Source organism: Citrobacter sp. Cpo061 (genome assembly GCF_030332845.1).
Taxonomy (GTDB): Bacteria; Pseudomonadota; Gammaproteobacteria; order Enterobacterales; family Enterobacteriaceae; genus Citrobacter; species Citrobacter portucalensis.
In genome coordinates this window covers 288,358-403,700 of sequence record NZ_JAOWHB010000050.1, presented here as the reverse complement: position 1 = coordinate 403,700, position 115,343 = coordinate 288,358, and the positions used below count along the sequence as shown (strand labels likewise).

Genomic DNA, 115,343 nt, shown 5'->3' with positions numbered 1-115,343 from the left:
AAAATGATCGAATCAGTAGCCCGTTTGCGTGGCGACCAGTTAACGCTGGGTTATGGCAAGTTTACCGTGGCGGAAAACCTCAATGTATCGATTCCCGACGGCCATTTCACCGCGATTATCGGGCCAAACGGCTGCGGGAAATCAACGCTACTGCGCACGCTGAGTCGTCTGATGACGCCCGCGCACGGCAAGGTCTGGCTCGATGGCGAGCATATTCAGCACTATGCCAGCAAAGAAGTCGCCCGCAGAATAGGTTTGCTGGCGCAAAACGCCACCACGCCGGGAGATATTACGGTACAGGAGCTGGTTGCCCGCGGACGCTACCCGCACCAGCCGCTGTTTACCCGCTGGCGGAAAGAGGATGAAACTGCGGTCTCAAACGCCATGCAGGCGACGGGTATCACCCATCTGGCATCACAAAGTGTGGATACCCTTTCCGGCGGACAACGTCAGCGTGCATGGATTGCGATGGTGCTGGCGCAGGAAACGTCGATTATGCTGCTCGATGAACCCACCACCTGGCTGGATATCAGTCATCAGATCGATCTGCTGGAACTGTTGAGTGAGCTTAACCGGGAAAAAGGTTACACGCTGGCCGCCGTTTTGCACGACCTGAATCAGGCCTGTCGCTATGCAACACACCTGATCGCGCTGCGTGACGGAAAAATTATTGCCGAGGGTGCACCGAAGGAGATCGTCACCGCGCAGCTTATTGAAAAAATCTATGGACTGCGCTGTATGATTATCGACGATCCGGTTGCCGGAACGCCGTTAGTGGTGCCGCTTGGGCGCAACAAATAGAAAGATTCACCGTATGGCGGCCGACTAGCCGCTATACGACAATTCATCACACCAGTTGCTGATCAATAAACGTCATTTTTTGCTTACGCGACATCATGGCATGGTTCAACAGAACACCACCACACGCCACCATTCCCCCCAGTAATGCGGCCAGAATAACGATCATTGATTTAGCCGGACCGTCTTTTTTCACCGGCAGCGAAGGTGAAAGTTGATATTTAAACGGCGTAAATGTTACGTCACCCACATTCATCGCTAACAGTTGCTCAACGTGGTACTGGCGATTACGTAATTCACCGTTAATTTCAGCAACATCCGTTACTGATTTTTCTATTTCTAATTTACGTTCGATGCCGTCAGCACCCAGTGAAATAGAGAAATCGGGGTCATCCTTCACCGCCTGGCCATTACTGTAGACCGGCTTTTTAATCCCGGCGGCATTGGCAATCTCCAGCGAGTAGTTCAGTCGCTGGATATTTGCTTCCAACTGGTTTTTGAGCCTGACGCGATCCATCTCCAGTCTCTCTTTTTCATAACTGGTTTTGATGGACAATTTATTGCGAATATCTTCCAGCGTTTCTTTCACCACAAGGGCAGAAATATACTGGATATATCCCTTCAGCACTGACTGGGCTTCTTCGGCCTGAGGTGCGGTAAAACTCAGTGTCCATGAGGTATACAGCGATGTTTCGTTCTTCTTACCCAGGTTAGTATCAACCGCTTTCATTTTCTCACTGAGCCTGACAATTGCCTGATGCAACTCCATTTCGTCGATATCAGCACCTTTCAATTGATCCATTACGTAAGGCGAAGAGCGCAGATATTCTTCTAACAATGACGGCGACTGGAATTTTTTGATAAACAGGTTAAACACATCACCACGGCTAACGCTAATATCCATATCCAGCACGCGCAATTTGGTCAGCGTATTCTCTAATCCCTGCCATTGAACCGCTTCCGCCGGTGTCACGATGGCCTGACTGGTCCATTTTTGTGGCAGCAGAAAAGAGACCAGAATACCCACACAAGCAAAGGCGAAAACGGTCGCTATAATTTTCGTTCTTGCACGCCATAAGATTTCGATTAGATTCACTAAATCGATTTCATTTGCGTTTGCCTTTGGCTGAGGATACCCAGTAAATTCCGAAACGTTATCTTGCTTTATATTTAATGATGACATGTTGCGTGACCTGAAAACTTTCCTAAAAGAAAAACATTCCTGTGGGAGAAGTCTACCAGCTAGTCAGAATTATCCGAAACAATCTTTGTGCTTGTCGCCCTACCAAAAATTATATTCGGAATTTATTCACCCCTTTCATCACCTTGCATTGCATAAAAAAGAACAATTCCATAACATATTATTTACATTATGAAATTGTTCGATCACCGCGATAGCAATATTCGTCTTGTTACACAGATTTATTAATCAGTGCATTTATTACAGGCCCTATCGCCTCAAATGAGGCAGGGGAAATAATATCAACATGCGCGCAATCCTGGAGGTAAACATCCAGACTGGATATCCACGGTAACCAGCTGCGTTCAGGACTGACACCCGGTACTAACGTGCGCTCAGCAACGAACAGCGTAGCGTGACCTGCAAACGGCACGCTGTGTGCCGTGGTGAGCAGGCGAACCGCATCGGCATAGTTGCCTTCGATTGCGTTAAATAAAGCCTCTGACGCATTCCCCTGCTGCGCCGCCAGAAACGCTTCGCGTTCACGCTCGATCTCTGCCAGTACCGCTGGATCCAACCCATTAGCCTCTTTTTCTTGCCAGTTTTGCGTTTCTGGCGGCCAGGTATCCAACAGCCCGAGGAATGCAACCGTCTCTCCTCTGGCATGTAAGCGCGCGGCGATCCCTTGTGCCAGCGTGCCGCCCAGCGAATAACCTAATAAATAGTAAGGTCCGTGAGGTTGTTGACTGAGCAACGTTGCCAGATGATGTTCGCATACCGCGTCGAGGTTTTCCGCCGTCTGCATAGGGCCATCCGGGCGCGGCGACTGAAGACCTATAATCGACCACTGCGGGCTGAGATATCGCGACAGCACGCTAAACTGCCAGGCAAAACCCGACGCCGGATGGAAACAGAACAGCGTTGGGCCGTGACTTTCACGCAGCGGCAGCAGTGCCTCAAATCCCATATGTTGCGACTGCTCATCATCAGTGCTCTCCAGTAGAGCACTCAGTTGTTCAACGGTAGAGGCCACCATAATCTGCCCCGGCGTCACCTGACGCTCAAAAACCCGGCTCAACTGTGCCGCCAGCTTCATCGCCAGCAACGAATGTCCGCCAAGCGCAAAGAAGTCTGCCGCCACGTCATTCACCTCGCAACCCAACAAAGCCGCAAAAGACTGCGCGATGGTGGTTTCAGTCCCTGCTCGCGGCGCACGCCCGGAAGTACGCGACGTCAACTGCGGCATCGGCAGCGCTTTACGATCCAGTTTACCGTTCGCGCTAAGCGGCAGCTCCGCCAGTTGCAACAATACCGTCGGCACCATATGCGCAGGCAGTTTTTCACGCAGCTTTTCCCGCAACGCTGACGTATCCAGCGGTAAACCCGATTGTGACACCAGATACCCCACCAGTTGACGCGCATCGCCGCCTGTCGCCGCCGCCTGGTTGAATACGCAGGCGTGGGCAACGGCATGCTCGACATCAGGCAACTGCTGCATCACCCGGTCAATCTCGCCGAGCTCAATGCGTTGTCCGCGAATTTTAAGCTGGTCATCGCTGCGCCCGAGGTATTCCACCGCGCCATTTTCCAGCCAGCGCGCCACATCCCCGGTACGGTACATGCGTTCGCCAGCGTTAAACGGATCGGCGATAAAGCGGCTTGCAGTCAGATCCGGACGGCCCAGATAACCTTGCGCCAGTTGGATCCCCGTCAGATATAAGTCACCAGCCACGCCGAAAGGCACCGGGCGCATCATGGCATCCAGGATACGTAAACCGGTATTCCATACCGGATAGCCAATCGGCACGCTGTTGCCGGTTACAGCAGCAAGGTCTTCCCCCCAGGCCGGATACCAGCTCACATCAACCGCCGCTTCCGTTGGTCCGTACAAATTGTGCAGTGGCGCATGAGTTAACTGTTCCCACTCACGGCATAAATCTGCAGGCAAGGCTTCGCCGCTGCAAAATACCCGTTTCAGCGAGGCACAACTCTCCCGCGCGGTTTCCGGCGTCAGTGAAGCGACAAAAGCGGCCAACATAGAGGGAACAAAGTGCGTGGTCGTCACCCCATAACGGGCAAAGAACTGCTGCATCGCCAGCGGATCACGGTGCGCCTCAGGCTCTGCCATTACCAGCTTTGCCCCGGCAATAAACGGCCAGAAAAACTCCCATACCGAGACGTCAAAACTGCACGGTGTTTTTTGCGCCACCACATCATCTGCGGTCAGTGGATAGTGATTTTGCATCCACAGCAGACGGTTAACGATAGCGGTTTGCCCAACCATCACCCCTTTTGGTCTACCGGTAGAACCGGAAGTAAAAATGATATAGGCAGTATGATTGGGCTGAGATAGCGCCAGCGGAGCAGCATCTTCTGCTGGCAGGGGCGAGTCATAGCACAGACTTTCCAGCCCAGGAATATCGCTAAAGCGCGCCAGTTGCTCATTGGTCGCGATCAACAATTTTGGCTTCGCGTCTTCGAGCATCATCCGCAGGCGATCGTCCGGGTATCCGGTATCCAACGGCAGCCAGGCTGCACCGGCTTCAACGATACCGTGCAGCGCCAGCGTCAGGAACACGGAACGCGGTAATGCCACGGCGACGCTGTCGCCAGGCTTGACGCCGCGTGCACGCAAAAGGCTCGCCAGCGCCACGACCTGCTGGCGCATTTCGCGATAGCTAAACTGATAGCGGGCATCGGCCAACGCCGGGGCATCCGGCGTTTTATCGGCCTGCTGTACCACCAGCGCGCTCAGCGTAGTGGACGGGATCTCCACGGTGGTGTGATTAATCTTCGCCAGCCGCTCATGTTCTGTTGGCAACAGCATCCCGGCGTCGCCGCAGCATAGCGCCGGATTGTCGGCAAACTGCTCGATAAGCCCGATTAAACGCGAGACATGCTGCGCCAGCGTTTCTGCATCGTAGCGCTGTTTATTGGCCAGGATTTCAATACTCAGCCCACCGTTTTCATCCGGGAATAACGCCAGTTCAAGATCGTTCACCGGCCCTGTCGCCAGCGTGTGGGTTTGCGCCTGAACGCCGGGAATATTCAGCTGATAGTCGAATATTTTCACGTTCAGCACCGGGCCAAACAGCGGCTCGGCACCGGCTGCACGCCCGCTGTCGCGAACGATTTGTTCGGCATCATAACGTTGATGCCGACGCATTTTCTTCAACTGTCCGGCCAGTCGTTGTGCAAGTGCAGGCAAGCTTTCTGCCGCATCCAGCCTCACACCAAATGGCAGTACGTTTAAAACCGGTCCAGTGGAGGTCAACGCCGCCGACCCCATGCGCCGCATAAAGATAAACCCGGCGGCATAATCCATTCGACTGCATAAACGTCCCAGCCACAATGCCACCAGCGCGAGGGCCAGATCCGCACGCTGAACGTCAGGCATACGTGCCGCAAGCCGACGAAACGCCCCTTCAGGCGCGGTTAACTTCATACGAATAATATCCGCGCTGGCCGATCGTCCCGGCAACGGATTGTTCGACAGCGAAGCAGGAGGTGGAAGTTGCTTTCGCTGCTCGCTCCAGAAAGCGCCGTCGCGTTGCCAGGCATCGCTTTGACGGTACTGTTGATACTCTTCCACCACCTCGGCGAACGGCGTAAAAGGCGAGTCTGGCGTAGGCTCGCCGTGTAGCCATGCGCGATAAATTGCGGCTATCTGGCGGGTAATGGCCGGAAAACTGAAGCCATCGACCAGCAAATGATGGTAACGCTGATACCAATACCAACGCTTTTCTCCCACCTGTATAAGCAGGTGAAAAACCAGCGGTTTATTGCCATCAGCACGTATGTCCTGCTGCAGGTCTGCCTGCATCAACGCACGCGCCGCCTCATGTGGATTTGATTTTGCGCGCAGGTCGATAATTTCAGGTTGCGCAAAGGCGAGCGCAGAATCCACCCATTGCCAGATCTCACCGTTATCTTCGCTAAACCGCATCCGCAGGGTATCGGCCTGCTCCAGGCCCGCCACAACGGCTTTCGCCAGCAACGACGCGTCCAGTTCGCCAGTTAACTCTACGTAGTGCGCCACGCTCCACGCCGAGGGCAATGTGGAGAGTTTTTCCGCCATCCAGATCCCCGGCTGAGCCGCCACTAACGGTAAACGCTGAGTCATGGAGCCTCCTGCACATCGACGTAGTTCGCGGTCGTAAGCGTGGTCCAGTTTGCTTCCAGCCATTGCTGGCAGGCTTCCTGGGATTGGGGTTCGCAAGCAATTTGCCAGCCAGCAGGAAGCGAGCACTGCTGCGGCCAAAGGCTAAACTGACGCTGGGGATTTTGCAGAATGTAAAACTGGCCCTGCGGATTATCGAAGGGGTTACTGAATTCCATACTCAACTCCTGTCGTGGAACATCGTCCGGTTAAATCATGTCGGTAAGCGGTTGCCAGAGCGTCATTAGCCCTTGCATCAGACCGCCGCGCCAGCAAAGAGCATCGTGTCCGCCATCAACCTGACGCCAGAAAATAGACTGTGGTGCAGAAGGTAACTGGGCATATAGCACCTGATTAGCGCGATAAATAATGGGCTCGCGGATCCCCGCTTCCAGGACAATACGCAACCCCTGAGCGCTGACGGTCCCGGTCTTCAGTTGCTCGACGATCGCCCCGTCCTGATGACCACCACGATGCGGCCACCAGTAAGAGCCCGACTGGCTAAGCACACAGCCAAAGCGCGCGGGCCAGTTCAGCCCGGCATACAGCGATGACAACCCGCCAAAACTTTGCCCAGCCACCACGGTGCGCTGCGGATCGTCACTAAACGCGGTCGTTGTCTTCACCAGTGGTAATAGCTCCTCCTGCACCGCCAACCAAAAATCCGCATTACACGGTAGCTCATGGCTGCGGTGAGCCGTATCAATGGCATCAATCAGGAGATAAACGGCAGAAGGAAGGTGTCCGCGATGCGTGAGTGAAGTCAACGCAGGCCAGACCGGCATACTCTGTGCCCAAAACTGCCCATCCAGCAGGATAGCCAACGGACGCGTTTCGGGTTGAGCATCACCGGTGGTAAACACCCATACGCGACGCGTATTGCCGAGCCTGGCGCTATGCCATTGCAGGCACACTGCGGGGGATTTTGGGGGTTCAGGTCGATCCCATCCTGGCTGTACGGGTGCCTCCGGCATTTCCAGCGCAGACACCGCGTGGCCACGACCGCCCCGCCAGCTCTGCGGATTAAGGGGATCAGCAATGGCCTGTGGCAGCAATTGCCGCCAGCCTTCACGCAGCACGTTTCGGTCAGGCGCTTCGCCTGCCACAAGCGAGGAAAAGATATCGTTGCGCTCTGTTGGGATAAAACAGTAACTGCCACGCCAGTTGGCGCTGAGGGAAACACTCCAGCACCAAACATTTGTTCCATCAATACGTCGCATCGACTGAGGGGTGGCATTTTGATGGTGGTCGGTGACGCCGGTGATATAAACCCAAACGCGATGAATGGCTGACTCATTTTCCGTTCCCTGTGGGTCACGCCACCAGAAGGTTACCCGATAATTTCCGTTATCTTCACGCTCCCACTCCGGGCCTTTTTTCGACTGCCACCACGCCTCGCTTCCCATCTTTAACGTCGTCACAGCCATAACCCCATGTTTATTGTGAAATTTTATGATCTAGCGTGAAATATATTGATAATATTATTGATAACTATTTGCATTTGCAATAGCGTATTGTCGCGCTGTGGGAAGCGCGTACAGTTTTTCACCACTTATAAACCGACCTGGCACTGCGTACTTTTTCTGGAATGGATAGTTTACGCAGATGCGGGCGACATCAGGCCAAATGCCGCACCACGGCACATTGGTTCTCGTGGCTAAAAGAACAGCAGGACATACAATGAACAACAAGATTCATTCACTGGCCTTATTGGTCAATTTAGGGATTTACGGGGTAGCCCTGCCAGCAATGGCAGAAGATCAAACCGATAGCGTCGCTGTCTCTCATGAAGACACCATCGTCGTTACCGCCGCCCAGCAGAACCTGCAGGCGCCGGGCGTTTCAACCATTACCGCTGATGAAATTCGTAAGAACCCTCCCGCTCGCGATGTGTCGGAAATCATCCGTACCATGCCTGGCGTTAACCTGACCGGTAACTCAACCAGCGGTCAGCGCGGCAACAACCGCCAGATCGATATTCGCGGCATGGGGCCAGAAAACACCCTGATTTTGATCGACGGTAAACCGGTTACCAGCCGTAACTCCGTGCGTCAGGGCTGGCGCGGCGAGCGTGATACTCGTGGCGATACCGCCTGGGTTGCTCCGGAAATGATTGAACGTATTGAAGTGCTGCGCGGTCCTGCCGCAGCACGCTATGGCAATGGCGCAGCTGGCGGTGTGGTGAACATCATCACCAAGAAAGGCGGCGATGAGTGGCATGGTTCCTGGAATACCTATTTCAACGCCCCGGAACACAAAGAAGAAGGTTCAACCAAGCGTACCAACTTTAGTCTGAATGGACCGCTGGGCGGAGATTTCAGCTTCCGCCTGAACGGTAACCTCGACAAAACCCAGGCCGATGCCTGGGACATTAACGACGGTCACCAGTCAACACGTACGGGCGATTACGCAGATACGATGCCTGCGGGTCGTGAAGGGGTTAAAAACAAAGATATCAACGGCCTGCTGCGTTGGGATTTTGCCCCAATGCAATCGCTGGAGTTTGAAGCTGGCTACAGCCGTCAGGGCAACCTGTATGCGGGTGACACTCAAAACACCAACAACGATAACAAAACTAACGGGCTGGTAAAAAAATACTACGGTAAAGAAACCAACCGTATGTACCGCCAGAACTATGCGCTGACGTGGAACGGCGGCTGGGACAACGGCATTACCACCAGCAACTGGGCGCAATACGAACACACCCGTAACTCCCGTTTGGGTGAAGGTCTGGCAGGTGGCCTTGAAGGGTTATTTAACAGTAATCAATTTACCGACACTGACCTGGCGGATGTCACCCTGCACAGCGAAATTAGCATTCCATTCGACCTGTTAGTTAACCAGAACCTGACGCTCGGTACCGAATGGAACCAGCAGCGAATGAAAGACATGAGTTCCAATACCCAGACCTTTATGGGCGGGAACATACCTGGTGCCAGCAGCACCGATCGTAGCCCATATTCACAGGCTGAAATTTTCTCCCTGTTTGCTGAAAATAACATGGAGCTGACCGACAGCACCATGTTGACGCCGGGTCTGCGCTTCGACCACCACAGCGTCGTTGGCGACAACTGGAGCCCGTCCCTGAACCTGTCCCAAGGTCTGGGCGACGACTTTACGCTGAAAATGGGTATCGCACGGGCCTATAAAGCACCTAGCCTGTACCAGACTAACCCGAACTATATTCTGTACAGCAAAGGCCAGGGCTGCTATGCCACCGGATCTGCGACGGGCATTGGTTGCTACATGATGGGCAACGATGACCTGAAGGCCGAAACCAGTATCAACAAAGAGATTGGTCTGGAGTTCAAACGTGACGGTTGGCTGGCCGGCGTAACCTGGTTCCGCAATGATTACCGTAACAAGATCGAAGCGGGGACTGTACCGCTAAGCAGAACGTCAATTACCCAGAAAAACCCGACTACGGGTAAAGAAACAACAACCTACACCGATATCTATCAGTGGGAAAACGTACCTAAAGCTGTGGTGGAAGGCCTGGAAGGGACGTTGAACGTACCGGTTAGCGAAACCGTTACCTGGACCAACAACATCACTTACATGCTGCAAAGTAAGAATAAAGAGACCGGCGAACGCTTGTCGATTATTCCTGAATACACGCTGAACTCAACGCTGAGCTGGCAGGCGCGTGAAGATTTGTCACTGCAATCCACCTTGACCTGGTACGGCAAACAACAGCCGAAGAAATATGATTACCAGGGTAAACCAGTAACCGGCAGTTCAGCCCAGGAAGTGAGTCCGTACAGCATCGTCGGCCTGAGCGCGACCTGGGATGTGACGAAAAACGTCAGCCTGACCGGCGGCGTGGATAACGTCTTCGACAAACGTCTGTGGCGTGAAGGTAATGCCCAAACCACCAGCGATATCAAAACTGGCGACTATATGGCGGGCGCTGGCGCGTACACCTATAACGAACCGGGTCGTACGTGGTATATGAGCGTTAACACCCACTTCTGATAGCGTTGTTCCCTCTCCTCGCGACGGGGAGAGGGAAACGATACACAACCATGCGTACAACACACACATCGCTTCCCTTCGCCGACCACGCGCTGCATTTTGTCGAGTTTGATCCCGCCAGCTGCCATGACCACGATCTGCTCTGGCTCCCCCACCACGCCCAGCTTCTGTCCAGCGGACGCAAGCGTAAAGCTGAACACTTAGCAGGGCGGATCGCCGCAGTACACGCTTTGCGCGAATTTGGCCTTAAAACGGTACCCGGCATCGGTACACAACGCCAACCGGTATGGCCGCAGGGGCTGTTTGGCAGTATCAGCCATAGCGCATCAACTGCGCTGGCGGTGGTATCAAGACAGCCGGTGGGTATTGACATAGAAGCCATTTTTACGCCACAAACGGCAACCGAACTGGCAAGTAGCATTGTCACTCATGCTGAGAAAGAATTGTTGGCAAACAGCGGCTTGTCTATTGAACAGGCGCTCACCCTGGCGTTTTCCGCCAAAGAGAGCGCTTTTAAAGCAACCCGGACATCAAGACAAGCAGACGCCGGGTTTACGCAATATCAAATCGTGGTGTTACAGCATAACCAGATGATCCTCCGCGCGCACCACCAAACGTATCGCGTGCAATGGCGGTTCTCGGGCAATGATGTAATCACACTGGCAACAGTGTGAACGTCACAGCAGTTCTCGCGCCTGAGCAGCGATAGCTGCGGCGTCAAAACCATGATGCTGGCGTAGCCAGCCACGATCCGCTGCCGCTGCATACTCTCCATCCGGAATGCCTAAACGCTTTAACACCGCCCCGACTCCGCCCTCAGCCAGCACTTCTGCCACCAGGCTTCCCAACCCACCATTAATGTTGTGCTCTTCTACGGTAATCACCGCTTTGCTGCCCTGTAGTGCTGACAACAGGGCTTTGGTATCACATGGTCGAATTGAAGGTACACTGACCACCTTCGCCTGAATTCCCGCGTCAGCCAACAGCGCGGCGGCATCAACAATTTCATGAACTGTCGAGCCCGTTGCCACCAGCGCCACATGCTCCCCCTCACGCAGCGTCAACACCGCCCCCGGAACAAAACGGTAACTCTCGTCATGAAGTTCCGGCAGAGCTTTTCCATCAAGACGAATATATACCGGTCCCTGATAGCCAATCGCATAATCGATAATCTGTCGGCACTCTCGTGGCGAAGATGGGGCGAAAATCTGGATATTGCCGAAGCCTCGCATAATGGCAATATCATCGATCGAATGGTGAGTGCTCGCCAGCGGGCCATAGCTGGCACCAGCATTAAGACCGAATAGCTTCACATTGGTATTGTTGTAGCAAACATCGACTTTAATTTGCTCATTGGCACGGGAGATAAGAAATGGCGCAGCGTTACAGGTGACGGCGACCTTACCGCCAAGTGCAAGTCCTGCCGCCGTTCCAACCATGCTTTGTTCGGCAATACCTACGTTGACCAGGCGACCGGGAAACTGCTTTATAAAAGGAGCAATTTTCGCGGTTGATGTCGAGTCCGCTACGACCGGCACCAGGTCAACACCTTGTTCCACTGCATCAATGAACGCCTGAACCATGACGTTCGCGAGGTGTTCTGCATTACTCATCTTTTAATTCCTCCAGAGCCAGTTCGATCTCTTCACCTTTTGGCACCCGATGGTGCCATTCAGGGCGCCCCTGGATAAAAGATATACCCGCGCCTTTCGTGGTATTGGCAATGATGACGTTAGGTTTGCCGTCCTGCTTAAGTCCTTCCAGCGTGGCGACAACCGACGCCATATCATTCCCCTGACACTCAGTCACCGTCATACCAAATGCCTGCCATTTTGCGGCAAGCGGATCGGTATTCATGATTTCGCGAGTCGGTCCGGCTAATTGAAGATTGTTCTTGTCATTAATAATGATCAGGTTATCGAGGCCATAATGAGCAGCAGCCAGCGCCGCTTCCCAGTTACTTCCTTCGGCCAGTTCGCCATCGCCTGTGATTAAAAAGATGCGGCGTGAACTGTTACTTTTCTTCGCAGCCAGAGCCAGTCCCACCGCAACAGGTAAACCGTGGCCCAGAGCACCGGTATTCAGCTCAATACCCGGCGTTTTCTGGCGCACCGGGTGTCCGGGAAGATGGGAATTGGCATGTTGATAGGTTTCCAGCCAGTCAACGGGAAAAAAACCCGCCTCCGCCAGAACGCAGTAGTAACAGCCTACCGCGTGACCTTTAGACTGGATGTAGATATCCCGAGCCTCATCAGCGATACGCTCCGGAGCGACATTGAGTATACGAAAATAGAGTGCCGTCAACAGCTCAACTTGAGACAAGTCCGCACCAGTATGCCCACCCGCAGGGCTGTTAGCATTTAATCTAACAATGTGACGGCGAACCGCCCGCGCTTTGCGCTCAAGAGTCTGGATATCATAGTTCCAGGGATTCATTTAGCACCTCTGAATTTATTTTCAATATGGAATATTTATTCCGCATGGGACTAAAAAAACCAGAATTTCCCATACGTCACATCTTCAGGCTTACGCCGTTGTATCATACTCAGGAACATTCTGCCTCCTTACCGCGACCACACTGACGCTGGTAATAATAAGTTGACCTGTAACCACCATGAATATATATTCACAAATGATTCTTTATTCAATTATGCAACCTAATTTTCGTATTTGTCCATAGCTGTTTTGGAGGATTGGTTAAAGTTAGAGCTTTATCACACTTACCTGTCTTCAATTTTCGCGTATGATAAAACGCATTAAGATAATGGCGGTACGTAAATGATTTTCGAGGAAATATATGGCTAAGCAGGACGAACAACGGCTATTGGTTAAAATCGCTACCCTTTACTATCTTGAAGGACGCAAACAGTCCGATATTGCTCAACTTCTCTCGCTTTCTCAGTCGTTTATCTCCCGCGCCATCACCCGCTGTCAGAAAGAAGGGGTGGTGAAAATCAGCGTTGTCCAGCCCTCAAATATCTTCCTGAATCTTGAAAAAGGGATCGAGGAACGTTACGGCATTAAGCAGGCCATTGTGGTTGATACCGAAGAGGATGCCAGCGACCACACCATCAAACGCGCCATTGGTTCTGCCGCAGCCCACTATCTGGAAACCAGGCTGCGCCCCAAAGATCTGGTGGGCGTTTCCTCATGGAGTTCGACTATCCGAGCGATGGTGGATGAAGTCCATACGCAGAACCTGAAGGCCGGCGGCGTAATTCAATTGTTGGGCGGCGTGGGTCCCAACGGCAACGTACAGGCCACAATTCTGACGCAGACGCTGGCACAACATCTGAATTGTGAAGCCTGGCTGCTTCCTTCGCAGAGTATCGAAGGCTCGGTTGAAGAGAAAAACCGTCTCGTTGCCAGCAAAGATGTCGCCGATGTGATTTCACGCTTTGATAATGTAGACATCGCCATTGTTGGCGTTGGGATCCTCGAACCGTCCCAATTGCTGAAAACATCAGGCAACTACTACCACGAAGATATGTTGCAGGTACTGGCAGATCGCGGCGCGGTCGGAGACATTTGCCTGCATTACTACGACAACAAGGGCCAGCCGGTATTGCAAGATGACGAAGATCCAGTGATTGGCATGGCCCTGGACAAGGTAAAAAAATGCCCGAATGTCGTGGCGCTTGCTGGCGGTACAGGCAAAGTCGCGGCAATTAAAGGGGCGTTGAACGGAGGTTATATCGACGTGCTCATTACCGACTATCCTACGGCCCGCATGCTGGTCACCTCCTGATCCTCAATTCGCTGATAGCCTTTGCACGAAAGATAAAAGCAAAGGCTGTGACTAAAATCCATATATTTCAATAGACTGAAAGGTTTCACCTCGCCTTAATTTACTCTTCTTTCTGTTATTGTCCCGTCTGTGTAAGTGTGATTCTCAGCACAATTGATGATTTTTTCTGTAGCCCAACGGAAAGATTGTGGCTAAGGTATTAAATAAATAATCACCATCGAATATATATTCAATAATTGAAAAACGATGTCACAGCCAGGCCTGATGTAGTAATGACGCGACAATGAGGGGGCTTTATCCTCCAAACCGGGACGCAATGTGACTCAGGAGATAATCTATGTGTGCAGCGAAGAAAGAGTTCATCATTGCGCTGGATGAAGGCACAACTAACGCCAAAGCGGTTGCGCTTGATGCACAGGGCAATGTGGTGGCAAAGTTTTCTCAGCCACTGGCGATTCAGACCCCTCGGGATGGCTGGGTTGAACAATCTGGCGAGGTGTTGATTGATGCTTCTATTGGTGTCATTGCCAAAGCTGTGAATCATGTTGGTGCTGAAAACGTCGCAGCACTGGCTATCAGTAATCAGCGTGAAACCGCCATAGGCTGGTATCGCCAGACTGGCAGACCGCTAAATTCCGCAATCACCTGGCAATGTACGCGCAGTGCGGCTTACTGCGAGGAACTGCGGCATGAAAATAAAGAACAACTAATAAAATCAACCACTGGTCTGCCAATCGCACCACTTTTCTCCGCATCAAAAATGCGCTGGCTACTGGAATCCGTGACCGATGGCCCACAGCTGGCTGCGCAGGGACAAATTTGCCTGGGAACGATCGACAGTTGGTTGCTATGGAATTTAACCGCTGGTGAAGCCTTCTGCTGTGACTATTCCAATGCCGCCCGCACACAGTTGCTAAACCTGCACTCTGGAGAGTGGGATGAAGCCATGCTGGCACTCTTCCACATTCCGCGCGCCGCCTTACCGGAAATAAAACCCTCCAGTGGATTATTTGGTCATACTCGTGGACTCAATGGCATCCCAGACGGCATTCCTGTGATGTCGATGGTGGGTGACTCACATGCCGCTCTGTTTGGCCATGCTCTTGGCGAAATGGGATGCGTTAAAGCAACTTACGGTACCGGGTCATCGGTGATGGCGCCGGTCAAATCAGCCCAATGTGATATTGACGCACTGGCTACCACCATCGCCTGGCACGATGGAAACAGCATCATATACGGACTGGAAGGCAATATCCCGCACACGGGTGATGCGGTGGCATGGATGGCAGACAGTACGGGTCTGAGCGAACTTTCGGATGCCGAACTGACCTACGAACTCAACACCCTTCCCGCCTCCGTTGATTCAACCCTCGGCGTTTATTTTGTGCCAGCACTGACCGGGCTTGGCGCACCGTGGTGGGATGATAGTGCCCGTGGAGTCATCTGCGGACTCAGTCGGGGAGTTAAACGAGCACATCTCATTCGTGCCGCACTTGAGTCGATTACCTATCAAATCGCCGATGTTGTAGTTGCCATGCAGCAGCACGATGATTTCAAGTTAACTGCATTAATGGTTGACGGTGGCCCCACCAAAAACGACTGGCTAATGCAATACCAGGCAGACTTGCTTGGTTATCCGGTTATGCGTAGCGATGTGCCAGAACTTTCCGCCATTGGCGCGGCATTACTGGCGCGTAAAGCGCTTTACCCTGGCTCACTGACTGATTTAAAAGCTTTTTTAACCGTACATAGCACATTTCAACCCGACATGGATCGCCATCATCGGTTGCAAAAAAGATGGCAGGAATGGCGCCATGCGGTAAACAGAACATTATGGAAACCGGCCCCGTCCGCCTGATGCCTCACCTGGGAAAACGCGCGACGTTATTTACCACATATACAGGAGGACACCGGACCATAAGAAATTCAAGCTTTACGTTGTTTCACCGTACCCGACAATAACAACACAGAGAGAACATTGTCATGAAATTACGTTTAACGCTGTTAACTGCTGCAACCCTGACTGCTTTGTCTTTTACTGCTCATGCAGCGGAAAAAGGGACAATCATGATTATGGTGAATTCACTGGATAACCCGTATTACGCCTCAGAAGCAAAAGGTGCCAGTGAAAAAGCCAAGGAACTGGGCTACAAAACCACAATTTTGTCGCACAGTGAAGATGTGAAAAAACAGAATGAATTGATTGATACGGCAATCGGCAAAAAAGTCCAGGGTATCGTTCTGGATAATGCAGATTCAACGGCCAGCGTCGCGGCAATTGAAAAAGCGAAAAAAGCTGGAATTCCCGTCATATTAATCAACCGTGAAATTCCCGTTGATGATGTTGCACTGGTGCAAATTACCCACAATAACTTCCAGGCGGGTTCCGAAGTTGCAAATATTTTCGTCGAGAAGATGGGCGAAAAAGGTAAATATGCTGAACTGACGTGTAACCTTGCGGATAATAATTGTGTTACGCGCTCCAAATCCTTCCACCAGGTTATTGATCAGTTCCCGGATATGGTTAGTGTCGCCAGACAGGATGCCAAAGGTACGCTTATCGACGGTAAACGTATTATGGACAGCATCCTACAGGCCCACCCGGACGTGAAAGGTATCATCTGCGGTAACGGTCCTGTTGCACTGGGCGCTATTGCTGCATTAAAAGCGGCGAACCGCAGCGACGTGGTAGTGGTCGGTATCGACGGCAGCAACGACGAACGTGATGCGGTGAAAGCAGGCACTCTACAGGCAACCGTCATGCTCCAGGCTCAGGCTATCGCAGCACAAGGGGTTACCGATCTGGATAACTACCTGCAAAAAGGCATAAAACCCGAAAAACAACGCGTCATGTTCCGCGGAATTCTTATCACTAAAGAAAACGCAGATAAAGTGCAGGATTTCAATATCAAGTCCTGATCCCGGGTTGTTGCGCCTCTCAGGAGGCGCAGAGGAGAACATTATGTCTAAAAAAGCCTGGCTTGCGCTGGCCTTGTTGACCGTGGGCGGATGCCGCATCGTCTCGCAGCAGGAACTTGCGGACCTCAAGTCGCCACCGAATCCACACATGGCCAATATTGATCAAACGTGGCAAAACAAAATTGTTCCGCAAATTGTCGGGCAGGCTCGTCCGGTGGCCGATTTATTAATGGCCTTGCATGCTGAAAAAGATTTTGATAGCGCCTGTAAAAATCTCGGCTACCGTTCTCAGGAAGAGAATCCCTGCATCTTTTACGTACAAGTAGAAGGAAAAATTAGCAATCTTGATACCGCCTCTCGTAGTGGAAAAATGACTATCGCCGATAATAGCGGCAACAGCATTATTGTGCAGATTGGTCCGACGCTGCGCGGCACACAATTACGCGATGCCTTTAAAGGCACAAGTTATAGTGATTTCAATGACCAGGTATTATTTGGTGAATATGGTCGAGGAATTAACGAACAAGCAATAAAGATGATCCAATCTGCGCAGCTTAAAACCGGAGAATCAGTACACGTTTATGGTGTTTTCTCTGAGTGGGAGATACCAAAATCCATCCCGGTTATTACACCAGCGAAAATTGAATCTGTAGGAGGACAATAACATGCAGCAGCAAGATATCGTCACTCCTCATTCCGTCGAATCTGAAGTTATTATCGAAACACACGATTTATCGCGTGTTTACCCTGGGGTAGTGGCATTAGATAGCGTCAACTACCGGGTATATCGGAATAAAGTAAACGTGCTGATCGGAGAAAATGGTGCTGGTAAGTCCACCATGATGAAAATGCTTGCTGGTGTCGAAAGTCCCTCTTCCGGACAAATTATTATGGATGGCATACCCGTCACATTAAATTCGACCCATCAGGCCGAAAAACTGGGTATCAGCATTATTTTTCAGGAGTTGAATTTATTCCCAAACATGAATGTCATGGATAATATTTTCATGGCTAACGAGTTCTTTCAAAAAGGGAAAATCAACGAAAAATACCAGTACGCACTGGCAAAATCCTTACTGGAAAGACTCGAGCTGGATGTTGATCCGTATACACCTCTGGAGGAACTAGGGATCGGTCATCAGCAACTGGTCGAAATTGCTCGTGCGCTCTCCAAAGATACCCGCGTTTTAATCATGGATGAACCAACCTCCGCACTCAGCCAGTCTGAGGTGAAAGTGTTGTTTAACGTCATTGAGCAACTTAAACGGCGCGGTGTCACCATCATCTATATATCTCACCGTCTGGAAGAGTTGATGGAAATTGGTGATTACATCACGATTTTCCGCGACGGTCGTTTTATCAGCGAACGCCCAGTCAATGATGCCAGTATTCCGTGGATCATTGAACAAATGGTGGGTGACAAGAAAAAACATTTTGATTATCAACCCGCACCAAAAGGTGAAACGGTTTTATCCGTACAGGGTCTCACAGCCCTTCATCCGAGCGGCGGCTATAAGCTTAATGACGTGACGTTTAGCCTCAGTAAAGGCGAAGTCATCGGAATCTATGGTCTGCTGGGCGCTGGACGCACGGAACTGTTCAAAGGTCTGGTGGGACTTATGCCCTGCCAGAGTGGGAGCGTGCAGCTTAACGGCGAATGCATTGATAAAGCCCATTTTCAGTCACGTCTTAAAAAGGGGCTGGCGTTGGTGCCTGAAGACCGTCAGGGCGAAGGCGTTGTTCAGATGATGTCGATTCAGTCCAACATGACGCTGTCTGACTTCAGCCTGCAAGGCTTTCGTCGGGCCTGGAAATGGTTAAACCCGCATAAAGAGCAGGCCAGCGTGAAGGCGATGATCCAGCAACTGGCCATCAAAGTGAGCGATCCCCAATTGCCTATCACCTCATTAAGCGGTGGTAATCAGCAAAAAGTGGTGCTGGGTAAAGCATTGATGACGCAACCGCAGGTGGTCTTCCTTGATGAACCCACCCGAGGCATTGATGTGGGTGCCAAAACCGACGTGTATCACCTTATCGGCAAAATGGCGCAGCAAGGATTGGCTGTGATGTTCTCTTCATCAGAGCTGGACGAAGTGATGGCGCTGGCGGACCGTATTCTGGTGATGGCCGATGGCCGAATAACCGCTGATGTCCCCCGTCATGCGGTCACCCGCGAGACATTAATCGCGGCTTCTACACCTCAAGATTAATCAGGCTGGAATCCATCATGAACCAGAAATATATGATTTATATGTACCTCCTGAAGGCCAGAACGTTTATCGCACTGCTGCTGGTTATCGCATTCTTTAGCGTGATGGTACCTAATTTCCTGACCACCTCTAACCTGTTGATCATGACCCAGCACGTCGCCATCACGGGCTTACTGGCAATTGGTATGACGCTGGTGATACTCACTGGCGGTATCGATCTGTCCGTCGGGGCGGTAGCGGGTATTTGCGGCATGGTTGCAGGCGCCTTGCTTACCAACGGTCTGCCCATCTGGGGTGGCAACATCATCTTCTTCAACGTACCAGAGGTCATAATCTGTGTTGCCCTCTTCGGCGTTGTCGTTGGTTTTGTCAACGGTGCCGTCATCACGCGTTTCGGCGTTGCGCCGTTTATCTGTACGCTCGGCATGATGTACGTTGCCAGAGGATCTGCTCTTCTGTTTAACGACGGCAGCACTTACCCAAATCTTAACGGCATGGACGCGCTGGGCAATACCGGTTTTGCCACGCTGGGTTCAGGTACTTTGTTGGGGATTTATCTCCCTATCTGGCTGATGATTGCCTTCCTGCTGCTGGGCTACTGGGTAACCACCAAAACCCCACTTGGCCGCTATATCTACGCGATTGGAGGGAACGAGTCCGCCGCACGTCTGGCGGGTGTCCCTATCGTAAAAGCGAAGATCTTTGTGTACGCCTTTTCCGGCCTGTGTGCCGCTTTTGTTGGGCTGATTGTGGCTTCACAACTGCAAACCGCACATCCGATGACCGGCAATATGTTTGAGATGGATGCCATTGGCGCAACTGTGCTGGGCGGAACTGCGCTCGCGGGAGGACGCGGACGCGTCTCCGGCTCCATTATCGGTGCCTTCGTAATTGTCTTCCTCGCCGATGGCATGGTGATGATGGGCGTCAGCGACTTCTGGCAGATGGTTATCAAAGGTGTGGTTATCGTCACCGCCGTTGTTGTCGATCAGTTCCAGCAAAAGCTGCAGAACAAAGTCATTCTTATGCGTCGCCATGAAGAAAAGTTGGCGGCAGCACCTTCAGTAAATACCGTATCCAGTTAAGCAGCAACATTCCGCCGGGCATCTTTTGCCCGGCCTATACAGGGGATAAAAATATGCAACGTGATTTTCATGGTAAGACAATTGTCATCACTGGTGCTTGTCGAGGGATTGGCGCAGGTATCGCCGAACGTTTTGCCCGCGACGGCGCAAACCTGGTGATGGTATCTAATGCAGAGCGCGTCCACGAAACAGCGGAACAGCTTCGTCAGCGCTATCAGGCAGATATTTTATCTTTGCAGGTGGATGTCACCAATGAGGCGCAGGTGCAATCTCTGTACGAGCAGGCCTCAGCGCGCTTCGGCACCATTGATGTCTCGATTCAAAACGCGGGTGTTATCACCATCGACTATTTCGACCGCATGCCGAAAGCCGATTTCGAAAAAGTCCTTGCCGTAAATACCACTGGCGTATGGCTCTGCTGTCGGGAAGCAGCAAAATATATGGTTAAGCAAAACCAGGGCTGTCTGATTAATACCTCTTCCGGTCAGGGACGCCAGGGTTTCATCTATACCCCACACTACGCCGCCAGCAAGATGGGCGTAATTGGTATTACGCAAAGCCTGGCGCATGAGTTGGCACCGTGGAATATCACCGTCAACGCCTTTTGCCCAGGGATAATCGAAAGCGAAATGTGGGATTACAACGATCGTGTCTGGGGCGAAATTCTCAGCACAGATGAAAAACGCTATGGCAAAGGTGAACTGATGGCGGAATGGGTTAAAGGCATCCCCATGAAACGCGCGGGCAAACCTGAGGATGTCGCCGGACTGGTCGCTTTTCTCGCCTCTGACGATGCGCGTTATCTCACCGGACAAACCATCAACATCGATGGCGGCCTGATTATGTCTTAATGCCCACCAGGGTATCTGTTAAGAGAGTCATCACTATGATTACAAAAGATTTTGCTCAACAACTGTTTAATCTTGAGGGGCGCGTCGCTTTCGTTACTGGCGCAGGTAGCGGCATCGGTCAGACTATCGCCTGCGCACTTGCCAGCGCGGGCGCGCACGTGATCTGTTTTGATTTGCGCGAAGACGGCGGGCTGAACGCGACCGTTGATGCTATCACCGCTATTGGCGCCCAGGCTGCGCTCTATACGGGCGATGTCCGCCAGCTTAGCGACCTTCGCGCCGCGGTAGCCCTGGCGAAGGAACGCTTTGGTCGTCTGGATATTGCGGTCAATGCCGCAGGCATTGCCAACGCCAACCCTGCGCTGGAAATGGAAAGCGAGCAGTGGCAGCGCGTTATCGACATTAACCTCACTGGCGTGTGGAATTCCTGTAAAGCCGAAGCCGAGCTGATGCTGGAATCCGGTGGTGGCTCGATTATTAACATCGCATCCATGTCCGGGATTATTGTTAACCGAGGCCTTGAACAAGCCCATTACAATAGCGCTAAGGCGGGGGTGATTCATCTGTCGAAAAGCCTGGCGATGGAGTGGATTGGAAAAGGAATACGCGTGAACTCCATCAGCCCGGGATATACCGCCACGCCGATGAATACTCGACCGGAAATGGTTCATCAGACGCGGGAGTTTGAAAGCCAGACGCCAATTCAGCGCATGGCAAAAGTGGAAGAGATGGCGGGCCCGGCACTCTTTCTGGCCAGCGATGCCGCTTCATTTTGCACCGGTGTAGACCTGGTTGTAGATGGCGGATTTATCTGTTGGTAAACAGCAATACGCCCGCAGCCATTGTTAGCTGCGGGCGTTAATTTATTCGCGGCTACAGGCAGCCAGCGTTTTTCGTTGCCGCCCGTGTTCATCAAAGTTCTCTGCGGCCAACCAGCGCTGTAACACGGCGTCACACTGGGGCCATTCGCTATCAATCATTGATAACCAGTCGCTGTCGCGATTACGCCCCTTGCGCACAATCTTCTGGCGAAAGCGACCTTCGAAGATAAACCCAAGGCGTTCCGCTGCCCGTCGAGAAGCGGTGTTCAGAGAATCGCATTTCCACTCCACGCGACGATAGCCCAACGCAAATGCCTGGCGTAACAGCAGCCAGATGCTTTCGGTGCCGAGAACCGTATTTTTCATACGCGGTGACCAGGTCACATGACCAATTTCGACCGAACCGTGCTCTCGTTCAATCGCCATAAAGCACACCAGTCCGACAGCTCGTCCTGAACGCTGTTCAATGACGGCATAGGGAACCAGAGATGCATCAGTAACTTTCCCCTGCACCCAGCAAACTGCGGCCTCGACGCTTGTGGGGCGAGAGCTTGCAAGCCAGGTCCAGTCGCGATCGTCCGGCGCCTGCGCGTAGGCATCAAACAGATCGGCGGCATGGCTGTCGGCATCCAGGGGAACCAGTCGACAATATTGCCCTATCAGCGTTTCCCGTGGCAGTACGGCAGCGCCATTCCAGTCCGGCACGACATCGCCGACGGTCTGCCCATAAAGATTTATTTCCGGCACGATTCAACCCCAGTAGCGAAGTAAAAAATAGTTATAACACCGGCCATTACACCTTCAAAGCGTCACAAGGGTGATTTTGACGACGAACAGAAAATCAGCAGTCCTTCTATACTGATTAAAAATCAACGCGGAAGAGAGCCTTATGCCACTACCCGATTTTCATGTTTCCGACCCTTTTACGTTAGGCATTGAACTGGAAATGCAGGTGGTCAATCCGCCAGGTTACGACCTGAGTCAGGACTCCTCCCGGCTGATTGACGCCGTAAAACCGCAGCTCACCGCCGGAGAAGTGAAGCACGATATCACCGAAAGTATGCTGGAGATGGCGACCGGAGTTTGCCGCAATATCGACCAGGCTGATGCTGAATTGTCCGCTATGCAGCAGATAATTATGCGAGTTGCTGCAGAGCATCACCTCGCCATTTGTGGCGGTGGCACACATCCATTTCAAAAATGGCAACGTCAGGAAGTCTGCGATGACGAACGCTATCGGCGCAACCTGGAAAATTTTGGCTATCTTATCCAGCAGGCGACGGTGTTTGGCCAGCATGTGCATATCGGCTGCGCAAACGGCGACGATGCAATTTACCTGCTACATGGCCTGTCGCGATTTGTTCCCCATTTTATTGCGCTCTCGGCCGCCTCACCTTATATGCAGACCTCCGACACGCGGTTTGCCTGCGCGCGACTGAATATATTCTCCGGATTTCCCGATAATGGCCCGATGCCATGGGTGAATAACTGGCAGGAATTCGAGGGGCTATTCCGTCGACTGGCTTACACCAGCATGATTGATAGCATTAAAGATTTACACTGGGATATCCGCCCCAGCCCGCACTTTGGCACGGTAGAGGTTCGGGTAATGGATACACCGCTGACCCTTGATCATGCGGTCAATATGGCAGGACTTATTCAGGCTACCGCCCACTGGTTACTCACCAAACGCCCGTTCAAACACCAGGAGCGTGATTATCTCTTGTATAAATTCAATCGTTTTCAGGCCTGTCGCTTTGGTATGGCGGGAATCGTCACCGACGTCAATACCGGCGACGGTTGCCGCCTGTCAGAAGACACATTGCGACTACTGGAGAATATCGCTACCTCTGCAGATAAAGTAGGCGCAACCAGCGCGATTGAAGCCTTACGCCTACAGGTTAAACATGGTCATGACGAAGCACAGAATATGCGTGATTTCGTGGCGGAAGGGGGATCGTTGAGTGGTCTGGTGAAAAAGCATTGTGAGATTTGGGCGGGGTTGTAAGCGTGGGATTTGCGTTGTCCGCAGAGATCCCGGACAATAGCTTTTTAACTCAAGTTTAACAATGTCATGAAACACCCGCTTGAATCACTGATGACTGTCGCAGGGATCCTGCTACTGGCTTTTTTGTCTTGCCTGCTGCTACCCGCCCCCTCACTTGGCCTGGTGCTGGCACAAAAACTCGTCGCCATTTTTCATCTGATGGATCTCAATCAGTTTTATACTTTGCTGTTTTGTCTGTGGTTTTTACTGCTGGGCGTGCTTGAATATTTGCTGCTGCGTTTTATCTGGCGGCGCTGGTTCTCGCTGGCGGATTAGGCCCGCGAGAACCCGTTGCCGTTAATGCGTTCGGCTATGATTTTCTTTGCGATAAGCTCCCGGCGGCTGGCTGAACGTACGGGTGAAAATACGCGTAAAGGTCTGCTGCGAATCGAATCCGTATTTCAAACAGATGTCGTACACTTTCTGGTCGGTATCGCGTAGATCGCGCGCCGCCAGCAGCAGCTTGCGCTCGCGGATGTAACGCCCAAGACTTTCGCCTTTGTACTGCATAAAAAGACGCTGCAGGTGCCATTTGGAATATCCCGCATGGCGTGCAATATCATCAATGCGCAATGGCTGATTCAAATTATCATCAATCCATTCAACAATCGTATCAATTACCTGAGCAGAAATCGTCATCATGCTCTCCCCTGTATTCATTGAGTCACCTGTTGCCACCAGGCCGTAAACGGTTGGTCCGGTTCGGACAGTATTACCGGTTCACCCAGCATTGGCGTCAGCAGTCGGTAATCCTGATGACGGCTGGCAAGCGCCAGTCGTTTGTAAGGATCATCCCAGGTATGTTTTGCCAGAACGAAACGGCCGGCATGCCCTGGCAACACGGCTTTCGCATGCAGATCTGCCGCGGCCTGAGCCGTCTCTTCCGGCATCATGTGAATAAACTTCCAGTCCTGGTCATACTGACCGTTCTCCATAATCGCCAAATCGACAGAGCCAAACTGCTCGCCGATGGCTTTAAAATGCGGTCCATAGCCGGAATCGCCGCTGTAATAAACGTTCTGCTCCGGCGTTTCGAACATGAAGCTCGCCCATAGCGTTTGGTTGCGTTTGATACCGCGCCCCGAGAAATGACGGGCGGGCAGCACATGAACGATCAGCGAATCCGTCACTCTGACGGACTGATTCCAGTCCCGTTCTTCGATTATCTCGCTGCGCATCCCCCAGTAACGCAGATGCGACCCGACGCCAAGCGGCGTAATCACCCGCTTAATTTTCGGCATTAGCGCCTTGATAGTGGCGAGATCCAGATGGTCATAGTGATCGTGCGAGATGATGAGCAGGTCTATCTCCGGCATCGTCTGTGCGGTCCACGGATAATCTCCGGCAAAGGCCTTGTTCAGGAACGAGAACGGTGCGGCATAATTGCTGAAAACCGGATCAATCAGGATACGTTGACCCGCCAGCTGTAAATACCACGAAGAATGGCCCAGCCAGACCAGGGAATCCTGCTGCGGCGAAAGCCCGGCGAGATCGGTCGCGACCATAGGTAACGGTTGTGCTGGTCGTGCATTTTCACGCTTAGCGACCAGAAACTCCCACCAGGCCGCCAGCATGCCTTTGTTGCCGGTATAGCCCGGTGTCGGCACCTGGTTATGAAACTGTCCATCACGATAGTGCGGTGACTGTTCAACCTGACTCAGTTGTGCCCCTTGCGGCGCCTGACCAAACCCGGCATTGAGTACAAACGGTAAACTTGCAGCTGCAGCAATAAGCATAATAACAACCACACAAACTGTGAGACGCTTCATATCCTGACCTTAAACGCGCCCCCTTTCCGCTGGTTTGCGCGACTGACTCTTGATTATGAGTGAGTAAGCACTCATTATAGAAATCGAAAGTTCTCCGTCAAGATGATTTTCAATCTTTGACATTCGCCGTTGCGGCGCAGCAAACGCCGTGATTCAATCATGTTTTTACAGACTTAAGGGTAAAGTGTAGTGGCTCGTCCGAAGAGTGAAGACAAAAAACTGGCATTACTGGAAGCTGCAACCACAGCATTTGCACAATCAGGTGTTGCGGCTTCGACCGCCGTGATAGCCCGTAATGCAGGGGTTGCGGAGGGAACGTTGTTTCGCTATTTCGCGACCAAAGATGATTTGATCAACGAGCTTTACCTCTTTTTGAAGCAAGACCTTTGTCAGTCGATGATGGCAAACCTGGATCGTTCAGTGACCGATGCCAAAACCATGACTCACTACATCTGGAACAGCTACATTAGCTGGGGCCTGAACCACACCTGCGGGCATCGCACGATTCGTCAGTTGGCCGTCAGCGAGAAAATAAGCAAGGAAACCGAACAACAGGCTGACGATATGTTCCCGGAACTGCGCGATCTTTGTCATCGTTCCGTACGACCCGAGTTTATGTCTGACGAATATCGCGCCTTTGGCGACGGGCTATTCCTTTCTCTGGCAGAAACCACCATGGAGTTCGCCGCCCGCGACGCTGCCCGCGCAAATGAATATATTTCGATGGGATTTGAAGCCATGTGGCGCGCCCTGACCCGCGAGGAACAATAATGGACGGCCAGACCCTTCCTGCCTGTGCGAAACGCCTTGCGCTCGAACTACCTTTTACCGAACACTGCTGGCCTTTCGGCCCGGAATACGATGTCTTCAAGGTTGGCGGTAAAATTTTTATGCTGGTCACGGAGCTTCGCGGACGGCCACTTATTAACCTGAAATCCGATCCGCAAAAATCACTGTTAAACCAGCAGATCTACCCCAGCATTAAGCCCGGCTATCACATGAATAAAAAGCACTGGATCTCGGTCTATCCTGGTGACGATATTACCGAGTCATTACTGGCAGAGCTGGTGAATGATTCCTGGCACCGCGTCGTCGACGGCTTGCCGAAGCGGGATCAAAAACGCCTGCGTCCAGGTTGATTTATCGCTAACCCCGATAAGTGTTTTTGCATTTTCCTGTCTTATCTTTTTCCTGCTAACCCTGTACCCTGCTGAAACAAAACGCACCCGCAGGGTATGGAAAATCACCAGGAGTAGTTATGGATATTGTTTCTGTCGCCTTAAAACGTTACTCCACTAAGGCATTTGATCCGAATAAAAAACTGACCGCTGAGCAGGCCGAAAAATTAAAAACGCTGCTGCAGTTTAGCCCGTCCAGCACCAACTCTCAGCCATGGCACTTTATTGTCGCCAGCACTGACGAAGGTAAGGCGCGTGTGGCTAAATCCGCAGCCGGCAGCTTTGTATTCAACGAACGTAAAATGCTGGATGCTTCCCACGTCGTGGTGTTCTGCGCCAAAACGGCGATGGACGATGCGTGGCTGGAACGCGTGGTGGATCAAGAAGAAAGCGATGGTCGTTTCGCCACGCCTGAAGCGAAAGCTGCAAACCACAAAGGCCGCACCTTCTTTGCCGACATGCATCGCAAAGAACTGAAAGATGACAACCACTGGATGGCAAAACAGGTGTACCTGAACGTCGGTAACTTCCTGCTGGGCGTTGCGGCGATGGGCCTGGATGCGGTGCCGATCGAAGGCTTTGATTCAGCGGTCATGGATGCAGAATTTGGCCTGAAAGAAAAAGGTTTCACCAGCGTAGTGGTGGTTCCTGTGGGTCATCACAGCGTAGAAGATTTCAACGCCGCGCTGCCGAAATCTCGTCTGCCGCTGGAAACGACGCTGACGGAAGTCTAATCCTCCGCATTTGCATAAGCTCCGCACAGCGGTCATCATAGACCGCTGTTTATTAAGGAGACATTATGCAGGAATTGATATCTCAGGTAGAAGAACTCGGCATTGAAATAAATCACACCACCTCGCTGGTGATGATTTTTGGCATTATTTTTATCACCGCCATTATTGTTCACGTTATTTTGCACTGGGTGGTATTACGCGCATTTGAAAAGCGCGCCAACGCCAGCTCCCGCCTGTGGCTACAAATCATCACGCAGAACAAGTTATTTCACCGGCTGGCATTCACCCTGCAGGGTATCATTGTCAATATACAGGCCGCACTCTGGCTACAGAAAGGCAGCGAAGCCGCAGAAATATTAGTGAACTGCGCACAGCTGTGGATCATGATGTACGCCCTGCTGTCACTGTTTTCTCTGCTGGACGTTATTCTCAATCTGTCGCAAAAACTCCCTGCCGCATCGCAATTACCGCTAAAAGGCATATTCCAGGGCATCAAACTCATCAGCGCAATTCTCGTCGGAATATTGATGATTTCCCTGCTGATTGGCCAGTCACCGGCAATACTGATAAGCGGTTTGGGTGCAATGGCCGCCGTGTTAATGCTGGTGTTTAAAGACCCTATCCTCGGTCTGGTGGCCGGAATACAGCTCTCCGCCAACGATATGTTAAAGCTTGGCGACTGGCTGGAAATGCCGAAATACGGTGCCGATGGCGCGGTCATTGATATTGGCTTAACCACCGTCAAAGTGCGCAACTGGGATAACACCATCACCACTATCCCAACCTGGTCACTGGTCTCAGACTCTTTTAAAAACTGGAGCGGAATGTCGGCTTCAGGCGGTCGGAGAATTAAACGCAGCATCAGCATTGATGCCACCAGCATCCATTTTCTTGATGAGGATGAACGTCAGCGGCTGCATAAAGCCCACCTGCTGAAACCGTATTTAACCACACGTCACCAGGAAATAGACGAGTGGAATCAGCAGTTAGATGCACCTGAATCGGTATTGAATCACCGCCGGATGACCAATATTGGCACCTTCCGCGCTTATCTGAACGAGTATTTGCGTCATCATCCGCGTATTCGCAAAGATATGACGTTAATGGTGCGCCAGCTTGCGCCGGACGATCACGGATTACCGATCGAAATTTATGCCTTTACCAATACGGTGGTCTGGCTGGAATATGAAAGTATTCAGGCTGATATCTTCGACCATATATTTGCCGTAGTCGAAGAGTTTGGCTTGCGCATTCATCAGTCGCCTACCGGAAACGATATTCGCGCACTGTCTGGCGCGTTTCAGCGATAAAGCTCAGGTACTGGCGCGTGAAATATAGCGCCAGTCCATCATCACCCTTTCCGTCTGCGCGTCAGGATTTTCTATTTTATTCAGCAATAATCCTACCGCTTTGCGGCCTATATCCCGTGAGGGCTGCTCAATGGTCGAAAGCTGTGGAGAAACCATTTCTGCCAGTTCCGTACCGTCGAAACCAACAACGGCGATATCCTGCGGGATCTGTAATCCGGCATCGAAAATAGCGCGCATCGCACCAGCGGCTAGCGTGTCCGATACGGCAAACACCGCGTCGGGTTTCACCTCTGCGGCAAGTAGTGTTTTCATCGCCGCAATTCCTGCACTGGAACTTAATTCACTGGCATATTCCACAGCCTGATATTCAAGCGACAGCGCATGCAGCGCTGCTTTATAGCCGCGTTCGCGCAAACGAGCATATTTATAACTCAGGTCATGATTGATTAAGGCAATTCGTCGGTAGCCCTTATCCACCAGGTGAGATATTACCGACTGTGCGGCGTCAACATCGTTAATCCCCACGCAGGAAACCGCGCCTTTGTCAGCATATTCCGCGCACTGAACCCAGGGCGCATCGCCAATCAGCGTAGTCAGTTCCGGTAATTTGGAGAATGCATCCATGGTGATAATGCCATCGACGATTTTCCCCGACAGGAGCTTCAACGCTGATTTTGAGCGGGCTGTATCCGAGCCGGAATTACACAGTAAAATGCGATAGCCATTCTTCTCCGCCTCCTCTTCAATGCCTTTAACAACTTCTGCACAAAAAGGATTGGCGATGTTGGAAACCATCACCAGAATCATCGAACTACGTGCCGTACGCAGCTGACGCGCCAGCAGGTTGGGCTGATAATTGCTTTCTTTAATAGCCTGTAGCACGCGCTCACGATTTTTGGCTTTGACGGTATCACTGTGATTCAGTACACGCGATACCGTCGCCACCGACACACCGGCAAGCTGGGCGATTTTTTGAATAGACATAACGACGACACATCCTGCGGTTTACGCTTTGCGTTGAGGCTACCATAAAATCGCCGACTGGCGAACCGGATGCGTGTTTAGCGCTGTACTGATATCCAACGCTGCTGCTGATGGCTTTTTATAATTGCATCAATAATATACATCACATCCGCACCGTCAGAAAAAGACGCAAATCGACGCTCCGCCGTCGCGGGCATTTTGCCTGCCAACACCGCCTGATAAAACTGCTGCATCATATTCTTGAACGCATCCGGCCAGCCCTCAATATGCCCGCCCGGAAAGTGCGCACTGGCAGCAACATCCGCATTCATCAATCCTGGGTCGTCCGTCAGGATCTGGTTCGCCTGCTGACGGTGCCCGACCCAAAGCTGTTGCGGCGTTTCCTGATCCCAGTGCAGTGAACAGTGGCTACCGTTAATTTCAAAGCTCAGGTGATTCTTGCGCCCGGCACTCACCTGCGAAACGCTAAAGCAGCCTTTGCTGCCATCATCAAAACGTACCAGCACCGACCCACGATCTTCTGTCGTAACCGCTTTATCCTCAAATTGCACATCAGCCGTTTGCTGGCCAAACGTAGCGTTACTGGCAATGCTGGCTTTACGTACCGGCCAGACGATAGCCAAATCGGCCATCACCTCGACAATACGTTTTCCAGTCACGAATTGCACCGTATCACACCAGTGCGAACCGATATCCGCTACCGCCCGTGAATCGCCGCCCTGTGCGGCATCGACCCGCCAGTTGTAGTCAGTCTCCAGCAGCATCCAGTCCTGCAGATAGCTCCCCTGTACGGCAAACAGACTGCCCACGCTGCCGCTTCTGACCATACTGGCCGCCTGCTGCACCATTGCAAACTGGCGATAGACAAAGCTCACGCCGTGCACCACTCCAGCCTGCTGTGCCAGCGTTTCCAGTTCACGAGCCTCATCCGGCGTCATACACAGCGGCTTTTCTGAAAACACGTGCATACCCGCGCGTAAAATCTGCCGATTGATGTCGGCATGCAGATGATTCGGTGTACAGTTATGCACTACCTGTAGTCCGGGATGCGCCAGCAGCGCTTCAACGCTGCCGTACGCATGAGGAATATGAAGAGCATCTGCGCGTTCCTGGGCAACCGCCAGCGAGCTATCACAGAGCGCCACCACGTTCACACCGCCGAGTCGACGCAACGCCTCAATATGTGCAGGCCCAATAAATCCGCTGCCAATAATGCCAACCTGTATCATTTGCGTACCTCATCGCCAGCGGCGAAATCATCAAATGCACGAGCAGAAACCGGAATAACATGGCGGCGTATAAAATCACTCCCCTCACGCGCCCCGGTTTGCGCGTCTTTCAGGCAACACTCCCATTCCAGCACCGCCCAGCCAGGGAAATCATATTGTGTGAGCTTGCTGAAGATCGTTTTGAAATCGACCTGCCCGTCCCCCAAAGAACGGAAGCGCCCGGCGCGATCGAGCCACGGCTGATAACCGCCATAGACACCGCTGCGGCTACTGGCGTGGTACTCAGCGTCCTTGACGTGGAACGCTTTAATACGCGAGTGATAGACATCGATAAACCCAAGATAATCCATCTGCTGCAATAACAGATGGCTCGGGTCATAGAGAATGTTGCAGCGAGGATGATTATCAACCAGCGCAAGAAAACGCTCGAACGTCACGCCATCGTGCAGATCTTCGCCTGGATGGATCTCAAAGCAAACATCCACCCCATGGTGATCAAAGCGATCGAGTATCGGTCTCCAGCGGCGCGCCAGCTCCAGAAAAGCCTCTTCAAAGCGCTGACGATTATGCGGTGGCCACGGATAAAAGAAAGGCCAGGCAAGCGAACCTGAAAACGTGGCATGTGCCGTCAGCCCCAGTCTTTGCGAAGCCGCAGCGGCCTGGTGTAAGGTTTCGATGGCCCATGCCTGTCTGGCCTGCGGATTAGCGCGTACAGACGGCGGAGCAAATCCGTCAAAAGCGTCATCGTAAGCCGGATGGACGGCAACCAGTTGACCTTCAAGATGGGTAGCTAATTCGCTAATCACTAACCCATATCCGGCCAGCATCCCGCGAATATCATCACAATAGGCCTGACTTACAGCAGCTTGTTCGACATCAAACAGCGACTTGTGATTACACGGGATTTGTAATGCCTTATAGCCCAGCTCCGCCGCCCATTTTGCCACGCCTTCCAGGGTGTTAAATGGCGGGCGATCCCCGATAAATTGCGCCAGAAAAATGCCAGGCCCCTTGATGGTTTTCATAACCCCTCCTGAAAATTACGCCTGCTCTTTGTCGTCATACTTGAAAGAGAAAAGGAAAATCACGGCAATCACTGCGGCAGCGACTGCCGGGATCCACCAGAATGTGGTCCACGCCTGAGGCACGGTTTGCCCCGCCACCAGCCGGTTGTAAAGTGCGCCTGAAATTTGCGAGCCCAGCAGCATACCGATCCCATAGGTAAACATGACGATCATGCTTTGCGCCTGACCTTTTACTTTTTCCCCGGCGATACGATCGGTGTAAATAAAGCCGACCACGAAGAAGAAGTCGTAGCACACGCCGTGCAGCAGAATACCGAGATACAGCAGGAATCGGCCCTCTTCGCTGATGCCGAGGGCAAAGAAGGCATAACGCACGAACCAGGCGCACATCCCGATTAACAGCATGTATTTCACGCCCAAACGTCTGAACAGGAACGGGATCACCAGCATGAAGAATATTTCAGACATCTGACCAAACGACATCGCCGTACTGACGTCGCCGACGCCCGCATCAGCAAGAAACGACGCGGTATACGCGTAATAGGTTCCCAACGGTACAGAGATAAGCGTCGCGCAGAGCGAGAAGACAAAAAAGTGACGGACCTTGAGTAAAGCAAAAGCATCCGCACAAAACAGATCGCGAACTTTTACCGGCAATCCTTTCGCCGGTGCTGGCGTGTTGGGCAGCGTCAGGCTGTAGAGTGCCAGAATCACAGAGATAATCGCCGCCAGCGTAAAGATGCCGGTGGTGTCCGAAATCCCGGTTACACCGATAAAGATCCCCGCGACAATCCAGCCAATGGTGCCAAACACCCGTACCACCGGGAAGGTTTTGTCCTTATCCGACAGGCTATGAAAAGCAATATTGTTGGTAAGCGCCAGCGTTGGCATGTAGCACAACGTGTAGCCAAACAGCAGACCAATCAACAGTGCACCGTTTTGCGCCACCAATGCCTGCGGAACAAACCACAGGATTGCCGCGCCAGCAAGGTGCATCACCGCCATCACCTTTTGCGAGGCAAAAAAGCGGTCTACCAGCATCCCTAAGACGAATGGCGACAGAATAGAGGCAATGGGCCCGGCTGAAAACGCATCGCCAATCAACAGCGACATGTTGTGCTGGCTCATCACCAGCCCCAGCGTGACGGACCAACTTCCCCAGATAAAGAACTGTAAGAACATCATTAGCGACAGCCGGGGCACCAGCAGCCGGTACTGTACGCTCTGTTTTCCACTACTTTCGGTTGTTGACACCATTTTTTGCCCCATCCTTAAAAAGTAATCGATTACAAAATAGATTCAATAGAAAAGTAATCGATTACAAAATAAAGATCCTGTCAGCAGCAGCAAAATTGCGAGAACGGTCACGATAAACGTTGAGTGAGGATCCGATCCCATCCTGACGATGGGATCGGTAATAACAAGATCGGTAGAAACTTAGCGGGACTTACGACGCAGCAGTTTGAAGGCAACAAACAGGAACAGGATCCACACCGGTAGCAGGATAGCTGACAGGCGCATCTCATCCATCGTACACATCAGCACCAGAATCATGCCAAGGAATGCAATACACAGGTAGTTCCCTGCCGGATACAGCAGCGCTTTAAACTGCGTGTCACGTCCCTTACGACGCATCGCCGCCCGGAATCGCAGATGTGCCAGGCAGATCATAATCCAGTTCAGCAGCAGCGTCGCCACCACCAGCGCCATCAGCAGGCTAAAGGCCTTTTGCGGCAGCACATAGTTGATGAGTACCACCAGCGACGTAATAGCACCGGAAAGGATCAGTGAGTTCACCGGTACGCCGCGATGGCTGACGCGGGTTAAGAACTTCGGCGCGTTACCCTGAACCGAAAGACCAAACAGCATGCGGCTGTTAGAGTAGACGCCACTGTTATACACCGACAGCGAAGCCACCAAGATGACAAAGTTCAGCGCAGAAGCCACTACGTTGCTGTCGAGATTATGGAAAATCATTACGAACGGGCTGCTGTTGGATTTCACTTCCACCCACGGGTACAGCGCCAACAGCACCACCAGAGAACCGATATAAAACAGCAGAATACGGTACACCACCTGGTTTACCGCCTTTGGAATGCTTTTCTGCGGATCCTGCGCTTCCGCGGCAGTAATCCCGATAAGCTCCAGCCCACCAAAGGAGAACATAATCACTGCCAGCGACAGAATTAATCCGTTCCAGCCGGTAGCAAAAAAGCCGTTGTAACGCCACAAGTTATCGATGCTTGCATGTTCCCCGCCGTTACCGGAAAACAGCATCCACACGCCAAAACCAATCATGCCGATAATGGCCAGTACTTTAATCAGCGCAAACCAGAATTCCGTTTCGCCATACAGACGTACGTTGACCAGATTGACGGCGTTGATGATCACGAAGAATGCCGCGGCCCAAATCCAGGTTGGAACATCGGGCAACCAGTACTGCATGTAGATCCCTGCCGCTGTCAGTTCTGCCATGCCGACCAGCACAAACATCACCCAGTAGTTCCAGCCGGACAGAAAACCCGCGAACGGTCCCCAGTATTTATAGGCAAAATGGGCAAACGATCCGGAAACGGGTTCTTCGACCACCATTTCGCCCAGTTGACGCATAATCAAAAAAGCGATGATCCCTGCAACGCCGTAACCCAGTAACACCGCAGGTCCCGCCATCTGAATAGCCGGGCCAATGCCCAAAAACAGGCCGGTACCAATTGCGCCGCCCAGCGCAATTAACTGAATATGGCGGTTTTGCAACCCTCGTTGAAGCGTCGGCTCGTTCGTCGACGCGGCATCAGACACGCTGGTGTCAGATGCAGTTGACGCGTTTTTCACGCCCTTCCCCTGTGTGGTTTTTATTGAAGGGGCTTCTTTTAACATTTCAACCTGGTTGTCGCAAGGCGCAATCGATTGGATACGCCGGGCTTCCTTGCCCAACGCACCGAGGCTCGGGAGAAAAACAATAGAAAGAAGGCGAGCTGTTATTGTTTATTCAGGTCAATACGTACCACGTTATCTGGCGCAGATGTAGAGTGGTCTTTATTAAATTTCTGTTTCACGGTGACAAACAGGGTTTGCCCATCCGCCGAGAGCAGCAAGCTGTTAGGGTTTGGTGGTAAATCCCAGCTTTTCTTCACGCTGTAATCGGTCGCATTCAGGCTGAGCAATTTCCCTGAATCACGCTGGGTAATATAGATTTCGTTGCGTTTTGCGTTAAATTTCACCGCCAGCGAATCACCCACATCCAATTTTTTCAGCAGCTTACCAGTATGGATATCCAGCACCAGGGTAGTCTTCGCTTTCGAGTTGTCGGTGACAAACAGGCGACCCGTTTGTGCGTCCTCCGTCATATTCAGCAACAGCGCAGGTTGTTCTCCCAGCGGTTGCCAGCGTTTTTCTACGCGCTGATTACGCGGGTTGATAACAAGAATTTCACCGCCGCCGTTAGCTGCATAAATTCGCTGCGTCACTTCTGAATAATGCAGTCCGGTCATCCATTTACCCGTATTTTTAATGCGGGTTTTTAGCTTCAGGGTTTCAGCGTCAACCACCCAAATCACCGCCGGATCCGCCACGGCACCAATATAGAGCAAACCGTTATGCAGCAGCACCTGGCGCGCACCATACGGGAAACCTTCTGGGTTACGTTCCGGGAACAGTACGCGATTTTTCACTTGCCGTCAGCGGTATTCAGCGCGCTCAGGCCACCATCCAGTGAGTTGGTGACATACACTGTTTTACCGTCCGGCGAGATAGCCATACCAAAGTTTTTCATATCGGTATGACTCAAGCCGAGCGTTTTAAGCGTTTTTGGATCCAGCTTGTAAACCACGCCGCCCTGCACATCTTTAAATCCTTCGGCGCTGGCAACGTACAACGCATCCCCTGCCGGGCTAAGCGCCATTTCATATAACCCATCCGCCAGCGCGCGTTGTTGCACATCACTGACGGCAGGTTGCGCTGTTTTTTCCGTAACGCTGGCGTTGCTGGCTGGCGTGGTATGCGCCGCACAACCGCTTAACGCCGCAGCAATCAGCAATGCCAGCGCGGATGTTGTTTTTTTCATTGTCGGGATCCTTACCAGAAGTAATACAGGGAGTTAATAACAAAAGAGAATGAGAACTATACGCATTATCTTTACTGAATCAAGAATAATTACCCGAGAGTAAAAAACATGAAACAGAGGTTTGAAGATGCAGACAGGTGCGCGCGACTTCCGGTTTTTCATAATTACAGTGAATTATTCTGGACGAAAAGGCATCGCAGGCCACAGAATGCGCTTTACTGTTTTTCTAACATTTTCAAACGGGTGAACCTGTTGTACTTCAGCCACTCGTTTTTTAGCCAGGCCAGGCAACGACTGTCATGAATAAGATCATCAAACGACTGGAAATCGTCAAAAGCGCTATTGAACTGGAAGATGAGGAGATTATTTTCCAGCAGGTGGCGCATCTTAAAAATGAGCCTTTGTCAGTCGTACTTGGCACCATTGTGCAGGCGATCGAAGAACGACGCTTTGGTGATGCCCTGCGTGAAATCTCGGCCTGGCTGCAATCTCAACGGGCAGTCTCTACGTGGCAGGATCCCGCCATTGCCGCCAGTAAGCTGGAACTCAAAGCTCTCGAAACACAGCTGCGTGACCTGATCGATAAGCGCAACACGCGCATTCAAATCCTCGATGATTTCAACGATCTGTATCACCTTCGTCTTGGACCGCTGATGAGCCGCATTCTCGAACTGCGTAAACAGCTCGCCGCCAGTGCCCAGCGCAAACAGGAAGCGGAGCGAAAACGCCGGGAAAAAGACTATCAATCCTGTCAGCACTATATTTCCCAGGCTGTTGATCAACTGGCCAGGCTCAAGCAGCACTGGATGAACCAGAATTCAGATTCGCGCGAATCGGTGGAAACACGCCAACGTATTCAGCAGCAAACTGAACTGATTACCGCCCTGCTGGCGGAGATTCGTGAGCTGGAAAACGACTTTTCTCGCCAGGACGACAGCGCAACCCGTCAGGCACAGGAAAAGGCCAGCCATGAATATGATGAATATCAGGAGCAGCAGCAGGATGCACAGCATCGTTTTAGCCGTGACCAGCGGCTTTCCTCTGATGAACGTAATGAGTTAAAACGCCTGTGGCGTCAGGCAAGCCGTCTTTGCCACCCGGACGTGGTAGCCGATGATCTGAAAGAGAAAGCGCATCAGATGATGGTGCAGCTTAACCAGGCGCGCCAAAATGCCGATCTTGCCACCGTCCGGGCGCTACTGACTCAATTGCAAAGCGGCCTCGAACCGATGATGGCCAGTGACCGATTGAACGATTTGCAGCATTTACGCAGCAAAATACAGCAGCTCAGAGAACAAATTAACGCGCTGCTCAAAGAGATTACCGAACTGGAAGCCGAAAACGCCTGGCGGCTTGCCACCTCCGTGACTGATAAAGAAGCCTACTTCTCCGATCAACAACGGGCGCTTACGGAAATCCGCAATACGCTGGAACAGCAGGTGCATCAGGTTGAACAGGAACTGTTGGCGGGCTAAGCCCTATCAGCAATAGCAATCAGAAAAAATAACCTCTTCAAGTGAGTTTTTAAAATTAAGCACAAAAAGCCAAAAATAGGATAATTCCCTAAAAAATTCACAACACTAAGAATTATCAACCTGAATACTCGAGTTTCAGGTCGATAACTGCAAATTTAGCGATATTTCTCTCTTCCCCTCGACGCGCCTTCTCTTTGTCCTGGTCTTGATTAAGAATTCTCCTACCAACCAGTAAGCCCATTAAGAAAAACGGGTATCCATCTGAAATATAATGTTTTTCATATAAATCCCCTCCAAAACAGATAGGAATACCCTGTCTTTATAGAAACCACTCAATCATTATTCATGCGATTCATAAGCGAAATCTATCAATCATTTACGCAGAGCTGAAATAAACGATTTATCTTAAATTTTAACAAAGTGTAATATCTACTTTAAGAATAGTTAATGATTCTAATAAATACAGAGAATATCTGTTTAATCTGGAATTAATAAGGATACGTTCACAGCACAGAACGTAATACGAGATTTAATTAACATTTCACGCGTCGCAAGAAACTCTTTTTTAACCTACAAAAAGAGGCGGCTGCTTGCACCAAAATTTCAAGGAGATCGTTATGTCAAAGGCTATTTTTTTGGGTGACTCAATTTACCCTTGGCTAGGCATGCGAGAAATCCTACGTGGCTCATCATTATATATTGATATCGCGTATTACTCCTCCCAGACGCTCTCTGCTGTCAAAATGCTTCCTTATGAAACGGATTGCATCATCATTAATCCTGACAAATCAGATTTTTTAAAATATGCCAGGATTATCCGCAACATGGCTTTACGACCTGTCACCAAAATTATTGTTTTGGCAGATGAAGCTACTTTTACTCTTTTTCAAACCGTTTGTGGGAAGAACATGCTGTTTCTTGATCAAGATGCCAGTCTTGATCGGCTACACCATGCCGTTACACGTATCACCAAAAACAATAACCAACAAAATATCAAAGCATTACACAACAAGATCACAGCAAACGAATTCAACGTAATGATGATGCTTGCCCGAGGATGGTCACTGACACAAATCGCCGGGGCATCACAAAAAAGTGAAAAAACCATCGGGGCGTACAAAAGCAATATTGCCAGAAAACTCGGCAAAAATAACACCCGGCTCAAGTACACCATTTCTCACTATAGCCAGCCGTAACTGACTTATTTAAGGACAATTATCACGGTTATTATTTAAAAAAAGTTTTCTTTCGACTCGCTTTTTAATTCCGCATCGCACGGAAGGAAACCCTATTCCCAAAAATCGATTACCGGGTAGCACATCCGCGTGCCAACCATAGCCAACAACTCAATGTATTAACACATGCATAACAGGAATGTAGACGAGGGTTATATATGAACAAAGTTTACAGCATTATTTGGAACGCGGCGCTCGGTATCTGGGTGGTCGTTTCTGAATTAACCAAAGGAAAGAAAAAAAGCAGCTCGCGCAAAACTGTTGCGGTATTAGCAGCGGGTGCATTAAGCGCTGCTTCAATGCAGGTTTCCGCTGATCCGATTATCGATATCGGTGATCACAATATTTTCACCGACTACCAGGCAGGTATTTCCGTTGGGGATTATGCGGGTATCCACGACTACGGATTCTTATATAAAGATATCACTGCTGGTCAGGCGCTCAATATCAGCGGTGCGATCCCAACGATCAGTCCGGGTCAAAGTGGCGTTGTTGAATCAACGACCATCAGAGAGCTGCTGCAAACAAACAAAATCACTCTTAAGGCCACCAGCCCTGACCAGAGCGTAAAAACGATTACTAATGCTGAAGAGCTGGCGGAATACCTGACGTACAACCGGTCGTCGACGCCTTCACAGAGCACAGAATTCTCTATTAACGACCCGGCATTTCCTGGTGAGCCAGCATCAATTAAAGTCTTTGATACCCAGGAGTTAAGTAGCTTTCTTACCGAATCACAGATCGGCGATTCGGTATTAAACACCTACGATCCAACGTTGTCTAAAATCTATAAACAATTTGGCATCGCGCTGGCGACAAATGGCTCCATAGCCAATCTGGATATTGGCAACGACACGCTCAATGTCCGTGACAAAGCCAATACTATCGAGTTGCTGGCTAAAGACTCCTCCTTGCTGGAGGCTCAGGACGCAGGTAGCCAGGTTAACTGGCAATCCGATAACTATATAAAATTTAACGCCGCCCCAGTTATCCCTGAAAAAACGTTCGCCGGTTCAGCACAAACCTCCGTGTTTGGCGATGATGTAACACTCATGTCCTACGGCTATGATGCAGACGGTAAAGTAGTCGAAACGGGTACGCGCACATTTAACATTACCAGCACGCAGGAGCTGGCCGATTTTAACGACTGGCTGTTGGGTAAAAGCAGCGACGCAGCAGAAAACCCTGAAGGGCAAAAGGTCAGTCAACTGCAGTTGTGGCTGGATGTTGAAAACGGTGATATCACAACCGTCACCGCCGCGCAGACAAAATACGCGGAGCTGATTGATGGCTTGATCAACTCCAGCAAGTCTTCAGACGTGCTTACCTGGGATTACGACGTCTGGACCGACGGCTTGTCGCATAGCAATAACGCGACCGCTGGCCGCGGTGAGCTGCATGCTATTTACGCCAACGGTGCAGGCACCTCCGGCACCCTGAACAAAGATGCGATTATTGCCGTTGACGGCAGTATTAACGGTGTCATGAAATCCCTTAATGGCGGGGTTATCACTAACCTTGGCGAGCTGAACGCATTACGCACGTCTACCGGGCAGAGTCTGGCGATTGGCATGCTGGCAAAAGACGCAACGGCAACCAACAACGGGATCATCAACTCCGGGCTGTTTATCGACAAAGACGGCAATCAAAACGTCAACAGCTATGGCGCATTTGGCATGCAGGGGCAAGGCGCCAGCCAGATAGCAAACAACGGCACCATTAACCAGGCGATCACCACCGATAACTTTGGTACCGCGTCGGCAGCCGATCCCTGGAGTAAGGATGAGCCAGATTCTTCGCTGACGCTGGCTATTGGCATGCAACTGTCTGACGAATCGCAAGGCGTCAACAACGGCGATATCAACGTCGTGGACGGGCGCAAAAACGGTGCATCCTTTGCCAAAGGCACGGCTTATGGCGTAGAAGTCGCCGGGAATGCCACTTTCACTAACGCTCAGGATGCCTCAATTTATCTTGGTCGCGACGCAAGCGATCCGTCTAAAGATGTCACGATGGCTGGCGGCTCTAGTCTGAGCGCCGGGATCATGACCAAAAGTGCCAAAGAGGTGATTAACAACGGTCTGATCACGCTGGGAACCGGGATACGCAACGCCGCGGGAATTCTGGTCGGGAATGCCACGGGCAACGTTCTCAATACCGGCAATATCGTGATCAATGGAGGTTCTGACGGGGGCAGCAGTAAAAACTACGGCATCTCCGTACGCGACAGCGGCGCGGAAAATAATCAGGAAATCCGCAACGACGGCAAGATTAACGTAAATGGCACCAACAACGTGGGGATCCACGTTAGCGCCAATAACAAAAATGCCGAAGTCACCACCAGCGCTGCGGGCTCTATCGTGGTGGACGGAGAAGGCGGCGTCGGTAACCGTAACTACGCTATTTGGGCTGAAGGTGGCAGCAGCGGCCAGGCAGTGGTCAACGTTTACTCCAACATTACGCTGGATAAAGCCGGTAACATCGGTGTGCATGTACGTGATAACGCCATCGCTAACGTTGACAGTCTGAGTAGCCCGACATTTAACAGCACCGATCAGATTGGTTATTACCTGTTTGGTAAAGGCGCTACCGCCAACATTGGTCAGGCGGTGATGAATGACAATGGTCAGGATCGCACCACCATTTTCCGTATCGCCAATGGCGCATTGCTGGCCGGGAATACCACGCCGCCGAATGGTCAGGCTGGCTCCAACCTTGATCTTACCCTCAGCGGTAAGAATTCCGTGGGCGTTCTCGCCACCGGCGCTGGCAGTAGCGTAGATACCGGTGAAGCTACGTTTACCGTTAAGGGTAGCGACTCAGCGGCGCTGGTTATCGAAGGCGGCGCGAAAGGAACTATTAGCGATAAAACGACCATCAATTTAACCGGCGAAAGAACCGTTGCCGGGGTTGTGGATGGTCAGGCTCACCAGTTGAATGGTGACACGCAGGGTAATCCTACTAGCACCACCCTCACCTCCAACGCGAAGATTACCTCTGAAGCTAGCGGCAATGAGGTTATCGCCTATGTGGCGAGGAATCAGGGCAACCTGATCCTGGATACCAACTCGATTATTGATCTGGCCAGCGTCGACAGCATCGGCGTTGATGTTCAACAAGGCGGGAGCTTAACCAATAACTCCTCCAGCGACCTGCATGTCAGCAACGGCATCGGTGTTAGGGCTTCAGGTGCCAGCGCACAGATCAATACACTGGGCAAAGTTCAGGTTGATGATGGTACTGCCGGGGTTCTGCTCACCCAAGGAGCCAGCCTGCTGATTAACGGTATTTCTGGCGACAGTATTACTACCGATGGCACCGCTGACGGTATTCGTCTGGCCGAAGGCGCTGGCGCTCTGTCCGCGCAAAATGTGGAGATCAGTGCAAAGGGTGACGGTGCTGGCATTCAAAACGATGCTAACAATAACAATATCCTGTTACGAAACGTCACCATAAACTCCAACGATGGCGCAGGCATCCGCACCAGCGTGGCGTTGACCATGACCGATAAAGACAGCGCTGGAAATATCCTCAACGTCAACGGGAAAGGTACCGGCTTTGCCTTTGAAAAACGCGATGGCAGCTCGGTATCGGGCGATCTGACCATCGGCAAAGGCTACACCATTGAGGTGCTGAACAGCGAAGGCAGCGGTATCCGCGCTAATACCAACGGTAATGTCACCACCAATGCCGACATTAACGTGCATAACGACGCAGGCGGTTCGGCGATCATCGCGAAAAACGTCAGCGCCTTGACCAACAGCGGCAAGATTATCTCTGCCAGCACCACCTCACCGGTTATTGACGCCAGCGGCGACAGCAGTAAAACCATTACCAACACGGGAACCCTGCAGGCCATCAACGACACGGCCGTGGCCATTCAGTCCGGCAAAGGCAATGACACCATTGATATCAGCGGCGGTGTAACCAGCGGCGTAATCAATACCGGCGAAGGTGCGGACATCTTTAACTGGCGTAGTGGCTCCTATGCGGGTGAAGTGAATTTCGCCGGTACTGGCGGTAACAATAAAGCCAACATCGGCAATGTGACGCTGGATAAAACACGCCACATCACTACTGAAGCAGGTAGCGGCAACGCCCTCACCTTCACCGATACAAAAGGTGCGAAGATTGGTACGCTGGCTAGCGACAACCTGACCACTGGCACCAACATCGGCACCGGCTGGGATTCGCTGACCATCAGCGGCTCAAACGCAGATGTCCGGGTCGTAGAAAACCTGACGCTGGCAAGCAAAACCATTGCCGTAAACAATGGCGCAACCCTGAGCACCGGCGACCACGTCGAGCCGACCAGTACTGCCGCAAGCATTGGCGATTACAATGTTACGACCCAGGGCACAGGCAGCCGGGTTATCTTCGATACCCAGGGTGATGCTTCAGCGGCGCAAATTTATCGCGGTATCATCAGCGGTGACGGGAAGTTCGAACGTGCGGCGGGCGGTACCACGATCTTCACCGCTAACAATACCTACACCGGCTCTACCACTATCGCTCAAACCGGTACGCTGCAGTTGGGTGACGGCGGAAATACAGGCGAAGTCAGCGCCGTGTCGAATATTCTCGATGACGGCGTACTCATCGTTAATCGAGCTGATAAAGTTTGGCTCAACGGCGTGATCTCCGGTATTGGCGCACTGCAGCAAATCGGCGGCGGCATTACTCGTCTGAACGGCAATAACACCTATACCGGCGACACCACCGTTACCAACGGCACGCTGCTGGTGAATGGCGATCAAAGCGCGGCGCGCGGTGCCACCACCGTTAGCGGCACGTCCACACTTGGCGGTAATGGCACTATCGGCGGCAACGTGCTGATGAACGATGCCACGACCCTCAGTGCCGGTGACGGTGGTGCGGGTACGTTATCCATTAACGGTAATCTGCAGCTTGGTAGCAAAACGACTTCCGCTTTCGAACTGGGTCAGGCCTATACGCCAGGCGGCGCGCTAAACGATCTGATTAACGTCGCGGGCGATCTGCAACTGGACGGGACTCTGGATGTCACCACTTCACAGGGCGGTAACTTCGGACCGGGCGTGTACCGTATCTATAACTACGGCGGCACGCTGGATAACCAGACGCTGGAATTAGGCGCAATACCGGACAGTCAGGATAAGAGCAATATTTTTGTCCAGACCTCCATCGACAAACAGGTCAACCTGGTGAACGCCAACGGCGTTACCCTGCAGTTCTGGGACGGCGCAACCGTCAATCAGAGCCACGGCGCGTCGGGTATTGAAGGCGACAGCAAAATTGACGGTGGCGATGGCAAATGGATGGCAATCGGCAGCCAGGGTGATAACAACTGGACCACCGCAACCGGTGAAGGTAACGCCCCTTGGGCACAAAAGTCCTTCGCCGTCTTCACCACCAAAGGCGGTACAGTTACCGTGGACAACGCCGCGGGAGAAGTTAACTTCTCCGGGGCACAGTTTGATGCCGATGGCTATATCGTTAAAGGCGATGCGCTTAACGCGTATGCCACCACTGAAAACGCGACCCACGCAGGCCAGACGCCGGGAACAGGCGAACTGCTGCTGCGCGTTGGCGCCGGTGGCGCGGGGCAAAACTATACCGCGACCATTGAGTCTGTTATCCGCGAAGCCAGTACTGCTGACAAGCTGACGCTGGTGAAAACCGACCTTGGCCGTCTGATCCTCAGCGGCGATAACGAGTATCGCGGCGGCACGCGCATTGATGGCGGCACGTTGCAGATCTCCTCCGACAGCAATCTCGGCCAGAGCGGAACTGACCTGGCAATCAATAACGGTTCAACGCTGCAACTGGGCGCGGACCTGACCAGCAATCGCACCATCGAGCTGGGAGCGAATGAGAACGCAGCGGTGTTCGATCTCAATTCGCACCACTTCACGCCAACCGGTGAGATTACTGGCGACGGTAAACTGAAAGTCACCAGCAGCTCTAGCGATGCGGGCAGCACCTTGTCGCTCGACCGCGCAAACAGCTACAAAGGCGACACAGAAATTGCCGGTACCGGAAACACCAACAATGTGACGGTCAACGTCAGCAAAACCGGAGCCTTTGGCAGTAACGAAAGCAGCACCGTGAACGTCAATAAGGGCGCGACGCTCAATGTCAGCGGGACAGATACCAGCCTGAAATCCCTGACTATGAACATCGCCGACAGCCTGTTAACGCTGGCAGATAACGTCACCGCAGCGAGCGCAATGCTGAACCTGACGGGCACGGCGAAAGCGGTGTTAACCAACAACGCCACCGCGGGCAACGCGACGGTTAACGTGTCAAAAGACAGTACTCTGGCGCTGGAAGAAGACGCCAGCGGCGGTAATGCCACCGTGAACAACAGCGGACTGATGACCTTTGCTGACCAGGCGATGGCAGAAAATACCGTCGTTAAAAACCTGGCGGGCGGTAAGGTCGATATCAGCGCAGTCGACAGCGCAACATCGATCGGCTCGTTGTCCGGCGCAGGTAATGTCGAATTGGGCAATAAAGAGCTGTCACTGGGTAATCTGCATCTTGATGACACCATCAGCGGCATTATCAGCGGCAACGACGGTAGCCTGGTGAAAATCGGTGACGGTACGTTAACGCTGACCGGCGACAATACTTACACCGGCACCACGGACGTCAATGAAGGCGTGCTGCTGGTCAACGGTAATCAGTCTGCGGCTACCGGCCAGGTGACAGTGAAATCCGGGGCAACGCTCGGCGGTAACGGGATTATTGGCGGCGCGGTTGATGTGCTGGACGACGCTCATATTACCGCAGGTGCGGCCATCAACAGCGTGGGTAAACTGACTACCGGTTCGCTGACGCTCAGTGATAACGCACAGTTGGATTATCAGTTTGGTCAGGCTTACACCCCGGGCGGTGCTTTCAACGACTTGATTGACGTAAACGGCGATCTGACGCTCGATGGTAAGCTCAACATTGAAACCTCACCGGGCGGCAGCTTTGATGTCGGCGTCTATCGCGTCATCAACTACACCGGCACATTGACCAACAATGTGATGGATATTGCTAACGCGCCGGAAGCGGCTGACAGCCTGTACGTGCAGACATCGGTGAAAAATCAGGTCAACCTGGTCAACCACGCAGGACTAACGCTGCGCTTCTGGGACGGCACCGGCGGTGAGAATGGCGAGCTGAAAAACAACGGCGTCATCAACGGCGGCGACGGTATCTGGCAATCCAGCCAGGGTAACGACAACTGGACTACCGATGAATCAACGCCGGAAGGCGCGCTGAACGCACCGTTTACCGATGCCGCGTTTGCCGTCTTCCAGGGTGAAGCAGGCAACGTGACCGTCGATAACAGCAAAGGCAACGTCATCATCAGCGGCGCGCAGTTCGCCACCGATGGTTATCGCGTGGGTGGCGAAGCCATTACCACCGATACGGCCAACACCCTGATTCGCGTTGGCGATGGCACAGTAGACGGCGCCAACTACACCGCGACTATCGACAGCGTTATCCGCGGTACCGGCGGCCTGAATAAAGGCGATCTCGGTACCCTCATCCTCACGGGCGACAACACCTACAGCGGCGGAACGACCATCACCTCCGGGACGCTGCAGGTAGCGGGCGATACCAACCTGGGTGCGGCAGATACGGGAATTACCTTTAATGGCGGTACGCTGAAGTATGGCGAAGCGTTTGATACTGCCCGTCAGGTGACGCTGGAATCCGGCGGCGGGACATTCGACACCAACGGACATGACGTTTCTCTGCTGACTGAAGTCGAAGGTAACGGTCAACTGACCAAAACCGGTAAAGGCTCCCTCACCCTGACGCTGGATAACACCTACACCGGTGGCACCACCATCGAACAAGGCGTTTTACAGCTGGGTAACGGCGGTGATATCGGCAGCATTCAGGGGGATGTCGTTGATAACGGCGTACTCAACGTCAATCGTGGCGATACCCTGGCGCTGACCGGCAATATCAGTGGTAAAGGCCAGTTGCATCAGACCGGTAGCGGCATTACCGAGCTGCAAGGCGAAAACAGCTACAGCGGCGCGACGTTGATCGCCAACGGCGTGTTGCAAGCGGGTAATGCCAACACCCTGAGTAGCGCATCGCACCACTATGTGGTCGCAGACACCACGTTGAACACTCAGGGTTACAACCAAACGGTAGCGGGCCTGAGCAACGGTGGCGATGTCTCGCTCATCGGTCAGCAGACTGGCACAACCTTAACCGTCAAAGGGGATTACACCGGCGAAAAAGGGACTATCAACATGGCGGCTATCCAGAATGGTAGCGGCTCAGGCATTGCCGACCGTCTGATTATCGATGGCGGTAAAGCCAGCGGTAGCACGCTGCTGGATGTCGATGGTTCTGGTCTCGGCGCGCCGACCATTGGGGATGGTATCGAAGTGGTGACAGCGCTCAATGGCGCAACCACCACCGCACAAACGTCGCGGGATGCCTTCCATCTTGCCGCCGATCGTATGGCTGCAGGTGCGTTTGAGTACCAACTGCATGCGGGTAATGCTCAGGGCCAGGGTGAAAACTGGTATCTGAGAAGTGAATACCGTCCAGAAACCATGCTGTATTCCGGCCTCGCCAGCGTCGTACGTCAGGGTGATATTAGCCTGTTGGGTAACATGCACCAACGTATGGGTGACGAGGTTAAACCGGGCATTGATGAAGACAATCGCGCATGGGCAAGAATGATTGGCTACTCCGGTAAAACCAAACTGGATGACGCGGCCGGTACGCAAACCAGCTCCCATACCATGGGCATTCAGGTCGGCGTTGATATGTATGCTAACGAAAGCTGGAAAGCCGGGATGTATACCAGCATCCTTGATATCGACAGCAACGTGAAAGGCACGAAGACAGGCAGCGATGGCAAAGGCGGTAATATCGACGACAACGCATTTTACGTCGGCGGCTATGCTACCTGGTTCTCGGGTGACGGTATGTATGTTGATAACGTCCTGCAGTACGGTAACCATAAATCCCGCCTGGAGGCGACCGGTAACAACGGCTCGTATACGGTCAGAGGCAACACGCTGACGGTGTCGACAGAGGTAGGTAAATCGTTCCGTTTAGGTGCCAGCGCATGGAGTCTGGAACCTCAGGCTCAGTTGATCTACCAGTACAGCGACTTTGATAACAGCACGCTGGATGGTGTGACCCCAACGAAAGTGAAAATGGATACTGCGGATTCCTTTACCGCGCGTCTGGGCGTGCGTCTGGTCGCTGACTATGACACCAACCATGGCAAATTCCAGCCGTACGGCAGGGTAAACGTCTGGCAGGGTCTGGGTTCAAAAGACAAAACGCACTTCACCAATGCGGTAGCCACCACCACGCTGGAATCTTCACAGCAGTACTCCAGCACTGAAGTTGCAGCCGGCCTGTCATGGTCCATCGACAGAAACCTGCAGGTCTACGGTGAGCTGGGTACGCAATTCAGCAACGGCGGCAGTAAGTCGCAGGTAGAAGCGCCGGTCAATGCCTCTATCGGCTTTAAGAAATCGTTCTAAGCTGACATAAACTCACCAGCCCCCTGTTCTGCAGGGGGCTTTTTTTTGCCGTTCAAAGCCGCCTGATGCGCTACGCTTATCAGGCCTACAGACTTAACAGCAACGCGGAACAACCAAGGGGTTGGGAAACGTGAAAAGGAGGGATTAACGATTATATTGTGCTAAGAGTGAAGGGATCTCTTCTGCCAGCACCGGGGGAGAAATGAAAAAGCCTTGAATTTTGTCACAACCAATCTGCATCAACCGCTCCAGCTGGGACTGGGTTTCCACCCCTTCGGCAAGAACTTCAATGCCAAAATTATGCGCCAGTGAAATAATACCCTCAACAATCTTCGTTGATCGGGTGTCGGGCTCAATACCGGTGACAAATTCCTTATCAATTTTTAAAGTGTCAAAAGGATATTTCAACAGGTAATTAAGATTAGCATGGCCGGTTCCAAAATCATCAAGTGCAAGCTTGACCCCTATCGCCTTTAATTCCGTCATATTTTTAGCCGCAATCTGGCTGTCACACAGCGGTGACGTTTCCGTGACCTCTATTTGGCATCGATGGACCGGCAGTCCGGAAGTGGCAAGATTTTGTCTGACGCGTTGGGGTAGCAGAGGATCGCAGAATTCAAGCGCGGAAATATTGACGGATAATACAATGGGGTCAGGCCAGGAAGTTGCAACATCCCACGGAGAGTGAGTAACCATATCTTCAATGGAAATAATATTGCCGCTATCTTCCAGTAAGGTAATAAAAACATCGGGAGAGATCATACCCATCTGAGGACTATTCCAACGCATTAATGCTTCAAATCCGCTTATACGCTGGGCATGCAAATTGAAAATAGGCTGATAAACCATATAAAGTTGACTGGTATTCAAAGCCTTTTCAAGCGCAGTTAGCACCTCATTGGAATTAAACATTCCCCTCTCCCTCTACAAATCATAAAATTAAAAACCAGTCAAAATCACTCCCAAATTGTATCTACTATTAGGTGTATTACATCAGAAAAGAATGGTCAGGTTAGGGTAAAAAAGACATACGATGGGTAAATCTGACAATTAACTTATTTAAATCAGAGGTATTGGTCAGGCCAAGTTTGGCGACGACTCTCATCTTATGTGCCTGAATCGTTTTATAGTTCAGGCTAACTAACTCAGAAATTTCTTTGGCTGTATAACCACTTACCAGTAAGTTCAGGATCTGCTGTTCTCTTTCGGTTAATCTCTTCTGCGAACGATACAGTCGGGGGTTCCATTTCCCGACTGATAATTTCGCCAATTGACCAAAATCACGCAGTGAAGATTTTTCAGTCAAAACTATTGTTTTTTCGACATATAATAACTCTACGCATAATTTCGCCACCAAACTATCAGCAACAATCACCACGACGTTATTATAAAATTTGAATCGGTTTTTATTCAAAAACTGAACAATGTCTGAACACGCTTGTTCATTATCAATGATATTAAAAACCATGGTTTGATGCTGGCATAATGATGACTGATGCAACATATCCTCAAACTGGAATGTTTGTATCGGTACATGTTTGCTGGTCAGGTAGGCAAACATACCATTGCCCACAAAATTATCACTGCCACACATCAACATCCTGTTCACCGTTCCTTATAAGCTTCTAATCTTGTTACTCATTAAAAATTTAATAATGATTTTCTCGACTTCAGTCTCTTCACGACGATTTTTAAAGTCGAACTCACATGAGATCTGATGACAGGAATACAACTGGTTATCCTCATCAAATTCATTGATCGGGACGACATCGATCACTTTTAAGTCCAGTTGTAAACTGCCAAATGTATCGAAATCCAGAGATGCATTTTTAATCACCGCATCTTTATAAAGAAAACGGGCGTTTACATCTTTAACGATTAACGCACAACCACCCTGCGAGATATTTTTAATCTTGAGAGAGTAGTTTTCTCCGTTTTTGTAACGACCAAAACAGAAAAAGTCATAACCCTTCAGGAATGAAAAACGCTGATTTTGTCTCTGCTGGGCAAAGAAAATCATATCCGGGATGAAGTAGGATAATCCTGCTTCCGCACCTGCTGACGAGGTTTGTTCGAACCTGGCACTAAATTTTACAATCCCGCTTTCACTGTGCAGGATAAAGTATTGGACCTTTTCAGGAACAATGTCTCCGTGTCCGGAGATGACAAACCGTTCGAAATCAATCTTCTCTAACTGCGTGATAACGCTACTGTCTCCACACAGGATTTCCAGTTTCGTTTTCTTATGAAGCTCTTCACGAAGGATAGCGATGATTTCAAACTTGTCTTCCTTTGCAAAGCCAAAGCTCATTCTAAAACCCTTATTTCCATATTTAAGATATGTCCCGCCTTTGGTTACTCACAAAACGCGAGATCAGCATCCACCCCTGGTGCTTAATTACCATAGTGGATTCCATGTCAAACAGTTGGTTAAAAATTAAGTTTTTAACTATCTTTAGTCAGTTATTGATACGTAAAAACATTTAATCAGGATTAATTCTAGCTCAAGCCAGGCCTAAAACCACGCGAACTTGCGTACTGGCTATAACAAAAGCGAATAACAAAATTTTTAAAATGAGGTTTTGAGATAACAAATAGCAAGAATTGTACAGAAAAAAAATAAAGCTATCATGATGGAGGGGCTAAGCAACATGCGGGTTGGCGTGCTATCGCGGGGGGATAAGAGAAGATGTTTACTGCACTCTATCATTAACTAAAAATATAGCCCTGACTCGTTATGCTTCTAAATTGAATAATTGCAATTTATATATGCTTAATAAATTTACCTTAAGTCAGAAAAAAAGCCAGCATCCTGCTGGCCCGGTAAGTACCGAATCGAACTATAGTGGCTTGCTATCTTACAGAGGGCACAACGTTAAAAATTCAATACCGCTGCTTAATTATTGATCGGGATGAATCTGCGATAATCATCACTGCTCCCGCCAACATTAACGTATCTTTTAACACCAACCGCCCGGCGCCTGACAAGTACGGAAATCCGTGGTGTAAATCGCCCAGAGGCATTACCCATGCTTCTGGTGTGGTTATTAAAAATGATAAGGTAACAATTGGTGTGGCAAATGCCAGAACGCCGCCAACTAATCCCAACCAACGGCTAACAGGATTAGCCAGCACCAGCAAAGCGATAAGAACTTCGACTACGCCCAGGCCATTTGAGAACGTATACGTGTTATTCGCTGTCTGCCATTCACGAGCCAGCGGTTTGAATTCACCTTCGTGGGTTAAATGTTGTTTGTATTCTTCTGGATGCTCATAAAAAAATGACATTACCGGACTATTGGCGACAAACGGCGTAATGCTGTCGGCTTCGTAAGGTACAAATTTTAATAAACCAATCCAGATAAAAACAATCGCGATACTCAGGCGAATCAAGGTTAATCCAACTCTATCGCCTTTGCCCAATATACGAAGATACTTTTCCATCCCGGTTCTCCTCACTTGTACAAAATTGCCGTTGCGTGAGTGCTGCTATCAATGCGCATTGAGGTAATTTTCCAGGAAGTCGCATTCTTTTCCTGCGCCAGTTTCGCAATGGCATCTTCTACCACGGAAGGAGAGCCAGACACGGCTGATACGCTAACGTGGGCAACCTCGGTTTGCGCTAACGCGGAAAATGTCACCGGAGCAGTCAGTAACGCAGTCATTAGTAACGTAGTTTTAAGCATGTTCATTTCTATTTCCATTAACGAGTTATTTCAGTGGGAATATAATAAAACATGTCACTTTATTTTATTTCATCCGTAACGCCAGAATAACTGTCAATTAGTATCAGGAATATAAAAAACAAATAAAAAAAAGCCCCACACGGGTGGGGCAAATATGCAGACTACGCTATTATCATTTTATGAGAGAAAAGAGATCGTTTAATGATTCACTCATACTTGGATGGGTAAATATCTGGTCACGCAATGTGGTATAAGGTAACCCCGCATCCATAACCGTCTTGATGATATTAATCATTTCATGAGAATCCACGCACAGCAGCGACACGCCTAATATTTGTTTCGTTTCGCTATCCACCACCGCTTTAAGAACACCACGCGTATCATTCATCACCCGCGCTCGCGGGATAGCCGCTACCGGCAACGTCACGACTTGCACCGCCGCACCGCTGGCGCGAGCCTGTTCTTCAGTCATTCCGACGCGGGAAAGCGGCGGCGTCATAAAGACGGAATACGGTACGTTTTGGCGATCGCCCGTGTTACGTAACCCCTCGCCTAGCAGGTTGTCACGCACAATACGGAAGTCATCCAGTGAGATATAGGTAAATTGTAATCCACCAGTGACATCGCCCATTGCCCAAATGTTATCTGCCGATGTACGCAAATATTTATTCACAACAATGGCACCACGATCGTTTACATCCACACCCGCTTTCTGCAATTGCAGGTTTTCTGTCGCCGGTTTGCGACCTGATGCTACCAACAGCGCATCCACCGTCTGGGCACCCTCCGGCATGTGCAGCTGTACTGCACCATCATGAGAGGAGACCGACTGCACGTTGGCATTGAGGATCAGCTCGACGCCTTTGTCGCGTAAAATGTTGGCGATAGCGTCAGCAATATCCCGGTCCTCACGAGGCAAAAACTGCGGAGCTGCTTCATAAATAGTGACTTTGCTACCAAAGTTGGCAAACATCGATGCGAATTCAACGCCGATATACCCACCGCCCAAAATGCCCAGACGCTCTGGACGTTGCGTCAAATTCAACAGCCCGGTGCTGTCAAATACGCCAGGTGTCGTGGTTAATCCCTCAACGTTTGGAATCGTTGACTGGGCGCCAGTATTAATAAAGATTTTCTCGCCGCTCAGCTCAATCTCGCCTGTTGACTGCACGACTCGCACAGTATGGTTATCAACGAATTCAGCACGACCTTCAATCACATCCACGTTTTCCAGATCGGCAAGATTATGGAAATTTTTATCGCGCAGAAAACTGACAACAGAGGCCTTGCGTTGCATTGCTTCGGCAAAGTCATGCTGAAGCTCAGCATCATGTACCAGGGTTTTGGTTGGGATACAGCCGATGTTGATGCATGTCCCGCCATACATGGTGTTTGACTGTTCAATAATCGCTACCCGCCAACCCGTTTTGGCCAGTGTTGCCGCCAGCGTTTTACCCGCTTTGCCAAATCCAATAATAATCGCCTGATACTGATTCATGCTGTCTCTCCGCCAAGTCACTGTTCGTTTGATGAACTGAAATATAGCTCTAACTCTGCCGAAACAATGTATCCACAACTCGCAGATAACTGTCAGATCGTCTAAATTATCCTTAAAGATGACTAACATTTCGAGAATGAATTATTACACTAACACTTTGAAGGTATTAATATAATAATGAAATAAAGAGATAATATCGTTTCAATAAACGACAACAAAAAATGTTCAGGAGTCTCCATGGATGCCCTTAGCCGATTACTGATGCTTAACGACCCACAAGGCTCAATTGACCAAAACTGCCTACTGAGCAGGGACTGGCAACTGCCTCACGCAGCAGGTGAATTGTCCATTATCCGCTGGCATACGGTCACACAAGGGGCAGCCCAACTGGACATGCCCGATGGGACATCTTTTACTCTGCGGCCCGGTACTATCGTGATCCTGCCGCAAAACTCCGCACATCGGCTCTGCCAGTCTGGCGATGAACAAACACACATTGTTTGTGGCAGCCTTCGATTGCACGCTTCCTCACGCTATTTTTTAACTGCGTTACCGGAAGTATTGGTTCTGGCACCTGATGAAAATAGCCCTGTCAGCCATTGGCTCAAGGCCATGATTGCGTTGATGCAACAGGAATCCATGAGTACTCTGCCAGGTTCCAGTGTAGTCTGCAGTCAACAATGCGCCACACTGTTCGCCTTAGCCGTTCGCGAATGGTTAACCAAGGCGACCCCAGTTCAAAACGTGTTGAATCTACTGCTTCATCCCAAACTAGGGGCTGTCGTCTTCATGATGCTGGAGTCACCGGCGTTTGCCTGGACCGTCGAAGAACTGGCGAAACGTGCGCATATGTCGCGGGCCAGCTTCGCGCAGCTATTTCGTGAAGTCTCAAACTCCACGCCGCTCGCAGTATTAACCACTTTACGCCTGCAATTCGCTGCCCAGATGCTGTCTCGCGGGTCGCAGCCATTGGTTGTGGTGGCCGAGTCGGTAGGCTACGCCAGCGAATCGTCATTCCATAAAGTCTTTTTACGGGAATTTGGCTGCACGCCGGGTGAGTACCGCAAACGCGTGAAGGCACTGGAGGTATAACGCGGCGCCTGCTTCGGCAACAAATCCGAATGCAGGCGCGCGCTTTAGAGCATTATTTTTGACCGCGATGTCTGTGCAGCCACATCAGCTTATACGCAGCCGGAATAATGAATAGCGACAGCAATGGCGCGGTGATCATACCGCCAATCATCGGCGCGGCGATGCGGCTCATGACTTCTGAGCCAGCTCCCGTCCCCCACAAGATAGGTAACAGACCCGCGATAATCACCGCCACGGTCATCGCTTTTGGGCGCACGCGCAGCACGGCACCGTGATATAACGCTTCATCCAGCTTGTCCGCCGTAAAGGTTTGCGGATTTTCCAGCGCGGGTTCGGCTTCAATAGCGTGGCGCAAGTACATCAGCATCACCACGCCAAACTCCGCAGCAACACCTGCCAGGGCGATAAATCCGGTTCCGGTTGCGACCGACATATGGAAACCCATCCAGTAAAGGAACCAGATGCCGCCCACCAGCGCAAAAGGCACACTGGTGATAATCAGCAGCGCTTCGCCAAAGCGACGGAAGGCCAGATAAAGCAAGACGAAGATAATCATCAGCGTCATTGGCACCATCAACTTGAGCTTATGGCTGGCGCGCTCAAGCAGCTCGAATTGCCCTGAAAACGCCACGCTGGTCCCAGGCTTTAACTGGACCTTTTCAGCAATAGCCTTTTTCAGATCGTTTACCACTGAGACCATGTCACGATCTCGGGCGTCGATGTAAATCCAACTGGTTGGTCGCGCATCTTCGGTTTTCAGCATCGAAGGCCCCGAAACCACCGTCACATCGGCGACATCCGCCAGCGTAATTTGCTGTTTCATGGGCGTCAGAATCGGCAGATTACGCAATGCTTCCGGGCTATCACGATAGCTCTGTGCATAGCGCAGGTTGATAGGATAGCGTGCAATTCCTTCCACCGTTTCGCCCACCATTGCCCCTCCTACTGCTGAGGTCACAAACAGCTGCACAGCACCTACGGTCATGCCGTACCGGGCTGCTTTTTCACGATTAATATCTACGTTGAGATAGCGTCCGCCCACCAGACGCTCGGCCAGCGCCGAAGAGACACCCGGCACGGTTCTGGCCACCTCTTCAATTTGCTCCGCCGTGGCGTCGATATCTGCCAGAACATTACCCGACACCTTAATGCCAATTGGGCTTTTGATCCCCGTAGAGAGCATGTCGATACGGTTACGAATCGGCGGAACCCACAGATTCGCCAGCCCCGGCAAGCGTACGGTTTTGTCCAGCTCGGCGATGATTTTGTCCATCGTCATCCCCGGACGCCACTGGTCCTGCGGCTTCAGTTGGATCGTCGTTTCAACCATTTCCAGCGGTGCGGAGTCTGTTGCGGTTTCTGCCTTACCGGTTTTACCAAACACGCGCGCCACTTCCGGAACGGTCATGATCAGCTTGTCGGTTTTCTGCAGCATGTCCGCTGCCTGCGCCGCTGAGATCCCCGGCAATGTCGAAGGCATATACAGCAGATCGCCTTCGTTAATCTGCGGCAGGAATTCACCACCGACTTTATTCAGCGGGTAGACAACCGTCAGTATTGAAAGCACCGCCACCAGAATGGTGGTCTTGGGCCAGTGCAACACCTTCAGCAACAACGGATGGTAAATACGGATCAGAAAACGGTTAAGCGGGTTGCTACTTTCGGCCGGTATTTTTCCACGGATCCAGAACCCCATCAGGATAGGAATAACCACAATCGCCAGAAATGCCGCGCCTGCCATCGCATACGTTTTGGTGAACGCCAGCGGGCCGAACAGTCGCCCCTCTTGCCCCTCAAGCGTGAAAATGGGGATAAACGACAACGTGATGATCAACAGGCTGATGAACAATGCCGGGCCGACTTCTACCGAGGCGTCAGTAATAACCTTCCAGCGCGTTGCGTTATCGAGCTTTTCATTCGGATGCTGATGCCCCCGCTCTTCGAGCCGCTTATGGGCGTTTTCAATCATCACGATTGCGGCATCAACCATCGCCCCGACGGCAATGGCAATTCCCCCTAGCGACATGATGTTGGCGTTCAAACCCTGGAAATGCATCACGATAAACGCGATACACAGCCCCAGCGGCAGGGAAATAATCGCCACCAGCGCCGAACGCAGATGCCACAGGAACAGTGCGCACACCAGCGCCACGACGATAAACTCTTCCAGCAGCTTGTAGCTGAGGTTATCAATGGCGCGATCGATGAGCTGACTGCGATCGTATGTTGTAACTACCTCTACGCCTTCCGGCAGGCTGCTTTTCAGCGTGTCGAGTTTGGCTTTAACCGCAGAGATCACCTCACGCGCATTTTTACCGGAACGCAGGATAACCACCCCGCCCGCGACTTCGCCTTCGCCATTCAGTTCGGCGATCCCACGGCGCATTTCCGGCCCAATCTGTACGCGCGCCACATCACGCAGGTAAACAGGTACACCGTCGGCCCCTGTTTTCAGGACGATGTTATTGAAATCATCGAGCGTTTGCAGATATCCACTGGCGCGGACCATATATTCCGCTTCAGCCATCTCAACAGATGAGCCGCCCGCTTCCTGATTCGACGTATCCAGCGCCGATTTCACGTCCGCCAGGCTGATGCCATATTGCGTCAGCTTCATCGGATCGATAACGACCTGATACTGTTTAACCACGCCGCCTACCGAAGCGACCTCCGCCACGTTAGGAATCGTTTTTAACTCATACTTTAAAAACCAGTCCTGAAGAGAGCGTAATTCCGCCAGATCATGTTTCCCACTGCGATCCACCAGCGCGTACTCAAATATCCAGCCGACGCCCGTGGCGTCCGGTCCCATTTCCGCGCTAACGCCAGCCGGTAATTTTCCCTGAACCTGGTTGAGATACTCCAGTACGCGCGAGCGCGCCCAGTAAGGATCGGTACCATCTTCGAAAATGACGTACACGTAGGAATCACCAAACTGCGAGAAACCGCGCACGGTTTTCGCACCCGGTACCGACAGCATGGTGGTGGTCAGCGGGTAGGTCACCTGATTTTCAACAAGTTGCGGCGCCTGCCCCGGATAACTGGTTTTGACGATCACCTGAACATCAGAGAGATCGGGCAGCGCATCAACCGGCGTATTGATGATGGTCCAGGTTCCCCAGACGCTAAGAAACAGCGCCCCCATCATCACCAGAAAACGGTTTGCCACCGAACGACGGATAATCCATTCAATCATTTATCATGTCCTCAGTGTGAATGGGTCGCCTGGGCTGGCATGGCGGCTGCGTCTTGCGCCTTACTGTTCTGGGCACGCATACGGTCCAGTGCGCCAGAGATATTCGCTTCGGAATCAATCAGGAACAGGCCACTGGACACCACTTTTTCGCCTTCGGTCAGGCCGGAGCGGATAGCCGTCAGCCCCTGGGATTCATGGAATACCGCAACCTGTTTCGGCACAAATCGGCCTTCGTTATCAACGGTGATGACCCGCTGCTCGGTACCCGTATCAATCAGTGCTTTAGACGGGATCAGCAGCATTGGCTCGCTTTGTGTTTTCAGTTGCAGGTAAGCATTCATCCCGGGCTTGAGCGCCTCGTCGGGGTTATCGACCTGTAAACGGAGCTGGAGCGTACGCGTGGTAGCATCAACGCTTGGTAAGATACTCCACTTGCTGATGGTGAAAGGCTTATCCGGCCAGGCGGGCACTGTGATGGTAAATTGCGAGGCATCTTTAATCAGCCAGGCGATAGATTCCGGGACCGACGCGCTGACCCATACCGGGTCCATACCCTGAATTTTCGCGACCACATTGTCTTTGGAAATGTTCATACCGGTACGCAAATCGAATGCGGTGATCACCCCATCGATAGGCGCTTTCAGGGTAAAGCGAGTCTGAATTTTACGCGTCGATTTTAAGCGCTGGATATCTGCTTCAGGCATTCCAGCCAGACGTAATCTCTCCAGAATCCCTTCCACCTGCGTCGCGCTACCGCCCGTTTCCCGCAGCAATAAATATTCGCTCTGCGCCTCAACCCAATCAGGAATAGTCAGGTCGATCAGCGGCGACCCCTTCTTAATTTTGTCCCCCACGGTCAGCGGATAAACCTTCTCGATAAAGCCCGCAGAGCGTGCCTGGACAATAACAAACTGGTATTCGTTATAACTAACGTTGGCCGGGAAAGTTTGCGCATAATGCAGTGGTCCACGACGCACTGGCTCTGTTTTCAGCCCCAGGTTCTGGGTCTGTGTAGGATCGATGCGCACGCCAGGCGATGACGCGCTCGCGGTCTCTTCATCGGCATATTTCGGGATCAGATCCATATCCATAAACGGCGATTTACCCGGTTTATCAAAGCGCGTGTTCGGATACATGGGGTCATACCAGAACAACACTTTTCTGGCTTCTTTTTGCTGAACTGGCCCGGCTACAGACGATATTTTTGCCGATGAATAATAAGTATAAACACCGACAGAAATAATCCCGCCGGCAATCATGCTACCGAGAATAAGCGCGGTATTTTTAATATTTAAAGACGCCATAGTGATTTCCATTGCGCGATAGTCTCGCCCGCGTTCGCAAAAACCCGAGCAAGAATAAAAGAGACCAGCGAGAACGTTATTTACTGATGTGAATATCGCGTAACACAGAGAGATTTCCCTGCTGAACAAACGTAAACGCGACCTTATCGCCTGGCTTAATATCATCAGCCTTCGTATCAGCAACCAGCGTAAAGCGCATCGTCATGGCAGGCCAGTTCACCGCTGGAATAGGGTCATGCTTAATCGTGATTTTTTTACTCTCCATATCAACAGCTTCAATCACCCCGGTAGCGCTAATGAGTTGTTCCTGTTGAGCCGCTGGCTGCATATTCATCATCTCGCCATGCTGATTTTCATTGGCCTGGGCGTTAAACATAACCACAGAGAAAAGGCTAAACAGTACGGCTTTGGCGGTAGTATTCATACATCATGCTCCTGAAAAGTTAATATTAAGGATTACTCCACCCAACCGCCGCCTAAGGCAGCAAACAGTTTAATTTCATTAACCTGTTGGGCGTAATTAAGATCGAGCAGCGATTGCCGCGTAGCGAATAAAGAACGTTCTGCGTCTAATACTTCGATATAGCTAACTGCGCCATTCTGATAAAGCGCTCTGGCGCGCTGTAGTGTGATTTGCAATGAATCCAGATAACGCTGCTGCCCACTAATTTGATCGGCAATGCTTTGGCGTAACACCAGTGCATCCGCCACTTCTTTAAACGCGTTCTGAATTTTTTGTTCGTAATTCACTACTGACTGTTGCTGGCGAATTTCTGCCAGGTCGAGATTGGACTGATTACGTCCGGCGTTGAAGATTGGAATATCTATTTTGGGGACAAAATTCCACATGCCGCTGGAGGCATTAAATAAATTGGAAAGATCGCTACTGCTACTGGACACGGAACTGGTCAACGTTATCGACGGAAAAAATGCCGCCCGCGCAGCACCGATATTGGCATTTGCCGCCAATAATCCGTGCTCAGCTTCCATAATATCCGGGCGCTGCAACAGTATTTGCGACGAAAGCGATGGCGGCAGCGTTACCGGTTTAATATCCCCACGGCTGCGCGCCTGGTCATCGGGTAATTTCCCGTATGTACCCAGCAACAGTTGCAGCGCGTTATTGGCCTGTGCCAACTCACCTTTACGCTTGGCAATTTCGCTACGCGTACTTTCAATCACACCGCGCGCTTGTTCCAACGCCAGTACGTTGGTGCTACCGGTTATCAGTTGCTTCTCTACAAAAGCGTAAGAGCGCTGATAGTTTTGCAGCGTTTCTTCGGCAACTTGCAACTGCGCGTAAGCCAGACGCTGGTTGAAATAACTTTGCGACACGTTGGAAATTAATAAGATATGTACCGCCCGACGCGCCTCTTCGCTGGCGAAGAAGTTCTGCCGTTCGGCTTCACTCATATTTTTAAGCCGCCCAAAGAAATCCAGGTCGAAACTGAGATTGAGTCCAGCTTCGAATTCACGATCGGTGCTGCTATCACCTTTTAATTTACCGCTGTAGGTACCGCTGGAGCCTGCCGTGATTTGCGGATAACGGTCAGCGTCCGTGACGCCATACTGCGCTCGCGCTTCCTGAACCTTCAGCGTCGCCATGCGTAAATCGCGGTTATTGATCAGCGCCTCACCAATCAACGCCTTCACCTGGTCGTCAACAAAAAAGGTTCGCCACCCCGTGTCCTGGTATTCACCAGGAGCCGACACCAGGGAATTCTGGCTTAAAGAAAATTGCTGTGGCACCGGCAAGGCCGGGCGCTGATAGTCCGGCGCCAATGAACAACCAGCGAGCACGAATATAGCGCTGAGAGTAAGAAGCTTAAATTTGCTCATAGTTCTTCTCGTCCTGACCGGACTGATGTCCCTAAAATAAGTAGGAATTTATAGTCTTGTACTTTAACGAAGTGACTCTGTTTAACCGGTGACAGGAAAATGACAAAACTGTCATTTTCCCAATAACAGATTGCTATCCGATCCCGCTTCCCTAGAATTGAAAGTCCGCACAACCAGTGCGAGAAGGAGAATGCGATGAAGGTTTTGATAGTCGAAGATGAGAAAAAAACCGGTGAATACCTGACGAAAGGCCTGACGGAAGCGGGTTTTGTTGTGGATTTAGCGGATAACGGCCTGAACGGGTATCACCTGGCGATGACCGGCGATTACGACCTGCTCATACTCGACATCATGCTGCCGGATGTAAACGGCTGGGATATCGTGCGGATGCTGCGTTCCGCCAACAAAGGAATGCCCATTCTTCTCCTCACCGCACTGGGTACCATTGAACATCGGGTTAAAGGTCTGGAATTGGGTGCTGATGATTACCTGGTTAAACCGTTTGCCTTCGCCGAACTGCTGGCACGGGTCAGAACGCTGCTGCGCCGGGGCGCTGCGGTGATTGTTGAAAGCCAGTTTCAGGTCGCGGATTTAATGGTCGATCTGGTCAGCAGGAAAGTCACCCGCAGCGGTACGCGCATCACCCTGACCAGCAAAGAGTTTACGCTGCTTGAGTTTTTCCTGCGCCATCAGGGGGAAGTTTTACCCCGCTCACTGATCGCCTCCCAGGTCTGGGATATGAATTTTGACAGCGATACTAATGCCATCGACGTCGCCGTTAAGCGTCTGCGCGCCAAAATTGATAACGATTTTGAGCCGAAACTGATTCAGACCGTGCGCGGTGTGGGATATATGCTTGAGGTTCCTGATGACCAGTAAACGATGGCGGCGCCCTTTTTCACTGGCGACACGACTGACCTTTTTTATCAGCCTGGCGACAATTGCTTCATTTTTCGCCTTTGCATGGATAATGATCCACTCCGTGAAAGTCCACTTCGCCGAGCAGGACATCAACGATTTACAAGAGATTAGCGCCACGCTGGAGAGGATTATTAACCAACCCAACGAGCCAGAATCACGCCGCCTGGAAACGCTAAAAAATGTGGTGGCGGGTTATTCGAACGTCATTATTTCTCTGGAAGATAACAACCAAAAGGCCATTTTCCATTCGCCCAATGCGCCGGATCTCCGGCAGTTTATCGCCAGTGCAAGGCCCGATAAAAATGCTCATGCCAGCGATGTTTTTATTATCTCAGGCCCCACACTGCAAACCTCCAAACATATCCACGGACAGAAAACATCGTCTAACTGGCGAATGATTCGCCTGCCGGTAGGACAACTCGCTGATGGAAAACCAGCGTATACGCTGTATCTGGCATTATCGATCGACTTTCATCTGCACTATATTAACGATCTGAAAAACAAGCTGATTATGACAGCATCGCTGATTAGCATGATGATTGTTTTTATCGTGTTGTTCGCTGTATACAAAGGTCATGAACCAATTCGTAACGTCAGTCGTCGCATCCAAAATATCACCTCGAAAGATCTCGATGTACGCCTCGATCCGCAAGCTGTTCCTATTGAACTGGAACAGCTGGTGAGTTCGTTTAATCACATGATCGAACGCATCGAGGACGTATTTAAACGGCAGTCGAACTTCTCAGCGGATATTGCCCATGAGATCCGCACGCCAATAACTAACCTTGTCACTCAAACGGAGATTGCGCTCAGCCAGACCCGCAGCCAAAAAGAGCTGGAAGATGTGCTGTATTCCAATCTCGAAGAGTTTGGCCGTATGTCGAAGATGGTGAGTGATATGCTGTTTCTGGCGCAGGCGGATAACAATCAGCTGATCCCAGAAAAAAAAGCGCTCAATCTGGCTGATGAGGTCGGTAAAGTGTTCGACTTTTTCGAAGCCTGGGCTGAAGAGCGTGAGGTTGGTTTACGGTTTGAAGGACGCGCATGCTGGGTTTCAGGCGACCCATTAATGTTACGCCGGGCAATGAGTAATCTGCTGTCAAATGCCATGCGCTATACGCCAAAAGGCGAGTCGGTAACCGTGCGGGTGAAAGAGGCGGATGGCCAGGTGCAGATAGTCGTTGAGAATCCCGGAAACCCCATTCCCCCGCAACATCTTCCGCGACTCTTTGACCGCTTTTATCGAGTGGACCCTTCACGACAGCGTAAGGGCGAAGGCAGCGGCATTGGTCTGGCGATTGTGAAATCAATTGTGACTGCCCATCAAGGAAAAGTCTCGGTGACTTCCGACCCTCATGCCACTCGCTTTATTCTGACGCTGCCCAAGCACGCGATTTAATTTATGGTGATGACGCTTATACCCGTCATCACCTGTTGTCTGACACAACCGTCATAATCCTGTCACGCCACTGACAGCCCCTATTAATTATACTTTCTTCCGTAAACCCAAACAGGAGAAATATGATGAATAAGATGTCCTCTTTTTTAGCTATCGCGTTTTTTATTTCAGCTGGCGTTAATGCGGCAGAAACACCCAAAATGCATCAGCAGGCCGCAATGGCTCATGAAATGATGAATAACAGCGACGCTCCTGCACATCAACAAATGGCACAAGCACACGCCGCGCAGGCAAATAATTCATCGTCAACATCAACCAATGCGCAATCATTTTCACAAATGAATGAACATGAAAAAGCGATGGTTGTTCACCAATCGGTAAACAACGGCCATTCATTTGCTCATGAGGTACAGGCCGAGCAGCACCGCGCGCAGATCTCCACTCAGGGGTAAAGACGAACTATATTGACAACGACATCCATAAATACGCGAAGTTTGAATATTGTGGACTACTCTCCCCACGCGGGCCTGTTTATATACAAGCCCGCGTCCCACTTCATCGTTAATGTCAATATTAATAATTCATTAAATCCTTCTTCTAAAAGTAAATACATCTTAGCTCTCTACCCGGATTGTATAAAATAAGTAAATAAACAGCTTATTATGTTGCGTATTACAGCATTCACCACCCCACCCTAATTATAAATTAGGATTCCCCCTGGTATGCTTCATTAATATTTAATGGGAGACTGCCGTCGTCGTAAACATGACAGTCAAAAAGTTCGCATTCCTATAAATAAATTTAATGATGATAGTGAGTAAAAAATGAATAAACGTCTGCTAACCCTCCTTGTCCTTGGCCTGACAACTGCCACAACAGCATGTGCAATTACCCCGGCAATGCAGAAAAAGTATGAACGTTCAGGTTGTACGCAGATGAGTGAACTCAATGGCTGCGATGTGAATAAATCCTATCAGTGGAACCGCGATCATGGCTTTATTGAGAACAGTAACGGCCAGCAGAATCGTCATCATCATGGTGAAAAACAGCAAAATACCACTAACACGGATAACCACGATAATGCCGGTATTGATGGCAAATTCAGCGGGAATTACGTAGCCAAATTTGCCAGTGGTCAACGCAGCGTTGATATTCACGTCGAAGATTCCGGCGTTTACGTCAATGGTAATGAAGTGCGTGACGTAAATACCTATAAGGATACGATGACCTTCCGTGTCGGCTATGCCACCTATACGATTAAAACAAATGGTCACGGTAGCTGGAATGACAGCGATGCAGGAAACGCAGGCAAAATTGTGCGTGAATAACGGATAACACTAAAGAGCGCTGAGATCACAGCGCTCTCAAAAGTGATGCATTACAGTATGCCGTTTTAATACGGGAGTCAGGCATGGCTTTAACCCTCACGGTGCTGCTTGAAAACCGACGTGCTGCTGGCGCTGGAAAAACATTACTGGCAAAGCCTGGATTAAGTCTGTTAGTTCAGGATGATACAACCACGATATTGTTCGATACCGGGCCGGATGGCAGCTTCATGCACAACGCTGCACAAATGGGCGTGGACCTGACGCACTTAACCGCCGTAGTGCTGTCGCACGGTCATTATGATCACTGCGGCGGCGTGCCGTGGCTTGCGGATAACAGCCGTATCATTTGCCATCCTCAACTGGCCTGCGAGCGTTACGCATCGATAACGGTTGCGGGAATACCACGAAAAATTAAAAAACTCTCGCGTGATAACAACTACTCTCGATTCATAATGGAATACACCCGCGAGCCGCTGGCTATCAGCGATCGCTTTTTGTGGTCCGGGGAAATCAGTGTCCCCACGCCACAGTCCTATGGCGTGATTAGCGAGAAAACACTCCAGCCAGATTACATCAGTGACGAAGGCGTATTGATCTATAAATCTGCACGCGGGTTAGTCATCATTACCGGTTGCGGGCATCGGGGAATAGAAAACATCGTACGCCATTGCCAGAAAATCACCGGGGTTAACAAAATTTATGCCCTGGTCGGTGGCTTTCATTTACGCGCCGCCTCCCCCGCTAAGCTATGGCGGACCCGACAATTTATTCAGCAACAGCAACCCGAAAAACTGCTCGGCTGTCATTGCACCGGTTCGTGGGGGCGATTGTGGCTACCGGGAACTGACGCCCCGGCAACGGGAGATGTGATAGTGCTGGCTGAGTAACAACAGTAAAACGTTGCCCAAACAGCAATAAAAAACGGGAGCCTTACGGCCCCCGTTTATCAGTCATCATTACATGGTGACAATTGCTGGCTCATCAAAGACGGTGAGTTTTGGCGCTTCACCGGTGTATTTTTCTGCGTATACCAGGCTGGTATTCCCGGCACAGCCGTTCGCCAGTCTTGAAGTCGGGATATCCGCCGTCAGCACGTTCGCGCCGCCATTTTTACAGATACCGTTTTCAATATCCGGCCATGCGCCTTCATGAATACAGATGATGCCCGGTTTGATGCCGTCGCTGACGTGCGCCCCAACCAGAACCTGTCCACGAGCATTCCATACGCGGACCAGATCGCCCTCGGCAATCCCTCTGGCTTTTGCGTCATCCGGATGAATCGTCACCGGTTCACGATTGGCAATCGCGTACTCTTTACGTAGCGACGCGTAGTTCAGCTGGCTATGCAGACGATGTGCCGGGTGCGCCGTCAGTAGCTGCAGCTGATCTTTATCCGCAGTTCCTTTCCATTCATCCGGTTCAATCCAGGACGCATGCGGCGGACAGTCTTTATACTGATAGCCTTCAATCGTTTTCGAGTAGATTTCTATCTTGCCGCTCGGCGTTCCGAGTGCGTTCATCACCGGATCGCTGCGGAAATCCGCGTAGCGCACATATTTGTTATTCTTTTCATTCTCACGCATTTCGATCAGTTTATTCTGCTGCCAGAACGCGTTGAACTGAGGCATGGCAACACGCTGGGCGCGGGCGGCTTTTTGCGCGACGTCATAGAACTGCTTCAGCCACGCCATTTCGTCTTTGCCTTCGGTGTAGACAGCTTTCCCCCCCGGCTTGAGCATCTCAGCCAGATCGGCAAATACGTCAAAATCACTACGCGCTTCAAACTGCGGCTCAATGACCTGCTTCATCGGTACCAGATGCTGGTTACTGTAATCACCGGTCATGGTCAGATCGTTACGCTCAAACGAGGTGGTGATTGGCAGAACGATATCGGCGTGTTTGGCCGCAGCGGTCCAGTAGCATTCAGAGATGACAACCAGTTCAGGCTTCTGCCAGGCTTTGATTAAGCGGTTGGTATCCTGATGATGGGTAAAGTTAGCGCCGCCCGCCCACCAGATCATTTTGATATCCGGGAAGGTTTGCTCTTTACCGTTATGTTGATATTTGCCGCCTGGGTTTTCCAGCGCTTCGACAATTCGCGCTACCGGCAGGCTGGTCACCGCATCGGAAACCGCCCAGTCATTACCTGCCGATGACCCACCCTCAATTTTGGCGGAGATCGCCGGTAAAACCCCACCGATGCGCGTTGGGTTACCGCCATTGGAATAGTGATAAGAGAACCCGAAGCCGCCGCCTTCGGTACCAATTTGCCCCAGCATCGCCGCCAGAGTCACCAGCATCCAGTGTTTTTGCTCACCGTATTGCTGGCGCTGAATCCCCCAACCTGCCATGAGCATGGTTTTGTTGCTGGAGAAAATTTCCGCCAGCTTTTCCAGTTGCTCAGCAGGCACGCCACACACGCCAGATGCCCATTCGGCGGTTTTCTCTACTTTATCGCTCTTGCCGAGCAGGTACTCTTCAAACTGCGGATATCCGGTGGTGTATTTTTCCAGGAAGGCTTTGTCGTGAAGGTTTTTCTTCACCAGCGTATGGGCGATCCCTAACATCATTGCCACATCGGTCCCCATATGTGGCGCAATCCAGGTCGCATTATCACCAAAGAACTCGATGGTTTCAGAACGCATCGGATCGATGGCGATGACGCTTTTCCCTGATTTCTTCAGCAGATTAAAGTATTCGATCCCTTGTTCATCCGTGCTGCTCCAGGCAATCTTAAGGGTGTTGAGCGGGTTCATCCCCCACAGCACCACGACCTGACTGTGCTCAAGCACCATCGGCCAGGTGGTTTGCTGCTCATAAACCTCAACCGATCCCACAACGTATGGCATGATCACCTGCGCGGCACCGGTTGAATAATCTCCGGTATGCCCAGCGTAGCCACCGGCCATGCTCATATAGCGTTGCAGTAAGGTTTGCGCCTTATGCAGAACGCCGCTGGATCGCCAGCCATAAGAACCGGCAAATATCGAAGCGGGACCATAGCTGCTGCGGATCCGGCTGTGCTGTTCATGAATGAGCTTCAGCGCTTGCTCCCAGCTGACCCGCACGAAGGGATCGTTACCGCGTTTGCCATCCGCTTTACCCGGGTTTTCCAGATAGCTTTTGCGCACCATCGGATACTTAACGCGGATATTGGTATGAACCTGATCTGGCGCGGTTTGCTGTAATGAGTTCGGCACCGTTTTCGGCAACGCACCTTTTGAGGAAACCACTTTTCCGTCTTTTACTTCCACGTATACCGCACCCCAACGTGCTGCCGTCAGGATTGCTCCGCCATTCTGGCCTTCGGCCCAGGCTGGCATTGGGATCACCGAAGAAATCGCCATTGTCCCGGTTGCCGCGCCAGCCGTCTTAATAAAGTCACGTCTTGTGAGTTTCATGATTTCTCCTGATTAATCGCTTATTTATTCATGTCTTTAGCGTTGTACTGGAAGTAACGGCTCAGGATATCCAGTTCGGTTTCACTGATATTGGTGCGAGCCCCCATCCCTTTGGCTACTGAAGGCCAGGCGTTGAGCGTGAAGTGATTCGCCGGAATTGGCGCATGACAGCCCGCGCAGTAAACATTGTCGAGTTTGCGCGCGTAATCCCACATAGGTTCACGGCTGGCGAGTGCGGAACCGCTCCATTCGCCCTGCAGCACGACATCTCGCCACGCATTGCCGTAGTCATCTTTTTTCCAGTCGGAGAGGATCTTCAGCGACTGTTGACCTTTTTCATTCAGGCTGGCAAGAATCAAACGCTGCCCTGCTGCGTAGTAAATAACCTGTTCACTTCCTTGCATCTGGCTACCGCGAATCTCGACCAGTCGCGCGTTGTCCGTTGTTTTCAGGACCTGCATTTTGGTTGCCGGGTAAACAGTTCCCAGTTCGCCAAGCGCGGTGTTGCTTACAGCATAAAGTTCAGTTGCTGAAGCTGGGGTGGAGGCTGACTGCGCTTCAAGTCCTTTAAGCGCACTGTCATCCATTTTTATTTCAGGTGGGAAATGGGCGACGCCTTTATGGCAATCAATACAGGTTTGCTTTTCCGCGATGCCCATTTTGTGCATCTTCTGAGCATCCGCGCTTTGTGCGGCAAGATCCATGGCGTCCATACTGTGGCAGCTACGGCAGGTCGCAGAATCATTAGCCTTGAGCTGTGCCCAAACGGTTTGCGCCATCTCCAGACGGTGTTCTTCAAATTTTTCCGGGGTATCGATCTTTTTGGTGATGAACTGATGATAAACATCTTTTGATGCCCGCAGCTTAGCCACCAGAAAATCCAAACCGCCCTCCGGGATATGACAGTCCGCGCACTCTGCGCGAATACCTTTCTGATTCTGGAAGTGAACCGAGCCTGTATATTCTTCGTAGGGCGCCTGCATCGTATGGCAAGACAAACAGAATTCTGTACTCGAGGTTTTATGTAATGTCCATTGCCCTGCCAAAACAATAACTGCACCAAGAACAATGCACAGCAGCATCGTCCATAGGATAGTTTTATTTATTTTTCTCATCTTTTAATTCCATCAGACGAATACCCTTTTAGAGGTAGACAATAAATATCCTAAAGCAGCTATTTATTGATATTCATCAAGCGCGGAGAGAAATGAGAATCAGCAAATGGGTAAGTTTGAAGAGGCTCGCATAATTAGTGAGAACGAAATGTAATTATTGTTTTTCTTTAAAAACAGATTTTTAAACCACTTACCAAGTTTATACATCTGTAAAGTAAGATGATGTCAGAATAAAAAATTACGGAGTTTATAACGCTGTTGAAATTACCCCCTTAACGGCCATCGTTATATAATTAAATATACAATGAAAAATATAAAAAAGCACCCTTTTCTATTTCGAGATGGCAGGCATTAACGAGGGGACATCTCTTTTGGTTTTGCTCAGAAATACATTCAAGATAGGCTTACAGTACATACTGCTTAATGACGCGCACTGATGCACACATCCTTGATCTGGTCACTTATTATACAGAAACAACTTTCGCTACAATCAGAGTAGAGGTAAAACAAACAGGAGGTAGTGAATATGTATCGCTCAATTCTGGTGCCCATTGATATCTCTGAAGCCGATCTCACTCGTCATGTTGTGCCGCAGGTCCAGGCGCATGCCAAAACCGCGAAGGTCCACTTTTTAGCCGTTATTCCTACCGTTCCGTTCTATGCCTCGCTGGGACTGGCCTACTCTACCGAATTTCCGGACAGAAGTGGTCTGCAGGCCAAGGCCAGCGAAAAACTCGAAGAGATTATTAAGCAGTTCAATATTCCTGCCGGCAGGACTCAGACCCACGTTGTTTACGGCCCGCCGAAGGATCAGATCCTCAAGCTGGCGGAGGCGGTTGACGCCGAGCTTATCGTCATCGCCTCACACAAGCCGGGGTTTAGCACTTATTTACTGGGTTCAACGGCGGCAGCCGTAGTCCGCCACGCGAAATGCCCGGTGCTGGTTGTGCGGTGATAAGGTTAAAACGGGAGCGAATGTGCTCCCGTTTTTCTGTGGCTCAGGCCATCACTCAGTTCTGATGATCCAGCCTGACAAATGCCAGCAGCAGCTGGCTCAACGCAGCGTAGAAACCAAAGTCATCATATCGGCGGCATTTAGCGGTGAACTCCGGTAACCAGCGTAACAGCCCCGCCAGCGTTTCTCTGCGCAACGCATCAATACGCTGACGGCTCCCCCCTGGCTCACCAAGAGAAAAATGCAGATGACTCAGCAATTCGATAAAAATCGCCAGATGATCGGCTGATTCGCTAAACGTATCGCTTACCTGCATGCCCGCATCAGATAACAGTTGTTTAATGACCCCGTAGTTTGGCCCTTCTTCAAGATGAGCCGACGCATAGGGTAACGCGGCGTGTTTATCCGACATCAGGAACAGGCTGCAAAAATCAGCCGCCAGTTCCAGGGTAGCGTCTTCACGTACCTTGAGCGCGGCAATTTTCGCTTCCAGCAAAAGAACATCCGCCTCAAGCGACGGTTCACCTTTGAGCACGGTGAACCACTCCGTCATTTCGCTGGACTGCAATTGCGCTAATCCCTCACCGTCACGCTCCCGGGAAAACATTTGCGCCAACCATGCATAAACACAGGCCATCTGTTCTGTCGTCAGGGAGGTGTGTTTCATCATGACGTCACCTTCTGTGCCGGGACATATTCACACTGCGCCACCATTTTTATCGGGCCGCTGAACGCCGTCACGTTATCCACCTTACCGGTATATTTCTCAATTTCCACCAGCGTAGTATGCGCACTGGTCGCCTGCGCCAGCTGAGACGTGCCGATATCTAGGGTTAACACGTTCGGATTACCGTATTTACACAGCGCTCCGCTTTCTCCACCGTTATCAGGATCGTACCAGGCACCTTCATGGATGCGCGCCACGCCCGGCGAGTAGAGATCGGAGACAACCGCGCCGGCCAGCACTTGTCCACGCGCATTAAATACACGAACTATATCGCCGTTGCGGATCCCCCTGGCGCTGGCATCCTGCGGGTTAATAAACACCGGCTCTTTGCCACCTACCGCGTAATGCTTACGCAGCGCTTCGGACTCGCAGAGCTGTGAATGCAGACGGAAATCCGGGTGGACGGATTGCAGATGCAGCGGCCAACGCTGCGATCCAGGCCCACCGTGTGAACGTTCGATTTTCTCAAACCACATCGGATGCCCCTGGCAATCGTCATATTGCATATCGGCAATAGTTTTCGAATAGATCTCGATCAAACCGCTCGGCGTCCCCAGAGGTTCAAGGTCGGGATCTTCGCGGAAGGCCTGATGACGGACAAACATCTGCGGATGTTCGAATTCAACGTACTCTTGCTGATTCCAGAAAACGTCGAAAGCCGGAAGATGAACACCGCGTCCCTTCCCTTGCTGGCTTCCTTCCTGCCAGATGCGCTTCAACCAGCCCATCTCATCCAACCCTTCTGTGAACGCTTCTTCACGGTTAAAGCGGCGGCAAAGATCGCGGAAAATATCGAAATCATTACGCGCTTCAAACTGCGGCTGCACCAGCTGCTTCATAGCGATAATGCCGCGGTTGGAGTGGTTGCCATATTGGTCGAGATCGTTACGTTCAAACTGGGTCGTCGCCGGTAATACGATATCGGCGAATCGACAGGTCGAAGTCCACTGATTGTCGATGGCGATAACGGTTTCCAGCTTGCGCCAGCCCTCAATAATACGGTTGATCTGCTGGTGACGATGGAAAGGGTTGGTCCCGGCAAAAACGCACATCTTCAACGGTGGCAGCTTGACGGTTTTACCGTTCCAGTTGATGCTCTTGCCCGGCTCCAGAATCGCATCGATAAAACGCGCGATCGGGATGGTACTGCTGTAGCCCTTATAATCGGTGCTGTCATGTACCGGTGGAACGGTGGTAGAACCAGAAAATCCGCTCAGGATAACGCCTTTACGCCCTGGGGTGCCCGCGCCGTTGTAGTGCCAGCCAAAGCCAAATCCCCCCCCGGGTAAGCCAATTTGCCCGAGCATTGAGGCCAGCACCACGATCATCCACGCCCACTGTTCCCCGTGCTGCATACGCTGCACGCACCAGCCAGCAATAATTTGCGTTCTGCCGCCCGCCATCTGCCGCGCAAGTTCACGGATTGTCTCAGCATCAATCCCGCAGATTTTTTCCGCCCACTGGGCATCTTTAGGCTGTCCGTCACTTTCTCCCAGCAGATAAGGCAGAAATTGCTCAAACCCAACGCAGTAGTTCTCGAGGAAATGCTTATCGTAGAGCTTCTCGGTATACAGCGTGTGTGCCAGCGCCAGCTGTAGCGGTACATCAGCCTGCGGATTCACGGCGATGTGCTTAACCTTGTCACGGCCCAGGTAGTCATGAGTCGAGGTGACGACCGGGTCAACGCTGATGACCGAAATCTCGCCCCGCGCCACTTTTTCCTTCAGTTGCTCGTAGTATTCGTAGACATCATGATCCGGACACCACCAGTTCGCCTGCTGGTTTTTGATGAGGTCAGAACCCCACAGCACAATGGTTTTGCTGTTTTCGAGTACCAGTGGCCAGGAGGTCTGCTGTTCATATACCTCCATTGACCCGACTACGCGCGGCAGAATGACCTGAGCAGCACCGGTGGAATAGTCGCCCCCCGTACTCACGCTGTTGCCATGCAGCGCAATGGCACGCGCCAGCATCCCGGAAGCATTGTGGAACATCCCGGTCGATTGCCAGCCGCTGGCCGTTAGCAGCGCGCTCGGACCATAAGTCTTCTGAATGCGCTCCAGCTCCTGATAGAAGAAATCCAGCGCTTCATCCCACGAAACGCGCACAAAGCGGTTATCTCCACGTTGTGAGGTATCGCTCTGATGGCGTTTACGCAACCAGTCCACGCGGACCATCGGGTAGCGAATACGCGCTCCACCGTGTACGTGATCCGGGAGTCCGGCGATCATTTTTGACGGGTATTTATCGCGCTCGAACGGCCTGGCTTCAATGAAACGACCGTCGACCACGGTGGCACGAATCGCCCCCCAGTGAGAACCGGTCAGAATCCCCTCTTTGACGCCTGCCCCCTGCACCTCTGCGGCATTAGCGCTACGCGGCGTGAGCAGCGAAGGCCCTAACATACCAGCTACGGTCAAGCCGCCCAGTTGCAGCAAAAAACGTCGGCGCGATGCCTGAAAGAGATCGTTATTTTTCATTGCTTTCTCCCTTATCGCCATGCGGCTTATCCGTAGTGTCAGAGGCATTCATCTGCAAATATTTCAGCAAGGTACGTTCTTCACGTTTATCCAGACTGGTAAATCCAATCATGCCGTTCAACGTGCCAATCCAACCGTTAGCATCAAAGTGTTCTTTCTCTGGTGCACCGTGGCATTGGTTACAGGTTCCGTTATAGAGCGAGTCGGCATAAGCCCAGATAGGTTTGATATCGTTGACCATATCGCCCTTCTGCATCCAGGCAGTGGCCTGCAATTTACTCCATGGCGTATTCGTTTCCGCAACGGTGGTTTGCTCCAGCGTCTTCACGTGCTGCTGGATGTCGCCACGAATGGAAGCCACAAAAATGCGCTTGCCCGGCAGTTGCGCCAACACGCGCTGACGCCCATTACTCTCGGTCCAGCCCACAATTTCAATTTGCAGCCAGTCACCGTCACGCTTTAACACTTTCACTTCAGAAGCGGGCAGCAGTGAGCCTGCAGGTTCTTTATCACCTTTGGCGGCATAAATAGGTTTGATGTCCAGAGAGTAGAGCGTCTCGCCATCGTCGTTCGCCCTGGCGCGTAACTCATCAAACTGCTTGCGGAAACCGCTGCTCATATCGGGAAGCTGGTGTGCAATACCTTTATGGCAGTCGATACAGGATTGGTTGTCCTTGGCCGCAATCTTCATCTGGCGCGCAGCTTCAGGATGTTGTTTAGCGTGGTCCATCGCATCATAGTCATGACAAGAACGACAGGTCGCGGAGTTGTTCTCCTTCATTCGCGCCCATTCGCGCTCCGCCAGCTCAGCGCGTTTGGCTTCGAATTTCTCTGGAGTATCAATAGAGTGGGCAACAAAGGTTTGGTAAATATCGTTGCTGGCCTCCAGCTTACGTTTCACCATGCCTGGAATATCAGATGGAATGTGGCAGTCATGGCATTCTGCGCGCACCCCGGAGGCATTCTGAAAATGCGCAGACTGTTTATATTCTTCGTAAACCGGCTGCATACTGTGGCAGCTCACGCAAAACTCGGTAGAACTCGTTAATTTAATACCAACGTGCGGCAAGACGATCAGCGCAATACCGACCACAATCCCGATGACGACCAGCGCCAACACTGACCAACGTGCGCTCGGTCTGAGCAGCGCCCTCCATAGTTTCCGCATAATAGCCCCTGTAATCTTATGGTTTAGTTACAGAGGATCTTATTTCTCAAATGTGAACAGCAACACTGGTCAGGATGAATGGCTTACGGCACAATGTGAACAGATATGAACAGAAAGAGAACACCATCAGGATGCCGCATCACATTGTCATTGTTGAAGATGAACCCGTTACCCAGGCGAGGTTACAGGCATATTTTGAACAGGAAGGTTATCATGTCTCTGTCACTGCCAGCGGAGCTGGTCTGCGTGAAATAATGTCACAATATCCTGTCGATCTCATTCTGTTGGATATCAACCTACCGGACGAAAATGGCTTAATGCTGACCCGCGCCCTGCGCGAACGCTCAACGGTGGGGATCATTCTGGTGACAGGTCGTAGCGATCAAATTGACCGGATCGTTGGCCTGGAAATGGGCGCTGATGATTATGTCACCAAGCCGCTGGAGCTTCGTGAACTGGTGGTTCGGGTTAAAAATTTGCTCTGGCGTATCGATCTTGCCCGCCAGACACAGCCGGAGACCAAAGATAACTGCTATCAGTTTGCCGGATACTGTCTGAATGTCTCCCGGCATACCCTGGAGCTGGGCGATGAGACGATCAAACTCACCCGCGCCGAGTATGAAATGCTGGTCGCCTTTGTCACCAATCCGGGGGAAATTCTCAGCCGCGAACGTTTACTGCGTATGCTTTCGGCACGACGGGTAGACAATCCAGACTTACGCACCGTAGATGTACTGATCCGCCGTTTGCGCCACAAGCTACGGGCTGATTTACTGGTGACGCAGCACGGCGAAGGTTATTTTTTAGCGGCCGACGTGTACTGATACAGATAAACCGGACGGAACCCGCCAGGAGACAGCGAGCGTTGAACATGCTGGCTGTCGGCATTTTTCGGGGTGAGCACCAGGATCGGCGGACTGATATTTTCCGGTACCGGTTGCCCTTGTAGCACCCTGATCGCCTGTTGAATCGCCAGTTCACCTTGCCAGACCATCTGATCGCTGGCAGCCATAATGATTCTTTCGCGTTTAAGTCCGCGATACACCTGATGCGACAGGTAAAAAGAGACCACGGTTAGCGGCGCCCCCGGATTCCGCTTCTCTCCCATCGCCGCTTCCGCAGCAATTGCCGTACCGGCAACCACATCGACATCCGGGTGACGCTCAAGCATCTCCTGCAACAGGTTGCGCTGAACTTCAATATCATTATCCCCCAACGCCACATCCACGATGTGCACCTGACTACCGGCAATCGCCTGACGGAATCCTGCCACCATTTCGCGGCTGCCTCCGGCGTCATCAGGTCCTGGCAATAGCAGAACCTTTAACGGTTTGCCGCCGCTCCACTTGACCAGATAGCGGCCCGGCTGGTACCCCATCTGAAACCACGGAACCCCAACCCGCGCCTTTACCGTCGCGTCATGGATCGCATTCACCACCTCAATAACAGGCAGCGATCCAACCTGGGTCTGCAAATCTGGAAAGGTCGTCGTGCTACTGCCTAACAAAATGGCATCCGCGCCCCATTGCTGGCACTGGGCGATTTGTGTTTTTTGCGTGGAGAACTGACGATACCCTCCCGCCTCTAACACCTTCAGACTTACCCCGTATTTTCTCGCCGCCTCAAGCATGCCGTAATTCACGGAAAGCCAATAGGAGTCTTTCAGGCTGGGATACAGCGCGCACAGTTTCCAGACTTTGTTTGCAGTAACGTCCGATTGCAGTTCCGGGACTGCCTGCTGCGTATCCTGCCAGCGCAGCAATGCGGCCCCAGCCGCATGACTCAAACCGGGAAAAAGCGTGATTAACAGGAAAACCAATACGCGCATGATAGCCTCAACATTGATAAGGCTTTATCCTAGTTGCTTTCCTCTTTTGGACTCAACCTTTTTAATCTGTGGCGACCAGACAGTGAATTTATCTCTGACCAAACGACTGTGGATAGGCTTTGCGCTGATGGCGGCACTGACTCTCATCAGTACGCTGACAGGCTGGTATAACTTGCGTTTTGTCAGCCAGGTTGAGCAGGCCAATACCCAGGCGCTAATTCCAACCATGGATATGGCACGCCAGCTCAGCGAAGCCAGCGCCTGGGAACTGTTTTCCGCACAAAATCTGACCACCGCAGACAATGAAAATATGTGGCTGGCTCAGGGGAGAATGTTAACCGCCCAGAGTCTGAAAATAACCACATTACTCAAAACCCTTCGTGAGCAGGGCTTTGATACTTCTGCCATTGAACAGCAGGAGAAAGAAATCGCCCGGTCGTTAAGCCATCAGGGGGAGATGGTTGGCGAACGCCTGAAATTACGCGCTCAACAGCAACAACTCAGCCAGCAAATTATTGAGGCCACCGCTGACGTTGCCGAAATGGCACGCGGTCAGGCCAGTAATGCCGCCACGTCGGCGGGTGCGACACAGGCCAGCATTTACGATTTGATTGAGAGCCATCAGGGGCAGGCCGCTGAACACGCGCTGGACAGGCTCATCGATATCGATCTGGAATATTATAACCAGATGAATGAACTGCGCCTGAGTGCGCTACGCGTGCAGCAAATGGTCATGAACCTGGGGAATAACCAGGCGCAGAATAACCTCGCTGCGCTGGAAAACCAGTTGAATGCCGCCGTCAGAGTACTTCAGCGCCGACAAATACGTATTGAAGATCCCGTGGTGCGCACTCAGGTGGCCAACACCGTCAATACGATTAGCCGTTATGTTGAGCTGCTGTCCCTGTATCGCCAGGATAATGACATCACGACCCAATTGCAGATCTTATCGCAGAATAATATCGAGCAATTTACCCGTTTCAGTAGCGAAGTCAGCCAGTTGGTGGAAATCATCGGCCAGCGTAATCAAAGTGGACTGGCGCATCTCAAACAGACCAGCCTGCGCGGGCAACACTTGCTGCTGCTGTTAGGTGGCGTGTCATTATGTTTACTGATTCTTATACTTTGGCGTGTGGTTTATCGCTCAGTCACTCGACCACTGGCACAGCAAACCCAGGCGTTACAGCGTCTGCTTGAGGGAGATATTGACTCCCCATTCCCGGAAACCGCAGGCGTTCGTGAACTGGATACCATCGGGCGGTTGATGGATGCCTTTCGCGGCAGTGTTCACGCCCTCAATAGCCATCGCGAACATCTGGCTGCACAGGTTAAAGCTCGCACCGCCGAGCTGCGTTCTATGGTATCTGAACACCGACAGGCCCGTGCAGAAGCTGAAAAAGCTAACCAGGCAAAATCGGCGTTTCTTGCCGCCATGAGCCATGAAATACGCACCCCGCTGTATGGTATCCTCGGCACTGCGCAGTTGCTCTCAGACAATCCCGCCCTGGCACAGCATCGGGAAAATCTACGCGCAATCACCGACTCGGGCGAGTCTTTGCTGACCATCCTCAACGATATCCTGGACTATTCCGCCATCGAAGCCGGTGGAAAAAATGTGGCAATAGGCGATGAGCCTTTTGAACCCAAACCCTTGCTGGAAAGTACGCTTCAACTCATGAACAGCCGCGTTGCTGGTCGCCCGGTCGTGCTGGTTGCGGATTTTGCCGATGACGTTCCCGCTTCCCTGCGTGGCGATCCGCGCCGCATTCGGCAAATCATTACTAATTTATTAAACAACGCACTACGCTTTACCGATCGGGGACACATCATCCTGCGTAGCCGATGTGAGGGCAAAAACTGGTACATCGAGGTTGAAGATACGGGATGTGGTATTGACCCTGCCCGCCAGCACGATATTTTTCAGCCGTTTGTTCAGGTAAGCAGTAAACGAGGTGGAACCGGACTCGGACTAACCATCAGCGCCAGTCTCGCTCAGGCAATGCAGGGAGAGCTGAGCGTCACCAGCACGCCCGGCGTCGGGAGTTGTTTCCAGCTGCGTCTGCCATTGCGGGCAACCACGATGCCCATCATGAAACCCGCGCAACGCTCCATATCGTTACAGGGCTTACGCTTATTGCTTATCGAGGATAATCCTCTTACACAACGTATCAGTACTGAAATGCTCATCCTCAATGGCGCACAGGTTACTGCTGCCAGCTGTGCCGCTGAGGCGCTAAAAATATTGCAGGAAGATACACACTACAATGCTGCTCTGGTTGATTTCGATCTTCCTGATATCGACGGGATCACGCTGGCACAGCAGTTAGCCCACGACTATCCGGCACTTAACCTGATCGGCTTTAGCGCGCACGTTATCGACGAAACGCTAAGCCAAAGAACCAGCACCCTGTTCCTTGGGATTATTCAAAAACCAGTCCCCCGGGATGAACTCAGTCGACTTATTACGCATTATCTGCACGGTAGTGCGACTCTCCCGCTTGCATCAGAAAATGACAACAAACGGTTAGATTTTCAGCAGTTGTCTGGAGATATCCAGGTTATGGGATGGCAAAAGGTGCATGAATGGTTAGCGCTCTTTAAGCAACACACTCTTCCTGTATTAGATGAGATTGACGCTGCCCGCGCAGCACATGACGACGAGCGGATAAAACGTCTGACGCATCAGCTAAAAAGCAGCTGCGCCAGCATGGGAATGCGCTCAGCCAGCACGATGTGTGCGGCACTTGAACAGCAGCCGTTGGGTGATTTTTCACTCAGAGAGGAGATCCAACAAAGTCTTTATGAGGTAGAACGTTGGCTGGAAAAAGAAAAACCGTCCCGCGCGTAACGGTACGTTGAAGCTGAGCATAGAGACTGACTTTAAATGGTACGCCCTGTAGGATTCGAACCTACGACCTACGGCTTAGAAGGCCGTTGCTCTATCCAACTGAGCTAAGGGCGCATTGCGAAGTGATTACTTCATGCAGATGAAACGCGTGAATTATACGGTCAGCGCCTGCTGAGTCAATGCCTTTTGTTTCAGTTGCTGGCGAAGTGAACGAATGTTGATTTTTTCTGCTGGTTCAAGGGTATCCAGGAAATCGCCTGGTAACAACTCAGCCCACGAAACGCCAGATTTAGGGATACATGTATTTAGAATATTTATGATTTTGCTTAACATTCCCTTACCCCTCCAGCGGTTCAGGAACTCTTTAATGTTAAGTATCGCCATCAAGGAAGAAAACAGTCACTTCGAACATGGACTAAAAATTATCATCTCCCATTTGGCAAACCAGTGGCATCAGGAGATTTGCTTTTTGCCTGTCGAGGATATCGATCGCGCTGACATCGCGTTTATTTCCCTGGATGAAGATTGGCTCAGCGCCGATTGCTATCAGATTCCGGTCCATACCCGCCGCCAACACCGGGTTGTCATCTGTAACAGAAACGATATAGATAAGCTGATGTTCCGGCCCTGCCTGTACATGTTGCCACTGATCTATCGGGAAGATGACGTTGAGGAAATGACTAAAAAATTAGTCCTCATCCTGCAAAAACGTGCGCTGCGCAACAACGTGCCCGCAACCATCTGCCATTACTGCACCACTCGCAACTTTTCTATCGAAGAACGTCAGTTCTTAATGTTTCTCGCCAGCGGCTATACCTTAGCCGAAACAGCTCACTTGCTCTCGGTAAGCGAAATTCAGGCCAAAGCCACCCGTCGCAGCATTATGAAAAAGCTGCATGTGAAAAACGATCAGCAATTCTTAAGATACATCCGGGCGCATCTGAACTTTCTACAAAATTAGGTGGCATCTCTCTGCCTGGTTTTTTATTGAGAAAAATCTCATCACCAATTAAGTATCGGCACCTACTGTACCTATCTCCATGCTGCCAGAATAATCCTGGCTTACTATTTCCGGGGTAACAGAAAGACACACCCGGTAATATTTTATCTAATCCCATAGAGAGGTTGAACTGGATAAAACGACTTTTTGGGCATTGAGTAAGACATCAGAAAACTTCCGGCAGATTATTCTGATGGGATACGCAATTGCCAGTCTGATGATTGCTGAAGCATTGAAACCCAACAGCACAAGGAAACTCGCCTTTATGCTGGAGAAAATTTGGGTCAGGGATGTTTATAGTCGGCAATTTATCCAGACCTGCCGCAACAGAAATGGAATGGAAAAGGATGCACAGCGCAAAACGCCGGGATCGACTTCGCCGTATACGAAACACTAACTGTACCTGGCAATATCCTCACTACACATCACAGGTATTTGACCAACTTGAGTATCTGACGCAAAAACTCGAATACACATTACCGAGTGACACTATATCTCAGGCGATTATTACGACAGATTACTATCTGGCCTATGCGCTGGGTCGACATTTATTTTCAGGAGCACGTACCGCGATCTTCCAGACCATTGAATCGGCCAAAATCAGCCTGCGAGAGTCGGTAATTAGTCAGTTAGTGGTTGATATGGAAGGTTTAACAATCTCTTATTTTGATGTTCTGGAGTATCTGCGCCAGCTAATTAAACCGCGGAATAACATCCAAATCTTCATATTGCTTTCCCGCCACGATGAAGACCTAATCCCTTTTATTTCTCTGTCCGGTCCATTTTATATCTTGTCACGTAGCCTGCGCCTCCCGGAGATGCGCCGCGCTTTATTGTCGCCAGTCCTTAACTATATTCACTCCAGGCACATAAACCAACTCGATTGGGAGATGGTGGAATTACTCTTACAAGGTAACTCCTTAAAAGAGATTGCTTTGTTACAAGCTCGCCCCTACCACCGTATCATCTATCGCTTGAACCAGCTGATTGCGCGTCTGGGCTTAGCAAACCGGCAGCGTTTTTTGCACCTGATACATCGCCTCAGCGTTACCTCTGCTCATTTAATTTAACACCCTAACCCTATGTGCCATAAGATTTTTTAGGAAATTACTTATTTTTATATGAGATAAAAGATCTAAATTTCACAACTATTTAATATTTACAACTATTCCTGGTATTATGCTAACTTCCACCACCCCAGTAAACCATACTGATTCTGTGCATATCAGCACAAATAGCGTCATTCCCACCTTAACAAATCCTAAACAATTAGTTTATTGTATTGTTTTTACCATTTAAAAATTTTTTTCAGTCTGCCATAATTCAAACAGCAGTAAAATAATGCCAATAGTCATTAACACATCTGGATCTTTTAGAACATCCTAACTGACATTAACAACCTGAATGTTGTAAGCCTTTTCCGAAAGAACAGAGCAGGTATAATCCCCATAGTTTTCTGATTAATTGTTAGTTTTCCCAGTGTGAAATGGATTTTCCACAAATTCATTGTTCTGTAGAAGAGCAACCGAATAAACAAGGATGAAATAATATTTATTCGACTCTCCCTCAGAACAACCCTTGGCTATTTGACAATATTATAACGCCTGATGTTTTATAAAATTATCAAGATACGCATACAGTTTGAGGCATACAACAATGAAACCAGCATCCGTTATCATTATGGACGAACACCCTATTGTCAGAATGTCGATAGAAGTACTACTTGAAAAAAACAGTAATATCCAGGTTGTGTTGAAGACCGATGACAGCCGTACGGCAATAGAGCACCTGCGCACTTACCCTGTCGATCTTGTCATTCTGGATATTGAACTACCTGGTTCAGATGGATTTACATTACTCAAGAGAATAAAGTCTCTGCAGGAGAATACTCGGGTGCTGTTTCTCTCCTCCAAATCGGAGTCTTTTTATGCCGGGCGTGCTATCCGGGCCGGCGCAAATGGTTTCGTCAGTAAACGAAAGGATTTAAATGATATCTACAATGCGGTAAAAATGATTTTATCGGGATATTCTTTTTTCCCTTCAGACACCCTTAACTTCATTAACAATATAAATATGAAAAAAGGTGTATTGAATGACATGCCGCTCTCTAATCGCGAAGTTACGGTTTTGCGTTATCTGGCAAATGGGCTCTCTAATAAGGAAATTGCTGAGCAGCTGTTACTCAGCAATAAAACGATTAGTGCTCACAAAGCTAACATCTACGCCAAACTCGGCTTACATACTATCGTTGAGCTGATCGATTACGCAAAAATGCATGAATTAATGTAATTGCACTCCCGGCGAGGCTTCGTTCGGGAGCGTTTTATCCGCACATTGATTAGTTATAGTTAATCATAAATGTGGCATCGGCCCTGGCGAGGCCTGGCTGAACCCCGTCTGCTAACGCGATATAGTTGGCGAAAAAGGTCAGCGTGGCATTGCCGTTCTCATCAATCCCTACGGTTTGGCTGGCCTGCTCGAGCGGTAATCGCGTACGGTCACTGTCATGCAGTTCGATCGCCACCTTTTGCGCCATCACCGCGTCATCAAGCGCCAGCAATGTCGTACCGGGGGCCGGAGTACCAGAAAACGTTATTGACGCGGATCCCGGCGGGCAGCCTTCCAGCTTCAGCGTAAACGCGACTGGTTGGGTAGTATCCCCGCTGGTCTGTAACTGCTTTGTTGGCCAGGTGCCCAATTCAACCGACTTATTGCTGTCGCTGGCAATCACCGCACAGGTAAAGTCCACCACGTTTCCGCGCAGTTCAATATTGATTTCGCCCAGCGATGAGGCCGCATGGCACAACGAGCTGAATGTCAGTATGGGCAGCATCACCAGAAGCGCCCATGAAGTTGGCGTTTGCTTGTTAGTCATAATCTACTCGCAGATAGCCACGGGCAGTAAAAGGCCCTTCGGTAGGTTTATTCCCCGTCACGCTAACCGGCCATGTCCGAATACTCACGTTTGCCGCGGCGTTATCATCCAGTTGAAATGGGATCGTGCTGGACAGATTATTGGGCGTCAGCGGTCTACCGGTTTTGTCGGCGACAATGAACCCTAAGTCAGGATTGTCTGATACCATCATTTGCCCGGAGGCTTTCTCGGCCTCTACCCGCATGGTTAAGTATGCCTGTGCAGCGACGTTGGTGCATTTTATCGCCACCGTTTTGGTCTGCGGATTAATGCCTTCGGGACGGTTTCCTGCCCCCGCCTTGCTGAACAACGATGCGCCAATATCGCCAAAATCAAACTCGACAATCTGCCCTGCGTTCACCTCACAGTTTTGTGGAACCTCCACCTTACCGCTGTAGCTGATGGTATAAACCGGCGTGCTTAGCGCATCTCCAGTACTGGTCGTGACATAGACTCTGAACATGGTCTGGCGCGGGATCGGCACCATGTTAATAAACGAGCGGATCACTTTGAGTTTAAACACCAGGTTTGAATCCTGTACGCCAAAAGGCTTCTGCTTCGAAACGTTCGAGTCAACGCCCATACGGATATAATTTCGCGGAGGATAAAACAACCCGGCATAGCTGTCGGTGATGCTCATGGCCCCCAGCAGGTAGTCATTGAGCTTCAGATACTGAAAACCACCCTCGGTACTTTGAACCGGAAGTTCAGTGACATAGCTTCGATAGGTGTAATTCACCGTTGTCCCAGCCGGACAGGTGGCATTAACGCCAACCCAGCCCGATTTTTCCGGTAACGTCACCACCTGCCCCGGCTGATTATTGCTGCTGTTAAAGACGTTCGACAGATCGTAAAAAACATCCGTTGGTGTGCCATTCGAGTTTTGGCAGACCGTCGCCCAGGACGAATGAGCCATCAGCAGTAAAGCGCTTCCCAGTAACAAACCTGTTTGTCGTTTCATCGTATTATTCCTGTCGCGCCGTTGGAGATTCGCACGTCACGTTCGTGAGCGTCACCGCCTGTTTCAGACTCTCCTCAGGCAAGGCATAGTGCACCACGCAGCGAGCGTTAGCGCTTTCCCCCCATTGGATCAGCAATTCACCTTTTAGCGGCAAGCCGCTCAGGTAGATTTGCCCGTCTTCGCCCACCATACTGGTCACGCCGCTGGTGTTTTCACGCACAACGGATCCAAATGGCACAGGTTTACCTGCATATTTCGCGGTTATCAGCGCCCGCACACCGATACGTGTATCAAACGCCGCTCGCACCAATGCTCCTTGCGTTGGCACGACGCTGCTAACGTTATTTTCCACATCGGTATTGTTGTTCATTGAATTGGTATCTAACGCGACGCGGTTATAGCGATAAACGGTGGCATACGGCATCACCGCGTATCCGCGCCAGTCGGTTTGCACGCCGGTCTGGTTTTCTATCCGCACACCCTGCGCGCCAGGTGCTTTAACCAGCACATTGGTGTCTCCCAGCGGCTGACTGAGCGTAATACCGTCCGCATGCCCCACCACGCCGCCGGAGAGCTGCCAGTTATAGTCATGTTGATCGCGATCGTAGTTGTATCCCACGCCCAGCGTGCCATAAGCCGCCTGCCAGTTGGCGCTGGCGTTTCCGCTGTAACCGTTGGTGCTGCTGTGCCCCTGATTCACGCTATAGCTCAGGTTGCGTCCATCCAGTAACGTACCGCCGATCCCGCTCTGCCAGCTGTTTTGTCCGTTGCTGTTGCGGTTGGCATTAAAAGTGGCGTAGGTGCGATCGAGCGCGTTATCACGCGAGTAGCGCCGTCCGCTTAGCAGGCTGAACGGCACTGACATATTGAATGCAAGAATACGGTCGGTGTCGGAGATGCCTACCGATTCATTCCACGACCAGGAGAGTGAATAGCTAATTCCCTGCCAGCCGCTGGCATAGCCCACCTGATACCAGGTATTGGTGTCTGAGGTATTCCAGTACGTTTGCTGACTCCCCGAAACATACAGCGAGCCGTAGTCTCCCAGGTTCTGCGAAATGTTAATCTGGAAGCGGCCCTTTTTGCTGTAACTCAGGTTGTGGTAACTCTTCACATCGGGCACGTCGTGGCGATTGCCTTCGCTGTCGTATTCATACTCATACCCTTCCATGCTGCGATACGCGACGTCATCAAGGGTATAGAAGCCGCGCGTTGAGTAGCGATATCCCAACAGCTGGAAGTTTGTACCAAAGTTGTTCAGCGATTTTGCATACAGAAAACGCAAAGACTGCCCCTGATGCGTACTGTCATCCGCCAGTTGACTGCGCGCATGGGTTAAATCCACAGAAACCGCCCCCCAGTCCCCCAGGTTTCGGCCGGTGCCTAAAACTACCGCGGTGTAACGTGAGGCCAGCTGCGTACCGCCATAAGCGGTGTAGCCTTCTGGTAACCCGGCAATTAATGTTCCCTGGAAAAAGAACGGGGAAGATTGCTGGCTATTGCCGCTGCGAAAATCCCCGGCAACCACGTCGTATTTGAAACGCCCTTCTCGTTGTAACAAGGGAACCGTGGAGTACGGCACCGTATAGCGCTGCTGGCTGCCGTCTTTTTCGTCCACTGTCACCTCAAGGTCACCGCTGGATGACGTCGGGTTGAGATCGGTTATCGAAAAAGCGCCTGGTGAAACATAGCTTTGATAAATCACATAGCCATTCTGACGAATGGTCAGTTTCGCTGCGGTACGCGCAATGCCGCGAACGGTTGGCGCGTAGCCCTGTAAGCTGTCGGGATACATACTGTCTGAGGAATAGAGCCGCGCCCCGCGAAACCCGACGCTGTCAAAAACGTCGTTGCCGGTGTTGCTGTCGCCCATCACCAGTTCACCCTTCAGCGGGATAATCGCGCGCTGAAGCCATGTACCGATATTTTTCCAGCTTTGTGAGTGGTATCCGTCACCTTTGGAATAGCTCCATGCGCCGTTATTTCTCAAGCGCCAGGGGCCATAGTTCAGGCCACTGAGCATACTTAAGAAATAGCTGTCAGTGTCACTGCCGCGGCTGCCGGTAAAGCTGTAGTTGACCAACGCAGCCGGGATCCCTTCATCCCACTCCTCCGGCGGAATATAGCCACGCGCGCTGTTTAACATTGACGCCTGCGGCAGGCTGACGTTCAAGCGCAGGGTAGAAAAATCAAATGCAATCTCACTGCCTGGAATCGCCTCAGGTAGATTGATGCAGGTATCGTTCGGATCCTTACTGAGTGCCGGAAATGCGGTGATATTGACGCCAAGGCGCTTCACCCAGTCGAGTCCAAAACACGGCATCAGCCCACCAGACTTCTCCCCGGCTTTTCCCGCGCTGGTCGTAAAACGAATATCCTGAGTGGCAACAAACTCATCGTTGCGCCAGATATCCACGCGATAAACGCCTTCAGGCTGATGATTGCCTTTTTCAAAACGTGATAAATCCGCCACGGTTGCCGTATCCGCAGATAAAAAGGCCGGATTAAAATAGCTTTCCCCATGGCTTAAAGAGGGAAAGAGCGCCGCCAGCGTGGACAACGCCACCCCCGCCAGCGGTGGCGTAACCCCCGGTAACAGGCCAGGAAAATACGTTGTCTTATTCATCGTTATCTCAACGCACGCTAACCGTTTGGGCCGGGGTCACGGCGCCATAATCATTGACCGTCTGGAACGTGACGTTGCCCTGAACGCCCGTTGGTAGCAGGACCTGCGCATCACTTTTCGGCGCGACCATCACGTTATCAACCTTCGTTTTCCCCACGTTGAGATTGACCAAGGTGACGTAATACGCTGACGGATTATTGATTTTCAGGTGGTTGCCGGTACGGGAGAATTTCAGCATCCCGGGCGCATCTTCCGGAATTTGCGGCAGATTATTCGGACGGACAAAAAGCTTGATGCGGGACAGAATCGCCAGTTGCAGAACGTTTTTACCCTCAAGGCTGTTTTTATTGACTGACGGAATGGCTTTCACATTCATCCAGAACAGCGATTCACGGTCTTTGGGCAGCGGAACACCTGCATAGATGATACGCAGCGTGTTTTCGCTTTTGGGTTCGCTGACGAACAGCGGAGGCGTAACCACAAACGATTTTTCTTTAACGCCTGCGCTATTCTCGATCCATGAATTGACCAGGTAACGTTCTTTGGTATCACTATTGCTAATAGACAGGGACGTTTGTTTAGCATCGGCTGGATAAATAACGCGGGTGGCGCCTAATGCAATGCCTCCGGCAGCCTGAACACTGGCAGCAGAAAATAAGGCCAGTAAAAGGATAAAACCTGATTTTAGATAATTAAACATAGCTACAAATACCTTTGGTGTGATTATCGTTGGGAAATTAATCAGGGATAAACCAACGTAAACCACACGTCTGAACGAAGCGTTCCCGGCGTTATATTTTCCGAGACAGCCCGATAACGAGCAGTGAAATGAAACGTCATCTCTTGCGTTATAATCGGCGCATAATGAAGCGGCAGCGCATTCGGAATAATTTGCTGTTGACGCTCATCAAATAACGCCAGACCGATCCCCGAAGCCGCAGACGCATCACCACTAGCAAGAAAAACCTGCGGATCTTCTGCTGGTGTCACACCTGCAAACGCAATCCCAACGTGGTCATAAACATCGGAGCTGCATGACGTTAAGCGCAGTGAAAACGGCACGCTGGTAGAGGCAAAGCTTCCCGTCCCGGAGAAAGCATTAGTGCGATACTGCCCCATTTGCACCCGCAAATTTTGGCTGTCGGTAGCGACCGTACAGGCACCATTGACGAGCTGCCCCCGTAAGTGAAGGCGGCCACTTTCCAGTATTACCGTATGTGCAAACACAGGCAGTACGCACAGCATTCCCGCCAGCGCCACGCCTTTCCCTATCATCTGCCGCATCCTTCATCATCCCCGGAAATTGCCTCATCCAGTGAGGCGAACGTCATCCTTGCGCAAATCAGAACGGCTTATTCGTACTTCATGATGAACGTCGCGTCGGCATTTGCCTGACCCGGCGTAGCGCTGGTGGCTGTGGCTTTGTAACGCGCAGAGAAACGTAGGGTGTTGGTCCCTTCTACCAGCGCCTGAGCGGTAGAGAAGGTAGCTCCATCCGGCTTCAGCACGGTGGACGTATTGTCCAGGATCTCAATCCCGACACCGCTGGCAGTGGTACCGTTATCTGCAGAAGTGACAGCCAGCAGGTTGTTGTTGGTAATATCGGATTGACCAGAGAAAGCCACGGCTGCGGTTGCGGCAACTTTCGGGTCACAGTCGTTCAGCACGATGGAGAACGGAATTTGCGCCGTTGTATCGCCAACTGCGGTAAAACTGGCGGTACGATACTGGCCTAAGGTGACAACCTGATCGGATGACTGAGTACTGACTGCACAGGCTGCATTGACCAGTTCACCTTCAAAATGCACAGTACCGCCGCTAACGCTTACCGGATCGGCTGCAACCGCTGCACCTGCAACTAACATCAGGCTGGCAATAACAGAAGAGGTCATTAATTTACGTTTCATGGATTTCCCTTGAATTACACACATCCGGCTCCGGCATCCTGCGGGATCCGTTTGAATCATTATCGACATTAAATGTCAGGCTAATTATCTCTGCATCCTGTAAAGATATATATCGCAAGAGAATTAGCTAACCTTTTACCCCAACTCTCCTGAGTATTTGATTCACTAATTAATCTTCGCGAATATGACTATTCGTCACAGGGTTAAATTAAACATTTCAATTAATGAAAAATACCTGCAAATCCTTTTATTGACCCTGGCCAATTCTTATTGGGACCTAAGAAAAATCTGTGTGAATATTACTTAAATGCTCCCATAAAGGTACGTAACAGACTGGTTTATGGCGCATTACCCCTGAAAACACCAGGGTGATGAATTGTTTCATTCACGTTAATTTTAATTCGCATGCTCATTAATTACCTGGGAGACTTCAGCCTCTGTGCTGATCCCATGCTCTGACCATGGCACCCGTTATCGCACGTAAAAACGCAAACGAAAACTGACAGCACGCCCCGCTTCTGACAAAATAGTGACATCCCCTTCGGTTTAACGTAACAGACGGAATTCTCTCTCTGATGGCAGCAAAGATTATTGACGGTAAAACGATTGCGCAGCAGGTGCGCTCTGAGGTTGCTCAAAAAGTTCAGGCGCGTTTAGCGGCTGGATTACGCGCCCCAGGCCTGGCTGTTGTGCTGGTAGGTAGCAACCCGGCTTCGCAGATTTATGTTGCGAGTAAACGCAAAGCCTGTGACGAAGTGGGGTTTGTCTCCCGCTCCTATGACCTGCCTGAAACCACCAGCGAGGCGGAGCTTCTTGAGCTGATCGATACGCTCAATGCAGATACCACCATCGACGGTATCCTGGTACAACTGCCGTTGCCGGCGGGTATCGACAACGTGAAAGTGCTGGAACGTATTGCACCGGATAAAGACGTTGACGGTTTCCACCCGTATAACGTCGGTCGCCTGTGCCAGCGCGCGCCGCGTCTGCGCCCATGTACTCCGCGCGGTATCGTTACCCTGCTTGAGCGTTACAACATCGATACCTACGGTCTGAATGCCGTGGTCATTGGTGCCTCGAATATTGTCGGTCGCCCAATGAGTATGGAGCTACTGCTGGCTGGGTGCACCACCACCGTCACCCACCGATTCACCAAAGATCTGCGCCGCCACGTAGAAAATGCTGACCTGCTGATTGTTGCCGTCGGTAAACCGGGCTTTATTCCTGGTGAGTGGATCAAAGAAGGTGCGATTGTGATTGATGTCGGCATCAACCGTCTGGAGAATGGTAAGGTTGTTGGCGATGTGGTCTTTGACGATGCGGCCGCACGAGCGTCATATATCACGCCGGTCCCCGGCGGCGTAGGACCAATGACGGTCGCCACACTTATCGAAAACACGCTGCAGGCGTGTGTTGAATATCATGATGTAAAGGACGTTTAAGATGGCCACATTTTCACTGGGTAAACACCCACACGTTGAACTCTGCGATTTGCTGAAGCTGGAAGGCTGGAGCGAAAGTGGCGCCCAGGCAAAAATTGCTATTGGCGAAGGGTTAGTGAAGGTCGATGGCGTTGTTGAAACGCGTAAACGCTGCAAAATCGTTGCCGGACAGACCGTCAGCTTTGAAGGCCACAGCATTAACGTCGTGGCGTGACCCTAAGTGCCGGATGAGGTTAACACCGTATCCGGCCACTTCCCCCTCTCGTTTTCAGATAATGACTTCATCCCCACTTCACAGTGAACTGATAGCATGTTGTTTTTCCATACGAAGCGATCATCATGCCCACTATCGTTACCCACGCGGCCGTTCCGCTCTGTTTAGGGTTAGGTCTCGGACTTAAAGTCATCCCCCCACGATTACTGTTTGCTGGCGTCGTTCTGGCCATGCTGCCAGATGCCGACGTGTTGTCATTTAAGTTCGGCGTCGCCTACGGCAATGTGTTTGGCCACCAGGGATTTACCCACTCACTGCTGTTCGCCTTCGTGGTACCGCTGCTCTGCGTCTTGATTGGCCGACGATGGTTTAAGGCGGGATTGATTCGCTGCTGGCTATTCCTGACGGTTTCACTGCTGTCGCACAGTCTGCTGGATTCTGTCACCACCGGCGGCAAAGGCGTCGGCTGGCTGTGGCCGTGGTCGGATGAACGCTTTTTCGCGCCGTGGCAGGTGATTAAAGTCGCGCCGTTCGCGCTGTCACGCTACGCCACGCCGTACGGGCACCAGGTGATCATGTCGGAGTTGATGTGGGTATGGCTGCCGGGAATCGTAATGATGGGTGTGCTGTGGTGGTATCGGAAACATTAATCTGCCGGATGCGACGCGCTGCGTCTTATCCGGCCTACACGGCCCGGTAAGCGTAAGCGCCACCGGGCATTACAGAGTTACTTACGACGCCAGGTGGTACCCTGCGGGCCGTCTTCCAGCACGATGCCCATCTCGTTGAGACGGTCACGCGCGGCGTCAGCTGCCGCCCAGTCTTTCGCCTTACGGGCATCCAGACGCTGTTGGATTAGCGCTTCAATTTCAGCAACTTCACCGTCATCCGCCTGCGCACCGCTTTGCAGGAACGCTTCTGGATCCTGTTCCAGCAGGCCCAGTACGCTGGAAAGCTTACGCAGATGCGCAGCCATGCCATTAGCCGCCGCCATATCTTCACCCTTCAGACGGTTAACCTCACGTGCCATATCAAACAGTACGGAGTAGGCTTCCGGGGTGTTGAAGTCATCGTCCATCGCTTCAATAAAGCGCGCTTCAAAGGCTTCGCCACCGGCTGGAGCAACGGATTTGTCGGTGCCACGCAGCGCGGTATACAGACGCTCCAGCGCAGAACGCGCCTGCTTGAGGTTCTCTTCGCTGTAGTTTAACTGGCTACGGTAATGACCGGACATCAGGAAGTAACGGATGGTTTCGGCATCGTAGTATTTCAGCACGTCGCGAACGGTAAAGAAGTTGCCCAGCGATTTGGACATTTTCTCGCGGTCAACCATCACCATCCCGGAATGCATCCAGTAATTAACGTACTCACCGTCATGCGCACAGGTGGACTGAGCGATTTCGTTTTCATGGTGCGGGAACATCAGGTCCGAACCGCCGCCGTGAATATCGAAATGGTTGCCCAGTTGTTTGCAGTTCATCGCCGAACATTCGATGTGCCAGCCCGGACGGCCCGCGCCCCACGGAGATGGCCAGCTCGGCTCGCCTTCTTTGGACATTTTCCACAGCACGAAGTCCATCGGGTTGCGTTTCACATCAACCACGTCAACGCGCGCGCCTGCCTGCAACTGATCCAGATCCTGGCGCGACAGCTGGCCGTAGTTCGGGTCAGTCGGCACGTCGAACATCACGTCGCCGTTATCAGCAACGTAAGCGTGACCTTTGGCAATCAGCTGTTCAGTGATTTCGATAATTTCAGCGATATGGTGCGTAGCACGCGGCTCCAGATCCGGGCGCAGAATATTCAGCGCATCGAAATCGCTGTGCATTTCCGCGATCATTCTGTCGACCAACGCCACAAAGCTCTCGCCGTTTTCATTCGCGCGCTTGATGATTTTGTCATCGATATCGGTAATGTTGCGCACATACTTCAGCTTATAGCCGAGGAAGCGCAGATAACGCGCAACGACGTCGAAAGAAACGAAGGTACGTCCGTGGCCAATATGACAGAGATCGTAAACGGTAATACCACACACGTACATGCCGACTTCCCCGGCATGAATAGGTTTGAATTCCTCTTTTTGGCGCGTCAGTGTATTAAAGATTTTTAACATCGAAGATTCCGTGTAGACGTGTGTGGATAGTAAAGTCTGTATAATACCCATAATTTAGACCGGAAGCAGCACACTTTGCGAGGTGATCGCAGCTTGCGGTTATGCTATAACACACCCCTAACTCTGACCCTTGACGGGGTCGAAGCACCAATCTATCGGAACAGGATGCAAAAATGGTTACTTTCCACACTAATCACGGCGATATCGTAATCAAAACGTTTGATGATAAAGCGCCTGAAACAGTTAAAAACTTCCTGGACTACTGCCGCGAAGGTTTTTACAACAACACCATTTTCCACCGTGTTATTAACGGTTTCATGATCCAGGGCGGCGGTTTCGAGCCAGGCATGAAGCAAAAAGCCACGAAAGAAGCGATCAAAAACGAAGCGAACAACGGTCTGAAAAACACCCGTGGTACGCTGGCGATGGCGCGTACTCAGGCTCCGCACTCCGCAACCGCACAGTTCTTCATCAACGTTGCAGACAACGACTTCCTGAACTTCTCCGGCGAAAGCATGCAGGGTTGGGGTTACTGCGTGTTCGCTGAAGTTGTTGAAGGCATGGACGTGGTTGATAAAATCAAAGGCGTTTCCACTGGTCGCAGCGGTATGCATCAGGATGTGCCAAAAGAAGACGTTATCATCGAAAACGTGACCGTCAGCGAGTAATCGTGGCGACACTGTTTATTGCAGATCTTCACCTCTGCACAGAAGAACCGGCGATTACCGCCGGTTTTCTGCGTTTTTTAGCCGGTGATGCGCGAAAGGCCGATGCGCTATACATTCTTGGCGACCTGTTTGAAGCCTGGATTGGCGACGACGATCCTAATCCGCTGCATCGTGAAATGGCCGCGGCGATAAAATCACTGACTGATTCCGGCGTTCCCTGCTTTTTTATTCACGGCAACCGTGATTTTCTGCTCGGTAAACGTTTTGCCCGTGCGAGCGGCATGACCTTGCTTCCCGAAGAAAAAGTGCTCAACCTGTATGGCCGCAAGGTGCTGATCATGCATGGCGACACCTTATGCACCGACGACGCAGGCTATCAGGCATTTCGCGCCAAAGTGCATCAACCCTGGTTACAGAAGCTGTTCCTCGCTCTGCCGCTGTTCGTTCGCCAGCGAATCGCTGCGAAAATGCGTGCCAACAGCAAAGCAGCCAACCACACCAAATCTCTGGAAATCATGGATGTGAATCAGCAGGCCGTGATTAGCGAGATGGAAAAACATCAGGTTCAGTGGTTAATTCACGGCCATACCCACCGCCCTGCCGTCCACGAACTTACGGCCAATGAGCAACCCGCTTTCCGCGTGGTATTAGGCGCATGGCACACCGAAGGTTCGATGATCAAAGTCACCCCTGACGACGTTGAACTGATCGCCTTTCCGTTTTAACTCTGCAGATACCCAGTTCCTCTTTACACAAAACTATTCGAGTTGCATCGAGGCGGCAAATCTGTGAGTCCCCTGGAGCTTACAAAAGTAAGTGACTGGGGTGAGCAGATGCAGCCAACAAAGAGGCTGCTTGAAGAGTGAAGTGCAAAGCGCGCAATCGTTTTCCTTGGCGGTGAATTATGCTATTCTCTGTGGCCTCAAAAGTCGAGTGTAGTGCACCACAGGAGTTTTCAGACGCATGTCTTCCCGCAATAATCCGGCGCGTGTCGCCATCGTGATGGGGTCCAAAAGCGACTGGGCTACCATGCAGTTCGCCGCCGAAATCTTCGAAATCCTGGACGTTCCGCATCATGTTGAAGTCGTCTCCGCCCACCGCACCCCAGACAAACTGTTTAGCTTCGCCGAAAGCGCTGAAGAGAACGGTTATCAGGTGATTATTGCCGGGGCCGGTGGCGCAGCGCATTTGCCTGGCATGATTGCGGCGAAAACGCTGGTGCCTGTCCTCGGTGTTCCGGTGCAAAGCGCAGCGCTGAGCGGCGTAGATAGCCTCTACTCTATCGTTCAAATGCCGCGCGGTATTCCGGTCGGCACGCTGGCGATCGGCAAAGCGGGCGCGGCAAATGCGGCCCTGCTGGCAGCACAAATTCTGGCTACACACGATAAAGAACTGCATCAGCGTCTGCATGACTGGCGCAAAGCGCAAACCGATGAGGTGCTGGAGAACCCGGACCCGCGAGGTGTCGCATGAAGCAGGTCTGCGTACTTGGCAACGGACAGCTAGGGCGCATGCTGCGCCAGGCCGGTGAGCCACTGGGCATAGCGGTCTGGCCCGTCGGGCTGGACGCTGAACCGGCTGCGGTCCCTTTTCAGCAAAGCGTGATCACCGCTGAGATTGAGCGCTGGCCGGAAACGGCACTCACCCGCGAACTGGCACGCCACCCGGCGTTTGTTAACCGCGACGTCTTCCCGATTATTGCCGACCGTCTGACGCAAAAGCAGCTTTTTGACAAGCTCGGTCTGGCGACCTCGCCGTGGCAGCTGCTGGCAGATAAAAGCGAATGGTCTGCGGTATTCGACAAACTTGGCGAGCTGGCGATCGTGAAACGTCGCGTCGGCGGCTACGACGGACGTGGACAGTGGCGCTTGCGCGCAAATGAAACTGAGCAACTGCCGGACGACTGCTACGGCGAGTGCATCGTCGAGCGAGGAATCAACTTCTCCGGTGAAGTCTCACTGGTTGGCGCTCGTGCGCACGACGGCAGCACCGTTTTCTATCCGCTGACCCATAACCTCCATCAGGACGGCATTCTGCGCACCAGCGTGGTATTCCCGCAGGCTAACGCCAGACAGCAGGAACAGGCTGAAGCAATGCTCTCTGCCATCATGCAGGAGCTGGGCTATGTCGGCGTGATGGCGATGGAGTGTTTCATCACTCCGGAAGGTCTGCTGATTAACGAACTGGCTCCGCGCGTGCACAACAGTGGCCACTGGACGCAAAACGGCGCCAGCATCAGCCAGTTTGAGCTGCATCTACGTGCCATTACCGACCTGCCGTTACCGACGCCGGTGGTGAACCACCCTTCGGTGATGGTAAACCTGATTGGTAGCGACCTGAACTACGACTGGCTGAAGCTGCCGCTGGTGCATCTGCACTGGTATGACAAAGAGGTGCGTGAAGGGCGTAAGGTGGGTCACCTGAACCTGAGCGACAGCGATACCGCGCGCCTTAGCGCGACGCTGGAAGCGCTTATCCCCCTGCTGCCGCCGGAATATGCCAGCGGTATTATCTGGGCGCAGTCAAAGCTGAAATAAGCCAATAATGCCGGGGAGTTGATTTTATCCTTCCCCGGCCCCTCCTCTGGCGCGTAAAATCCCCTCCATTGCTGTTTTGTATTTTCAGGATCAAACATGAACGATGGAACGGACTACCGCGCAATTTTGCTCGCCGGTACGCCTTTAATCGATGTACGCGCCCCCGTGGAATTTCAGCAGGGCGCAATGCCGGGCGCAATCAACCTTCCCTTAATGAACGATGACGAACGTGCCACCGTCGGGACCTGTTATAAACGTCAGGGGCCCGAAGCCGCCCTCGCGCTCGGCCATCAACTGGTCTCGGGTGAGACCCGCCAACAGAGAATGCGGGCCTGGCAGGACGCCTGCCGTCAAAATCCTGCGGGCTATTTATGCTGCGCGCGCGGCGGTCAGCGTTCGCATATTGTGCAGCAGTGGCTGCATGAGTCCGGTATTGACTATCCGCTGATTAAAGGCGGTTACAAAGCCCTGCGCCAGGCAGTGATACAGCTGACTGAAGAATTAGTGCAAAAGCCGATCGTCTTAATTGGCGGCTGTACCGGGAACGGTAAAACGCAGCTGGTGCAACAGCAGCCAAACAGTGTGGATCTCGAAGGTCTGGCGCACCATCGCGGCTCCTCGTTTGGGCGCACCGTTGAACCTCAATTGAGTCAGGCGAGTTTTGAAAACCTGCTGGCGGTTGAAATGCTCAAAACCGATAGCCGTCAGGATTTACGTCTGTGGGTACTGGAAGATGAAGGCCGCATGATCGGGGCTAATCATCTGCCCGAATGCCTGCGCGAGCGCATGACCCAGGCATCAATTGCGGTGGTGGACGATCCTTTTGAGCGTCGTCTGGAGCGACTACGCGAAGAGTATTTCGTGAAGATGCACCACGATTTTACCCACGCTTATGGCGAGAGCCAGGGCTGGCAGGAGTACAGCGAGTATCTGCACCACGGCCTGTTTGCTATACGCCGTCGTCTGGGTTTACAACGTTTTGCCGAACTGACCACCCTGCTCGACGAGGCTCTGCGCGAACAGCAGGCAACGGGCAGCACCGACGCCCATATGGGCTGGCTGGTACCGTTGCTCAATGAGTATTACGACCCGATGTATCGCTATCAGCTGGAAAAGAAAGCCGCGAAAATCGTCTTTCGCGGCACATGGCAGGACGTTGCCGAGTGGCTTAACGCACAGTGATCAGTGTCTGTCGCGCTTATCTGCGCGTTTTGCCAGCCAGTCACCCAGCACCTGAACGACCTGCACCAAAATAATCAGCGCCACCACGGTGACGATCATGACCTGGGTTTCGTAGCGGTAATAACCAAAGCGAATCGCCAGGTCGCCGACTCCACCGCCGCCAACGATCCCGGCCATCGCGGAGTAACCGATCAGACTCACCAGCGTTATCGTCAACCCACGCAGCAGACCCGCGCTCGCTTCAGGTAACAGAACGGTGCAGATGATGCGCATCGGGCTGGCGCCAAACGCTTCCGCCGCTTCAATAATCCCTTTATCGACTTCACGTAGCGCGCTATCAACCAGACGGGCATAGAAGGCGATTGCCGCCACTGAGAGCGGGACCGACGCCGCAATCGGGCCAATGGTATTCCCGAGCAAAAACTGGGTTAGCGGCAGCAGCAGAACCAGCAGGATCACAAACGGTACCGAACGAATGATATTCACCAGCACGGAGCTGAGCAGATACACAAAACGGTTTTGCCAGAATAAATGCCGGTCGGTGACGAAAATCAGAAAACCGAGCGGCAGACCACCAATAATTGCCAGCACCGTAGAGATGCTCAGCATCTGGAAGGTTTCATTAAACGCCAGCGTCAAATCAGGCAATAAATCATCCACGAATCACCTCCACCTGTGCAGTACGTTGACGAATATGTTCCACGGCGACTTCCACCGCTGAAGGGTTATGCGGCGCGGTCAGCTGCACGACCAGAATCCCCAGCGCACGTTCGCCAATATATTCAATTTTGCCGTGCAGAATGTTCACCGCCACGCCAAATTTAACCGCGACTTCTGACAACACCGGCTGTTCCGCCGAATCGCCGATGAACAGAATTTTTAGCAACTGGCCGGGCAGATGCTGGCGCAGACGCTCGGGCAGCGTCAAATTGAGGGTATGCGACACCAGCTGCTGCGTAAACGCGTGCTGCGGATGAGCAAAAACGTCAAACACCTCACCAGACTCCACCACCTTGCCACCGGACATCACCGCCACGCGATCGCAAATCGATTTGATCACGTTCATCTCGTGAGTGATCAGCACGATCGTGATCCCCAACTGTTGGTTGATCTGCTTAAGCAACGCCAGAATCGTGGCTGAGGTTTCGAGATCTAAGGCGGAAGTAGGTTCATCACACAGCAACACATCCGGATGATTGGCAATCGCGCGGGCAATACCCACACGCTGCTTTTGCCCACCGCTGAGCTGAACCGGAAAGCGGTTCGCCTTGTCTGACAGCCCCACCAGCGCCAGGATTTCGCTCACGCGCGGGCCAATTTTACTGCGCTCCCATCCGGCAGCCTTCAGGCTAAAGGCGACGTTTTGCGCCACGGTACGGGTATGCATCAGGTTAAAATGTTGAAAAATCATACCGATACGCTGACGGGCTTTACGTAGATGCCCCCCTTCCAGCGCGGAAATTTCTACGCCGTTCACCTTCACGCTTCCCTGGCTCGGACGCGTTAAGGCGTTCAGGGTGCGCAGCAGCGTACTTTTCCCCGCGCCGCTGGTCCCGACAATGCCAAATATCTCACCTGCGCCAATGCGCAAGCTAACGTCATCAACCGCCCGGGTTGATGGTCCACGGCCTGCGCTAAAATCCACGCAAACTTTCTCAATCTCAATCATAGCCACCTCAGAAATGCGAAAAGGGCAGTCGTCGCTGCCCCTGTTAACCCTTGTGCGCAGCGATTATTGGGTTGTCGACATCCATTCCGGTTTCTGGAAGGCGCTGTAGATATTTTGCGGATCGTCGATCACCGCGCGATACGCCGGAGATTTCACCGCCTCAACAATATCTTTTGCGAACGGTTTATCCGCATCTTCACTGCGTACCGCGATGATATTTTTCAGATTTTCGTCCAGGTGTTCCTGCTTGATGGCGCTGGCGAGATCCATTTTTGCCGCCACGGCAAAGTTACCGTTGACCAGCGCACCGGTCACACCGTCCAGCGTACGCGGCAGCTGTGCCGCTTCCAGCGGTTTAAACACCAGCCCTTTGGGATTGCTGGCGATATCGCGCTCGGAGGCTTTAGTTGGATCAATATTGTCTTTGATGGTGATAAGGCCAATAGACTGCAGGAAACGCAGACCGCGAGCCAGGTTGGTGGGATCGTTGGAGAGCGTGATCACATCTCCTTTTTTCAACTCATCCAGGCTTTTGATTTTATGTGAGTAAAACCCCATCCCGGCCGTCGGGACCACAATCAGCTTGCTCAGCTTCAGGCCTTTATCGGCAGTGAATTTGTCAAAATAGAGCGAATGCTGGAACAGGTTAGCATCAATGCTACCGTTGGAGAGCGCCATGTTTGGCTGCACGTAATCGCTGAATTCGCGCACCACTACCTTATAGCCTTTCTCTTTCAGCGTGGGGGCAATGGCCTGTTTCACCATATCGCCGTATGGCCCAGGCGCGACGCCAAACACGATTGTGTGCGGGTCACTGTTCGCATGAGCAAACTGTAATCCACAGGCCAGTAACAGCGCCCCGGTCGCGACGCGTAAACTCTGACGCAATCCCATATTCTCTCCATTTTAACGTTGTGGTGTCATGTCTCACGCCGTTCTTGCGACGTTGTTCTTGTTGGCCCGTTAACAGGCTGATTGTTAACATGACACAGATCACAACCTGCTGTCCTTGAAATTATTTCATGATGTTGCAGAGTATGTTTTTAAATGAAAGAAGGTATGAAAAAGCCGGATGTCGGCACAAGTGCCTTATCCGGCCTACAACAGCTTTCTTAGGCCCGATAAGCGCAAGCGTATCAGGCGGCAGGCGTTCGATTAGAAGTCGTAACGCAGACGAACCAGATTCATGTCACCCAGATTGTCGGTGCTGGAGGTAAAGACGTGTTCGTAGTCAACACGGAAACCGTAATCCAGCTGGAAGCTGATCCCCACGCCGTTGTCGGTACGCAGGTAGTTACGGCCATTCACGTACTCAATACGGTCGCCCATAAAGTACGGCTGAACGGATTTCAGCGCATATTGACCCACCGGGAAGGTGTAACCGGCGAAGTATTCCAGACCCCAGGCGTCACCGGCAAAGTAGTCGTTAACAGAGACTTTTTTGGTGGTCATGAAGTTTTGATACCAACCGCCGCCCATCGAGAAGGTCCAGTTGTCCGGTTTCCAGCTCAGCGCGGTACCGACGATGTTTTGATCGTAGGTTTTGCTGGTGTTGCCACGCATTTCCGCGCGAGTGTAGTTCCACGCCGTACCCCAGGTCAGGTCATCGGTAATGTGATAATCCACACCCAGTGAGCCGCCGCCTTTACGCTTGTAGCGCAGACCGTTGTTCGGGTTGTAATCATCACTGAACAGATAAGAGGCGTAGAGATCCACATCACCTACGGTATTCTTATACTTCAGTGATTTACGCGTACGATAGGAACCATCATAGTCGCCATTAATACCGTTACCTGGCGCCTGACCGATCATGTCATAGTCCCAGATATCCGTTTTCGCACCGACTACATCATAGTAAATGCTGTTCTGTTGACCAAAGGTCAGCGTACCCCAGGTTGCACTCTTCAGACCGGTGTACAGCATACGACGCGTGGTATCGTTGGCACCGTCAGCGTAGTGGTTATCCCAGTTGAACATTGCCGGGAAGTTAACGCCCAGCTCGTAGTAGCTCACCCAACTGATATCATCAAACAGATAGTAGTCAGCGGCGAAGCGGAAACGTGTACCGCCATCGAAGCCATTACGTTTGTAGCCATTCTTACCATCGTCACCGGCCATATTCTGGAACTGCGGACGAATACTTCCGCCGACGGTGAAGTTAAGACGGCTCAGCGGGTTGCCCGCCTGCGGATCTTGTTTCAGGACCGTGATTTCCGCCTGTGAAGCGAAAGTCGTTAATGCCACTGCTGCGCCGATCGATACCGCCAGCGCTGTTTTTTTTATAGTCATTATTTATACCTTAATAGATAGCCTGCCAATTATTCAGCACACAAATATTAACGTTTATTAATACTCTCGTGTTGTTGGGTTTTTATTGTTCTGTGCTGTTAAATATCAAGGAGTTATCAATTTGTGCTACATAGAAAAAAAGACGCACCGATTTTAAAACCGGTGCGTAATCATCACGAATATGAATTAACTACTGAACTGACGGAACAGCGCTTTACCTTTTAGCAGACTTGAACCGAGCCATCCGCCGCATAAAGAGAGCAGCAATGCTCCACTAAATGGTAATACTACCCACAGTCGCCAGTCTGGCTCCCACGGGAAATCAAACACTTTGGTTTGCAGTACCGCCAACGCTGTTTCCGCACCGATGGCCGCCACCAGTCCGGCAACCATCCCGAGCATGGCGAACTCGCACCACAGCGTGGTACGCAGCAGCTTCTTACCTGCTCCCAGCGTGCGCCAGACCACCAACTCCTGATGACGCTGACGCATCCCGACCTGGACCTGCGCCAATAGCAGCAGCATGCCACAGGCGGTGACCAGTACCACCATCACCTCCAGTGCGCGGCTCACCTGATCCAGCACCTGGCTCACCTGTTTGAGGATGGCGCCAATATCCAGCAGGCTGATGGTCGGGAATTCGCGGTTAAGCTGCGTTAGCATGCCGTTGCCGTTCTCCCAGCGAAAGCTGGTTAACCAGCTTTGCGGCTGAGCATCCAACGCGCCGGAGGGGAAGATAAAGAAGAAGTTGGGCCGCAGGCTTTCCCAGTCCACTTTGCGCAGACTGCTGACCGTGGCGCTGAAATCCTGGGTATCGCCCATAAAAGTCACCCGATCGCCGAGTTTGACGTTCAGCCGTTTCGCTAACCCCTCTTCCATCGACACTTCGCCCGCTTTTGGCGGCCAGCTTCCGGCGGTTATCGGGTTATGATCCGGTCGGGTATCCTGCCAGGTCAGGTTAAGCTCGCGGTTCAGCGCCTCATCCTGATTGCCTTCGGTCGGCTTCTCATTGATAGCCGTCAGACGCGCCCGCACAATCGGATAGAACGATTCCGGGATCACCTGATGCTCGGACAGGAAAGCCTTCAGCGGAACCACCTGCTCGGTGGCAATGTTGATCAGGAAATAGTTCGGACTTTCCGGCGGCATTTGCTGCTGCCAGCGGTCGAGCAGATCGCCGCGCAGCACCAGTAACAACGCCAGCAGCATAAAGGAAAGCGAAAATGCCGATAGCTGGCTGAGCGTTGACCACGGCTGGCGTAACAGTCGACTGACCGCCAAACGCAGCGGCAGTGAGGAGAGCGTCAGACCACGCAGCACGTTGAGCAGCATCCAGCCGAGCACCCCGCACAACAGCGCCAGTACCACCGCACCAGCCAGTACCGCCCACAGCAGTGGACTTCCGCCCATCAGTCCAGCAAGCAGTGCAATCACGACTATCACGACCACCGGCAAATAAAACTTCAGGGGCCAGACGTTTGCCACCACGTCACGGCGCAGCACCCGCAGCGGCTGCGTTGCCAGCAGCAGGCGGTAAGGGCGTAACCCCACCAATAGCGAAATCACCGTCATGGTGCCTAGTGCCCATAACCACGGCCAGGGGCTGGCAGGCGGTAGTTCTCCAGGCAGAACCGGCTTGAGCAGCAGCACCAGCACGCGCTCGAATAACAGTCCGAATAGTCCGCCGGTCACGCCAGACAGCGCCAGCACCATCAGCCATTGACCAACAATCAGCCTGCGTAGTTGCGCTCTGCCCGCGCCGAGGGTTTTCAGAATAGCCACCAGATCGTAACGGCTGCGGCAATAATGGCTCATCGCCACGGCAACCGCGGCGACCGCCAGCAACAGCGTTAACAGCGCCGACAGCAGCAAGAACTGTTGCGAACGCTCAAGTGATTTCCCCAGCGCCCCTTCATCCTGCTCCAGCCCATACCAGCGCTGTTCAGGCTTTAACTGTGGCAGCAGCCACTTTTCATAGGCTTCCAGTTGCGATGGCGTCCCGCCAAATTTATAGCGCCAGGTCACGCGGCTTCCCGGCTGTACCGCCGCTGTTTTTTCGACATCCGCCATGTTCATCATCAGACGCGGTGCTATCTGGAACGGATTAAAACCAGAGTCCGGCTCCTGCACCACCTCCCCGGCAATGCGCAGCGTGGCATCGCCAACGTCGATGGAATCACCGACTTTTAAGTTGAGTAGCGCCATCAGACGTGGGGCCAGCAGCACCGAGCCCGGCTGCGGTTTCAGTCCCGGCGGGTTGGTTTGCAGCGTGCCGTACATCGGATACACATCATCTACCGCTTTGACGTTCGCCAGCTGCGGCGTATCCCGGGCAAAAGTCATGGTGGCAAAGGTGAGCTGTTCGCCCACCTTCAGGCCACGCTGTCGCGCCTCGTCAATCCATGCTTTCGGCACGGTACGCGAACTTTGTAGCGACCGATCGCCCGCCATAAACTCACGGCTTTGCTGGCTCAGCCCTTTTTCCATACGATCGCTGATATTGCCCATCGCCAGCACACAGGCTACCGCCAGGCTCAGCGCCAGCCAGACAATCAGTAGTGAAGGCGAGCGCCATTCGCGCCAGAACCAGCGTGCAATCATGCCTCCTCCTGCAACTGTCCATTCACCAGACGTAAGCGCCTGTCGCAACGCGCCGCCAACTGCGGGTCATGCGTCACCAGAATCAGGGTGGTGCCGTGTTCCCGGTTCAGAGAAAACAACAGGTCGGCTATTTTGTCTCCGGTCTGGCGATCGAGGTTGCCCGTTGGTTCATCGGCAAACAGCACGTCAGGGCGACCGTTAAACGCTCGCGCCAGCGCCACGCGCTGCTGCTCCCCGCCGGAAAGCTGGGCCGGAAGATGATCAAGACGTTTTCCCAGTCCCAGTTGTTCCAACAGCGTTTTTGCCCCGTCACGACTTTTTCCGCTATTTTCGCCGCGCAACAGCGCGGGCAGTTCGACGTTTTCCAGCGCGTTGAGGGTCGGAATTAACATGAATGACTGGAAGACAAAACCCACGTGCCGCGCCCGCAGCTGCGCCCGGGCTTCTTCGTCCATGGTGTGCAGCGCCTGCCCCACCAGGCTGACTTCACCGCTGGTGCCATCGTCAAGCCCGGCGAGAATCGCCAGCAGCGTGGATTTCCCCGATCCCGACTCGCCAATCAACGCAATGGTCTCGGCGCGTTTGACAACCAGTTCAACTCCGGTAAGGATGGATAGCTCATGATCACCCTGACCGACGGATTTCTTAAGATGATGAACTTCAACAATGTTTTCCGCTGGCATTGGCCTTTCCTGTTCCTGGTCCTGTTAACTTTCCGCGCCGCCGCAGCGGACACGTTATTAATTCTGGGTGACAGCCTGAGCGCCGGATACCGAATGTCCGCCAGCGCCGCGTGGCCTGCGCTACTTAATGATAAATGGCAAACCAAAACGCCAGTGGTGAATGCCAGCATTAGCGGCGACACCTCGCAGCAGGGCCTGGCCCGTCTGCCTGCATTACTCAAGCAGCACCAGCCGCGTTGGGTACTGGTCGAACTTGGCGGCAACGATGGCCTGCGCGGCTTTGCGCCTGCGCAAACCGAACAAACCCTGCGCACGATTTTGCAGGACGTGAAAGCGGCAAATGCCGAACCGCTATTAATGCAAATTCGTCTGCCGGCAAACTACGGTCGCCGTTATAATGAAACCTTTAGCGCGATTTATCCAAAGCTCGCCAAAGAGTTTGATATCCCTCTGCTGCCATTTTTCATGGAAGAGGTTTATCTGAAACCCCAGTGGATGCAGGATGATGGTATTCATCCTAACCGTGACGCCCAGCCGTTTATCGCCGACTGGATGGCGCAACATCTCACCCCTTTTCTATCCTAAATAATTCGAGTTGTATGAAGGCGGCAAGTGAGAGAGTTCCCAGGAGCATAGATAACTATGTGACTGGGGTGAGCGAGCGTAGCCAACGCGCAGACAACTTGAAGTATGACGGATATAGTAAATCACGACTCGTAACTCAACGGAGATCCTGACAGGTAAAGTTATGCAAAAATCGGTCTTAATAACAGGATGTTCCAGCGGAATCGGCCTGGAAAGTGCGCTTGAGCTAAAGCGCCAGGGTTTTCAAATTCTGGCAGGCTGTCGCAAACCTGACGATGTCGCGCGTATGAACAGCATGGGATTCACTGGCGTGTTGCTGGATCTGGATTCACCCGAAAGCGTGGATCGTGCCGCCGATGAAGTGATCGCCCTGACCGATAATCATTTATATGGGATCTTTAACAACGCCGGATACGGTGTCTATGGTCCCCTGCCCACCATCAGCCGCGAACAGATGGAACAGCAGTTTTCCGCCAACTTCTTTGGCGCACATCAGCTTACCATGCGCCTGTTACCTGCCATGTTACCCCACGGCGAAGGGCGCATCGTGATGACCTCCTCGGTGATGGGATTGATCTCAACGCCGGGACGCGGCGCCTATGCCGCCAGCAAATATGCACTGGAAGCCTGGTCCGACGCACTGCGTATGGAACTGCGCCACAGCGGGATTAAGGTCAGCCTGATTGAACCCGGCCCCATCCGTACCCGCTTTACCGAAAACGTCAACCAGACCCAGAGCGATGCTCCCGTTGAAAATCCCGGCATTGCCGCGCGTTTTACGCTGGGACCAGAAGCGGTTGTCGCTAAAGTGCGTCATGCGTTTGAGAGCGATAAACCAAAGCTACGTTATCCGGTTACGCTGGTGACCTGGGCAGTGATGCTGCTTAAACGCCTGTTGCCAGGCCGCATAATGGACAAAATTTTACAGGGTTGAGTTGAAGCTCGCGCGTCAGCCCCCATGTAACAAGAAATCGACAAAAGAGAGTAACTCCATGTCCACACAGAATATTGTTAATATTAATGAATCGAACCTGCAGCAGACCCTTGAACAGTCGATGACCACGCCGGTCCTGTTCTATTTTTGGTCTGAGCGCAGCCAGCATTGTCTGCAATTAACGCCGATACTGGAGAGCCTTGCCGCCCAGTATAACGGTCAGTTTATTCTCGCTAAGCTGGACTGCGACGCCGAGCAGATGATCGCCTCCCAGTTTGGTCTGCGCGCGATCCCTACGGTTTATCTGTTCCAGAACGGTCAGCCGGTAGATGGATTCCAGGGCCCGCAACCGGAAGAGGTTATTCGCGCGCTGCTGGAGAAAGTGCTGCCGAGCGAAGAAGAGCTGAAAGCACGCCAGGCTATCGAATTCATCGAAGCCGGTAATCACGCGGATGCGCTGCCGCTGCTGAAAGAAGCCTGGCAGATCTCCAACCAGAGCAGCGAAATCGGTCTGCTGCTGGCGGAAACGCAAATCGCCCTGAACCGTTCTGACGAAGCCGAAGCGGTGCTGAAAACCATTCCGTTGCAGGATCAGGACACCCGCTATCAAGGGCTTATCGCACAGATCGAATTACTGAAGCAGGCCGCTGATACACCGGAAATCCAACAGTTGCAGCAGCAGGTCGCCAGCAATCCACAGGATGCGGCGCTGGCAACGCAGTTGGCTATTCAATTGCACCAGGTCGGACGTAACGAGGAATCGCTGGAATTACTGTTCAGCCACCTGAAGAAAGATCTTACGGCTGCCGATGGTCAGGCACGTAAGACTTTCCAGGAGATCCTTGCCGCACTGGGTACCGGTGATGCGCTGGCCTCGAAGTATCGCCGCCAGCTGTACGCGCTGTTGTACTAATTGGTTCATCATGCCCGATGGCGCTACGCTTATCGGGCTTACAAACACAACCAGCACCTCATTCCCGTCGGCCGGATATGGCGGTAGCCGCCATACGGCATCACATCACGGTTTCTTTAATGGCGTTACCACTAATTGGTGGCGCGAATTATAGAATTTTCGATAGGTTAAGTAGCAGGCGATAATGGTCGACAGGCTGGCGGTTGATAGCAGCATAAACGTCACCATAATCTGATACTTAATCGCTTTTACCGGGTCAATACCTGCAAAGATCAATCCTGACATCATTCCCGGTAAACTCACCAGCCCCACGGTCTTCGCTGAATCAATCGTCGGGATCAGCGAGGCGCGGATGCTGTCGCGAATAAGCGGTGCAGAAGCCACCTTCGGCGTTGCGCCGAGGCTGAGTTTTTCCTGAATTTGCTGCTGCTCGCTGTTAAACCTCTGCCCCAAATTGTTGTAACACAGCCCCACCGCCACCATCGCATTACCTGCAATCATGCCGGAGATCGGGATGACCTGCATCGGCGTGAACTCGATAGAGCCTGACAGAACCAGCACCGAAAGCGTTAGCCCCGCCCCCGCCGTAATGGCAATAAACGACGAGAGAAAAGCTTTATCAATATATTTACTGCGCTTTTGCGCGTTATAGGCCGCGTTAAAGCAGATAAACAGCACCATCAATAAGGTCAGAATGCTATGGTTGACGCCAAAAATATATTTCAGCACGTAGCCCACGATAATAAGCTGAACCACTGCCCGGCAAACGCTCCAGAGAATATCTTTTTCCAGCGCCAGCTTTTCTTTGTTGCTGATCAGTATCGCGACCACCACCAGCATCATCGCTAACGCCAGGGATTCATTGGTAATATTATGCTCGTTCATTGCTGACTTCCTGCATTTCTCCGGCGTGCGGTTGAAGAGTGATGACATTATCCGCGTGATTAATCTCATCTTTATCGTGCGTCACCCACAGCACGGCAATATTCTTGTCGCGAACATAGTGGTGAATTAATTCGTTCACGTTACGTTTGTTGGACTCATCCAGTGCGCTGGTGATTTCATCAAGCAGCAGGATTTTCGGCAGAAACTGCAAATTACGAATTAACGAGACGCGCTGCTTTTCGCCACCAGATAGCTCATTGATATTTTTTTTCAGGATCGTCTCGGGCAACTGAAAACGAGCCAGATCTTCCAGAAACACATCCGGTTCCGGGCGTTTATCGCGGATTTGCCAGGGAAAAATGAGGTTGTCGTAGACGGTGTCACCGAACAAAGCGGGCGTTTGCGCGCAATAAGAGACCTGCTGGCGATAAGCTTCAGGCTTAAGCGTTGATATCTCCTTACCCTCAAAAAGGATTTCACCGGAACTCGGGCTAATTAACGACGCGACTATCTTGAGTAACGTACTTTTACCGCAGCCGGACTGGCCGGTAATCAGCTTAAATTCTCCGGCGCGGAGATCAAAACAGATGTTATTAAGAATCTGCGTCGCCCCTGCCTGCCATGCGACATTTTTTAACTGAAGCAGAATGCTGCTTTCTTCCATTACCAATCCCTTTTTACATCTTTCGTGCAGATAGTCTATCCCTGTAATTTATTATAGGGGAGCCCACCTTGATAAATCGGGTATAATTTGACTAATGAGGCAGTAAAGGACAGCACAACAGGAGGTTTCATCAATGCTCATTTTTATTCCTATTCTTATTTTTGTCGCGCTGGTGATCGTCGGCGCAGGCGTCAAAATCGTCCCGCAGGGATATCAGTGGACGGTAGAGCGTTTTGGCCGTTACACCAAAACCCTGCAACCGGGTTTAAGCCTTGTTGTACCGTTCATGGACCGCATTGGTCGTAAGATCAATATGATGGAACAGGTGCTTGATATCCCCTCTCAGGAAGTCATCTCCAAAGATAACGCCAACGTCTCGATTGATGCTGTGTGCTTCATTCAGGTGATCGACGCGCCGAAAGCCGCGTATGAAGTCAGCAACCTGGAACTGGCGATCATCAACCTGACCATGACCAACATTCGTACTGTTCTCGGCTCGATGGAGCTCGATGAAATGCTCTCCCAGCGCGACAACATCAACACGCGCCTGCTGCATATCGTTGATGAGGCAACCAATCCCTGGGGCATCAAAATCACCCGTATTGAGATCCGCGACGTGCGTCCTCCGGCAGAACTTATCGACGCCATGAACGCGCAAATGAAAGCCGAACGTACCAAGCGCGCCTACATTCTTGAAGCCGAAGGGATCCGTCAGGCAGAAATCGTCAAGGCCGAAGGTGAGAAGCAGTCGAAAATCCTCATCGCGGAAGGTGAACGTCAGTCCGCATTTTTACAGGCTGAAGCGCGTGAACGTTCCGCAGAAGCAGAAGCCCGCGCAACACAGATGGTGTCTGAAGCCATTGCCGCCGGGGATATTCAGGCCGTGAACTACTTCGTGGCGCAGAAATACACCGAAGCGCTGCAGCATATCGGCTCGTCGAATAACAGCAAAGTGGTGATGATGCCGCTGGATGCCAGCAGCCTGATGGGTTCCATTGCCGGGATCGCCGAACTGGTTAAGGACAGCGCCAGCGAGCGGAAAAAATCATGATAGCGATGATTCTGGTGCACCCGCATATCTTCTGGCTCAGCCTCGGGGGTCTGTTACTGGCCGCCGAGATGCTGGGCGGCAACGGCTATCTGCTGTGGAGCGGCGTGGCAGCGGTGATTACCGGTCTGGTCATCTGGCTCGTTCCACTAGACTGGGCGTGGCAGGGGGCAATGTTCGCTGCCCTCACCTTGCTGGCAGCCTGGCTGTGGTGGAAGTGGCTGGCAAGACGCGTTCAGGAGCAGCAGCCGGCCGACAGCCATCTTAACCAACGTGGACAACAGTTAGTTGGCCGTCGATTTACTCTGGAAACTAACCTGGTCAATGGTCGCGGACATATGCGCGTCGACGACAGTTCCTGGCCCGTTAGCGCCCGTGACGATTTGAGCGCCGGAACGCAGGTTGAAGTCATTGCCGTTGAGGGAATAACCCTGATTATAAAAGCGGTATCACACTAAAAAGACAGGAATTAAGACTATGGTCAGGAAGACACCCCTTGCCTTTGCCCTTTGCACATTGCTGACCGCCACCCCGCAGGCATTCGCTTCGTTCGATATGGAAGACTGCAAATGGAGCGACGACAGCTGCCTGCTGAAGGGAACGCCGACCTTTAACCCTGAAAACGACAGCCGCGACAACCTGCTGCGGCTGCTGAGCCAGGAAAAATCATTTGTTCTGCCCGTGCAGTCGATGCCCGCAGACATCACTCGCTCCCGAGATTTCTATTTTGCCTATCACCCGCAATGGGATGAGGCTGCCCCGCAAACAGCGGCAGCTCAGGCATCCGCCGCGGACAGTCCTCTCTCCCGACAGATGGCCGAGCTGAACATTAGCGCCGACGAAATAAACATCAATGACGCTGAGCTAGAGAACCGTCATGTTTCGAATAATACCGGGAGCGTTAGCGCCTTTTTTGCCGCGCTGTTGGCCGATTCCACATTAACAGCGGAACAGCGTCAGGCTTTAGCCCAGGCGCGTACAGGACTGCTTTCTGGGGCAACCCGCGAGCAAATTGAGTCTTCTCTTGCCACCTTCCCGGCAGATTCTCAAGCTCTGCCCTATAAAAGCTATCTGGCAGCAGCCGCCAGTTTCTATGCCGGTGATTATGCCAGTGCCGAACGGGATTTCACTCAGCTTGCTACAAGCGACCGTCCGTGGTTAGCAGAGACCGCGCAATACATGCTGATGCGCACGGCGTTGAACAGGAGCAGTCAGAACAGTGTGGGCGAGTACGGCGATTTTGATATTGCGAAAATTAACCGCGAGGATGCCACTCAGGCTCAAGAGTTGGCGCAGGCCTATCTGCAGCGTTTTCCCCAAGGACTCTACGCTGACTCTTCACGAGGCATGTTGCGTCGCATCAACTGGTATTTACAGTCATGGCCGCAGCTGGCCGGGTTGTATGAACAGACTTTGCAGCAGTCGGCAGACGCACGGCAACTGCGCGAAAATGTCATCGAATACGATAATGTCTATGGCATGGCGTTCTACGACCAGTCCGTCGTTGAGTCCTTCCCCGACGCGCCGCGAGTCAGCTATATCGAACTACTACGCGCGCTGCGCCTGGATAACAATAACAAACCGACACTGACGCAGGCACAGCTCGACGCCAGCAAACCGGTGTTTGAACAAAGCCAAAAACTGCCGCTATGGCGCGATCTGCAACTGAATCTGTGGCTGGCAACGGGCAACTACGCGGCAATTATTCAGGCAGTTACGCCAGCGCAGAAACTTGCCGCTCACGATACCCTCGCCTTCAGCGAACAGGTGCTGTACGGCGAAGCGTTGATGGGCCAGAAGAAATGGGCCGAGGCGCGCGATTTTTGGCAGCAGTTGTTAAAACTCAGCCAGGATAACGAACAGCAGCAATATGTGCAGGCTAAGCTCACTGCGACGCTGGTATATAGCGGCGACGTGGCGGCAGTTTTCGCACCGAATAGCGCGGTGACCAACCTGCGCTTTCGTTCGCAGGTACTGAAAACGCAGGCCACACCAGAACTGCTGCGCCAGCAGGCCGTTCATGGCCCGAATAACGAAGAGCGTACCATTGCGTTGCATACGCTGCTGGTGCGGGATCTAACAGAGAATCGTTTTGGCGACTGGCTTACTGACAGAAAGCTGGCCAGCGCGATTACATCACCGGTCATTGGCGAAGCGTTTGATGACGTTAACCTGAGCATATTCGACTGGAATGGCGACACGGCGCAGGCGGGTTATACGTGCCGCAGCCTCAATGAAACGGTAACGGTATTGAGCAAAAAAGCGGATGATGCTCACGCGCTGAACTGCCTTGGCGAATTCTTCCGCACCACGCAAACACATGTCGACCTGTGGAAAAGCAGCGCTGGCAACGACGTGCTTGAATCAGCTATCTCGCGCAAGAAACCGTTCGGCCAGTTCGACAGACAGAGCTACTACCAGCAGGTAATCACCTCACCCACCGCGGAAGTCGAAGATAAGAGCTTCGCGCTGTATCGCGCCATCATGTGCTATGCGCCATCAGGCGCTAACGAATGTGGCGGAGAAGACGTGGACAAATTGCAGCGTAAGGGCTGGTTCACCCAACTGAAAACGCAGTATCCGGGAAGCCCGTGGGCGCAAAAACTCAAATATTACTGGTAACCGCACTGCTTCTCGGCCAGGCACAGGCGGCGGATATCGTCGCCGCCCGTGAACATTCAGCCTTCTGGCTGTGGTCTGGGGTGAAAGCCAGTGACGAGCTGAAAGACGCGCAAACGGTTTATCTGCACCAGGGCGAGGTACTGGTTCGTTCCGGTAACGTGGTGTTCCAGCGCCTCGGACTGCCGGTCAGTCGTCTGTCTTTTCCCTCAATCTGGCTGACCGTACGCTTTACAACCCTCGACGTACCGGAAGAGATCCCGGCGCGTATCATACGGTTGATGCAGCGCTGGCAGACCGCCGGGAATCACGTCGTCGGCCTGCAGGTTGATTTTGACGCTGCGACCCATCAACTGACCGACTACGCCCGCTTTCTGCAGCAACTGCGCCAACAGCTCCCGGCCGAGTTTGCGCTAGGCGTAACCGGACTACTGGATTGGGCAAAAACGGGCGACGTCGCTACGCTGAACGCGTTGGCGGTCGATGAACTGGTGGTGCAAAGCTATCAGGGGCGTCGCACGGTGACGAATTATCAGGCGTATCTACCCGCGCTGAGCCGCCTGCGCATTCCATTTAAGCTGGGACTGGTGCAAAACGGTAGCCGAGATCCACTGGCTGAAGCGCAGCTTGAGAAATCTCCGTGGTACCGCGGTACGGTGGTGTTTATGCTTAATCCTTCTCGCCGTTAAGCCTTCGCTTTGTGATGGCAGCAGCCGGAGAGATTATCCATAATCGGACATTCAGCGCTGTCATCACCCGGGCAACTGTCCGCCAGCGCCAGTAAATGCAAGCGCATGGCCTGCAGCTCACTGATATGCCGCTCAATATCCGCCACCTTTTCCAGGGTGCGCTTTTTCACATCCGCGCTGTGACGCGCCGGATCGTTAAACAGGTTTACCAGCTCGCCGCACTCTTCCAGGTTAAACCCAACCTGCCGCGCCTGACGCAGCAACGTCAGTTCATTCAGATGCTGTTGGTTGTAAGTGCGATAGCCATTGTCACTACGCAGCGGCGGCGTCACCAGTCCTTTCTCTTCATAAAAGCGAATGGCTTTGCTGGTTAAACCGGTTTTTTTCGCAACATCGCTAATATTCACATTTCCCCCGCGGTGCTTGTTGGTGCTGAGCCACATTATAGCCCAGATTGCCGTAATCATTTACCCGAGAAATCTGCACATTATAAGCCAACAAAGAGATGAATAAATCCTTTCTATTCACATTGTTATACCCGATACAGATCACATTTCAGTATTTATTGACCGTACAAAATTGACTCAAATCAAAAGATATATTGGTTATGCATCTTTCATATTGAACAAAGGGAAACATTTTTATATACAAATGCGAATGATAATGATGATCATTTACATTTAATAAAGGTTCTCTTATGTTGCCACGGATTAACCAAAGACCATTTATTCTTTCAGCCCTGACATTATGCATGTCCGGCGCTGCTTCTGCAGCTACCTCTACAACACACGCTTCAGCGCCCGACGATGATACGGTGATCGTCACGGCTAACCGCTCTGAAAGTAGTCTCTGGGATAGCCCGGCAACTATTCAGGTTATCGATCGCCAGACGCTGCAAAACTCCACCAGCGTTTCTATTGCTGATGATTTACAAGATATTCCCGGCGTCGAAGTCACCGATAACGCCCTCGCTGGCCGGAAACAAATTCGTATCCGTGGCGAAGCCTCTTCGCGGGTGCTGATTTTGATCGACGGCCAGGTCGTCAGCTACCAGCGCGCCGGGCAAAACTACGGAGCCGGTTTGCTGATTGACGAATCCGCGCTGGAACGGATTGAAGTAGTAAAAGGCCCCTACTCTGTCCTTTACGGTTCGCAGGCGATTGGCGGTGTCGTAAACTTTATTACCAAAAAAGGCGGCGATAAGCCTCTCGGCGGCAGCGTTAAGGCCGTTTATAACTCCGCAACGGCAGGATGGGAAGAATCAGCAGCAGCCTGGGGCAGCATCGGAAACTTTGACTACCGCATCAATGGCAGCTATTCCGACCAGGGGGACCGCGATACACCTGACGGGAGATTGCCCGACACCAATTTCCGTAATAACGGCCAGGGCGTGTGGCTTGGCTACAATTTCGATCGCCATAAAATCGGACTCTCCCTCGATCGTTACAAACTGTCTACTCAAACCTGGTTTGACGATCCAGAGGGCCAGTTCGACGACTTTAGCGTCAAAATACCTAAGCTGGAACGCGAGAAAATCGGTCTTTTCTACGACTACGCGGCTGGCGGGGATTACCTGAGGAAAATCCATGTTGACGCATACACCCAGACAATAGAGCGCAAATTTGAAAACCGGGTCAAAACGACTCAGGTAATCCCCAGCCCGGCGATTAAAGCGCTGACGATAAACAATCAAACCAATACCAACGACAAACAGTATACCCAGGGGGTAACGCTGCAGGGCAATTTCTCCCTTCCCGCGAACAACGAGCTGGTGATTGGCACTCAATATCAGCATGACAAAATCAAACAGGACACAGACGGCAGTATGCGCCAGACCGCAGCTACCGGCTTCTTCGATACGCAAACCCGCACCCTGTCATACAACGAAGCGGAGCAAAGCAACACCTCATTGTTCGCGCAAAACGACTGGCGCTTTGCCGATGACTGGACCTGGACCGTAGGCGCACGCCAGTACTGGCTGTCTTCGAAGCTCAATCGCAACGATACGCAAACCCTGCAAAGCAGCGGCAGCACCTGGCATTCCACCGGGGGAAATTCAGTACACGATGATGAACTGGTGACCTCAACCAGCCTACGCTATTCCGGTTTTAAAGATCTTGAACTCCGGGCAGCATATGCCCAGGGCTATGTTTTCCCCACGTTGACTCAGTTGTTTATGCAGACGTCCGCAGGCGGAAGCGTGACCTACGGCAACCCAAACCTGAAGGCGGAACACTCGAATAACTATGAGCTGGGCGCACGGTATAAAGGGAATATGTGGCTGATTGACGGCGCCATTTATTACTCCGAAGCCAAAGACTATATCGCCAGCCTGGCCTGTTCAGGCCAACCCGTTTGCAGCGGTAATACCACCTCTTCACGGGGCGGCTATTACTACTACGAAAACATCGATCGGGCCAAAACCTGGGGCATGGAACTCACCGCAGAATACAACGGCTGGGCGGTTTCACCTTACCTGAGCGGTAATCTCATTCGCCGTCAGTACGAAGGCAATACCCTAAAAACCTGGGATACCGGCGAACCCACGCTGACCGGGCGTGTCGGCCTGAAACATACCTGGTTGATGAATGTCGCTAACGTGACGTCCGATGCCTTTATCCGCGCGGCGTCCAGCGCTAAAGATAATACCGGCACCACGGAAATCAACTACCCAGGCTGGGCCACACTTAACCTCGCATTCAACACCGAGTTCGGTCCGCAGGACCAGTATCAGGTCAACCTCGCGCTCAACAACCTGACCGATAAGCGTTACAGAACCGCACATGAATCTATTCCAGATGCTGGTTTCAATGCCGCCGTTGGCTTTGCGTGGAATTTCTGACGATGAAAAAACTCATGATTGGCTTACTGAGCCTCGCCTGCGTTTTCAGTGCCCAGTCCGCCGACCGCCTGGTGGTGGCGGGCGGCTCGCTTAGTGAACTGGTATACGCCATGGGCGTCGGCAACCGGGTGGTTGGCGTTGATGAAACCACCTCGTATCCGCCCGAAACTGCCGCACTCCCGCATATCGGCTACTGGAAGCAGTTAAGCAGCGAGGGCATTTTGTCGCTCCATCCGGACAGCTTTATCACCTGGCAGGATGCAGGTCCCCAAATC

The 115,343-nt window shown here is 51.8% G+C and carries 97 protein-coding genes, 1 tRNA gene and 1 pseudogene (2 of these 99 only partly in view); 50 read left to right on the top strand and 49 right to left on the bottom strand.

Annotated elements, in window-relative coordinates:
• Both fepG and fepC read left to right on the top strand, forming a co-directional pair.
• Positions 1–7, top strand: the end of a protein-coding gene (fepG, locus tag OGX97_RS16770) for an iron-enterobactin ABC transporter permease (protein WP_008784056.1). It extends 986 nt beyond the left edge of the window; the window shows 7 of its 993 coding nt (coding positions 987–993); its start codon lies off the left edge, out of view; the stop codon is at positions 5–7.
• Positions 4–801: an iron-enterobactin ABC transporter ATP-binding protein gene (fepC, locus tag OGX97_RS16765; protein ID WP_032942652.1), complete on the top strand. Its 798-nt coding sequence runs from the start codon at positions 4–6 to the stop codon at positions 799–801. Before fepG ends, fepC begins: the two co-directional genes overlap by 4 nt.
• A 46-nt stretch (positions 802–847) precedes the next feature.
• On the opposite strand, the gene wzz(fepE) is transcribed toward fepC, so the two are convergent.
• From wzz(fepE) to fes, 4 genes are all read right to left on the bottom strand, one after another.
• Positions 848–1,981 carry an LPS O-antigen length regulator Wzz(fepE) gene (gene wzz(fepE), locus OGX97_RS16760; protein WP_279850430.1) on the bottom strand — a complete coding sequence of 378 codons (1,134 nt, stop codon included), beginning with the start codon at positions 1,979–1,981 and terminating at the stop codon, positions 848–850.
• A gap of 229 nt (positions 1,982–2,210) precedes the next feature.
• Entirely contained in the window at positions 2,211–6,101 is a 3,891-nt protein-coding gene (gene entF / locus OGX97_RS16755; RefSeq protein ID WP_279850429.1) for an enterobactin non-ribosomal peptide synthetase EntF, read from the bottom strand.
• Positions 6,098–6,316 carry an MbtH family protein gene (locus tag OGX97_RS16750; protein WP_032941816.1) on the bottom strand — a complete coding sequence of 73 codons (219 nt, stop codon included), beginning with the start codon at positions 6,314–6,316 and terminating at the stop codon, positions 6,098–6,100. The genes entF and OGX97_RS16750 overlap by 4 nt, the downstream gene beginning before the upstream one ends.
• A 30-nt stretch (positions 6,317–6,346) precedes the next feature.
• Positions 6,347–7,564 (bottom strand): enterochelin esterase, encoded by a 1,218-nt coding sequence (fes, locus tag OGX97_RS16745; protein WP_279850428.1) that lies wholly within the window; start codon positions 7,562–7,564, stop codon positions 6,347–6,349.
• A 253-nt stretch (positions 7,565–7,817) separates the two neighbouring features.
• Between fes and OGX97_RS16740 the strand changes: the two genes are divergently transcribed.
• Both OGX97_RS16740 and entD read left to right on the top strand, forming a co-directional pair.
• Positions 7,818–10,112 carry a TonB-dependent siderophore receptor gene (locus OGX97_RS16740; RefSeq protein ID WP_279850427.1) on the top strand — a complete coding sequence of 765 codons (2,295 nt, stop codon included), beginning with the start codon at positions 7,818–7,820 and terminating at the stop codon, positions 10,110–10,112.
• Positions 10,113–10,162: 50 nt separating this feature from the next.
• Entirely contained in the window at positions 10,163–10,786 is a 624-nt protein-coding gene (entD, locus tag OGX97_RS16735) for an enterobactin synthase subunit EntD (RefSeq protein ID WP_008784050.1), read from the top strand.
• 3 nt (positions 10,787–10,789) lie between these two features.
• On the opposite strand, the gene OGX97_RS16730 is transcribed toward entD, so the two are convergent.
• Both OGX97_RS16730 and OGX97_RS16725 read right to left on the bottom strand, forming a co-directional pair.
• Complete coding sequence (locus tag OGX97_RS16730) at positions 10,790–11,725, bottom strand: transketolase family protein (protein ID WP_008784049.1); 936 nt, start codon at positions 11,723–11,725, stop codon at positions 10,790–10,792.
• A complete protein-coding gene (locus tag OGX97_RS16725) occupies positions 11,718–12,548 on the bottom strand; it encodes a transketolase (RefSeq protein ID WP_003831177.1) in 831 nt (276 codons plus the stop codon). Before OGX97_RS16725 ends, OGX97_RS16730 begins: the two co-directional genes overlap by 8 nt.
• A gap of 361 nt (positions 12,549–12,909) precedes the next feature.
• On the opposite strand from OGX97_RS16725, the gene OGX97_RS16720 reads away from it, so the two are divergent.
• The 8 genes from OGX97_RS16720 to OGX97_RS16685 all read left to right on the top strand — a co-directional run bounded on the left by OGX97_RS16720 (position 12,910) and on the right by OGX97_RS16685 (position 21,746).
• Positions 12,910–13,860, top strand: a complete 951-nt coding sequence (locus OGX97_RS16720; RefSeq protein ID WP_235124787.1) for a sugar-binding transcriptional regulator — start codon at positions 12,910–12,912, stop codon at positions 13,858–13,860.
• Between the two features lie 337 nt (positions 13,861–14,197).
• On the top strand, positions 14,198–15,718 hold the full coding sequence (locus OGX97_RS16715; protein ID WP_003831175.1) for an FGGY family carbohydrate kinase: 1,521 nt from the start codon (positions 14,198–14,200) through the stop codon (positions 15,716–15,718).
• A 125-nt stretch (positions 15,719–15,843) separates the two neighbouring features.
• Positions 15,844–16,779, top strand: a complete 936-nt coding sequence (locus tag OGX97_RS16710) for a D-ribose ABC transporter substrate-binding protein (RefSeq protein ID WP_003831174.1) — start codon at positions 15,844–15,846, stop codon at positions 16,777–16,779.
• Between the two features lie 43 nt (positions 16,780–16,822).
• Complete coding sequence (locus tag OGX97_RS16705; RefSeq protein ID WP_279850425.1) at positions 16,823–17,443, top strand: DUF2291 family protein; 621 nt, start codon at positions 16,823–16,825, stop codon at positions 17,441–17,443.
• A 1-nt stretch (position 17,444) separates the two neighbouring features.
• Complete coding sequence (locus tag OGX97_RS16700) at positions 17,445–18,989, top strand: sugar ABC transporter ATP-binding protein (RefSeq protein ID WP_008784047.1); 1,545 nt, start codon at positions 17,445–17,447, stop codon at positions 18,987–18,989.
• 17 nt (positions 18,990–19,006) lie between these two features.
• A complete protein-coding gene (locus tag OGX97_RS16695; protein WP_003831171.1) occupies positions 19,007–20,074 on the top strand; it encodes an ABC transporter permease in 1,068 nt (355 codons plus the stop codon).
• Positions 20,075–20,127: 53 nt separating this feature from the next.
• A complete protein-coding gene (locus OGX97_RS16690; protein WP_235124793.1) occupies positions 20,128–20,925 on the top strand; it encodes an SDR family oxidoreductase in 798 nt (265 codons plus the stop codon).
• 35 nt (positions 20,926–20,960) lie between these two features.
• A complete protein-coding gene (locus OGX97_RS16685; protein ID WP_003831169.1) occupies positions 20,961–21,746 on the top strand; it encodes an SDR family oxidoreductase in 786 nt (261 codons plus the stop codon).
• Positions 21,747–21,788: 42 nt separating this feature from the next.
• On the opposite strand, the gene OGX97_RS16680 is transcribed toward OGX97_RS16685, so the two are convergent.
• A complete protein-coding gene (locus tag OGX97_RS16680) occupies positions 21,789–22,493 on the bottom strand; it encodes a GNAT family N-acetyltransferase (RefSeq protein WP_008784046.1) in 705 nt (234 codons plus the stop codon).
• A 142-nt stretch (positions 22,494–22,635) separates the two neighbouring features.
• Between OGX97_RS16680 and OGX97_RS16675 the strand changes: the two genes are divergently transcribed.
• Both OGX97_RS16675 and OGX97_RS16670 read left to right on the top strand, forming a co-directional pair.
• Positions 22,636–23,754, top strand: a complete 1,119-nt coding sequence (locus tag OGX97_RS16675) for a YbdK family carboxylate-amine ligase (protein ID WP_048226155.1) — start codon at positions 22,636–22,638, stop codon at positions 23,752–23,754.
• A gap of 66 nt (positions 23,755–23,820) precedes the next feature.
• Entirely contained in the window at positions 23,821–24,069 is a 249-nt protein-coding gene (locus OGX97_RS16670; protein ID WP_048214732.1) for a DUF1158 family protein, read from the top strand.
• 21 nt (positions 24,070–24,090) lie between these two features.
• Here OGX97_RS16670 and OGX97_RS16665 read toward each other — a convergent pair whose 3' ends face one another.
• Positions 24,091–24,432, bottom strand: a complete 342-nt coding sequence (locus OGX97_RS16665; protein WP_003021996.1) for a RamA family antibiotic efflux transcriptional regulator — start codon at positions 24,430–24,432, stop codon at positions 24,091–24,093.
• Between the two features lie 17 nt (positions 24,433–24,449).
• The gene (locus tag OGX97_RS16660) at positions 24,450–25,562 is read right to left on the bottom strand and encodes an MBL fold metallo-hydrolase (protein WP_279850423.1); all 1,113 of its coding nucleotides are present in this window, start codon (positions 25,560–25,562) and stop codon (positions 24,450–24,452) included.
• Positions 25,563–25,751: 189 nt separating this feature from the next.
• Here OGX97_RS16660 and OGX97_RS16655 point away from each other — a divergent pair, with 189 nt between their 5' ends.
• The 4 genes from OGX97_RS16655 to OGX97_RS16640 all read left to right on the top strand — a co-directional run bounded on the left by OGX97_RS16655 (position 25,752) and on the right by OGX97_RS16640 (position 28,784).
• Positions 25,752–26,333, top strand: a complete 582-nt coding sequence (locus tag OGX97_RS16655) for a TetR/AcrR family transcriptional regulator (RefSeq protein ID WP_071445801.1) — start codon at positions 25,752–25,754, stop codon at positions 26,331–26,333.
• Positions 26,333–26,701: an MmcQ/YjbR family DNA-binding protein gene (locus OGX97_RS16650; RefSeq protein WP_008784040.1), complete on the top strand. Its 369-nt coding sequence runs from the start codon at positions 26,333–26,335 to the stop codon at positions 26,699–26,701. Before OGX97_RS16655 ends, OGX97_RS16650 begins: the two co-directional genes overlap by 1 nt.
• Before the next feature lie 119 nt (positions 26,702–26,820).
• Positions 26,821–27,474 (top strand): oxygen-insensitive NAD(P)H nitroreductase, encoded by a 654-nt coding sequence (nfsB, locus tag OGX97_RS16645; protein ID WP_136391610.1) that lies wholly within the window; start codon positions 26,821–26,823, stop codon positions 27,472–27,474.
• 65 nt (positions 27,475–27,539) lie between these two features.
• Positions 27,540–28,784: a mechanosensitive ion channel family protein gene (locus OGX97_RS16640; RefSeq protein ID WP_153753592.1), complete on the top strand. Its 1,245-nt coding sequence runs from the start codon at positions 27,540–27,542 to the stop codon at positions 28,782–28,784.
• A 3-nt stretch (positions 28,785–28,787) separates the two neighbouring features.
• Here the strand turns inward: OGX97_RS16640 and OGX97_RS16635 are convergent, their stop codons facing one another.
• From OGX97_RS16635 to OGX97_RS16610, 6 genes and pseudogenes are all read right to left on the bottom strand, one after another.
• On the bottom strand, positions 28,788–29,768 hold the full coding sequence (locus OGX97_RS16635) for a LacI family DNA-binding transcriptional regulator (RefSeq protein ID WP_003831159.1): 981 nt from the start codon (positions 29,766–29,768) through the stop codon (positions 28,788–28,790).
• A 77-nt stretch (positions 29,769–29,845) separates the two neighbouring features.
• Positions 29,846–30,997 carry a Gfo/Idh/MocA family protein gene (locus OGX97_RS16630; protein ID WP_111465954.1) on the bottom strand — a complete coding sequence of 384 codons (1,152 nt, stop codon included), beginning with the start codon at positions 30,995–30,997 and terminating at the stop codon, positions 29,846–29,848.
• Positions 30,994–32,022, bottom strand: a complete 1,029-nt coding sequence (locus tag OGX97_RS16625; RefSeq protein WP_279850417.1) for a sugar phosphate isomerase/epimerase family protein — start codon at positions 32,020–32,022, stop codon at positions 30,994–30,996. Before OGX97_RS16625 ends, OGX97_RS16630 begins: the two co-directional genes overlap by 4 nt.
• Before the next feature lie 15 nt (positions 32,023–32,037).
• Positions 32,038–33,279, bottom strand: coding sequence for an MFS transporter (locus OGX97_RS16620; protein WP_003835691.1), 1,242 nt, complete (start codon positions 33,277–33,279; stop codon positions 32,038–32,040).
• 180 nt (positions 33,280–33,459) lie between these two features.
• Positions 33,460–34,854 (bottom strand): phenylalanine transporter, encoded by a 1,395-nt coding sequence (gene pheP, locus OGX97_RS16615; protein WP_258735503.1) that lies wholly within the window; start codon positions 34,852–34,854, stop codon positions 33,460–33,462.
• 146 nt (positions 34,855–35,000) lie between these two features.
• Positions 35,001–36,085: pseudogene (locus tag OGX97_RS16610) on the bottom strand (YncE family protein).
• 299 nt (positions 36,086–36,384) lie between these two features.
• Here OGX97_RS16610 and OGX97_RS16605 point away from each other — a divergent pair.
• From OGX97_RS16605 to OGX97_RS16595, 3 genes are all read left to right on the top strand, one after another.
• A complete protein-coding gene (locus OGX97_RS16605; protein WP_286592624.1) occupies positions 36,385–37,560 on the top strand; it encodes a DnaJ family molecular chaperone in 1,176 nt (391 codons plus the stop codon).
• A 617-nt stretch (positions 37,561–38,177) separates the two neighbouring features.
• Positions 38,178–38,756, top strand: a complete 579-nt coding sequence (locus OGX97_RS16600; RefSeq protein WP_008784033.1) for a helix-turn-helix transcriptional regulator — start codon at positions 38,178–38,180, stop codon at positions 38,754–38,756.
• A gap of 197 nt (positions 38,757–38,953) precedes the next feature.
• Positions 38,954–48,298 (top strand): autotransporter outer membrane beta-barrel domain-containing protein, encoded by a 9,345-nt coding sequence (locus OGX97_RS16595; RefSeq protein ID WP_279850416.1) that lies wholly within the window; start codon positions 38,954–38,956, stop codon positions 48,296–48,298.
• A gap of 144 nt (positions 48,299–48,442) precedes the next feature.
• On the opposite strand, the gene OGX97_RS16590 is transcribed toward OGX97_RS16595, so the two are convergent.
• The 6 genes from OGX97_RS16590 to rclA form a co-directional block, all read right to left on the bottom strand.
• Entirely contained in the window at positions 48,443–49,210 is a 768-nt protein-coding gene (locus OGX97_RS16590) for a putative bifunctional diguanylate cyclase/phosphodiesterase (protein WP_003831149.1), read from the bottom strand.
• A gap of 100 nt (positions 49,211–49,310) precedes the next feature.
• The gene (locus tag OGX97_RS16585; RefSeq protein WP_003831148.1) at positions 49,311–49,892 is read right to left on the bottom strand and encodes a helix-turn-helix transcriptional regulator; all 582 of its coding nucleotides are present in this window, start codon (positions 49,890–49,892) and stop codon (positions 49,311–49,313) included.
• Between the two features lie 21 nt (positions 49,893–49,913).
• Positions 49,914–50,609: a flagellar brake protein gene (locus OGX97_RS16580; protein ID WP_279850415.1), complete on the bottom strand. Its 696-nt coding sequence runs from the start codon at positions 50,607–50,609 to the stop codon at positions 49,914–49,916.
• A gap of 572 nt (positions 50,610–51,181) precedes the next feature.
• Entirely contained in the window at positions 51,182–51,742 is a 561-nt protein-coding gene (rclC, locus tag OGX97_RS16575; protein WP_235124830.1) for a reactive chlorine resistance membrane protein RclC, read from the bottom strand.
• An 11-nt stretch (positions 51,743–51,753) separates the two neighbouring features.
• Positions 51,754–51,984 (bottom strand): reactive chlorine resistance periplasmic protein RclB, encoded by a 231-nt coding sequence (gene rclB / locus OGX97_RS16570; protein WP_048216347.1) that lies wholly within the window; start codon positions 51,982–51,984, stop codon positions 51,754–51,756.
• A gap of 172 nt (positions 51,985–52,156) precedes the next feature.
• Complete coding sequence (gene rclA / locus OGX97_RS16565) at positions 52,157–53,482, bottom strand: reactive chlorine resistance oxidoreductase RclA (protein ID WP_137377131.1); 1,326 nt, start codon at positions 53,480–53,482, stop codon at positions 52,157–52,159.
• 237 nt (positions 53,483–53,719) lie between these two features.
• Here rclA and rclR point away from each other — a divergent pair, with 237 nt between their 5' ends.
• Positions 53,720–54,574: a reactive chlorine-specific transcriptional regulator RclR gene (gene rclR / locus OGX97_RS16560; protein ID WP_048214745.1), complete on the top strand. Its 855-nt coding sequence runs from the start codon at positions 53,720–53,722 to the stop codon at positions 54,572–54,574.
• A 52-nt stretch (positions 54,575–54,626) separates the two neighbouring features.
• Here rclR and OGX97_RS16555 read toward each other — a convergent pair whose 3' ends face one another.
• From OGX97_RS16555 to OGX97_RS16540, 4 genes are all read right to left on the bottom strand, one after another.
• A complete protein-coding gene (locus OGX97_RS16555) occupies positions 54,627–57,770 on the bottom strand; it encodes a CusA/CzcA family heavy metal efflux RND transporter (protein WP_235124845.1) in 3,144 nt (1,047 codons plus the stop codon).
• A gap of 11 nt (positions 57,771–57,781) precedes the next feature.
• Entirely contained in the window at positions 57,782–59,074 is a 1,293-nt protein-coding gene (locus OGX97_RS16550) for an efflux RND transporter periplasmic adaptor subunit (RefSeq protein ID WP_279850414.1), read from the bottom strand.
• Positions 59,075–59,150: 76 nt separating this feature from the next.
• Positions 59,151–59,498, bottom strand: a complete 348-nt coding sequence (cusF, locus tag OGX97_RS16545; RefSeq protein WP_008784023.1) for a cation efflux system protein CusF — start codon at positions 59,496–59,498, stop codon at positions 59,151–59,153.
• Positions 59,499–59,530: 32 nt separating this feature from the next.
• Positions 59,531–60,913, bottom strand: a complete 1,383-nt coding sequence (locus OGX97_RS16540; protein WP_008784022.1) for an efflux transporter outer membrane subunit — start codon at positions 60,911–60,913, stop codon at positions 59,531–59,533.
• 195 nt (positions 60,914–61,108) lie between these two features.
• Between OGX97_RS16540 and cusR the strand changes: the two genes are divergently transcribed.
• The 5 genes from cusR (at position 61,109) to OGX97_RS16515 (ending at position 65,448) form a co-directional block, all read left to right on the top strand.
• Positions 61,109–61,792, top strand: a complete 684-nt coding sequence (gene cusR / locus OGX97_RS16535; RefSeq protein ID WP_003831137.1) for a copper response regulator transcription factor CusR — start codon at positions 61,109–61,111, stop codon at positions 61,790–61,792.
• Positions 61,782–63,233: a Cu(+)/Ag(+) sensor histidine kinase gene (locus OGX97_RS16530; RefSeq protein WP_032942607.1), complete on the top strand. Its 1,452-nt coding sequence runs from the start codon at positions 61,782–61,784 to the stop codon at positions 63,231–63,233. The genes cusR and OGX97_RS16530 overlap by 11 nt, the downstream gene beginning before the upstream one ends.
• Positions 63,234–63,358: 125 nt before the next feature.
• A complete protein-coding gene (locus tag OGX97_RS16525; protein ID WP_020996562.1) occupies positions 63,359–63,685 on the top strand; it encodes a hypothetical protein in 327 nt (108 codons plus the stop codon).
• Positions 63,686–64,057: 372 nt separating this feature from the next.
• Complete coding sequence (locus OGX97_RS16520) at positions 64,058–64,561, top strand: hypothetical protein (protein ID WP_048235932.1); 504 nt, start codon at positions 64,058–64,060, stop codon at positions 64,559–64,561.
• 83 nt (positions 64,562–64,644) lie between these two features.
• On the top strand, positions 64,645–65,448 hold the full coding sequence (locus tag OGX97_RS16515) for an MBL fold metallo-hydrolase (protein WP_279850413.1): 804 nt from the start codon (positions 64,645–64,647) through the stop codon (positions 65,446–65,448).
• A gap of 69 nt (positions 65,449–65,517) precedes the next feature.
• Here OGX97_RS16515 and OGX97_RS16510 read toward each other — a convergent pair whose 3' ends face one another.
• The gene (locus tag OGX97_RS16510) at positions 65,518–67,962 is read right to left on the bottom strand and encodes a trimethylamine-N-oxide reductase 2 (protein WP_032942601.1); all 2,445 of its coding nucleotides are present in this window, start codon (positions 67,960–67,962) and stop codon (positions 65,518–65,520) included.
• Positions 67,963–67,982: 20 nt separating this feature from the next.
• Entirely contained in the window at positions 67,983–69,077 is a 1,095-nt protein-coding gene (locus OGX97_RS16505) for a NapC/NirT family cytochrome c (RefSeq protein WP_279850412.1), read from the bottom strand.
• A gap of 526 nt (positions 69,078–69,603) precedes the next feature.
• On the opposite strand from OGX97_RS16505, the gene uspF reads away from it, so the two are divergent.
• Positions 69,604–70,032, top strand: coding sequence for a universal stress protein UspF (uspF, locus tag OGX97_RS16500; RefSeq protein ID WP_003831130.1), 429 nt, complete (start codon positions 69,604–69,606; stop codon positions 70,030–70,032).
• 55 nt (positions 70,033–70,087) lie between these two features.
• Here the strand turns inward: uspF and torD are convergent, their stop codons facing one another.
• The 3 genes from torD to torC are packed head-to-tail and all read right to left on the bottom strand — an operon-like array spanning position 70,088 to position 74,407.
• Positions 70,088–70,702 (bottom strand): molecular chaperone TorD, encoded by a 615-nt coding sequence (gene torD / locus OGX97_RS16495; protein ID WP_048226199.1) that lies wholly within the window; start codon positions 70,700–70,702, stop codon positions 70,088–70,090.
• Positions 70,699–73,239, bottom strand: coding sequence for a trimethylamine-N-oxide reductase TorA (torA, locus tag OGX97_RS16490; protein ID WP_079934821.1), 2,541 nt, complete (start codon positions 73,237–73,239; stop codon positions 70,699–70,701). Before torA ends, torD begins: the two co-directional genes overlap by 4 nt.
• Positions 73,229–74,407: a pentaheme c-type cytochrome TorC gene (gene torC / locus OGX97_RS16485; RefSeq protein WP_003831126.1), complete on the bottom strand. Its 1,179-nt coding sequence runs from the start codon at positions 74,405–74,407 to the stop codon at positions 73,229–73,231. The genes torA and torC overlap by 11 nt, the downstream gene beginning before the upstream one ends.
• A 131-nt stretch (positions 74,408–74,538) precedes the next feature.
• On the opposite strand from torC, the gene torR reads away from it, so the two are divergent.
• Positions 74,539–75,231 (top strand): two-component system response regulator TorR, encoded by a 693-nt coding sequence (gene torR, locus OGX97_RS16480; RefSeq protein ID WP_071445920.1) that lies wholly within the window; start codon positions 74,539–74,541, stop codon positions 75,229–75,231.
• Here torR and torT read toward each other — a convergent pair.
• A complete protein-coding gene (gene torT, locus OGX97_RS16475) occupies positions 75,204–76,235 on the bottom strand; it encodes a TMAO reductase system periplasmic protein TorT (RefSeq protein WP_071445821.1) in 1,032 nt (343 codons plus the stop codon). The genes torR and torT overlap by 28 nt on opposite strands.
• Positions 76,236–76,317: 82 nt before the next feature.
• Between torT and torS the strand changes: the two genes are divergently transcribed.
• Positions 76,318–79,083 carry a TMAO reductase system sensor histidine kinase/response regulator TorS gene (gene torS / locus OGX97_RS16470; protein WP_279850411.1) on the top strand — a complete coding sequence of 922 codons (2,766 nt, stop codon included), beginning with the start codon at positions 76,318–76,320 and terminating at the stop codon, positions 79,081–79,083.
• A 37-nt stretch (positions 79,084–79,120) separates the two neighbouring features.
• Here the strand turns inward: torS and OGX97_RS16465 are convergent.
• Positions 79,121–79,197 (bottom strand) — tRNA-Arg (locus OGX97_RS16465).
• A 39-nt stretch (positions 79,198–79,236) separates the two neighbouring features.
• Positions 79,237–79,416 carry a hypothetical protein gene (locus OGX97_RS16460; RefSeq protein ID WP_048235938.1) on the bottom strand — a complete coding sequence of 60 codons (180 nt, stop codon included), beginning with the start codon at positions 79,414–79,416 and terminating at the stop codon, positions 79,237–79,239.
• Between the two features lie 34 nt (positions 79,417–79,450).
• Between OGX97_RS16460 and fimW the strand changes: the two genes are divergently transcribed.
• From fimW to fimZ, 3 genes are all read left to right on the top strand, one after another.
• Positions 79,451–80,044, top strand: coding sequence for a fimbria biosynthesis transcriptional regulator FimW (gene fimW / locus OGX97_RS16455; RefSeq protein ID WP_279850410.1), 594 nt, complete (start codon positions 79,451–79,453; stop codon positions 80,042–80,044).
• 386 nt (positions 80,045–80,430) lie between these two features.
• A complete protein-coding gene (gene fimY, locus OGX97_RS16450; RefSeq protein ID WP_111465969.1) occupies positions 80,431–81,153 on the top strand; it encodes a fimbria biosynthesis regulator FimY in 723 nt (240 codons plus the stop codon).
• A 586-nt stretch (positions 81,154–81,739) separates the two neighbouring features.
• Positions 81,740–82,372 carry a fimbria biosynthesis transcriptional regulator FimZ gene (gene fimZ, locus OGX97_RS16445; RefSeq protein ID WP_003831119.1) on the top strand — a complete coding sequence of 211 codons (633 nt, stop codon included), beginning with the start codon at positions 81,740–81,742 and terminating at the stop codon, positions 82,370–82,372.
• Positions 82,373–82,421: 49 nt separating this feature from the next.
• Here fimZ and sfmF read toward each other — a convergent pair whose 3' ends face one another.
• From sfmF to fimA, 6 genes are all read right to left on the bottom strand, one after another.
• The gene (sfmF, locus tag OGX97_RS16440) at positions 82,422–82,916 is read right to left on the bottom strand and encodes a fimbria assembly protein (protein WP_187392937.1); all 495 of its coding nucleotides are present in this window, start codon (positions 82,914–82,916) and stop codon (positions 82,422–82,424) included.
• A gap of 34 nt (positions 82,917–82,950) precedes the next feature.
• On the bottom strand, positions 82,951–83,958 hold the full coding sequence (fimH, locus tag OGX97_RS16435) for a type 1 fimbria D-mannose specific adhesin FimH (RefSeq protein ID WP_048214757.1): 1,008 nt from the start codon (positions 83,956–83,958) through the stop codon (positions 82,951–82,953).
• 4 nt (positions 83,959–83,962) lie between these two features.
• Complete coding sequence (locus OGX97_RS16430) at positions 83,963–86,584, bottom strand: fimbrial biogenesis usher protein (protein WP_279850409.1); 2,622 nt, start codon at positions 86,582–86,584, stop codon at positions 83,963–83,965.
• Positions 86,585–86,591: 7 nt separating this feature from the next.
• Positions 86,592–87,284: a type 1 fimbria chaperone FimC gene (gene fimC / locus OGX97_RS16425; protein WP_008784004.1), complete on the bottom strand. Its 693-nt coding sequence runs from the start codon at positions 87,282–87,284 to the stop codon at positions 86,592–86,594.
• Positions 87,285–87,325: 41 nt separating this feature from the next.
• Entirely contained in the window at positions 87,326–87,859 is a 534-nt protein-coding gene (gene fimI / locus OGX97_RS16420; protein ID WP_048214759.1) for a type 1 fimbrial protein subunit FimI, read from the bottom strand.
• A gap of 77 nt (positions 87,860–87,936) precedes the next feature.
• Entirely contained in the window at positions 87,937–88,491 is a 555-nt protein-coding gene (fimA, locus tag OGX97_RS16415) for a type 1 fimbrial major subunit FimA (RefSeq protein WP_279850408.1), read from the bottom strand.
• 575 nt (positions 88,492–89,066) lie between these two features.
• Here fimA and folD point away from each other — a divergent pair.
• From folD to OGX97_RS16400, 3 genes are all read left to right on the top strand, one after another.
• A complete protein-coding gene (gene folD, locus OGX97_RS16410; protein ID WP_003831112.1) occupies positions 89,067–89,933 on the top strand; it encodes a bifunctional methylenetetrahydrofolate dehydrogenase/methenyltetrahydrofolate cyclohydrolase FolD in 867 nt (288 codons plus the stop codon).
• 1 nt (position 89,934) lies between these two features.
• Complete coding sequence (ybcJ, locus tag OGX97_RS16405) at positions 89,935–90,147, top strand: ribosome-associated protein YbcJ (protein WP_003831111.1); 213 nt, start codon at positions 89,935–89,937, stop codon at positions 90,145–90,147.
• Between the two features lie 125 nt (positions 90,148–90,272).
• Positions 90,273–90,797, top strand: a complete 525-nt coding sequence (locus tag OGX97_RS16400) for a metal-dependent hydrolase (protein ID WP_279850407.1) — start codon at positions 90,273–90,275, stop codon at positions 90,795–90,797.
• 77 nt (positions 90,798–90,874) lie between these two features.
• Here the strand turns inward: OGX97_RS16400 and cysS are convergent, their stop codons facing one another.
• Positions 90,875–92,260: a cysteine--tRNA ligase gene (gene cysS / locus OGX97_RS16395; protein ID WP_003831109.1), complete on the bottom strand. Its 1,386-nt coding sequence runs from the start codon at positions 92,258–92,260 to the stop codon at positions 90,875–90,877.
• A gap of 173 nt (positions 92,261–92,433) precedes the next feature.
• Here cysS and ppiB point away from each other — a divergent pair, with 173 nt between their 5' ends.
• The 5 genes from ppiB to mnmH all read left to right on the top strand — a co-directional run bounded on the left by ppiB (position 92,434) and on the right by mnmH (position 96,647).
• Entirely contained in the window at positions 92,434–92,928 is a 495-nt protein-coding gene (ppiB, locus tag OGX97_RS16390; RefSeq protein ID WP_003021875.1) for a peptidylprolyl isomerase B, read from the top strand.
• Positions 92,929–92,930: 2 nt separating this feature from the next.
• Positions 92,931–93,653, top strand: a complete 723-nt coding sequence (gene lpxH / locus OGX97_RS16385) for a UDP-2,3-diacylglucosamine diphosphatase (protein WP_219988211.1) — start codon at positions 92,931–92,933, stop codon at positions 93,651–93,653.
• 238 nt (positions 93,654–93,891) lie between these two features.
• Positions 93,892–94,401: a 5-(carboxyamino)imidazole ribonucleotide mutase gene (purE, locus tag OGX97_RS16380; RefSeq protein ID WP_008784000.1), complete on the top strand. Its 510-nt coding sequence runs from the start codon at positions 93,892–93,894 to the stop codon at positions 94,399–94,401.
• A complete protein-coding gene (gene purK / locus OGX97_RS16375; protein WP_235124888.1) occupies positions 94,398–95,465 on the top strand; it encodes a 5-(carboxyamino)imidazole ribonucleotide synthase in 1,068 nt (355 codons plus the stop codon). The genes purE and purK overlap by 4 nt, the downstream gene beginning before the upstream one ends.
• 96 nt (positions 95,466–95,561) lie before the next feature.
• Positions 95,562–96,647 (top strand): tRNA 2-selenouridine(34) synthase MnmH, encoded by a 1,086-nt coding sequence (gene mnmH, locus OGX97_RS16370; protein ID WP_235124897.1) that lies wholly within the window; start codon positions 95,562–95,564, stop codon positions 96,645–96,647.
• Here the strand turns inward: mnmH and OGX97_RS16365 are convergent, their stop codons facing one another.
• The 6 genes from OGX97_RS16365 to ybbA all read right to left on the bottom strand — a co-directional run bounded on the left by OGX97_RS16365 (position 96,648) and on the right by ybbA (position 103,889).
• On the bottom strand, positions 96,648–97,307 hold the full coding sequence (locus tag OGX97_RS16365) for a methionine ABC transporter permease (protein ID WP_003831085.1): 660 nt from the start codon (positions 97,305–97,307) through the stop codon (positions 96,648–96,650).
• Positions 97,300–98,316, bottom strand: a complete 1,017-nt coding sequence (gene sfbB / locus OGX97_RS16360) for a virulence-associated ABC transporter ATP-binding protein SfbB (protein WP_032942581.1) — start codon at positions 98,314–98,316, stop codon at positions 97,300–97,302. The genes OGX97_RS16365 and sfbB overlap by 8 nt, the downstream gene beginning before the upstream one ends.
• Before the next feature lie 63 nt (positions 98,317–98,379).
• Positions 98,380–99,210, bottom strand: coding sequence for a MetQ/NlpA family ABC transporter substrate-binding protein (locus tag OGX97_RS16355; RefSeq protein WP_279850406.1), 831 nt, complete (start codon positions 99,208–99,210; stop codon positions 98,380–98,382).
• A gap of 261 nt (positions 99,211–99,471) precedes the next feature.
• Complete coding sequence (locus OGX97_RS16350) at positions 99,472–100,605, bottom strand: porin (protein ID WP_008783995.1); 1,134 nt, start codon at positions 100,603–100,605, stop codon at positions 99,472–99,474.
• Positions 100,606–100,791: 186 nt separating this feature from the next.
• Positions 100,792–103,206: a putative ABC transporter permease subunit YbbP gene (gene ybbP / locus OGX97_RS16345; RefSeq protein WP_279850405.1), complete on the bottom strand. Its 2,415-nt coding sequence runs from the start codon at positions 103,204–103,206 to the stop codon at positions 100,792–100,794.
• Positions 103,203–103,889, bottom strand: a complete 687-nt coding sequence (gene ybbA / locus OGX97_RS16340) for a putative ABC transporter ATP-binding protein YbbA (protein WP_008783992.1) — start codon at positions 103,887–103,889, stop codon at positions 103,203–103,205. Before ybbA ends, ybbP begins: the two co-directional genes overlap by 4 nt.
• Here ybbA and tesA point away from each other — a divergent pair.
• The 3 genes from tesA to OGX97_RS16325 all read left to right on the top strand — a co-directional run bounded on the left by tesA (position 103,857) and on the right by OGX97_RS16325 (position 106,321).
• A complete protein-coding gene (gene tesA, locus OGX97_RS16335) occupies positions 103,857–104,474 on the top strand; it encodes a multifunctional acyl-CoA thioesterase I/protease I/lysophospholipase L1 (protein WP_087051704.1) in 618 nt (205 codons plus the stop codon). The genes ybbA and tesA overlap by 33 nt on opposite strands.
• 163 nt (positions 104,475–104,637) lie before the next feature.
• Positions 104,638–105,408, top strand: a complete 771-nt coding sequence (locus OGX97_RS16330) for an SDR family oxidoreductase (protein ID WP_279850404.1) — start codon at positions 104,638–104,640, stop codon at positions 105,406–105,408.
• Between the two features lie 58 nt (positions 105,409–105,466).
• Complete coding sequence (locus tag OGX97_RS16325; protein WP_242457619.1) at positions 105,467–106,321, top strand: co-chaperone YbbN; 855 nt, start codon at positions 105,467–105,469, stop codon at positions 106,319–106,321.
• Positions 106,322–106,426: 105 nt separating this feature from the next.
• Here OGX97_RS16325 and fetB read toward each other — a convergent pair whose 3' ends face one another.
• Both fetB and fetA read right to left on the bottom strand, forming a co-directional pair.
• Positions 106,427–107,206, bottom strand: a complete 780-nt coding sequence (gene fetB / locus OGX97_RS16320; protein WP_048214769.1) for an iron efflux ABC transporter permease subunit FetB — start codon at positions 107,204–107,206, stop codon at positions 106,427–106,429.
• Complete coding sequence (gene fetA / locus OGX97_RS16315; protein ID WP_048214770.1) at positions 107,193–107,870, bottom strand: iron efflux ABC transporter ATP-binding subunit FetA; 678 nt, start codon at positions 107,868–107,870, stop codon at positions 107,193–107,195. The genes fetB and fetA overlap by 14 nt, the downstream gene beginning before the upstream one ends.
• A gap of 133 nt (positions 107,871–108,003) precedes the next feature.
• Between fetA and OGX97_RS16310 the strand changes: the two genes are divergently transcribed.
• From OGX97_RS16310 to OGX97_RS16295, 4 genes are read left to right on the top strand one after another with little or no spacing between them, the layout of a single operon-like run.
• Positions 108,004–108,921, top strand: coding sequence for an SPFH domain-containing protein (locus tag OGX97_RS16310; protein WP_003831073.1), 918 nt, complete (start codon positions 108,004–108,006; stop codon positions 108,919–108,921).
• Entirely contained in the window at positions 108,918–109,376 is a 459-nt protein-coding gene (locus OGX97_RS16305) for an NfeD family protein (protein WP_279850401.1), read from the top strand. The genes OGX97_RS16310 and OGX97_RS16305 overlap by 4 nt, the downstream gene beginning before the upstream one ends.
• A gap of 19 nt (positions 109,377–109,395) precedes the next feature.
• On the top strand, positions 109,396–111,540 hold the full coding sequence (locus OGX97_RS16300) for a hypothetical protein (RefSeq protein ID WP_279850400.1): 2,145 nt from the start codon (positions 109,396–109,398) through the stop codon (positions 111,538–111,540).
• Positions 111,510–112,226, top strand: coding sequence for a DUF3142 domain-containing protein (locus OGX97_RS16295; protein ID WP_153753641.1), 717 nt, complete (start codon positions 111,510–111,512; stop codon positions 112,224–112,226). The genes OGX97_RS16300 and OGX97_RS16295 overlap by 31 nt, the downstream gene beginning before the upstream one ends.
• Here the strand turns inward: OGX97_RS16295 and cueR are convergent.
• Positions 112,223–112,633 carry a Cu(I)-responsive transcriptional regulator gene (cueR, locus tag OGX97_RS16290; RefSeq protein ID WP_008783984.1) on the bottom strand — a complete coding sequence of 137 codons (411 nt, stop codon included), beginning with the start codon at positions 112,631–112,633 and terminating at the stop codon, positions 112,223–112,225. The genes OGX97_RS16295 and cueR overlap by 4 nt on opposite strands.
• A 290-nt stretch (positions 112,634–112,923) precedes the next feature.
• On the opposite strand from cueR, the gene OGX97_RS16285 reads away from it, so the two are divergent.
• Both OGX97_RS16285 and OGX97_RS16280 read left to right on the top strand, forming a co-directional pair.
• Positions 112,924–115,068, top strand: coding sequence for a TonB-dependent receptor plug domain-containing protein (locus OGX97_RS16285; protein WP_279850399.1), 2,145 nt, complete (start codon positions 112,924–112,926; stop codon positions 115,066–115,068).
• A 2-nt stretch (positions 115,069–115,070) separates the two neighbouring features.
• Positions 115,071–115,343 carry the 5' portion of a heme/hemin ABC transporter substrate-binding protein gene (locus tag OGX97_RS16280; RefSeq protein ID WP_057067782.1) on the top strand. It continues 552 nt past the right edge of the window, so the window shows 273 of its 825 coding nt (coding positions 1–273); its start codon is at positions 115,071–115,073; its stop codon lies beyond the right edge, outside the window.

Excerpts from the sequence above, each read along its gene's own strand:
- fimA (WP_279850408.1), bottom strand. The coding sequence starts at position 88,491 with ATGAAACGTAAATTAATGACCTCTTCTGTTATTGCCAGCCTGATGTTA.
- OGX97_RS16520 (WP_048235932.1), top strand. The coding sequence starts at position 64,058 with ATGAATAAACGTCTGCTAACCCTCCTTGTCCTTGGCCTGACAACTGCC.
- OGX97_RS16690 (WP_235124793.1), top strand. The coding sequence starts at position 20,128 with ATGCAACGTGATTTTCATGGTAAGACAATTGTCATCACTGGTGCTTGT.
- ybbP (WP_279850405.1), bottom strand. The coding sequence starts at position 103,206 with ATGATTGCACGCTGGTTCTGGCGCGAATGGCGCTCGCCTTCACTACTG.
- OGX97_RS16685 (WP_003831169.1), top strand. The coding sequence starts at position 20,961 with ATGATTACAAAAGATTTTGCTCAACAACTGTTTAATCTTGAGGGGCGC.
- OGX97_RS16300 (WP_279850400.1), top strand. The coding sequence starts at position 109,396 with ATGGTCAGGAAGACACCCCTTGCCTTTGCCCTTTGCACATTGCTGACC.
- OGX97_RS16550 (WP_279850414.1), bottom strand. The coding sequence starts at position 59,074 with ATGGCGTCTTTAAATATTAAAAATACCGCGCTTATTCTCGGTAGCATG.
- fimZ (WP_003831119.1), top strand. The coding sequence starts at position 81,740 with ATGAAACCAGCATCCGTTATCATTATGGACGAACACCCTATTGTCAGA.
- OGX97_RS16350 (WP_008783995.1), bottom strand. The coding sequence starts at position 100,605 with ATGACTATAAAAAAAACAGCGCTGGCGGTATCGATCGGCGCAGCAGTG.
- tesA (WP_087051704.1), top strand. The coding sequence starts at position 103,857 with ATGATGAACTTCAACAATGTTTTCCGCTGGCATTGGCCTTTCCTGTTC.
- OGX97_RS16430 (WP_279850409.1), bottom strand. The coding sequence starts at position 86,584 with ATGAATAAGACAACGTATTTTCCTGGCCTGTTACCGGGGGTTACGCCA.
- torT (WP_071445821.1), bottom strand. The coding sequence starts at position 76,235 with ATGCGCGTATTGGTTTTCCTGTTAATCACGCTTTTTCCCGGTTTGAGT.
- sfbB (WP_032942581.1), bottom strand. The coding sequence starts at position 98,316 with ATGATTGAGATTGAGAAAGTTTGCGTGGATTTTAGCGCAGGCCGTGGA.
- OGX97_RS16740 (WP_279850427.1), top strand. The coding sequence starts at position 7,818 with ATGAACAACAAGATTCATTCACTGGCCTTATTGGTCAATTTAGGGATT.
- fes (WP_279850428.1), bottom strand. The coding sequence starts at position 7,564 with ATGGCTGTGACGACGTTAAAGATGGGAAGCGAGGCGTGGTGGCAGTCG.
- fetA (WP_048214770.1), bottom strand. The coding sequence starts at position 107,870 with ATGGAAGAAAGCAGCATTCTGCTTCAGTTAAAAAATGTCGCATGGCAG.
- OGX97_RS16310 (WP_003831073.1), top strand. The coding sequence starts at position 108,004 with ATGCTCATTTTTATTCCTATTCTTATTTTTGTCGCGCTGGTGATCGTC.
- fimH (WP_048214757.1), bottom strand. The coding sequence starts at position 83,958 with ATGAAACGACAAACAGGTTTGTTACTGGGAAGCGCTTTACTGCTGATG.
- rclC (WP_235124830.1), bottom strand. The coding sequence starts at position 51,742 with ATGGAAAAGTATCTTCGTATATTGGGCAAAGGCGATAGAGTTGGATTA.
- OGX97_RS16750 (WP_032941816.1), bottom strand. The coding sequence starts at position 6,316 with ATGGAATTCAGTAACCCCTTCGATAATCCGCAGGGCCAGTTTTACATT.
- OGX97_RS16525 (WP_020996562.1), top strand. The coding sequence starts at position 63,359 with ATGAATAAGATGTCCTCTTTTTTAGCTATCGCGTTTTTTATTTCAGCT.
- OGX97_RS16285 (WP_279850399.1), top strand. The coding sequence starts at position 112,924 with ATGTTGCCACGGATTAACCAAAGACCATTTATTCTTTCAGCCCTGACA.
- nfsB (WP_136391610.1), top strand. The coding sequence starts at position 26,821 with ATGGATATTGTTTCTGTCGCCTTAAAACGTTACTCCACTAAGGCATTT.
- OGX97_RS16580 (WP_279850415.1), bottom strand. The coding sequence starts at position 50,609 with ATGAGCTTTGGCTTTGCAAAGGAAGACAAGTTTGAAATCATCGCTATC.
- fimW (WP_279850410.1), top strand. The coding sequence starts at position 79,451 with ATGTTAAGTATCGCCATCAAGGAAGAAAACAGTCACTTCGAACATGGA.
- OGX97_RS16460 (WP_048235938.1), bottom strand. The coding sequence starts at position 79,416 with ATGTTAAGCAAAATCATAAATATTCTAAATACATGTATCCCTAAATCT.
- purK (WP_235124888.1), top strand. The coding sequence starts at position 94,398 with ATGAAGCAGGTCTGCGTACTTGGCAACGGACAGCTAGGGCGCATGCTG.
- mnmH (WP_235124897.1), top strand. The coding sequence starts at position 95,562 with ATGAACGATGGAACGGACTACCGCGCAATTTTGCTCGCCGGTACGCCT.
- OGX97_RS16510 (WP_032942601.1), bottom strand. The coding sequence starts at position 67,962 with ATGAAACTCACAAGACGTGACTTTATTAAGACGGCTGGCGCGGCAACC.
- OGX97_RS16650 (WP_008784040.1), top strand. The coding sequence starts at position 26,333 with ATGGACGGCCAGACCCTTCCTGCCTGTGCGAAACGCCTTGCGCTCGAA.
- rclB (WP_048216347.1), bottom strand. The coding sequence starts at position 51,984 with ATGCTTAAAACTACGTTACTAATGACTGCGTTACTGACTGCTCCGGTG.
- OGX97_RS16665 (WP_003021996.1), bottom strand. The coding sequence starts at position 24,432 with ATGACGATTTCTGCTCAGGTAATTGATACGATTGTTGAATGGATTGAT.
- OGX97_RS16730 (WP_008784049.1), bottom strand. The coding sequence starts at position 11,725 with ATGAGTAATGCAGAACACCTCGCGAACGTCATGGTTCAGGCGTTCATT.
- cusF (WP_008784023.1), bottom strand. The coding sequence starts at position 59,498 with ATGAATACTACCGCCAAAGCCGTACTGTTTAGCCTTTTCTCTGTGGTT.
- OGX97_RS16590 (WP_003831149.1), bottom strand. The coding sequence starts at position 49,210 with ATGTTTAATTCCAATGAGGTGCTAACTGCGCTTGAAAAGGCTTTGAAT.
- OGX97_RS16635 (WP_003831159.1), bottom strand. The coding sequence starts at position 29,768 with ATGTCTATTCAAAAAATCGCCCAGCTTGCCGGTGTGTCGGTGGCGACG.
- sfmF (WP_187392937.1), bottom strand. The coding sequence starts at position 82,916 with ATGCTGCCCATACTGACATTCAGCTCGTTGTGCCATGCGGCCTCATCG.
- ppiB (WP_003021875.1), top strand. The coding sequence starts at position 92,434 with ATGGTTACTTTCCACACTAATCACGGCGATATCGTAATCAAAACGTTT.
- OGX97_RS16620 (WP_003835691.1), bottom strand. The coding sequence starts at position 33,279 with ATGGTGTCAACAACCGAAAGTAGTGGAAAACAGAGCGTACAGTACCGG.
- ybbA (WP_008783992.1), bottom strand. The coding sequence starts at position 103,889 with ATGCCAGCGGAAAACATTGTTGAAGTTCATCATCTTAAGAAATCCGTC.
- folD (WP_003831112.1), top strand. The coding sequence starts at position 89,067 with ATGGCAGCAAAGATTATTGACGGTAAAACGATTGCGCAGCAGGTGCGC.
- torC (WP_003831126.1), bottom strand. The coding sequence starts at position 74,407 with ATGCGGAAACTATGGAGGGCGCTGCTCAGACCGAGCGCACGTTGGTCA.
- OGX97_RS16325 (WP_242457619.1), top strand. The coding sequence starts at position 105,467 with ATGTCCACACAGAATATTGTTAATATTAATGAATCGAACCTGCAGCAG.
- fetB (WP_048214769.1), bottom strand. The coding sequence starts at position 107,206 with ATGAACGAGCATAATATTACCAATGAATCCCTGGCGTTAGCGATGATG.
- rclR (WP_048214745.1), top strand. The coding sequence starts at position 53,720 with ATGGATGCCCTTAGCCGATTACTGATGCTTAACGACCCACAAGGCTCA.
- OGX97_RS16695 (WP_003831171.1), top strand. The coding sequence starts at position 19,007 with ATGAACCAGAAATATATGATTTATATGTACCTCCTGAAGGCCAGAACG.
- torD (WP_048226199.1), bottom strand. The coding sequence starts at position 70,702 with ATGATGAAACACACCTCCCTGACGACAGAACAGATGGCCTGTGTTTAT.
- OGX97_RS16725 (WP_003831177.1), bottom strand. The coding sequence starts at position 12,548 with ATGAATCCCTGGAACTATGATATCCAGACTCTTGAGCGCAAAGCGCGG.
- OGX97_RS16660 (WP_279850423.1), bottom strand. The coding sequence starts at position 25,562 with ATGAAGCGTCTCACAGTTTGTGTGGTTGTTATTATGCTTATTGCTGCA.
- OGX97_RS16330 (WP_279850404.1), top strand. The coding sequence starts at position 104,638 with ATGCAAAAATCGGTCTTAATAACAGGATGTTCCAGCGGAATCGGCCTG.
- OGX97_RS16625 (WP_279850417.1), bottom strand. The coding sequence starts at position 32,022 with ATGAAAACCATCAAGGGGCCTGGCATTTTTCTGGCGCAATTTATCGGG.
- purE (WP_008784000.1), top strand. The coding sequence starts at position 93,892 with ATGTCTTCCCGCAATAATCCGGCGCGTGTCGCCATCGTGATGGGGTCC.
- rclA (WP_137377131.1), bottom strand. The coding sequence starts at position 53,482 with ATGAATCAGTATCAGGCGATTATTATTGGATTTGGCAAAGCGGGTAAA.
- entF (WP_279850429.1), bottom strand. The coding sequence starts at position 6,101 with ATGACTCAGCGTTTACCGTTAGTGGCGGCTCAGCCGGGGATCTGGATG.
- cusR (WP_003831137.1), top strand. The coding sequence starts at position 61,109 with ATGAAGGTTTTGATAGTCGAAGATGAGAAAAAAACCGGTGAATACCTG.
- cysS (WP_003831109.1), bottom strand. The coding sequence starts at position 92,260 with ATGTTAAAAATCTTTAATACACTGACGCGCCAAAAAGAGGAATTCAAA.
- fimY (WP_111465969.1), top strand. The coding sequence starts at position 80,431 with ATGCACAGCGCAAAACGCCGGGATCGACTTCGCCGTATACGAAACACT.
- ybcJ (WP_003831111.1), top strand. The coding sequence starts at position 89,935 with ATGGCCACATTTTCACTGGGTAAACACCCACACGTTGAACTCTGCGAT.
- OGX97_RS16710 (WP_003831174.1), top strand. The coding sequence starts at position 15,844 with ATGAAATTACGTTTAACGCTGTTAACTGCTGCAACCCTGACTGCTTTG.
- OGX97_RS16640 (WP_153753592.1), top strand. The coding sequence starts at position 27,540 with ATGCAGGAATTGATATCTCAGGTAGAAGAACTCGGCATTGAAATAAAT.
- OGX97_RS16675 (WP_048226155.1), top strand. The coding sequence starts at position 22,636 with ATGCCACTACCCGATTTTCATGTTTCCGACCCTTTTACGTTAGGCATT.
- OGX97_RS16600 (WP_008784033.1), top strand. The coding sequence starts at position 38,178 with ATGTCAAAGGCTATTTTTTTGGGTGACTCAATTTACCCTTGGCTAGGC.
- OGX97_RS16530 (WP_032942607.1), top strand. The coding sequence starts at position 61,782 with ATGACCAGTAAACGATGGCGGCGCCCTTTTTCACTGGCGACACGACTG.
- OGX97_RS16400 (WP_279850407.1), top strand. The coding sequence starts at position 90,273 with ATGCCCACTATCGTTACCCACGCGGCCGTTCCGCTCTGTTTAGGGTTA.
- OGX97_RS16540 (WP_008784022.1), bottom strand. The coding sequence starts at position 60,913 with ATGAGCAAATTTAAGCTTCTTACTCTCAGCGCTATATTCGTGCTCGCT.
- fimC (WP_008784004.1), bottom strand. The coding sequence starts at position 87,284 with ATGTTTAATTATCTAAAATCAGGTTTTATCCTTTTACTGGCCTTATTT.
- OGX97_RS16715 (WP_003831175.1), top strand. The coding sequence starts at position 14,198 with ATGTGTGCAGCGAAGAAAGAGTTCATCATTGCGCTGGATGAAGGCACA.
- OGX97_RS16555 (WP_235124845.1), bottom strand. The coding sequence starts at position 57,770 with ATGATTGAATGGATTATCCGTCGTTCGGTGGCAAACCGTTTTCTGGTG.
- fimI (WP_048214759.1), bottom strand. The coding sequence starts at position 87,859 with ATGATAGGGAAAGGCGTGGCGCTGGCGGGAATGCTGTGCGTACTGCCT.
- OGX97_RS16720 (WP_235124787.1), top strand. The coding sequence starts at position 12,910 with ATGGCTAAGCAGGACGAACAACGGCTATTGGTTAAAATCGCTACCCTT.
- fepC (WP_032942652.1), top strand. The coding sequence starts at position 4 with ATGATCGAATCAGTAGCCCGTTTGCGTGGCGACCAGTTAACGCTGGGT.
- OGX97_RS16630 (WP_111465954.1), bottom strand. The coding sequence starts at position 30,997 with ATGATACAGGTTGGCATTATTGGCAGCGGATTTATTGGGCCTGCACAT.
- OGX97_RS16585 (WP_003831148.1), bottom strand. The coding sequence starts at position 49,892 with ATGTGTGGCAGTGATAATTTTGTGGGCAATGGTATGTTTGCCTACCTG.
- torR (WP_071445920.1), top strand. The coding sequence starts at position 74,539 with ATGCCGCATCACATTGTCATTGTTGAAGATGAACCCGTTACCCAGGCG.
- OGX97_RS16595 (WP_279850416.1), top strand. The coding sequence starts at position 38,954 with ATGAACAAAGTTTACAGCATTATTTGGAACGCGGCGCTCGGTATCTGG.
- torA (WP_079934821.1), bottom strand. The coding sequence starts at position 73,239 with ATGAAAAATAACGATCTCTTTCAGGCATCGCGCCGACGTTTTTTGCTG.
- entD (WP_008784050.1), top strand. The coding sequence starts at position 10,163 with ATGCGTACAACACACACATCGCTTCCCTTCGCCGACCACGCGCTGCAT.
- OGX97_RS16355 (WP_279850406.1), bottom strand. The coding sequence starts at position 99,210 with ATGGGATTGCGTCAGAGTTTACGCGTCGCGACCGGGGCGCTGTTACTG.
- OGX97_RS16515 (WP_279850413.1), top strand. The coding sequence starts at position 64,645 with ATGGCTTTAACCCTCACGGTGCTGCTTGAAAACCGACGTGCTGCTGGC.
- OGX97_RS16305 (WP_279850401.1), top strand. The coding sequence starts at position 108,918 with ATGATAGCGATGATTCTGGTGCACCCGCATATCTTCTGGCTCAGCCTC.
- OGX97_RS16605 (WP_286592624.1), top strand. The coding sequence starts at position 36,385 with ATGAATAAGATCATCAAACGACTGGAAATCGTCAAAAGCGCTATTGAA.
- OGX97_RS16705 (WP_279850425.1), top strand. The coding sequence starts at position 16,823 with ATGTCTAAAAAAGCCTGGCTTGCGCTGGCCTTGTTGACCGTGGGCGGA.
- OGX97_RS16700 (WP_008784047.1), top strand. The coding sequence starts at position 17,445 with ATGCAGCAGCAAGATATCGTCACTCCTCATTCCGTCGAATCTGAAGTT.
- OGX97_RS16670 (WP_048214732.1), top strand. The coding sequence starts at position 23,821 with ATGAAACACCCGCTTGAATCACTGATGACTGTCGCAGGGATCCTGCTA.
- uspF (WP_003831130.1), top strand. The coding sequence starts at position 69,604 with ATGTATCGCTCAATTCTGGTGCCCATTGATATCTCTGAAGCCGATCTC.
- OGX97_RS16505 (WP_279850412.1), bottom strand. The coding sequence starts at position 69,077 with ATGAGAAAAATAAATAAAACTATCCTATGGACGATGCTGCTGTGCATT.